General features: G+C 38.4%; 117 protein-coding genes, 3 pseudogenes and 2 riboswitches (1 of these 122 running past the window's edge). Of the genes and pseudogenes, 93 read left to right on the top strand and 27 right to left on the bottom strand.

The features are described 5' to 3' along the window. A protein-coding gene (locus tag AB7942_RS17505) for a CBS domain-containing protein (protein WP_369447862.1) crosses the window boundary here: on the top strand, window positions 1-85 show its end. Its footprint begins 392 nt before the window's first position; 85 of the gene's 477 nt are visible here — the last part of the coding sequence; its start codon lies off the left edge, out of view; its stop codon occupies window positions 83-85. 101 nt (window positions 86-186) lie between these two features. On the opposite strand, the gene AB7942_RS17500 is transcribed toward AB7942_RS17505, so the two are convergent. Continuing rightward, window positions 187-348: a hypothetical protein gene (locus tag AB7942_RS17500; RefSeq protein WP_168243275.1), complete on the bottom strand. Its 162-nt coding sequence runs from the start codon at window positions 346-348 to the stop codon at window positions 187-189. A gap of 170 nt (window positions 349-518) precedes the next feature. Further along, window positions 519-1,637, bottom strand: a complete 1,119-nt coding sequence (locus tag AB7942_RS17495; protein WP_369447861.1) for a metallophosphoesterase — start codon at window positions 1,635-1,637, stop codon at window positions 519-521. Window positions 1,638-1,833: 196 nt separating this feature from the next. Here AB7942_RS17495 and AB7942_RS17490 point away from each other — a divergent pair, with 196 nt between their 5' ends. From AB7942_RS17490 to AB7942_RS17475, 4 genes are all read left to right on the top strand, one after another. Then, on the top strand, window positions 1,834-2,181 hold the full coding sequence (locus AB7942_RS17490; RefSeq protein ID WP_215012547.1) for a metal-sensitive transcriptional regulator: 348 nt from the start codon (window positions 1,834-1,836) through the stop codon (window positions 2,179-2,181). A 70-nt stretch (window positions 2,182-2,251) separates the two neighbouring features. Beyond that, window positions 2,252-2,611: a hypothetical protein gene (locus AB7942_RS17485; RefSeq protein WP_369447860.1), complete on the top strand. Its 360-nt coding sequence runs from the start codon at window positions 2,252-2,254 to the stop codon at window positions 2,609-2,611. Between the two features lie 200 nt (window positions 2,612-2,811). Continuing rightward, the gene (locus AB7942_RS17480; protein WP_369447859.1) at window positions 2,812-3,069 is read left to right on the top strand and encodes a hypothetical protein; all 258 of its coding nucleotides are present in this window, start codon (window positions 2,812-2,814) and stop codon (window positions 3,067-3,069) included. A gap of 322 nt (window positions 3,070-3,391) precedes the next feature. Next, window positions 3,392-3,922, top strand: coding sequence for a hypothetical protein (locus AB7942_RS17475; RefSeq protein ID WP_088086977.1), 531 nt, complete (start codon window positions 3,392-3,394; stop codon window positions 3,920-3,922). Window positions 3,923-3,991: 69 nt separating this feature from the next. Here AB7942_RS17475 and AB7942_RS17470 read toward each other — a convergent pair whose 3' ends face one another. The 4 genes from AB7942_RS17470 to AB7942_RS17455 all read right to left on the bottom strand — a co-directional run bounded on the left by AB7942_RS17470 (window position 3,992) and on the right by AB7942_RS17455 (window position 8,072). Then, a complete protein-coding gene (locus AB7942_RS17470; protein WP_369447858.1) occupies window positions 3,992-4,591 on the bottom strand; it encodes an anti-sigma factor in 600 nt (199 codons plus the stop codon). Window positions 4,592-4,748: 157 nt separating this feature from the next. Next, window positions 4,749-5,315, bottom strand: a complete 567-nt coding sequence (locus AB7942_RS17465) for an RNA polymerase sigma factor (protein WP_369447857.1) — start codon at window positions 5,313-5,315, stop codon at window positions 4,749-4,751. A gap of 160 nt (window positions 5,316-5,475) precedes the next feature. Then, window positions 5,476-6,750: an MFS transporter gene (locus AB7942_RS17460; protein ID WP_369447856.1), complete on the bottom strand. Its 1,275-nt coding sequence runs from the start codon at window positions 6,748-6,750 to the stop codon at window positions 5,476-5,478. Then, on the bottom strand, window positions 6,747-8,072 hold the full coding sequence (locus tag AB7942_RS17455) for an alkaline phosphatase family protein (protein ID WP_369447855.1): 1,326 nt from the start codon (window positions 8,070-8,072) through the stop codon (window positions 6,747-6,749). Before AB7942_RS17455 ends, AB7942_RS17460 begins: the two co-directional genes overlap by 4 nt. A 171-nt stretch (window positions 8,073-8,243) precedes the next feature. On the opposite strand from AB7942_RS17455, the gene AB7942_RS17450 reads away from it, so the two are divergent. The 8 genes from AB7942_RS17450 to AB7942_RS17415 all read left to right on the top strand — a co-directional run bounded on the left by AB7942_RS17450 (window position 8,244) and on the right by AB7942_RS17415 (window position 16,386). Beyond that, window positions 8,244-9,158, top strand: a complete 915-nt coding sequence (locus AB7942_RS17450) for an alpha/beta hydrolase (protein ID WP_369447854.1) — start codon at window positions 8,244-8,246, stop codon at window positions 9,156-9,158. A gap of 230 nt (window positions 9,159-9,388) precedes the next feature. Beyond that, complete coding sequence (locus tag AB7942_RS17445; protein ID WP_369447853.1) at window positions 9,389-10,417, top strand: Bug family tripartite tricarboxylate transporter substrate binding protein; 1,029 nt, start codon at window positions 9,389-9,391, stop codon at window positions 10,415-10,417. An 81-nt stretch (window positions 10,418-10,498) separates the two neighbouring features. Continuing rightward, complete coding sequence (locus AB7942_RS17440) at window positions 10,499-10,951, top strand: tripartite tricarboxylate transporter TctB family protein (RefSeq protein ID WP_369447852.1); 453 nt, start codon at window positions 10,499-10,501, stop codon at window positions 10,949-10,951. Between the two features lie 56 nt (window positions 10,952-11,007). Then, window positions 11,008-12,534 carry a tripartite tricarboxylate transporter permease gene (locus AB7942_RS17435; protein ID WP_335712913.1) on the top strand — a complete coding sequence of 509 codons (1,527 nt, stop codon included), beginning with the start codon at window positions 11,008-11,010 and terminating at the stop codon, window positions 12,532-12,534. An 81-nt stretch (window positions 12,535-12,615) separates the two neighbouring features. Next, window positions 12,616-14,241, top strand: coding sequence for an ATP-binding protein (locus AB7942_RS17430; protein ID WP_369447851.1), 1,626 nt, complete (start codon window positions 12,616-12,618; stop codon window positions 14,239-14,241). After that, a complete protein-coding gene (locus AB7942_RS17425) occupies window positions 14,204-14,932 on the top strand; it encodes a response regulator (RefSeq protein ID WP_369447850.1) in 729 nt (242 codons plus the stop codon). The genes AB7942_RS17430 and AB7942_RS17425 overlap by 38 nt, the downstream gene beginning before the upstream one ends. Before the next feature lie 17 nt (window positions 14,933-14,949). Further along, window positions 14,950-15,156 (top strand): hypothetical protein, encoded by a 207-nt coding sequence (locus tag AB7942_RS17420; protein WP_369447849.1) that lies wholly within the window; start codon window positions 14,950-14,952, stop codon window positions 15,154-15,156. Between the two features lie 198 nt (window positions 15,157-15,354). Beyond that, window positions 15,355-16,386 carry an ATP-grasp domain-containing protein gene (locus AB7942_RS17415; protein WP_369447848.1) on the top strand — a complete coding sequence of 344 codons (1,032 nt, stop codon included), beginning with the start codon at window positions 15,355-15,357 and terminating at the stop codon, window positions 16,384-16,386. A 68-nt stretch (window positions 16,387-16,454) separates the two neighbouring features. Here AB7942_RS17415 and AB7942_RS17410 read toward each other — a convergent pair whose 3' ends face one another. Then, window positions 16,455-16,829 (bottom strand): nucleotide excision repair endonuclease, encoded by a 375-nt coding sequence (locus AB7942_RS17410; RefSeq protein ID WP_088086990.1) that lies wholly within the window; start codon window positions 16,827-16,829, stop codon window positions 16,455-16,457. Between the two features lie 333 nt (window positions 16,830-17,162). Between AB7942_RS17410 and AB7942_RS17405 the strand changes: the two genes are divergently transcribed. From AB7942_RS17405 to AB7942_RS17370, 8 genes are all read left to right on the top strand, one after another. Beyond that, complete coding sequence (locus tag AB7942_RS17405) at window positions 17,163-17,744, top strand: TerD family protein (protein ID WP_088086991.1); 582 nt, start codon at window positions 17,163-17,165, stop codon at window positions 17,742-17,744. 143 nt (window positions 17,745-17,887) lie between these two features. Then, window positions 17,888-18,283 carry a hypothetical protein gene (locus AB7942_RS17400; protein ID WP_369447847.1) on the top strand — a complete coding sequence of 132 codons (396 nt, stop codon included), beginning with the start codon at window positions 17,888-17,890 and terminating at the stop codon, window positions 18,281-18,283. Window positions 18,284-18,364: 81 nt separating this feature from the next. Continuing rightward, window positions 18,365-19,873 (top strand): helix-turn-helix domain-containing protein, encoded by a 1,509-nt coding sequence (locus AB7942_RS17395; protein WP_369447846.1) that lies wholly within the window; start codon window positions 18,365-18,367, stop codon window positions 19,871-19,873. A gap of 35 nt (window positions 19,874-19,908) precedes the next feature. Next, window positions 19,909-20,187 carry a hypothetical protein gene (locus AB7942_RS17390; protein WP_142292150.1) on the top strand — a complete coding sequence of 93 codons (279 nt, stop codon included), beginning with the start codon at window positions 19,909-19,911 and terminating at the stop codon, window positions 20,185-20,187. A 253-nt stretch (window positions 20,188-20,440) separates the two neighbouring features. Next, window positions 20,441-22,114, top strand: coding sequence for a urocanate hydratase (gene hutU / locus AB7942_RS17385; protein ID WP_369447845.1), 1,674 nt, complete (start codon window positions 20,441-20,443; stop codon window positions 22,112-22,114). 21 nt (window positions 22,115-22,135) lie between these two features. After that, on the top strand, window positions 22,136-23,428 hold the full coding sequence (gene hutI / locus AB7942_RS17380) for an imidazolonepropionase (protein ID WP_369447844.1): 1,293 nt from the start codon (window positions 22,136-22,138) through the stop codon (window positions 23,426-23,428). Further along, entirely contained in the window at window positions 23,406-24,401 is a 996-nt protein-coding gene (locus tag AB7942_RS17375; protein WP_369447843.1) for an agmatinase family protein, read from the top strand. Before hutI ends, AB7942_RS17375 begins: the two co-directional genes overlap by 23 nt. A 515-nt stretch (window positions 24,402-24,916) precedes the next feature. Then, the gene (locus tag AB7942_RS17370; protein ID WP_088086999.1) at window positions 24,917-25,156 is read left to right on the top strand and encodes a glutaredoxin family protein; all 240 of its coding nucleotides are present in this window, start codon (window positions 24,917-24,919) and stop codon (window positions 25,154-25,156) included. 69 nt (window positions 25,157-25,225) lie between these two features. Here AB7942_RS17370 and AB7942_RS17365 read toward each other — a convergent pair whose 3' ends face one another. Further along, a complete protein-coding gene (locus AB7942_RS17365; RefSeq protein WP_369447842.1) occupies window positions 25,226-26,491 on the bottom strand; it encodes a dicarboxylate/amino acid:cation symporter in 1,266 nt (421 codons plus the stop codon). A 261-nt stretch (window positions 26,492-26,752) separates the two neighbouring features. Between AB7942_RS17365 and AB7942_RS17360 the strand changes: the two genes are divergently transcribed. The 13 genes and pseudogenes from AB7942_RS17360 (at window position 26,753) to AB7942_RS17300 (ending at window position 42,179) form a co-directional block, all read left to right on the top strand. Beyond that, window positions 26,753-27,430: a response regulator gene (locus AB7942_RS17360; RefSeq protein WP_369447841.1), complete on the top strand. Its 678-nt coding sequence runs from the start codon at window positions 26,753-26,755 to the stop codon at window positions 27,428-27,430. Between the two features lie 63 nt (window positions 27,431-27,493). Further along, the gene (gene dcuS, locus AB7942_RS17355; protein WP_369447840.1) at window positions 27,494-29,086 is read left to right on the top strand and encodes a DcuS/MalK family sensor histidine kinase; all 1,593 of its coding nucleotides are present in this window, start codon (window positions 27,494-27,496) and stop codon (window positions 29,084-29,086) included. A 78-nt stretch (window positions 29,087-29,164) separates the two neighbouring features. Continuing rightward, a riboswitch (TPP riboswitch) is annotated at window positions 29,165-29,274 on the top strand. Window positions 29,275-29,355: 81 nt separating this feature from the next. Continuing rightward, the gene (gene thiM / locus AB7942_RS17350; RefSeq protein ID WP_369447839.1) at window positions 29,356-30,168 is read left to right on the top strand and encodes a hydroxyethylthiazole kinase; all 813 of its coding nucleotides are present in this window, start codon (window positions 29,356-29,358) and stop codon (window positions 30,166-30,168) included. 15 nt (window positions 30,169-30,183) lie between these two features. Then, window positions 30,184-31,002 (top strand): bifunctional hydroxymethylpyrimidine kinase/phosphomethylpyrimidine kinase, encoded by an 819-nt coding sequence (gene thiD, locus AB7942_RS17345; RefSeq protein ID WP_369447838.1) that lies wholly within the window; start codon window positions 30,184-30,186, stop codon window positions 31,000-31,002. Beyond that, on the top strand, window positions 30,999-31,670 hold the full coding sequence (gene thiE / locus AB7942_RS17340; protein WP_369447837.1) for a thiamine phosphate synthase: 672 nt from the start codon (window positions 30,999-31,001) through the stop codon (window positions 31,668-31,670). Before thiD ends, thiE begins: the two co-directional genes overlap by 4 nt. After that, complete coding sequence (gene thiW / locus AB7942_RS17335) at window positions 31,654-32,166, top strand: energy coupling factor transporter S component ThiW (RefSeq protein ID WP_335440312.1); 513 nt, start codon at window positions 31,654-31,656, stop codon at window positions 32,164-32,166. Before thiE ends, thiW begins: the two co-directional genes overlap by 17 nt. Window positions 32,167-32,182: 16 nt before the next feature. Continuing rightward, on the top strand, window positions 32,183-33,508 hold the full coding sequence (locus AB7942_RS17330; protein ID WP_369447836.1) for an acetylornithine deacetylase: 1,326 nt from the start codon (window positions 32,183-32,185) through the stop codon (window positions 33,506-33,508). Beyond that, a complete protein-coding gene (gene tenA, locus AB7942_RS17325; RefSeq protein WP_335440327.1) occupies window positions 33,471-34,142 on the top strand; it encodes a thiaminase II in 672 nt (223 codons plus the stop codon). The genes AB7942_RS17330 and tenA overlap by 38 nt, the downstream gene beginning before the upstream one ends. A 7-nt stretch (window positions 34,143-34,149) precedes the next feature. After that, window positions 34,150-34,893, top strand: a complete 744-nt coding sequence (locus AB7942_RS17320) for an ABC transporter ATP-binding protein (protein ID WP_168243319.1) — start codon at window positions 34,150-34,152, stop codon at window positions 34,891-34,893. Next, window positions 34,883-35,653 carry an ABC transporter permease gene (locus AB7942_RS17315; protein ID WP_088087007.1) on the top strand — a complete coding sequence of 257 codons (771 nt, stop codon included), beginning with the start codon at window positions 34,883-34,885 and terminating at the stop codon, window positions 35,651-35,653. The genes AB7942_RS17320 and AB7942_RS17315 overlap by 11 nt, the downstream gene beginning before the upstream one ends. Window positions 35,654-35,669: 16 nt before the next feature. After that, entirely contained in the window at window positions 35,670-36,674 is a 1,005-nt protein-coding gene (locus AB7942_RS17310) for an ABC transporter substrate-binding protein (protein ID WP_369447835.1), read from the top strand. Window positions 36,675-36,847: 173 nt separating this feature from the next. After that, window positions 36,848-37,270, top strand: a complete 423-nt coding sequence (locus AB7942_RS17305) for a hypothetical protein (protein ID WP_369447834.1) — start codon at window positions 36,848-36,850, stop codon at window positions 37,268-37,270. Next, a pseudogene (locus tag AB7942_RS17300) lies at window positions 37,270-42,179 on the top strand (DUF5724 domain-containing protein). Before AB7942_RS17305 ends, AB7942_RS17300 begins: the two are co-directional and overlap by 1 nt. A 56-nt stretch (window positions 42,180-42,235) precedes the next feature. On the opposite strand, the gene AB7942_RS17295 reads toward AB7942_RS17300, so the two are convergent. Continuing rightward, the gene (locus AB7942_RS17295) at window positions 42,236-42,964 is read right to left on the bottom strand and encodes a protein-glutamine gamma-glutamyltransferase (RefSeq protein ID WP_369447832.1); all 729 of its coding nucleotides are present in this window, start codon (window positions 42,962-42,964) and stop codon (window positions 42,236-42,238) included. A 54-nt stretch (window positions 42,965-43,018) separates the two neighbouring features. Continuing rightward, a complete protein-coding gene (locus AB7942_RS17290; protein WP_369447831.1) occupies window positions 43,019-44,248 on the bottom strand; it encodes an MFS transporter in 1,230 nt (409 codons plus the stop codon). Window positions 44,249-44,632: 384 nt separating this feature from the next. On the opposite strand from AB7942_RS17290, the gene AB7942_RS17285 reads away from it, so the two are divergent. Together AB7942_RS17285 and AB7942_RS17280 are read left to right on the top strand one after the other, a co-directional pair. After that, on the top strand, window positions 44,633-44,833 hold the full coding sequence (locus AB7942_RS17285; protein ID WP_066253749.1) for a cold-shock protein: 201 nt from the start codon (window positions 44,633-44,635) through the stop codon (window positions 44,831-44,833). 179 nt (window positions 44,834-45,012) lie between these two features. Beyond that, window positions 45,013-45,843, top strand: a complete 831-nt coding sequence (locus tag AB7942_RS17280; RefSeq protein WP_369447830.1) for a hypothetical protein — start codon at window positions 45,013-45,015, stop codon at window positions 45,841-45,843. Window positions 45,844-45,889: 46 nt separating this feature from the next. Here AB7942_RS17280 and AB7942_RS17275 read toward each other — a convergent pair whose 3' ends face one another. Beyond that, window positions 45,890-46,168, bottom strand: coding sequence for a hypothetical protein (locus AB7942_RS17275; RefSeq protein ID WP_369447829.1), 279 nt, complete (start codon window positions 46,166-46,168; stop codon window positions 45,890-45,892). A 309-nt stretch (window positions 46,169-46,477) separates the two neighbouring features. On the opposite strand from AB7942_RS17275, the gene AB7942_RS17270 reads away from it, so the two are divergent. The 3 genes from AB7942_RS17270 (at window position 46,478) to AB7942_RS17260 (ending at window position 49,737) form a co-directional block, all read left to right on the top strand. Then, complete coding sequence (locus tag AB7942_RS17270) at window positions 46,478-47,407, top strand: MBL fold metallo-hydrolase (RefSeq protein WP_369447936.1); 930 nt, start codon at window positions 46,478-46,480, stop codon at window positions 47,405-47,407. Window positions 47,408-47,688: 281 nt separating this feature from the next. After that, window positions 47,689-49,047 (top strand): MATE family efflux transporter, encoded by a 1,359-nt coding sequence (locus AB7942_RS17265; protein ID WP_369447828.1) that lies wholly within the window; start codon window positions 47,689-47,691, stop codon window positions 49,045-49,047. 321 nt (window positions 49,048-49,368) lie between these two features. Further along, the gene (locus AB7942_RS17260) at window positions 49,369-49,737 is read left to right on the top strand and encodes a hypothetical protein (RefSeq protein WP_369447827.1); all 369 of its coding nucleotides are present in this window, start codon (window positions 49,369-49,371) and stop codon (window positions 49,735-49,737) included. A gap of 61 nt (window positions 49,738-49,798) precedes the next feature. Here AB7942_RS17260 and AB7942_RS17255 read toward each other — a convergent pair whose 3' ends face one another. After that, entirely contained in the window at window positions 49,799-49,969 is a 171-nt protein-coding gene (locus AB7942_RS17255; RefSeq protein WP_369447826.1) for a hypothetical protein, read from the bottom strand. A 134-nt stretch (window positions 49,970-50,103) separates the two neighbouring features. Continuing rightward, entirely contained in the window at window positions 50,104-50,301 is a 198-nt protein-coding gene (locus AB7942_RS17250; protein ID WP_066253763.1) for a hypothetical protein, read from the bottom strand. 196 nt (window positions 50,302-50,497) lie between these two features. Here AB7942_RS17250 and AB7942_RS17245 point away from each other — a divergent pair, with 196 nt between their 5' ends. From AB7942_RS17245 to AB7942_RS17205, 9 genes are all read left to right on the top strand, one after another. After that, window positions 50,498-51,484 carry a LacI family DNA-binding transcriptional regulator gene (locus tag AB7942_RS17245; RefSeq protein WP_369447825.1) on the top strand — a complete coding sequence of 329 codons (987 nt, stop codon included), beginning with the start codon at window positions 50,498-50,500 and terminating at the stop codon, window positions 51,482-51,484. A gap of 156 nt (window positions 51,485-51,640) precedes the next feature. After that, complete coding sequence (locus tag AB7942_RS17240) at window positions 51,641-53,074, top strand: sucrose-specific PTS transporter subunit IIBC (protein WP_369447824.1); 1,434 nt, start codon at window positions 51,641-51,643, stop codon at window positions 53,072-53,074. 67 nt (window positions 53,075-53,141) lie between these two features. Further along, window positions 53,142-54,623 (top strand): glycoside hydrolase family 32 protein, encoded by a 1,482-nt coding sequence (locus AB7942_RS17235; protein ID WP_369447823.1) that lies wholly within the window; start codon window positions 53,142-53,144, stop codon window positions 54,621-54,623. Between the two features lie 317 nt (window positions 54,624-54,940). Next, window positions 54,941-55,663 (top strand): sigma-70 family RNA polymerase sigma factor, encoded by a 723-nt coding sequence (locus AB7942_RS17230; protein ID WP_369447822.1) that lies wholly within the window; start codon window positions 54,941-54,943, stop codon window positions 55,661-55,663. Window positions 55,664-55,690: 27 nt separating this feature from the next. Further along, complete coding sequence (gene clpP, locus AB7942_RS17225; RefSeq protein WP_088087025.1) at window positions 55,691-56,272, top strand: ATP-dependent Clp endopeptidase proteolytic subunit ClpP; 582 nt, start codon at window positions 55,691-55,693, stop codon at window positions 56,270-56,272. Window positions 56,273-56,551: 279 nt separating this feature from the next. Next, window positions 56,552-57,007: a GNAT family N-acetyltransferase gene (locus AB7942_RS17220; protein ID WP_088087026.1), complete on the top strand. Its 456-nt coding sequence runs from the start codon at window positions 56,552-56,554 to the stop codon at window positions 57,005-57,007. A 22-nt stretch (window positions 57,008-57,029) separates the two neighbouring features. Beyond that, window positions 57,030-57,419 carry a YybH family protein gene (locus AB7942_RS17215; protein WP_369447935.1) on the top strand — a complete coding sequence of 130 codons (390 nt, stop codon included), beginning with the start codon at window positions 57,030-57,032 and terminating at the stop codon, window positions 57,417-57,419. A gap of 118 nt (window positions 57,420-57,537) precedes the next feature. Next, window positions 57,538-57,864, top strand: coding sequence for an antibiotic biosynthesis monooxygenase family protein (locus tag AB7942_RS17210; RefSeq protein ID WP_369447821.1), 327 nt, complete (start codon window positions 57,538-57,540; stop codon window positions 57,862-57,864). A gap of 106 nt (window positions 57,865-57,970) precedes the next feature. Further along, window positions 57,971-58,186: a hypothetical protein gene (locus tag AB7942_RS17205; RefSeq protein ID WP_098933928.1), complete on the top strand. Its 216-nt coding sequence runs from the start codon at window positions 57,971-57,973 to the stop codon at window positions 58,184-58,186. A 253-nt stretch (window positions 58,187-58,439) separates the two neighbouring features. On the opposite strand, the gene AB7942_RS17200 is transcribed toward AB7942_RS17205, so the two are convergent. From AB7942_RS17200 to AB7942_RS17190, 3 genes are all read right to left on the bottom strand, one after another. Continuing rightward, window positions 58,440-58,658 (bottom strand): hypothetical protein, encoded by a 219-nt coding sequence (locus tag AB7942_RS17200; protein ID WP_369447820.1) that lies wholly within the window; start codon window positions 58,656-58,658, stop codon window positions 58,440-58,442. A gap of 575 nt (window positions 58,659-59,233) precedes the next feature. After that, window positions 59,234-59,455 carry a hypothetical protein gene (locus tag AB7942_RS17195; protein ID WP_088087032.1) on the bottom strand — a complete coding sequence of 74 codons (222 nt, stop codon included), beginning with the start codon at window positions 59,453-59,455 and terminating at the stop codon, window positions 59,234-59,236. Window positions 59,456-59,592: 137 nt separating this feature from the next. Further along, on the bottom strand, window positions 59,593-59,910 hold the full coding sequence (locus AB7942_RS17190) for a hypothetical protein (RefSeq protein ID WP_088087033.1): 318 nt from the start codon (window positions 59,908-59,910) through the stop codon (window positions 59,593-59,595). Window positions 59,911-60,145: 235 nt separating this feature from the next. Between AB7942_RS17190 and AB7942_RS17185 the strand changes: the two genes are divergently transcribed. Both AB7942_RS17185 and AB7942_RS17180 read left to right on the top strand, forming a co-directional pair. Next, window positions 60,146-60,727: a DeoR family transcriptional regulator gene (locus tag AB7942_RS17185; RefSeq protein WP_369447819.1), complete on the top strand. Its 582-nt coding sequence runs from the start codon at window positions 60,146-60,148 to the stop codon at window positions 60,725-60,727. Between the two features lie 74 nt (window positions 60,728-60,801). Next, a complete protein-coding gene (locus tag AB7942_RS17180; RefSeq protein ID WP_369447818.1) occupies window positions 60,802-61,449 on the top strand; it encodes a YcnI family copper-binding membrane protein in 648 nt (215 codons plus the stop codon). A 135-nt stretch (window positions 61,450-61,584) separates the two neighbouring features. Here AB7942_RS17180 and AB7942_RS17175 read toward each other — a convergent pair whose 3' ends face one another. After that, window positions 61,585-62,322 (bottom strand): metallophosphoesterase family protein, encoded by a 738-nt coding sequence (locus AB7942_RS17175; RefSeq protein ID WP_369447817.1) that lies wholly within the window; start codon window positions 62,320-62,322, stop codon window positions 61,585-61,587. Between the two features lie 72 nt (window positions 62,323-62,394). Then, window positions 62,395-63,492, bottom strand: coding sequence for an AbrB family transcriptional regulator (locus AB7942_RS17170; protein WP_369447816.1), 1,098 nt, complete (start codon window positions 63,490-63,492; stop codon window positions 62,395-62,397). A 213-nt stretch (window positions 63,493-63,705) separates the two neighbouring features. On the opposite strand from AB7942_RS17170, the gene AB7942_RS17165 reads away from it, so the two are divergent. Continuing rightward, window positions 63,706-64,218: a hypothetical protein gene (locus tag AB7942_RS17165; RefSeq protein WP_369447815.1), complete on the top strand. Its 513-nt coding sequence runs from the start codon at window positions 63,706-63,708 to the stop codon at window positions 64,216-64,218. A gap of 61 nt (window positions 64,219-64,279) precedes the next feature. Here AB7942_RS17165 and AB7942_RS17160 read toward each other — a convergent pair whose 3' ends face one another. Then, window positions 64,280-65,542, bottom strand: coding sequence for an MFS transporter (locus AB7942_RS17160; RefSeq protein WP_369447814.1), 1,263 nt, complete (start codon window positions 65,540-65,542; stop codon window positions 64,280-64,282). 236 nt (window positions 65,543-65,778) lie between these two features. Between AB7942_RS17160 and AB7942_RS17155 the strand changes: the two genes are divergently transcribed. The 4 genes from AB7942_RS17155 to AB7942_RS17140 all read left to right on the top strand — a co-directional run bounded on the left by AB7942_RS17155 (window position 65,779) and on the right by AB7942_RS17140 (window position 68,482). Further along, window positions 65,779-66,585, top strand: coding sequence for an HAD family hydrolase (locus AB7942_RS17155; RefSeq protein ID WP_335712448.1), 807 nt, complete (start codon window positions 65,779-65,781; stop codon window positions 66,583-66,585). Between the two features lie 143 nt (window positions 66,586-66,728). Further along, complete coding sequence (locus AB7942_RS17150) at window positions 66,729-67,292, top strand: DUF2062 domain-containing protein (RefSeq protein ID WP_369447813.1); 564 nt, start codon at window positions 66,729-66,731, stop codon at window positions 67,290-67,292. Between the two features lie 126 nt (window positions 67,293-67,418). After that, the gene (locus AB7942_RS17145) at window positions 67,419-68,237 is read left to right on the top strand and encodes a histidinol-phosphatase (RefSeq protein WP_369447934.1); all 819 of its coding nucleotides are present in this window, start codon (window positions 67,419-67,421) and stop codon (window positions 68,235-68,237) included. 65 nt (window positions 68,238-68,302) lie between these two features. Then, the gene (locus tag AB7942_RS17140) at window positions 68,303-68,482 is read left to right on the top strand and encodes a hypothetical protein (RefSeq protein ID WP_369447812.1); all 180 of its coding nucleotides are present in this window, start codon (window positions 68,303-68,305) and stop codon (window positions 68,480-68,482) included. Window positions 68,483-68,616: 134 nt separating this feature from the next. On the opposite strand, the gene AB7942_RS17135 is transcribed toward AB7942_RS17140, so the two are convergent. The 3 genes from AB7942_RS17135 to AB7942_RS17125 form a co-directional block, all read right to left on the bottom strand. Further along, complete coding sequence (locus AB7942_RS17135) at window positions 68,617-69,438, bottom strand: SGNH/GDSL hydrolase family protein (RefSeq protein ID WP_369447811.1); 822 nt, start codon at window positions 69,436-69,438, stop codon at window positions 68,617-68,619. A 292-nt stretch (window positions 69,439-69,730) separates the two neighbouring features. Beyond that, a complete protein-coding gene (locus AB7942_RS17130; RefSeq protein ID WP_369447810.1) occupies window positions 69,731-70,417 on the bottom strand; it encodes a YhcN/YlaJ family sporulation lipoprotein in 687 nt (228 codons plus the stop codon). 103 nt (window positions 70,418-70,520) lie between these two features. Next, window positions 70,521-71,429, bottom strand: coding sequence for an MBL fold metallo-hydrolase (locus AB7942_RS17125; protein WP_369447809.1), 909 nt, complete (start codon window positions 71,427-71,429; stop codon window positions 70,521-70,523). 249 nt (window positions 71,430-71,678) lie between these two features. On the opposite strand from AB7942_RS17125, the gene AB7942_RS17120 reads away from it, so the two are divergent. After that, window positions 71,679-73,229 carry an amino acid permease gene (locus AB7942_RS17120; protein WP_369447808.1) on the top strand — a complete coding sequence of 517 codons (1,551 nt, stop codon included), beginning with the start codon at window positions 71,679-71,681 and terminating at the stop codon, window positions 73,227-73,229. Window positions 73,230-73,329: 100 nt separating this feature from the next. Here AB7942_RS17120 and AB7942_RS17115 read toward each other — a convergent pair whose 3' ends face one another. Continuing rightward, on the bottom strand, window positions 73,330-73,755 hold the full coding sequence (locus AB7942_RS17115; RefSeq protein ID WP_369447807.1) for an EamA family transporter: 426 nt from the start codon (window positions 73,753-73,755) through the stop codon (window positions 73,330-73,332). Window positions 73,756-74,195: 440 nt separating this feature from the next. On the opposite strand from AB7942_RS17115, the gene AB7942_RS17110 reads away from it, so the two are divergent. The 4 genes from AB7942_RS17110 to AB7942_RS17095 are packed head-to-tail and all read left to right on the top strand — an operon-like array spanning window position 74,196 to window position 78,556. Then, entirely contained in the window at window positions 74,196-75,359 is a 1,164-nt protein-coding gene (locus tag AB7942_RS17110) for an MGDG synthase family glycosyltransferase (RefSeq protein ID WP_369447806.1), read from the top strand. Between the two features lie 51 nt (window positions 75,360-75,410). Beyond that, window positions 75,411-77,099, top strand: coding sequence for a DUF6044 family protein (locus AB7942_RS17105; protein ID WP_369447805.1), 1,689 nt, complete (start codon window positions 75,411-75,413; stop codon window positions 77,097-77,099). A 23-nt stretch (window positions 77,100-77,122) separates the two neighbouring features. After that, window positions 77,123-78,115 (top strand): glycosyltransferase family 2 protein, encoded by a 993-nt coding sequence (locus tag AB7942_RS17100; RefSeq protein ID WP_369447804.1) that lies wholly within the window; start codon window positions 77,123-77,125, stop codon window positions 78,113-78,115. 9 nt (window positions 78,116-78,124) lie between these two features. Further along, the gene (locus AB7942_RS17095) at window positions 78,125-78,556 is read left to right on the top strand and encodes a GtrA family protein (RefSeq protein WP_369447803.1); all 432 of its coding nucleotides are present in this window, start codon (window positions 78,125-78,127) and stop codon (window positions 78,554-78,556) included. 220 nt (window positions 78,557-78,776) lie between these two features. Here AB7942_RS17095 and AB7942_RS17090 read toward each other — a convergent pair whose 3' ends face one another. Further along, window positions 78,777-78,962: a hypothetical protein gene (locus AB7942_RS17090; protein ID WP_369447802.1), complete on the bottom strand. Its 186-nt coding sequence runs from the start codon at window positions 78,960-78,962 to the stop codon at window positions 78,777-78,779. Between the two features lie 394 nt (window positions 78,963-79,356). Here AB7942_RS17090 and AB7942_RS17085 point away from each other — a divergent pair, with 394 nt between their 5' ends. The 3 genes from AB7942_RS17085 (at window position 79,357) to AB7942_RS17075 (ending at window position 82,885) form a co-directional block, all read left to right on the top strand. After that, the gene (locus AB7942_RS17085; protein WP_369447801.1) at window positions 79,357-79,605 is read left to right on the top strand and encodes a hypothetical protein; all 249 of its coding nucleotides are present in this window, start codon (window positions 79,357-79,359) and stop codon (window positions 79,603-79,605) included. A gap of 230 nt (window positions 79,606-79,835) precedes the next feature. Next, window positions 79,836-81,716: a molecular chaperone HtpG gene (htpG, locus tag AB7942_RS17080; RefSeq protein WP_369447800.1), complete on the top strand. Its 1,881-nt coding sequence runs from the start codon at window positions 79,836-79,838 to the stop codon at window positions 81,714-81,716. A 161-nt stretch (window positions 81,717-81,877) separates the two neighbouring features. After that, window positions 81,878-82,885 carry a DUF3231 family protein gene (locus tag AB7942_RS17075; RefSeq protein WP_369447799.1) on the top strand — a complete coding sequence of 336 codons (1,008 nt, stop codon included), beginning with the start codon at window positions 81,878-81,880 and terminating at the stop codon, window positions 82,883-82,885. 287 nt (window positions 82,886-83,172) lie between these two features. Here AB7942_RS17075 and AB7942_RS17070 read toward each other — a convergent pair whose 3' ends face one another. Continuing rightward, complete coding sequence (locus tag AB7942_RS17070) at window positions 83,173-83,550, bottom strand: VOC family protein (RefSeq protein WP_369447798.1); 378 nt, start codon at window positions 83,548-83,550, stop codon at window positions 83,173-83,175. Window positions 83,551-83,927: 377 nt separating this feature from the next. Here AB7942_RS17070 and AB7942_RS17065 point away from each other — a divergent pair, with 377 nt between their 5' ends. Next, window positions 83,928-84,911 carry an aldo/keto reductase gene (locus AB7942_RS17065; protein ID WP_369447933.1) on the top strand — a complete coding sequence of 328 codons (984 nt, stop codon included), beginning with the start codon at window positions 83,928-83,930 and terminating at the stop codon, window positions 84,909-84,911. A gap of 110 nt (window positions 84,912-85,021) precedes the next feature. Here the strand turns inward: AB7942_RS17065 and AB7942_RS17060 are convergent, their stop codons facing one another. Continuing rightward, window positions 85,022-85,567 (bottom strand): TetR/AcrR family transcriptional regulator, encoded by a 546-nt coding sequence (locus AB7942_RS17060; RefSeq protein WP_088087056.1) that lies wholly within the window; start codon window positions 85,565-85,567, stop codon window positions 85,022-85,024. 427 nt (window positions 85,568-85,994) lie between these two features. Here AB7942_RS17060 and AB7942_RS17055 point away from each other — a divergent pair, with 427 nt between their 5' ends. Continuing rightward, window positions 85,995-86,351, top strand: coding sequence for a cupin domain-containing protein (locus tag AB7942_RS17055; protein ID WP_369447797.1), 357 nt, complete (start codon window positions 85,995-85,997; stop codon window positions 86,349-86,351). Window positions 86,352-86,499: 148 nt separating this feature from the next. Here AB7942_RS17055 and AB7942_RS17050 read toward each other — a convergent pair whose 3' ends face one another. Next, window positions 86,500-87,888, bottom strand: a complete 1,389-nt coding sequence (locus tag AB7942_RS17050; protein ID WP_369447796.1) for an aminotransferase-like domain-containing protein — start codon at window positions 87,886-87,888, stop codon at window positions 86,500-86,502. 244 nt (window positions 87,889-88,132) lie between these two features. On the opposite strand from AB7942_RS17050, the gene azlC reads away from it, so the two are divergent. The 28 genes and pseudogenes from azlC to AB7942_RS16910 all read left to right on the top strand — a co-directional run bounded on the left by azlC (window position 88,133) and on the right by AB7942_RS16910 (window position 115,238). Beyond that, complete coding sequence (azlC, locus tag AB7942_RS17045) at window positions 88,133-88,855, top strand: azaleucine resistance protein AzlC (RefSeq protein WP_369447795.1); 723 nt, start codon at window positions 88,133-88,135, stop codon at window positions 88,853-88,855. Continuing rightward, window positions 88,852-89,184, top strand: a complete 333-nt coding sequence (locus AB7942_RS17040; RefSeq protein ID WP_168243360.1) for a branched-chain amino acid transporter permease — start codon at window positions 88,852-88,854, stop codon at window positions 89,182-89,184. Before azlC ends, AB7942_RS17040 begins: the two co-directional genes overlap by 4 nt. A 70-nt stretch (window positions 89,185-89,254) precedes the next feature. Next, complete coding sequence (locus AB7942_RS17035) at window positions 89,255-89,710, top strand: PaaI family thioesterase (protein WP_369447794.1); 456 nt, start codon at window positions 89,255-89,257, stop codon at window positions 89,708-89,710. A gap of 107 nt (window positions 89,711-89,817) precedes the next feature. Further along, a pseudogene (locus tag AB7942_RS17030) lies at window positions 89,818-90,075 on the top strand (helix-turn-helix domain-containing protein); the annotation flags it as partial. Between the two features lie 395 nt (window positions 90,076-90,470). Next, window positions 90,471-90,842: an iron chaperone gene (locus AB7942_RS17025; RefSeq protein ID WP_369447793.1), complete on the top strand. Its 372-nt coding sequence runs from the start codon at window positions 90,471-90,473 to the stop codon at window positions 90,840-90,842. A 36-nt stretch (window positions 90,843-90,878) separates the two neighbouring features. Further along, window positions 90,879-91,274: an aldo/keto reductase gene (locus AB7942_RS17020; protein ID WP_369447932.1), complete on the top strand. Its 396-nt coding sequence runs from the start codon at window positions 90,879-90,881 to the stop codon at window positions 91,272-91,274. A 56-nt stretch (window positions 91,275-91,330) separates the two neighbouring features. Continuing rightward, window positions 91,331-91,630, top strand: a pseudogene (locus AB7942_RS17015) (class I SAM-dependent methyltransferase); the annotation flags it as partial. Between the two features lie 181 nt (window positions 91,631-91,811). After that, a complete protein-coding gene (locus AB7942_RS17010) occupies window positions 91,812-92,261 on the top strand; it encodes a CBO0543 family protein (protein WP_369447792.1) in 450 nt (149 codons plus the stop codon). A 98-nt stretch (window positions 92,262-92,359) separates the two neighbouring features. Beyond that, window positions 92,360-93,385: a threonine aldolase family protein gene (locus AB7942_RS17005; RefSeq protein WP_369447791.1), complete on the top strand. Its 1,026-nt coding sequence runs from the start codon at window positions 92,360-92,362 to the stop codon at window positions 93,383-93,385. Window positions 93,386-93,480: 95 nt separating this feature from the next. Further along, a riboswitch (ZMP/ZTP riboswitch) is annotated at window positions 93,481-93,561 on the top strand. Window positions 93,562-93,744: 183 nt separating this feature from the next. Next, window positions 93,745-94,944, top strand: coding sequence for a phosphoglycerate dehydrogenase (locus AB7942_RS17000; RefSeq protein WP_369447790.1), 1,200 nt, complete (start codon window positions 93,745-93,747; stop codon window positions 94,942-94,944). Window positions 94,945-95,168: 224 nt separating this feature from the next. Further along, on the top strand, window positions 95,169-96,296 hold the full coding sequence (locus tag AB7942_RS16995; RefSeq protein ID WP_369447789.1) for a GerAB/ArcD/ProY family transporter: 1,128 nt from the start codon (window positions 95,169-95,171) through the stop codon (window positions 96,294-96,296). After that, window positions 96,262-97,722: a spore germination protein gene (locus AB7942_RS16990; protein ID WP_369447788.1), complete on the top strand. Its 1,461-nt coding sequence runs from the start codon at window positions 96,262-96,264 to the stop codon at window positions 97,720-97,722. The genes AB7942_RS16995 and AB7942_RS16990 overlap by 35 nt, the downstream gene beginning before the upstream one ends. Next, window positions 97,719-98,870, top strand: coding sequence for a Ger(x)C family spore germination protein (locus AB7942_RS16985; protein ID WP_369447787.1), 1,152 nt, complete (start codon window positions 97,719-97,721; stop codon window positions 98,868-98,870). The genes AB7942_RS16990 and AB7942_RS16985 overlap by 4 nt, the downstream gene beginning before the upstream one ends. 447 nt (window positions 98,871-99,317) lie before the next feature. After that, window positions 99,318-100,376, top strand: a complete 1,059-nt coding sequence (locus AB7942_RS16980; protein WP_369447786.1) for an LLM class flavin-dependent oxidoreductase — start codon at window positions 99,318-99,320, stop codon at window positions 100,374-100,376. 214 nt (window positions 100,377-100,590) lie between these two features. Then, window positions 100,591-101,148 (top strand): NADPH-dependent FMN reductase, encoded by a 558-nt coding sequence (ssuE, locus tag AB7942_RS16975; RefSeq protein WP_369447785.1) that lies wholly within the window; start codon window positions 100,591-100,593, stop codon window positions 101,146-101,148. A gap of 54 nt (window positions 101,149-101,202) precedes the next feature. Next, window positions 101,203-102,225, top strand: a complete 1,023-nt coding sequence (locus tag AB7942_RS16970) for an LLM class flavin-dependent oxidoreductase (protein ID WP_369447784.1) — start codon at window positions 101,203-101,205, stop codon at window positions 102,223-102,225. Window positions 102,226-102,247: 22 nt separating this feature from the next. After that, window positions 102,248-102,517: a glutaredoxin family protein gene (locus AB7942_RS16965; protein ID WP_369447783.1), complete on the top strand. Its 270-nt coding sequence runs from the start codon at window positions 102,248-102,250 to the stop codon at window positions 102,515-102,517. 83 nt (window positions 102,518-102,600) lie between these two features. Continuing rightward, window positions 102,601-103,935, top strand: a complete 1,335-nt coding sequence (locus AB7942_RS16960) for an LLM class flavin-dependent oxidoreductase (RefSeq protein ID WP_369447782.1) — start codon at window positions 102,601-102,603, stop codon at window positions 103,933-103,935. 16 nt (window positions 103,936-103,951) lie between these two features. Beyond that, window positions 103,952-105,601 (top strand): ABC transporter substrate-binding protein, encoded by a 1,650-nt coding sequence (locus AB7942_RS16955; protein WP_369447781.1) that lies wholly within the window; start codon window positions 103,952-103,954, stop codon window positions 105,599-105,601. Between the two features lie 39 nt (window positions 105,602-105,640). After that, window positions 105,641-106,555: an ABC transporter permease gene (locus AB7942_RS16950; RefSeq protein ID WP_335402111.1), complete on the top strand. Its 915-nt coding sequence runs from the start codon at window positions 105,641-105,643 to the stop codon at window positions 106,553-106,555. A 32-nt stretch (window positions 106,556-106,587) separates the two neighbouring features. Next, a complete protein-coding gene (locus tag AB7942_RS16945) occupies window positions 106,588-107,478 on the top strand; it encodes an ABC transporter permease (protein ID WP_369447780.1) in 891 nt (296 codons plus the stop codon). Between the two features lie 13 nt (window positions 107,479-107,491). After that, the gene (locus AB7942_RS16940; protein ID WP_369447779.1) at window positions 107,492-109,519 is read left to right on the top strand and encodes an ABC transporter ATP-binding protein; all 2,028 of its coding nucleotides are present in this window, start codon (window positions 107,492-107,494) and stop codon (window positions 109,517-109,519) included. Window positions 109,520-109,603: 84 nt separating this feature from the next. Further along, a complete protein-coding gene (locus tag AB7942_RS16935) occupies window positions 109,604-109,945 on the top strand; it encodes a hypothetical protein (RefSeq protein WP_369447778.1) in 342 nt (113 codons plus the stop codon). A 129-nt stretch (window positions 109,946-110,074) separates the two neighbouring features. Then, window positions 110,075-110,221 carry a hypothetical protein gene (locus AB7942_RS16930; RefSeq protein ID WP_369447777.1) on the top strand — a complete coding sequence of 49 codons (147 nt, stop codon included), beginning with the start codon at window positions 110,075-110,077 and terminating at the stop codon, window positions 110,219-110,221. Between the two features lie 115 nt (window positions 110,222-110,336). Further along, a complete protein-coding gene (gene allC / locus AB7942_RS16925) occupies window positions 110,337-111,584 on the top strand; it encodes an allantoate deiminase (protein WP_369447776.1) in 1,248 nt (415 codons plus the stop codon). A 122-nt stretch (window positions 111,585-111,706) separates the two neighbouring features. After that, window positions 111,707-113,287, top strand: coding sequence for a phytoene desaturase family protein (locus tag AB7942_RS16920; RefSeq protein WP_369447775.1), 1,581 nt, complete (start codon window positions 111,707-111,709; stop codon window positions 113,285-113,287). Between the two features lie 306 nt (window positions 113,288-113,593). After that, window positions 113,594-114,061 (top strand): SRPBCC family protein, encoded by a 468-nt coding sequence (locus AB7942_RS16915; RefSeq protein ID WP_369447774.1) that lies wholly within the window; start codon window positions 113,594-113,596, stop codon window positions 114,059-114,061. A 325-nt stretch (window positions 114,062-114,386) separates the two neighbouring features. Then, complete coding sequence (locus tag AB7942_RS16910) at window positions 114,387-115,238, top strand: aldo/keto reductase (RefSeq protein WP_369447773.1); 852 nt, start codon at window positions 114,387-114,389, stop codon at window positions 115,236-115,238. The last annotated feature ends 105 nt before the right edge of the window (window positions 115,239-115,343 follow it).

The following is a 115,343-nucleotide window of genomic DNA, read 5'->3' as shown; positions in this document are numbered from 1 at the left end:
TGAGTCTAATCATGTGGTTGGTGTAATCAGCAGGGGAGATGTCATTCGCAGCATTCAAGAAACGATTATTAATGATTGGCAATGATAGTCATGCCAATGAGACAGCCCTTCACATTAAAGTGTAGGGCTGTCTTTGGAAAAAATATACTCCTAATGTTCCATAATAATATACTTTATAAAACTAAACTATTGTAGTGGCTTTTCAAGCAGGAGCTCAGATGCTGGGAGGGTAATTATTTTCCCGCCAATTTGAACATGAACGGTATCGTTGAAAATGGCTTTTACAATTCCTTTTAAAGAAATGGTGGAATTAACTGAGATTTTTTTCGCTTCAGATTGATTTGCCAAATTAACCAACACCCTTCAAAATAGTTATGAAAATATTATATATGAAGAAAAGGAAATTAAGCTAGTATAAATAATCAGAAAAGTTAAAAAATATTTTGCGTTTTGTGAACGTAAAAATAATTTATCTTCTATTCTTATGTGGTATGCAAATGATTGGTGAGTATTTTCCGCTACTCACTTTTTAAAAAGGTAAGATGTATTTGTATGATTTCAGAACGACTGCCAATCCGAAGTGGAGGACCCCAAAAACCATAACCTGATGAAACAATGGAATGAAGCTGACTTTTCTGAAGATAGCCCCAATCATTTTCAAATATCCTTTTTGTAATCAGATGATTCGGTGCCATTTGGCCTCTGTGTGTATGGCCTGATAAAAGTAAGTCGACACGATTTTCTTGCGCTTGAGTTATTTCAGCTGGCTGATGATCCATCATAATAATTGGCAGGGATGGATCAATATCAGTTAGTATAGCTTCAATCGGTAGCCGATTTCGATCAGTTTTGTCTTTTCGACCTGCAAGATAAAAGCTGTCGGCTATTATGAGTACTTGATCCAATAGGATAGTTATCCCGATTCGTTCCATTTCCTGCAAAAACTTTGGAATCCCACCGCCATAATATTCATGATTTCCTAGGACTCCATAGACACCTAAGGGAGCCGATAACTCCTTCATGACATCACCCATTTTCTTTTGAGTAAATGGCACGGGATCGTCGTCAATGATATCGCCTGGCAGTAAAATGATATCCGGCTTTAGCGCGTTTACATTACGGACAAGCCGGCGAACATGTCGGATGCCTGAAAGTCTGCCAAAATGCATATCAGAGGCCATGGCAATTCGAAGCTCAGTTAGATTGCCCACCTGTTTTGGAATGACAAGTGAAAAAGTCCGAACGACAGGGCTATATGCATTAAACGTTCCGAAGATAAATAGAATAACAAAAGATATTAACACCGCTCCTCCTACCCAATTGATGACTGATGTTGTGGAAAGATTAGCAAAAATGAGAACCAAGGCAATAAGATTGGAAAGAGGCAGGAAAAGGATGGCATATTGGAATAATCCAAACCAATAAGAGCCGATCATTTTAAATAGAGGCACTTTTTTTGTGAAATGTCCGATGATGTATGAATAGGAAATGAGACTAACGACTAAACCGTATATCCATTTATCCTGCAAATCAAATACTGAATGCAGCCAAACCCAGCCGTTCCAACCGATATAAAATGTTATGGCAGAATATACAATTATGATGGTCATGAAATTTATCAAGTAGCGTGGTTTCATCGATTGCTCCTTTATTGAGGGAATATTCCTTAAAACATGAAATGTAGTTCAAGTATTGCATGGGCATGCAAGGGCTGTCAATTATTCCAACCCATGTGGTCAGTTTGCTTTTATGTCTTTCATAAATCATTTGTAGCAACCGTTCCCGTCACTTTCCTGAGGTATGATATAATATTCCCAAAAAGGAGATGGACCAATGTCTAATGAAGTAGGGAAGGTAGATGAACTTTTTGATAATACCTGCTGTTCAGATGAAGGAAGCGATCGTAAGAGTCATCATCCGGATAAAGTGAAAAATAATCTTGTCACGAGACTTAACCGAATTGAAGGGCAAATTCGAGGAATTAAGGGCTTAATTGAGAAAGATACGTATTGTGATGATGTCATTAACCAGATATCGGCCACACAATCCGCCTTAAATAGCGTAGCCAAAATCCTGCTTGAAGGTCATATGAAAAGCTGTGTTGTCGAAAGAATTCAAGAAGGTGATTTTGAAGTCTTGGATGAAGTTCTCGTTACCATCCAAAAATTAATGAAAAAATAATTTAATCTATTTGTGTTCTAAGGACAACCAAAAAATAATATTTTTCGATGGATTTACGGCTCCGAAAAAAATGGAGAACCTGACTTTTGAACTTATTGCAATTGGGGCAGAAGGTAAGAAATCAACTGATGAAGTTACAATTTCCACTCAACTCGATAAACTGACCGTCACTACTGCAGAATATAGAAAAATTGGTAAAAGATGGACTATTAATGGAACGTCAGATATATTTGGGCCAGGTGTAAAAGTTTCCATTTATATTGGTGATGCAGTCCCAGCAAACTTGATCACAAGTGTGAATGTAAATAACAGAGGGGATTTTACTTTCACTACTATTAATTCAGCCAAGTCCATAGTTCAAGGGGGAACTCTCACTCTGGTCTCTACTTCTAGTGGAAAGTTAACAAATGTGGCTGTAACAGTTAAGTAGTTTTAGGACATTGTAAAAATTTGAGAATTGTCAATGTACTAACTTTCATTAATATGAAATAGGTAAATCTAAGCAATCTTTTGCTGGAAAGGTACTAATATTATTATACTTTCCGGCTTTTTTAATTTGGGATACACCATCTTTAAAGAACGTTCCATTCCAAAGGTGAATATAATATTTACAAGGAAGGGTGGGTGCACATGTTTTTCTGTGGGTTAGTTCTTATTGGGATGGTCATTCCATTCATATTAATGAAAATAGATTCTAGATTGGTAAACTGGATCCCAGCGGTATTCTTTTTAGCAGCAGCAATCATAATGGGTGCGAAGGTGGTATTTTATCCAGGTGAAGGAATGGCTGATTTAGCTGAGAGAATCTATTTTATGATGTTTGGATCCGTTGCGATTGGTTCCATTATTGGTGGGACAATCGTTCACTTTATAAAAAGTAAAAAATAAACGCGCTCTTTCCAAAAGATTGTAGATTCTTAAATTCGCCCATAAAAACCAAAAATTCGCTCATAAAACCCTCAGATTCGCCCGTAAACCTCAAAAATTCGCCCATGAATGGGATAAGTCATTAAATAAATCATAAATGCCCAAAATCGGGGTGTAATTTTACACTAAATATCATTTTGATGATCCTCCCCTTGAGTGATAACAACATGATTTACGAAAAAAGCAGAATAAATAATAAAATTTGAATTTCCTTCAAACCGATTGGGATTTATCCTCGTTACCTTTAACGAAGAACCAATAAGAATGAAGGAGTTGCATGGAAATGAAAAAGCGTTTAAAAGTATTACTTGGGATGTCAATTATGTCGATGTTTTTGTTTGGTGCAGTTGCATTCGCAGCAACAGATTTTACACTACTGGGATTTTCTAAAGTGGTCGCAGAAAGGAAGATTGAGGCAGGGGCAGCTGCAAAACTAAGTCACAGCGGAATTAAAATTCAAATCCCCGAAGGAGCATTTACACATGACGTCACGTTTCAAGTGCTTGAAGGGGATAATAGTAAATTCCAAAAGGTGGCTCCTTCTGGAGAAACCGTGATCATGAATTTCGCGTTTAGAGTCATAGATTTAGAGACCGGTCAGATAATAGATAGATTTAATAATAAACAACTCACGTTCAGCTTTAAAGATAAGGATATTAACAAGGGAAGTATTTACTACAATTTCAAAGGTGATGGGACGATTGCAAATAACAATGCACAATCTGTGATCGATGGAAGAACGTTAACCCATCCGGTCGGAGCTGCACCTGTAGGTTGGTTTATTACATCACCAACGGAAAGTATTAATAAATAAGCAATAAGCAACTTATACTTAAATAAAAAGCCCATGATTCTCAGTCTGAGATTCATGGGCTTTCTTCATTTATGTTCCTAGAACCTTTTTGCCACGTGGTTGGGTTCCATTGGCATCTGGTTCGAGTGAAATTCCTATCGCATCAAAAGATATTTCCTTGTTCAACTGGTAGGTCAGGTAGCCATTGCCCTCTTTATCCACATGGAAGGTCCCGGCACTTTTTCTGTTTCCATCATCAATGAGCCACACCTGATAAGCCTCAGAGCCCTTGGTATTCGCCAGTCCTTGGGCCTGAAAAACAAGCTGTTTTTTATCTCCTTGCTTGTAAATTAATGCCTGCCCTTGAGCAGAATCTCCTGCAGGATTTGCTGTTTTTAACGCGTATACCTGGATAACCTCGGCTGGAGTTTGCGTTTGTTCCGTTAATTCTGTTACTTGATCTCGGAGATTTATATTGTTCCAAATGACTCCTCCAAAGCAAAAGAGGAGAGCGGCGGCAGCCAATCCATAAAGAGAGGAGCGAATTCGGACTAATTTCTTTTTTGATCCTTTTTGATTATTCCTTACAATCATAGTCTGGGAAGTGTTTTCAGGTGGGAAGATGGCGTTCATCACTTCATCCTTTAAATCAACAGGTACCTCCACTTCATCTAATTCATATGGGAGCATAGTCCACGCCTCCTGCAGATCTTGTATGTCTTTTTGACAAGACGAACAATTCAAAAGGTGCCTTTCCATCCTAATCCATTCTTCGTTAGTAGTTTCACTTATCAAGTAAGAGACTAATTCATTGGAAAATGAACAGTTGCTATTTAAACTCATATTTTCATTCCCCCATTTCCACGACTACGTGTTTCCGCAAAACCTTCAGAGTCTGATGCAGCCTGCTTTTTATTGTGCCGATTGGTTCCTTATTCATTTCTGCAATTTCACTAAGCGTGTATCCTTCCCAATATAACCACTGGATTAGTTCGATTTGATTTTTTGATAGATATTGATAGGCTTTCTGTATTTGTTCTCGGACGAGCTTGCGTGATAAAATCTCTGCAGGATTGGTGGATTGATGACCGGGAATCTGCTCCAATTGTTCTTGGTCTATTGAGACGATTGCTTGTTCCTTTTTTTCCTTGCGGTGATGATCAATCGTGATATTACGAGTGATTGTTAGAAGCCAATTGACGAAATGTCCCTTTTCCGGGTTATAACCGGTCTCCGTCGTCCATACTCGTGTAAAGACAGTTTGTACAATCACTCTAGCTTTGTCTGCATCCTTTGTTGATTTGATAACGAAGGAGTATACCAGTTTAATATAGCGGTCATATAATTCTTCTAAAGCCGGACGATGCTTAACTTTAATTAAAAGCATTAACTCGGCATCACTCAATTTTTGCATAAAAAAGGCAGTCCTCCTGTTCAATTCCTGATACCTTTACATAAATAAACGAATTTACAAGAAAATCGGTTTTAATTTTATATAGAAATTTTGAAAGATTATTGGTGTCAGGCACCATTTTAGTAAAAAAAATAGACCTCAAGATGAGGTCTTGAAATTTTTATTGAGAAATAGAATTTGATTGTGATATGGTGGTTGACTCCGGTACGCGTAGGAGGAGGATACCTCCAATGATGAAAAGAACAATTAAGCTAAACACACCGCTGTTGGTATTTCCGGTTATCTGTGCGGTGAATCCAACAAGGAATGGCCCTAAAATAGCTGCGAATTTATAAAAAATACTATAGAAGCCAAAGAACTCATTGGCGTTTTCTTTTGGAACTAGTTTCGCAAAGTAGGAGCGGCTGAGGGCCTGGATTCCACCTTGGGAGGAGGCAACGAGCATCGCCAAAATCCAAAAATCTAACGTAGTTTTTAAGAAATAAGCATACGTACAAATGATGATATAAACAAAAATTCCAACTAGCAGCATCGTTTTGCCTTTAAATTTATCGGCAAGCTTTCCAAATAAAATCGCGAATGGTGCAGCAACTACTTGTGTCGCAAACAAGATAATGAGTAGGTTAGTGGAAGTGATTCCTAGGTCTGATCCGTATGCTGTAGACATGGTAATAATCGTATTCACTCCGTCAATATAAAAGAAATAGGCAATTAAAAACAGAAATAGTGGACGGTACAATTTAATCTTCCTAAATGTTTTAACTAGCTGTTTAAAGCCATTGGAAATGGGATTTGGAACGGATTCTTTATAATAAACCTGTTTGACATTTTTTAGCATCGGAATCGTGAATAAGCCCCACCATAAGGCGGTAATCGCAAAAGCCGCTTTACTTGCAACCGTAACAGATATTGGGAGGATGTTTTGCTGCGATAATAGAATCAGAGCAATGCTGATAATAAAGGGGATTGTACTTCCGATATACCCCATTGCATAGCCTTTTGATGAAATCTGGTTCATCCTCTCCTCAGTCGTTACATCGACAAGAAAAGCATCATAGAAAATATTTGTTCCGCCAAAACCAATCACGGTAATCATGTAACAAATTAATAAAAATAGCCATTGATTACTAGGTACGACAGCAAGCAGTAAGGTAAATACAATTCCTAACGAAAAGAAAAACGTAAAAAATCGTTTCTTAAACCCTTTGAAATCCCCAATACTTCCTAAAATAGGTGCACAAATCGAAATAAGCAGTGTGGCAAACGAATTAGCATAGCCCCAATAAGCAGTGGAAGTGGAAGCTTCAAGTCCCGCCTCGGTAGCTGCCGCTTTAAAATAAAGCGGAAAGATTGCGGTTGTGATTAGGATCGAATAAGCAGAGTTTGCCCAATCATATAACGCCCAGCTCTTTTCTTGCTTTGACATCCGACTCATAGATTTTCCCCCTTTTCATTCTTCAACATTTCTTCTATCGTCCTTCCATCTGTCTGGCCTAAATTTACTCCTAGAAGCCTTGCAAATGTTGGACCTTCATCAATGAGACGGATAGAAGGCAGGGTGATTGATGTTATCCCTTTTCCAGCTGCCATAAAAATGGTTCCATAATTTTCTTTCTCAGGTGAATAGCCATGACAGGCCAAGGTGTATTTATGATCCGCGTTTACGTCCTCCTTCGTGATCGTTTTGATGAACTCCCCTTCGAAGTCTTCTAAAAAGAAATATCCTCTTTGAGCTTCAACCATAAAGGAACATGTTCCATCTGCGCCTTTTTCAGCTGCTTGTTCCCCTGTGAGGACGTTTTCAATCCCGTTTTCAGGATTCTCAAATAGGGAATCTAGCAATCGTCTTACGGTATCCTGTATGGCGAAATCTTGTTTGTCTTTAATGTAAATATATGCAGAGCCATCACAACTTTTACAATATGCCTTCCAATTAATTATTTTTCCTTTTCCATTAGTGGTTATCAGATTATGCTCATGAAAAAGAACATTTAGGTTGACGGCTTTATTTTCATCTAATGCACTATGGTCACCTAATGCAACCACAGTGGAATTCTCATAGATACCGCTTTCCTTTAAGGCCTCGATAATTCTGCCAAGTCGGCTATTGTGGCGGTCGATTGCCGCGAGTGCTTCCTCCGAAGAAAAACCATGATAATGCCGCTGGGTATCCAAATCCGTAAAGTGGACCATCAATAAATTCGGCTTCTTGGTTTTAATGGTATCGACGGTTGACTCCAAGACGAAGTCATCCAATTCCGGTTGACTAAGGCCTTTTCGGATATGCCCGTAACGTTTATTAAGATCCCACTGAAAGCGAGGACTTCCACTCATCAGTGAAACAAGAATTTGATTATGCCAAGGGCGGTTCGCAAAAATTTCGGGCATATTATAGTCAATCTTTGCTTTGGCTGTTACTGGCCATAATAGAGCAGCTGTTGTCATCTTTGCCTTTCTTACTTCGTCATACAAGGTGGTTCCTCGAATACAATCTCTGAACCAGTTCCAATCAGGAGAAACCATGCCTGGCTGCAGAAGTGTGTTATTAATTACACCGTGGCGGTTCGGATAATTACCTGTGACAATCGTTGCATGACAAGGATAAGTGACGGAAGGGTAAATGGATTCGACTTTTTCTACATAGGTCCCATTTTTTAATAGGGTTTGAAAGTGTGGTAGTTCTTTTAACTTAGGAAAATCTAAGGCTGAAAGGCAATCAAATGAAATGATAATTAAATGGTCAGTCAGTCGTTTCATAAATTGGAAAACCTCCGAAAATATCTACCAGTTACTACAATTGTACTACAGGTAGGCGGAAATGGAAGAATGGTTACAGAATATTTACAATATTGTTGAAAGCATTGATTTAATAGAAGGTTTTTCTAGTATAATGATATTAGCAAATTCTGGATTAATGGGGGTAAGAAGATGCCAAGTATCCGAAGCTATTTTTTTGAAAAAGGGATTAAACTTTCGGTAAAAAGAGCATTAAAGAAGGGGATATCATATCGAGCGATGGATGAACAGCGGCAGATGCTCGACACGGCTGCAAGAAAACTGGGAAAACTCCCAAAAAACTGCCAGGTTGAACAACTTGAAATTGAAGGCTTGTACGCTGAGTGGCTTACTTCCAAAGACATCTTAGAAGATAGGGTGATCCTTTATTTACACGGCGGTGGTTATGCATTTTGCTCAGCCAATACCCACCGCCCACTAGCGGCTAGAATTGGGAAAGCGGTGGGTGTAAAGGTGTTATTTCCGGAGTATCGTCTGGCACCGGAACATCCATTTCCAGCTGCAATCGAGGATGCTGTTACCGTGTACCGCTGGCTATTGAGACAAGGTTATGATTCCTCCAAGATTATTTTGGCAGGAGATTCTGCAGGAGGTGGCTTAAGCATTGCTGCTACTTTGGTCTTAAGGGATCAAAATGAACCGATGCCGGGGGCCATTGTTTGTCTTTCCCCTTGGGTCGATTTAACCAGCAGCGGGGAAAGTTACAGTAAAAACAAGGAGGTTGATCCCTATTTAAGTGTGCAAGGTGTAAAGGATGCAGCACTAATGTATGCGGGGAATGAGAATACCCTCAACCATCCGCTCGTATCACCTGTCTTTGCAGACTTGACCGGGCTTCCGCCACTATTCATCCAAGCAGGGAATCATGAGATCTTGCAAAGCGATGCAGAATTGCTCGCCACACAAGCACGTCATGCAGGTGTTGATGTCACTTTTAAAGTATGGGACAAGATGTGGCATGTCTGGCAAATTAGTGGTGATACTTTACCTGAAGCGAAAAAGGCTGTATGCGAAATAGGGAATTACCTAAAGAAAACCTTCCAATAATTTTTTTAAGCATACCTTGTCCAGATATTGGGTCCAAGTTATAAACGAAAATCTGTGAACTCCTGAGATCCTGAATCAGGAGTTCTTTCACGTGTTGATAACAATAATTCAACCTATGAACTTTATGAACAAAATGGTAGTTAAGTTTTTAATGCTGTTTAAATGAATAATCTATGAAAACCTCAAAATTTTTGTAAAATTAAGAAAACGTTTACAAAGGGGGAAATGAAATGTTTTCTATCAAAAGAATTTCAGCAGTAATGTGTGCAGGTGCATTGGCATTAAGTTTGGGGGCTTGCAGCAGTAAGGAAACAGCGAGTACAAGTAAAAAAGAGGAAGGAACCGGTTATCCAACAAAGTCTATTAGTGTCATTGCACCATCAGGAGCAGGTGGTGGCTGGGATTTAACAGCCCGCTCGTTTACAAAAGTGTTAAGTGAAACAAAGCTAGTTAAGCAGCCGCTAACAGTTGAGAACAAGCCTGGGGGCGGAGGGGCTGTTTTTATGGCCGAATATGCAACCCAGCAAGTGGAAAATAATGACATGCTGTTTGTCAATTCACCGCCGATTATTATCAACAATTTAAAGAAAGAAGGAAACAGTCCGTACGGTTATAAGAATACCACACCATTAGCACAACTTACGAAAGACTATGGAGCAATAGTTGTTAAAGCCGATTCCAAATTTAAAGATTTAAAATCGGTTTTGGAAGAGGTAAAGAAGGATCCTAGTAAGTTGACTTTTGCTGGTGGCTCAGCACCAGGTTCGATGGATCATTTAGTTTCCATTTTACCAGCCTATAAATATGGAGTTGACCCAACCAAAATTAAATACGTTTCCTATGATGGCGGTGGCGAAGCGATTACCGCACTACTTGGAGGAAACGCAGATGTCATTGGGACGGATGCCTCTAGTGTAAAAGAGTTTCTTAAGGCTGGCAAAGTAAGGGTGCTGGCGATTACATCCACTGAACGCTTATCAGGAGACTTTAAAGATGTTCCAACAGCGAAGGAACAAGGTGTCGATGCAGAATTTACGATTTGGCGTGGTGTATTTGGTCCAGAAAAAATGTCCGAAGAAGCAAAAGGTTATTGGGAAAAAACCATTGATAAATTAGTTCAATCATCTGAATGGAAAAAAGAAGTCGAGACACAAGGCTGGGAATTAGAGTATAAAAATGGGGCAGATTTTAAAAAGTTTTTAGAAGATCAGGAATCACAAGTACAACAATTATTAGAAGCATTAGGAATGCAGAAGTAGAAGTAGAAGTAATCCAAAAGGGAAGGAACGACTTTCTCCTTCCCTTTCATTTTAAAATCGCACGGATTGGGGGGATTGCGGATGGACATTAAATTTGATCGCATCGCTGCTATAGTGTTTCTAGCTGTAGGAGTCCTATTTATTATCGGAAGCAGAAGTATTGCAAGCTCTTCGTATGGAAGTGTAGTCGGTCCAGATATTTTTCCATTTTTTCTGGGGGTTTTGCTGACGATCTTAAGTATTCGCTTATTTTATGAAACCTTTAATGGAAAAACACAGGAAAAGAAAAAAGAAAAATTGCAGTATAAGCCTTTTTTAATCATATTGGCAGCCACATTAATCTATATTTTGACGCTGGAATCAGTTGGTTATGTGATCACAACATTTTTATTTCTTTTTGTCTGCTTTCAGACAATGGAACGGTCTAAATGGCTGACCTCACTAATAATCGCTGGATGTTTTTCGGGCCTTGTCTATTTCATATTTGTCGAAATATTAAAAGGAACTCTTCCAGGCTGGCCAATTTGGTTTTAGTCAATTAAGTAATGGTGTCAGGCACCACGTTTCTTGGAAGGAAAGGGGGATATGTAATGAATACTCTTGATTATTTGATGCACGGATTCGGTTCGGCACTTATTTGGTATAATTTACTTTTTGCATTTGTTGGAGTTTTGATTGGGACAGCCGTTGGGGTGTTACCGGGGATTGGTCCGATGAGCGGCGTTGCTCTGCTTATTCCTGTTACCGCTTCCATTACGGGAGGACTTCCTCCTGAACAAGCCGCAACTAGTGCTATCATTCTACTCGCTGGTGTCTACTACGGAGCCATGTATGGTGGATCAACCACTTCTATTCTATTAAATACTCCTGGCGAGTCATCGTCCGTAGTGACAACATTAGATGGTTATCAGATGGCAAAGAAAGGACGAGCGGGTAGTGCGTTATCGATTGCGGCAATTGGGTCGTTCGTGGCTGGAATCTTCACGTTGGTCGCACTAATTGCCTTAGCGAAACCATTGTCAAATCTAGCACTTAAATTTGGTCCTGCTGAATATTTCTCTCTGATGCTCTTAGGACTAGGCGCTGTTAGCGGATTGGCAGGAAAGTCCGTTACGAAAGCCTTAATTATGACGGTAAGTGGGCTGCTCCTTGCTACGATCGGAATTGACAATGTTTCTGGGATAGGCCGTTTTACCTTTGATATTCCTTGGTTATACCAAGGGATTGAATTCTTGACCATTGCCGTAGGTTTGTTTGCCCTTGGCGAGGTGTTTAAGACAATCTTAGAAAAAGATGAAGAAGATACACAAATGGCAAAGATTAATAATTTACTGCCTTCAAAAGAAGAGTTGAAAGAATCGGCTGGACCAATCGCCAGAGGATCCATCTTAGGTTTTTTTATCGGGATTTTACCCGGAGCAGGCGCTACTCTAGCATCCTTTTTTTCTTACATTTTAGAAAAGAAGATCTCCAAAGACCCCTCAAAATTTGGAACTGGAGCGATTGCTGGTGTGGCAGCACCAGAATCTGCGAATAATGCCGCATCAGGTGGAGCGATGATCCCATTGTTAACATTAGGAATTCCGGGCTCTGGCACAACTGCCATCCTGATGGGGGCACTGATGATGTATAACGTACAGCCAGGTCCGTTATTATTCGAAGATCATCCCCAGGTTGCGTGGGGGTTGATTGCGAGTATGTTTATTGGAAATATCATGCTGTTAATACTCAACCTCCCGCTTGTTAAGGTATTTGCAAAAATCATTCAGACACCCAAGCAATATTTGATTCCAATCATTATTGCCATCTCTATTTTCGGGGTTTATGCGGTTCAAGTTTCGATTAATGATCTGTTGCTTCTATTAGGATGCGGTTTAGTTGGCTATTTTCTTAATAAACATGATTACCCGATTGCACCATTGGTGTTAGGACTTGTACTAGGTCCAATGATTGAGAATAACCTGCGAAGAGCCTTAACGATTTCAAATGGAGATTTTGGACCCTTTTTCACACGCCCTATCTCACTAAGTTTCTTAATTTTGACCGTTCTTTGGTTGGTTATTCCGGTCATAATGAAGATGAGAGGAAAAAATGTCGTTATTAACGAAGAAGGATAATCTTTTTAAAGTTCTGATTATTAAAAAAAACCCCTTTTTTTAAGGGGTTTTTTTCTATATGATAAATGTAGAGGTGTTTGTATGCGATTACATACGAAATTAATGTTAGGTATTTTTATATTAATCCTCCTAATTGGCGGGGTTTTTGAAATAACTTTTAAAAATATTATGGAATCCAATCTTAAGCACGAAAAAGGGACGAAGGCCTTATCGGTGGCACAGTCCATCTCAAATATGCCAGATATTCAAAAAGCCTTTTCTAATTCCGATCCTGCTGCTAGTATACAACCGATCGCAGAAAAAATTAGAAAACAGGTTGGAGCGGAATTTATTGTTATCGGGAATCGAAAGGAGATTCGCTATTCACATCCAGACCCGAACCGATTGGGACAAAAAATGGTTGGCGGAGATAATGATCGAGTCTTTAAAGGAGAATCGGTTATCTCAGAATCGATTGGAACCCTTGGTCCTTCCTTGAGAGGAAAAGCACCCATATTTAGTGATGGCGAAGTTATTGGAGTGGTTTCAGTAGGATATCTTCAAACGGATATTGATAAAGAAGTTTCAAAGATTAGAAGAAAAATCTTTATGGTAACAATGATTATATTACTGGGAGGGTTACTAGCCGCATTATTAATCTCCTTAAATATTAAGCGAGCGATTTTCGGACTTGAACCAAAGGAAATAGCTTGGATGTACCAGGAGAAACATGCCATATTAGAATCCATCCATGAAGGAATTATCGCTGTCGATACGAATGGGCGAATAACTGTAGTCAATGAAACCGCACATAAATTTCTTAATGTTCCGAAAGAGGTCTTTCTCCGTGGAAAAAGGATTGAAGATGTACTTGAAAATACGCATCTATATGAAGTTGTTCGAACGGGTCTTGCGGAGTATGATCGGGAATTTGCCATTTTTGGAGAGGTTTTTTTGGTTAATCGTATTCCTATTTTAAATAAAAAGGGAGAAGTAATTGGAGCAGTTGCTAGCTTCAGAAACAAGTCAGAGCTTTCCAATCTGATTCAGGAATTGTCCCATGTAAAAGCATATGCTGAAGGACTAAGGGCACAGACACATGAATATTCCAATCGTCTTTATACACTTCTTGGCTTGATACAGCTTGGTTCTTATAAAGAAGCGATTGATTTTATTTCAAGGGAAGTGGATGTCACGCAAGGTTTCATTAGCTTCCTTATGAAGGAAATCCCTGACCCGATCATTGCCGGTTTTATTTTAGGTAAGGTCAGTTTATCGAGCGAGTTAAAAATCAATTTTACAATAGACCGAGAGAGCAGCTTTATGGATGTTCCAGCGGAAATCAGTAGGGATACGTTAGTCACAATTATAGGTAACCTGGTCAATAATGCCTTCGATGCTGTAAGAGAAAATGGTAAGGAAGAAAAAAGAGTTTCTTTGTTTTTAACTGACCTGGGAAAAGAATTGATTATTGAAATAGAAGATAACGGCAAAGGCATTGATCCGAGCTTAAGTGAACAAATTTTTCAAGCTGGATTTTCAACGAAAAACCGTCAAAGCAATGCGGGGATTGGGTTAAGTCTTGTTAAGAAAGCCATAAAGGGCTTAGGGGGATATATCACCTTTTCCTCGAATGAAGGAGCAGGGACCATTTTCACAGTAGCGATACCAAAAAGCAGGGGGTGTTTGAATGAAGCAGAACCCGGATATAGAAGTGTTAATTGTTGAGGATGACTTACGAATTGCAGAAATTCAAAAACGATTTATTGAACAGATTGCTGGTTTTCAAACGGTAGGAATTGCGGCAAGTTATCAAGAAGCAAAGACCTATATTGATCTACTACAGCCAGACCTTCTCTTGCTGGATGTATATTTTCCAGACATGAATGGAATTGATTTACTTAAAGAAACAAAGCAGCAAAATAAACAAATGGATGTAATCATGATTACCGCCACAAAAGAGATTCATAAGGTTCAAGAGGCAATTAGTATAGGTGTGTTTGATTATATCATTAAACCAGTGATTTTCGAGAGATTCAAACAATCATTGCTTAGGTATCAGGAATTTCATACCAAGCTAGTTGAATTGAGGAATGAAAATCTCCATGTCACCCAAAAACAGGTGGACAAGCTGCTGCGAAAAGAAATTGATCGATCCCTTAGCGAGAAAGCTTATTTGCCGAAGGGAATTGATCCGCTTACACTTGAAAAGGTTTTGGATGTCCTGTCGAAAGTCGACTTCGGGTTAACAGCAGAATTTGTCGCCAAAGAAATAGGCGTAAGCAGGACAACAGCAAGAAGGTATCTTGAACATCTCATGTCTGAGGAAAAAATTGCAGCAGATTTAGCTTACGGAACGGTGGGCCGTCCTGAACGTGTCTATTTGGTTAGAGGTGCATCCAAACAGCATAATCACTAAAAAGGAAGAAGGCTCTAATGGAGAGCCTTCTTCCACAAGAATTACGCAAAAATTCCACGGCAATGGGGTTATTTGGCGGAGAATTTCTCATATCTGAAATGAACTTTCTAGAAAAACAAATTGTAAAAAAAGTGAGAGGTGCAACCATTGATCAATCCAATTTAGATTATGAGGCCATCAAGGAATTTGCGTCCAAATTAAATAATATAAAAAGTCTTGTTTAGTATCAGGTTATTAACTTGAAAATGGAATGAGAGCGTTTCTGTTTTTGCAGAACGTTTTTTTTGTTTTTTAAGGGCTTATAGACAATTTATTCGATGTCCCACATTGGAATATGAATTTTTTGTCAAATTTTGCTTATAAAAACAAGAAACAATGACTATAATGAAAGAGGTCTTAATACAACAAGGAAGAGGATTTAAATGAAGATTTGGTTTAACAGATGGTTTACAACGGTTTCCCATTATATTGATATGATCCGGTTCAATGAAGATAAGCGGAATTTTATCATTTATGGGACACATCCGAACAAAGATGCCCTTTATTTACAAAATTGTGATTACGCCTTTGTCGAGCCAGATATATCTGGTGAAGAATATATTGGTTTTTGTCTTGAATTTTGTCAGAAGCATGGTATCGATATTTTTGTCCCAAGGAAAGAAAATGTCCTCATCTCAAAAAGGCTTAGTGAGTTTGAGGCTTTGGGTGTTAAGGTACTAGTTTGCCCTGAAGCAAAGTTGATGGAGACAATGGATAATAAAGCAGATACCTATCAACTTTTATCCAATGGAGCAGCAGGATTTTTGATACCGGACTATTATGTCGTCAATAATGTTGAAGATTTTAAGAGGGCGTATGAAAAACTAAAGGAAAAAGGCCATACGGTTTGTTTTAAACCAGTGATTGGTGAAGGTGCCAACGGATTTCGGGTCATAATAGACCAAATTGTGTCCATTGACCAGTTTTTCAATCATGGAATTGGTTTCCGTATTCCCTATGCCCATGCCTGCGAAATTTTGAGCCAGCAAGATACATTCCCTGACTTAATGGTGTTGGAATTCCTAGAAGGCAGAGAATATAGTATTGATTGTTTATCGTCCCATGAAAAGTTGTATGCTGCTATTCCTCGAATGAAGGGGGATGGACGAGTCAGGGAGCTTGTGGAACAGGCGGAACTCATTAAATTAGCACATGATTTTCATCACGAGTTCAGATTGCCTTATGTATTCAATATTCAGGTAAAATACAACAACAATGGTGTGCCGAAACTGTTGGAGATTAATCCGCGAATGAGCGGGGGAATGCACATTAGTTGCTTGTCAGGGATTAACTTGCCTTATCAAGCCATCAAGATTTTACTTGGTGAAGATGTGGAAGTAGTCAAACCAAGGTTTGGAATTCGAGCAAGTCATATTGAGAAGGAAATGATTCTGAAATATGGCGATATTAGTTAAATAAATAAGCAAAAAAAGAAAAGAGCAGGTTTTTTGTATCTACCCGCTCTTTTCTCTATTAGGAAAGTTTATTTATAAAAAACTTTATCGATATTGTATTTTGCATGTAAGGTATTAATGATAAAGGTTTCATAGATTTCTCTCTCCATCGGATCTTCCACAACACATACTGCAATTCTATAAACTTCATCTCGATGTAATTTGATCGGCGAAACAGTATCTTCAAAATGTCTTTTTACGCGAGGGCGTAACTTCCTTGCTTTTCCAACAAATAGTAATTCGTCATTTGCGTTTGAAAATAGAATAATCCCGCCTTTGTCTCTAGGGATTTTATTGTAATCAGTAAATCCATAAACGCTACTTAGTGGCGCCTCAATTTTTTCTCCAACTTGGTTCTTTTTCGTAATCACTATATCAGGATTAGGTATTTCAATTTTTATCATTAAGAAAATCGCTCCTTGCTTAAAATAAACGGTGTCCCCGTTTTGCTAACAGTTTATTATAGCACAAACTTTGTTAATTAGATTTGACTTTCTTATTTTAACCATTTTTCACTCCTCAAAACCAATTGAACAGAAACTATTTGATTATATTGGAGTGAGTAAATAAGGGTAGAAAAATATTCCTTATTTTTGTAAACTTAAGGAAAGTGTTGTAATTTTGCTGATTTAATTATGTTCGTAAGGTAAATAATTCTTGGTAGGATTCGATTGTTATGAACTTTCTATTTATAATAGAAGGTGATATAAAATATTAAGATGAGAAAGGGTGTTTTTATGGCTATTTCATTGTCTAAAGGTCAAAAGGTTGATTTAACAAAAACAAATCCGGGTTTAACGAAAGTAGTTGTCGGTCTTGGCTGGGATACAAATCGTTATGACGGCGGAAAAGATTTTGATTTAGATGCAAGTATATTCCTATTAGGAGCAAATGGAAAAGTGACTTCTGAAAAGGATTTTGTGTTTTACAATCAGCTAGAGGGCGGAAATGGTTCCGTGGTACATACAGGTGATAACCGCACAGGTGAAGGTGACGGGGATGATGAGCAAGTAAAAGTTAACCTTAGCACTGTTCCTTCTCAAGTGGAGAAAATCTCGTTTGTTATTACTATTCATGATGCAGAAGCGCGCGGTCAAAATTTTGGACAGGTTTCTAATGCATTCTGCCGAATCGTAAACGAAGATTCAAACCAAGAAATCATTCGCTATGATTTAGGGGAGGATTTCTCCGTTGAAACCGCCATCATTGTAGGTGAATTATACCGACACAATGGTGAGTGGAAATTCTCTGCCGTAGGTTCTGGCTACCAAGGTGGACTAGCACGCATCGCAACAGACTTCGGCTTAAATGTAGGTTAAGATGTTGAAAGAAAAAAGGACAAAAAGGTCGATTGACCATTTTGTCCTTTTTTCTTTGTTAAGACTATCTAAATGGACAGGGTTTTTGGTTTGGGGTATTGTGGAGTTAACTATTTTATTTTGATTTGAGGATGGATTTTTTTATGAAATTTTTGTTTAAAACACAGGTTCTTTCAATTATTTTTGCAATCATTTGGGTTGTATGCCTCAATATATTAGCTTTTTTGGACCAGCCAGAACGTGCTCTCCAATACATCAATTGGTTTGTTTACGGATTTGCTGTTTTGTTTGCAATCATTTCTTTTCTATTGACCAAATTTGTAATAGGTCACAATTGGCTGGCAGTTCCTTTAGTGCTCATCCCTTATCTCATCATTTACACACCATTTTTTAAGGGAATTATGTTAAGTCTAGTTAGTAAAAGCTACGGAATGATCATCAATTTTCTGTCGATATCAACAGGAACTATTTATTTAATGGCTATTTTAATCAGCCTGGTTTTCGGTATTATTTTCTCCAATCGGCGAAATAAGGCGTAGTTATTTGCTTCGAAGAAATTAAGTATTATGAGTACAGCCTATTGTTTTAAAAATTAATACGAAAGAAAGAGGGACATCACGATGGAAGGAAAGTGGTTGATTGCCGATCGCGATTTGAATGAACGTGAGGGATTGAAATGGCTGTTGAAAACGTCATCCATCCCTGTCACAAACATATTATTGGCTTCTAATTACCAGGAATTTGTCGTTAGGTTTGAACAAGAAAGGCCAGACGTTGTCTTAATCGAAATTGATATGATCTCCAAGGAGGATTGGACAACCTTCCGTGACCTGATGCAGATCTATGATCCGGTCTTACTGTTAACTTCCGCAGAAGGAACCTTTGAAAAAGCTCGGCTTGCCATTGACATGCAAGCGTTAGATTTAATGATTAAACCTTTGTCGGCAACCAAGGTTACATCTTCTTTCCATAAATCCTCACGAAAACTTGGAACCAAAAATCAGGTAGACGGAATTCTTAGTCCCAAAACATATATGGACATATCATATGAAGCTTTATTTATTTCTCAACCATCTTTATCAGAAAATTTTCATCTAGCGGCTTTTCAAACAGAAGGTATCAGTAAGATAAGTTCATTGCATTCTTTCTTAAGAGAATTTCCTTTCAAGGGTGTCCAAGGTATATTCGCAATGGACGATATGGTTGTGATTTTGTTTAGGGAAACGGGACATCAGTTAACAGAGCAGTGTCAAAAAGCAATGCGAAAATGGGAGGAGGAATTTTCTGACCCTCTTGCCATCGTTGTCCATAAAGGAAATACTTCGGCAATGAGCTTGAATCAACAATATTTCCAAACCCGAAAAATGCTGGAGTTCACCTATTATAAAGGCTATCGCCAAGTAGCTGAATTTGAAAGCTCACCAGAATGGGTACATATTGACCCTTTTTTAGCCCCTCCTGAACAGAGAGCATGGGTCGACATGCTGACAAACACCGATTTAGAAAAAATAAAGAAGTGGCTGTACGAGGAATTTTTACAATTACAAGAACCATTTCCTGATCCAGGATTGGTTAGAATCCAGCTTACGAGTATCCTCGCCCAGGTTAGAAGATTTATGAAGACTAATAGCTTAGACGAGAACCAAAGCTATGAACTGGAGTACCGCTATATTTTCAATTCAATTTTGTACGATAAGGTCCTTTACCGTACTGTTCAAAATCTCATCTTATTTATTCAAAAATTGTTTATAGGTGCAGAGAATAGCACCAGAAATAATCAAGATCCGATTGAACGTGGCATATCCTTTATGGAGACTCATTTTTCCAATAGTTCGCTCAGGCTCGAAGATGTGGCGCTGTATGTTGACCGTAATCCTTCCTATTTCAGCCATATGATGAACACTAAAACCGGTTCAAGCTTTACAGATGTATTGACGGCAATAAGAATGAAGGAAGCAAAACGCTTACTGATTGAAACGAACAAATCAATTAAAGAAATTTCAAACCTTGCAGGCTATCAAAATTCTAATTATTTTAGCCGGATGTTTAAGGAATTAGTAGGTACTTCACCCAGAGAATTTCGTATGAATAAAGTGAATATGTTTAAAAGCGAGAGGGAAACAGACTGATTTTTGTTAATTTATGTGGGGAGATGGGGGAAAAAATGAAGACAGTAATCATTATCTTGGTTTTATTTTTCCTGTTCATTTCATTACTTCAACTTTTTATTAATAGAAAATGGCAGCTGGTTTACACGGCGTTTGGGCATGATCAATATTTTATGATTATTGCTAAGTTAAATGCTGCAGGAGTTAAATATAAAATCAAAACTCCTGTGAATTTTCACAATGACGCTGGGTTTAAGGATCAAACACAATATGATATTTTTGTAAAAAAAGATGAAGAACACAGGGCACATACCGCCCTCCAAAATAAAAATTAATACTTTGTTTGTGTTCCTTAAAATAAAGCCAGAATTGGACCCATTAGGAAAGTGATTGGGTTATTTTTTATGTAATAAAACCTAAAGATAATATCTAATTTCTAAAGATATTATGGTTATAAGGACGAACTATCTAAAAAAAATCTGGTTCAAACGATAAATATTAGCTATTATCTAATGTTCCATTCGTATTTTTCAGAAGATTTTATTTTTATAATAAAAATAGACCTAAAACAAAAAGGGAGTGGAAGCAATGGAAACAAACACTGCGAAATCAAGAATCATTAAAAATTATAAAGGTACCGAATTACATGCAAAGGGCTGGATCCAGGAGGCGGCACTGCGCATGCTGATGAACAATCTCGATCAAGAGGTTGCCGAAAGACCGGAGGATTTAGTCGTTTATGGCGGAATTGGTAAGGCCGCTCGGAACTGGGAGTCTTATGATGCCATCGTGAAAACGCTCCTAGAATTGGAGAATGACGAAACGTTAATGATTCAATCTGGTAAGCCAGTGGCTGTTTGGAAATCGCATAAGGATGCACCGCGCGTGTTACTCGCCAACTCCAATCTGGTTCCAGCTTGGGCGAATTGGGAGCATTTCCACGAGTTAGATAAAAAGGGCTTGATGATGTATGGGCAAATGACAGCTGGCAGCTGGATTTATATCGGCAGCCAAGGAATTGTGCAGGGAACGTATGAAACATTTGCCGAGCTTGCCCGTCAGGAATTCGGAGGAACATTGAAACACACCATCACTCTAACAGCAGGTCTAGGCGGCATGGGTGGAGCACAGCCTTTATCCGTAACAATGAACGATGGGGTATGTATCGCAATCGATGTGGACGAGACAAGAATCGACCGCCGCATTGAAACCGCTTACCTTGATATTAAAACAAATGACCTTGAGGAAGCATTAAAAATGGCTCAAGAAGCAAAGGTTGCAGGTAAAGCATTATCGATTGGTTTATTAGGTAATGCAGCTGAAATTTTACCAATCATGATTGAAAAAGGCTTTAATCCAGATGTATTAACGGATCAAACATCTGCACACGACCCGCTCAATGGATATGTTCCAGTTGGTTTTACATTAGAAGAAGCGGCAACATTACGAAAAGAAAATCCAACTAAGTATGTAGAACTTTCAAAACAAAGCATGGCTCTACATGTGAAGTCAATGCTTACTATGCAACAAAAAGGTGCGGTAACGTTTGACTACGGTAACAACATTCGTCAAGTAGCGAAGGATGAAGGTGTGGAAAATGCATTTGATTTCCCTGGTTTCGTTCCCGCCTATATCCGTCCATTATTCTGCGAAGGAAAAGGTCCATTCCGCTGGGCAGCACTCTCGGGTGATCCAGAAGATATTCGCAAAATTGATGAAGCCTTGCTACGTGAGTTTAAAGATGACGAACATCTTTGTAAATGGGTGAAGATGGCCCAAGAAAAAATCAGCTTCCAAGGTCTTCCAGCTCGGATTTGCTGGCTTGGATACGGTGACCGTGCTCGTTTTGGAAAGATTATCAATGATATGGTTGCTTCTGGAGAAGTTTCAGCACCAATCGTTATTGGTCGTGATCATCTAGATGCAGGCTCTGTTGCTTCACCAAACCGTGAAACTGAAGCCATGAGAGACGGAAGTGATGCCGTTTCTGACTGGCCAATTTTAAATGCGATGATTAATGCTGTTGGCGGCGCGAGCTGGGTTTCCTTACACCATGGCGGCGGGGTTGGCATGGGTTACTCTCAACATTCCGGTATGGTAATTGTTGCAGATGGTACAAAGGATGCGGAAATTCGCTTAGAACGTGTATTAACGACTGACCCTGGAATGGGCGTTGTGCGTCATGCCGATGCAGGGTATGAGATTGCTATTAAAACAGCAAAAGAGAAGGGCATCAAAATGCCGATGCTTAAACAAGATTAAGACTGAGAGGATGGTAGATTAATGAGTACACCAATTTTTATTAGAAATGCCTCTCAACTTGTGACTTTACAAGGGAGTTCCGATGCTCCTCTTGTAAAGGGCGCGATGTCTGAGCTTGGCATTATTGAGAATGGCAGTGTTTGGTTGGAAGAGGGAGTGATCAAAGCTGTCGGAACAGACGAAGAGCTGGTAGAAAAATACGCGGAGCGATTGGGTGAAGCGGAGATAGTGGATGCAACTGGAAAGCTGGTAACTCCAGGGCTAGTTGACCCGCACACACATCTTGTGTTTGCTGGCAGCAGAGAAAATGAGTTCAATATGCGCTTACAAGGTGCTACTTATATGGAAATCATGAACAGCGGCGGTGGAATCTATGCGACGACTAGACGGACGCAGTCTGCAACACATGAAGAGCTATTTCAAGAAAGCTATGAGCGCTTGAATCAATTCCTGCGCCACGGTGTCACAACGGTTGAAGCGAAAAGTGGCTACGGGATGGAATGGGAAACGGAACTAAAGCAGCTGGAAGTGGCCCAACAGCTTAATGACAAGCATGTGATTGATGTTGTATCAACATTCATGGGAGCCCACGCTGTACCGAAAGAGTACAAACAAAATCCTGATAAGTTTGTAAGCTTGCTGATTGACGAAATGATTCCAAAGGTGGCAGAGCTCGGACTGGCAGAATTTAATGATGTTTTTTGTGAACATGGTGTTTTTACTCCAGAGCAATCGAAGCAAATTCTTGAAGCAGGCCTGCGATATGGCTTGATTCCGAAGATCCATGCGGATGAAATTGAGCCTTATGAAGGGGCAGAATTAGCGGCAGAGGTTGGGGCAATTTCGGCGGATCACTTATTAAAGGCTTCGGAAAAAGGTATGAAAGCAATGGCTGAAAAAGGTGTAGTTGGCGTGTTGCTTCCAGGAACAGCTTACTTTTTAATGGCAGAGTCTGCAAATGGCCGTAAAATGGTAGATTTGGGTGTACCGGTGGCACTGTCGACAGATTGTAATCCCGGCTCATCACCAACTGTTTCACTGCCATTCATTATGAATCTAGGCTGTTTAAAAATGGGGATGACACCTGCAGAAGTAATTACTGCCACGACAATTAATGCTGCACATGCCATAAATCGAGGCAAAGAAATTGGCAGTTTAGAGGTCGACAAAAAAGCAGATGTCACGATTTTTAACGTCGGGAATTATATGAAACTGCAATACTCTTATGGAGTGAATCATACGGATACCGTTGTGAAAAATGGTCAGGTGGTTGTCAGGGGAGGTCAGTTAGTTGAAGCGCTTTCTCTATCCTAAACTGAATCCACCGAGTTTCACATGGGTGAGACCTGATGAAGGGGCTGAGGTTGCGAAGGTTCACGAGTGGATCCAACCTCTGACAGCTGCCTCGGATCCTGAAAAAAGCAAGGACGCCGACTTTGTTATCGTCGGTGTTCCGCTGTCTCGCTCATCAATTAGTGCTTCAGGTGCCTCGGAATTTCCTGAGGCATTCCGGCGCTCGTGGCGGAGTTTTACTACTTATAACCTTGATGAGGATATTGATTTGTCGGAAATGACAGCTGTGGATGTTGGTGATGTGCCGATGCATGTCACGAATATCCAGCGGTGTCATGACAATATCATCGAAGCATCTGCTGCCCTTCATAAACATTTTGATGCCTCAAAGGTGTGTGCCATTGGCGGTGACCATTCGATAACAGCGATGATGGTCAAAGGTCTGCATCAAGTGAGGCCTGATGAAAAAATTGGCATCCTGCAGTTTGATACCCATTTTGATTTAAGGGATATGACCGATAATGGCCCGTCCAATGGGACTCCAATGCGGAACTTAATTGAGAGCGGAGTAGTTGAGGGTAGTAATATGTACAATATCGGCCTGCATGGATTTTTTAATACAAAAGATTTGAAGAACTATGCTGATGAAAAAGGCGTCAACTATTTCACGCTTCGTGAATCTCGAAAAAAGGGGATTGAAGAAACGGTTGTTGCTTGTTTAGAAGCGCTCGCTGCGAAGGTGGATACTATTTATTTAACAGTCGATATGGATGTTCTTGATATTGCCTATGCTCCAGGGGTACCGGCCTCAACGCCTGGGGGCATGACAACAGCAGAACTGCTGGAAGGGGTACTAGCGGCAGCCAAGCATCCCAAAGTAAAAGCCATGGACATCGTCTGCCTTGACCCACAAAAAGATACTTCCGCTCAACCCACCGTCAAACTTGGAACACACGTATTTCTAACCTTCCTCACTGGGGTAATGCTGAGATAGTGGTCAAAAGTAATGTGGTGTCACTTTGTGGTGTCAGGTACCAAGAAAAGACACTATTAGTGTTTTGTCCGTCTCAGATGGACAGTGTGGTGACATACCGTAATTGTTTGCTCATAAAATGAAAACATCAACCTTGTAGACTGTGTCTTAAGACCTGTCTGCAAGGTTTGTTTATTCTAGGAAAAATGATGTAGTCTGGGCAATAATTTTGGGGAAATAAATCTTAATTATTCCTCGGGAAAGCGCACGATTAGACAATTATCGATACTTTTTTCATTGGATATACCCCGTCTATTTCCCAACAGAATGGAATTAATTTATTTAAATGGAAACGAGTCATATGAAAAATTTATCCTTTTGGGATATACTTAACTTTATAAGTAGAAGTTTGGAGTCGCCCAATGAAATTATCTGTATTTCAGTTAACCAAATACCAGTAAGGGTTACATTGGAGTCTAAGCATATCTTTTTCACTAAACTTAATTCTGAAAATATGTAAAAGGGGAAAATAAACAATGAATAAACAAGTAATCGTTTATACAACAAAAGACTGTATTGAATGTACGATGGTCAAAAAAGTTCTTAATGAGGAAGGAATTGCTTTTGAATCCAGGGACGTGTTGGCAAACCCTGAATATCAGGAGGAAGTGGAGAAATACGGCTTTCTAGGGGTTCCTGTTACTGTGGTTGATAATCGAGCAGTGAAAGGATTTACAAATGAATTAAAGGAACTTATAGAAATAGCAAAAAGTTAAGGTGCAGCTGTCAATGCAGTACAAAAATGGCTTGGAGTAAAATCCCCCAAGCCATTTTTCTGTAATTTTTTATGCACTAATTGATTTATCTGTTTTGGTACTTTGAATTTCAGCGGTAGGGTGGAATTCGTTTTCCATCTTGGAAACAACCACAGTTGCTACACCATTTCCGATTAAGTTCGTAATTGCACGTGCTTCAGACATAAAACGATCGACACCTAGTAACAAGGCAATCCCTTCAACTGGTATTACCGGGAAAGCAGATAGAGTAGCAGCTAGTGTAATAAAACCAGAACCCGTTACACCGGCAGCACCTTTAGATGTCAACATAAGAATACCTAATAAAGTGATTTGATGCCAAATCGTAATATCGACATTGTAAGCCTGAGCAATAAAGAGCGCGGCCATTGAAAGATAAATAGCAGTACCATCTAAGTTAAAGGAATACCCGGTTGGAACGACAAGACCAACTACTGATTTGGAACAGCCGTATTTTTCAAGTCTTTCCATCATTCTTGGTAAAGCGGATTCAGAGGATGAAGTACCTAGCACCAAGAGAATTTCTTCTTTAATATAAGCGATAAATTTAAAAATATTAAATCCATAAAGTTTCGCGATCGAACCTAGGACAAAGACGATGAAAAGAAACATCGTTGCATAAACGCTTCCCATCAATTTCCCAAGCGATACTAAAGAACCTAGACCAAAATTACCAATCGTATAGGCCATTGCACCAGATGCTGCAATTGGTGAAAATTTCATTACGATATTAACAATCTTAAAGAATATCTCCGTAAATTGCTCAAACAAGGCAACAACTGGTTTTCCTTTTTGCCCCAAGGAAGCAAGTGCAATTCCAAACAGGACAGCAAAGAATAAAATTGGAAGCAGCTCGCCCTTCGCCATTGCCCCGACAAAATTATCAGGAATAATTCCTAAAATAAATTCGATAAATCCATGGCTTGTTTCTTTAGCCTGCGTGGTAAATTGTGAAATATCACCGCCTTTTACGGAATCTGTATTAAACCCAGATCCTGGCTTAATGATATTAACTAGGAGTAAACCAATCGCTAAAGCAAACGTCGTTACAATTTCAAAATACAGGAGCGCTTTCCCGCCGATACGCCCAACCTTCTTCAAATCCCCCATGTTACCGATACCAATGACTATTGTAAAAAATACAATTGGAGCAATGACCATTTTAATTAACTTGATAAAGATATCCGCCAAAACCTTTAATTCTGTACCGAATTTCGGAAAAAGAAATCCGATGACAATCCCAAGTACGATCCCCAATAATACTTGGACGGTCAAATTTTTGAAATTAATTTTCATTTTCTCATACACCCCTTTGTTTTATAAAACTGTTACCGCTTTCAAACCCACCCAAGCACATAATAAATGAAAATTCAGATAATAGTAAGGTTTTGGTCATATTGGTCTTATTGTTCCTTTTGTTATAGAAAATACCTTAAATAACTCTCATATTAATCGAACAAAAAATGCTATCTATGAATTTACTATTTTAATAAAATAGGCCATGATAATAATATAAAGGGAAATATAGTTTCATTTAATGTAAGGGGGAGCAGGGGGATGTTTCCGTTAAAAGTACTATTGATTGAAGATGATCCGATGGTTCGAGAGGTACACCGCCAATTCATTGATAGGATTGAAGGGTTTTCGATTATCGGAATCGCCTCCAATGGGATGGAAGGGTTAAGATTAATGAAAGAACTCTGTCCGGATCTGGCGATTATCGATATTTATATGCCTTATATGGGTGGATTGGAAATGCTCAGCGAACTTCGTTCAGAGGCCTATTCAGTGGATGTGATAGCGATTACAGCTGCGAGCGATATCGAAACCATCCACCGTGTAAGACAACAAGGGGCTGTTGATTACATCATAAAACCGTTTACCTTTGATCGAATTAAAAAGTCACTTGATAATTATAAAAACTATCGAGTGAAATTAGGAGAAAAGAAAGCTCTTTTACAGGAGGAGCTCGATCAAATTTTATTTATTGATAGCAAAGAAGAAAGCGAAAGAGAGAGTTTACCCAAGGGATTAAATATGAATACGTTAATAAAAATTACCCATTTTATTTCGCAGGAAAAAGAACCTGTTTCTGCGGAAGAAGTGGCGGAAAGCATAGGAATGGCTCGGGTAACGGCTCGAAGATACCTTGATTACTTAGAAAAAGAAGGAAAAGTCAAGATTCATATCCATTACGGGGGCGTCGGTAGACCTATCAACCGTTACGGTGTTTAACGCAAATACCTTGAAAAGATTGCCTGTAAGAAAGGGGGAATCATGTTGGGGTGGAAAATAGGGTTGTCCAAACCAAAACTTCGTTTACAATCGACGATAACCCTGCTGGTTTGTATCGTGGTCGTGATGGCATTGTTAGTAACCGAGATTTTAATCACCAACAGAATTTCACAGGAAACAGAGAAAAACCAAGCCGAGAAAGCAACAGATATTGCGAGGATTGTTGCAAGCTCTCCGATTGTCATGAATGGGCTTAAAAATAAAACAGCAGAGAAGGATATCCAAACATTTGCGAATGATATTAAACAATCAACGCATGTTGAATTTATCGTCGTAATGGACATGTATGGAACAAGAAAATCACATCCTAACCGCAACCTATTAGGTCTGCATTTTGTCGGTGGAGATGAAGGACCTGTTTTAAAAGGGAAAGAGCATATTTCCATTGCCAAAGGGACATTGGGATTGTCTTTACGCTCGTTTGTTCCAGTGTATGATCAAGAAAATAAACAAATAGGAGCAGTAGCGGTTGGGATTTCTTTAGAAAAAGTTAATCAGGCGATCGAACAAAGTAGGAAAATTATTTTGATCGGTGTAGGAGTCGGAATTCTAGTTGGGATTCTAGGAGCCCTTTTTCTAGCAAGAAAAATCAAAGCGATTCTTTTTGGACTTGAGCCGAGTGAGATGGCAAAATTGCTTGAGGAACGTAGTGCGATGCTTCAATCCACCAAGGAAGGAATTTTGGCAGTTGACCAGGATGCGTTTACCACTCTCGTAAATAATGAGGGGATCCGACTTCTTCAAAAGGCTGGCATTCATGGGTCCTTTTTAGGAAGAAAAGTGGATGACTACATGCCAAATTCAATGCTATCTTCCGTTCTAGAAACAGGGGAATCTCAATTAGACCAAGAACAAGAAATCAATCATATTACCATTTTAACCAATCGGGTTCCGGTTGTTGTCAAAGGAAAGATTGTCGGTGCGATTGCTACCTTCCGAGAAAAAACCGAAATCAAGCAATTAGCTGAACAATTAACTGGTGTAAAGCTATACGCGGAAGCACTGAGAACCCAATCACATGAATTCATGAATAAACTGCATGTAATATCAGGTTTAATTCATATAAAAGACTATCAAATGGTCTCGTCATACATTACCAAAATTGTCGATCACCAACAAACTGAGGTAGAATTTGTTATTAGTCGTTTTAAAGATCCTGTTTTAGCAGGTTTTATTGTAGGAAAACTTAGCTTTGCTAGGGAAAATGGCTGTGAATTAATCATTGATGGGGAAGGAAGTCTACCTGAACCACAACAGCAGGAAATAACGCATGAAGTGGTTACGATCCTAGGGAATTTAATCGATAATGCACTAGATGCTGTTGCGGACCGTCCAAATAAAAAAGTTACCTTAAGGTTTGACTATTACGATGATGTCCTTGCCTTAGAGGTTCATGATACAGGTAAAGGAATCGATGAGGATGTAAGAAATCGATTATTTATCAAAGGATATTCTACCAAGGGTGAAAACCGCGGAATCGGTTTATCATTAGTGCAGCGAAGCTTGGAAAAATTAAATGGACAGATAGAAATTCTTTCCCAAAAAGATAAAGGGACAACATTTATTGTTACTTTCCCTTATAAAAGCAAACAATAATAATGTTATGTTAACTGATATTTTTTCCTTTACATTCTAGTGCCATAGGAATATTATGTAGTTAGTTAAATAAAGTATTAGATCTACTAGGGGTGCCCTGTAAACAGGCTGAGAGAAAATGGAGAAATTTTCAACCCTTCGGACCTGATCTGGGTAATACCAGCGTAGGAAAGTAGCCAAGTGAATGTTAATTATTTCTTTGACTAACTAACCAGGTCCATTATTGGATCTGGTTTTTTTATTTTAAAAAAAGAAACGGGGAAATTGAGATGGAAAAAAATAGTTTGTATGAAACGTTGGAAGAAGTTAGAAAGGTTAACCCACTGGTACATAATATTACCAATGTGGTCGTTACGAATTTTACGGCAAATGGGCTTCTTGCCCTTGGTGCCTCACCGGTCATGGCATATGCAGCCGAGGAAGTAGCAGATATGGCCAAGATTGCAAGTTCATTAGTATTGAACATTGGAACATTAAACCCACAGACAGTAGATTCGATGATTATTGCCGGAAAAGCGGCCAATGAATCCGGTGTTCCCGTCATATTTGACCCGGTTGGTGCAGGGGCTACCCGCTATCGAACCGAAACCGCGCAAAGAATTATGAACGAGGTAAATGTCTCTGTGATTAGAGGAAACGCAGCCGAAATTGCCAATGTGGTTGGTGAAAAGTGGGAAATTAAGGGCGTCGATGCTGGGGATGCAAAAGGAAATATCATTGAACTAGCTATTACTTCAGCACAAAAATTGAATGGTCTTGTCGTCATCACTGGAAAAGAGGATGTCGTTTCGGATGGGAAAACAACCTATGTCGTGTCAAATGGACATCCAATTTTAACGAAGGTGACAGGCACTGGCTGTTTATTAACCTCTGTGATTGGAGCGTTTGCAGGAGTGGAGAAGGACCTGCTTCAAGCTTCAGTGGCTGCTTTAACGTATTATGGAATCGCAGCAGAGAAGGCAGCGGCAAAAACAGTTGAAATGGGACCTGGAAGTTTCCAAATCGAATTTTTAAACCAATTAGCTTTAGTTGCTACCGATGATATCATTTCACATGCTTCTTTTAAAAAGTTTAATCGATAACTGGAGGTAATTTGAATGAAAAAAGCATTAACAATCGCTGGTTCTGATAGCGGCGGTGGAGCAGGAATTCAAGCGGATTTAAAGACATTTCAGGAATTAGATGTTTTCGGGATGTCGGCATTAACTGCAGTAACGGCACAAAATACTTTAGGAGTCCATGCTGTCTATCCAATGACAGCTGAGGCAGTCGTAAAACAGATCGAAGCGATCGGCGAGGATATCGGTGCGGATGCGGTGAAAACAGGAATGCTTTTTAATGCTGAAATCATCGAGGCCGTCGCTGCACAGCTCAGGAATTATCAATGGCAAAATATTGTTGTCGATCCAGTCATGATTGCTAAAGGTGGCGCTTCCTTGTTGCAAATGGAAGCCATTTCTGCCATGAAAAAATACTTATTGCCGATAGCAACGGTAATCACCCCGAATATTCCAGAAGCGGAAGTACTAACGGGCATGTCGATTATGACGGTGGAAGATAAACTGGAGTCTGCTAAAAGACTACATGCGTTAGGCGTAAAAAATGTCGTGATTAAGGGTGGCCATGATGAAAATGAGTCTGAATCCACTGATTTATTATTTGATGGAAAGGAATATTACTACTTTACCAGCAAGAGAATTCAGACAAAGAACACACATGGAACAGGTTGTACTTTTTCAGCAGTAATTACTGCTGAACTTGCAAAAGGGGAAACTCTTTATGAAGCAGTATGTATAGCAAAGGATTTTATTCAGGCGGCAATTGAGAACCATTTGGAGATCGGGCAAGGACATGGTCCAACTAACCATTGGGCATATCGAAAAAGGAAAAGCGCTAAGGAGCTGGCTGAATTATGAAAAACCTACAAGCGGCTTTAAGTGTTTATTTTATCATGGGCAGTACCAACTGTTTAAAGGATCCAGCCGAAGTATTAAAAGAGGCAATTGCCGGTGGGATTACACTTTTTCAATATCGAGAAAAGGGTGACGGCGCATTAACTGGAGCTGACAAATATGCACTCGCGAAAGAACTTCAAGCCATTTGCAGAGCACATCATATCCCTTTCATTGTTAATGACGATATCGAGTTGGCTGTGGCAATTGATGCGGACGGTGTACATATCGGACAAGAGGATGAAACGGTATACACAGTTCGAGAGAAGATTGGTGATAGGAGAATCCTTGGGGTTTCCGTCCATTCAACGGAAGAAGCAATGATTGCAATAAGCGGTGGTGCTGACTATTTTGGCATTGGCCCTGTTTTTCCGACAAAAACAAAGGCGGATGCCAAGCCATCACGGGGAACAATACTGATCGAAAAATTACGAAAAGATGGCATTGATATTCCGATTGTTGGGATTGGCGGGATCACGGTAGAAAACGCTCAATCGGTAGTGGAGGCTGGGGCAAATGGGGTTTCCGTTATTACGGCAATAAGCCATGCAGAATCACCAATCGAAGCAGCCAGAGCGTTAAGAAATAGTGTCGGTATTCATGAGAGGTATTCAAATGAACAAAACACATAAACTGACGTTAACTGCGATGATGATAGCCATTGGTACCATTTCAAGCAACCTGTTCTATATACCGATTGGATTTACAAAGGTCTTCCCGGTTCAGCACTTTTTGAACGTTTTATCAGCCGTTCTTTTAGGCCCTTATTATGCTGTAGCTCAGGCCTTTTGCGTTTCCCTGCTAAGAAATCTGATGGGAACTGGTTCGATTTTTGCCTTTCCCGGTAGTATGGTTGGAGCCTTACTGGCCTCGCTATTATTTTGGAAGACTAGAAAGATCTATCTTGCTTTTATCGGTGAAGTAATTGGAACGGGTATCATTGGGGCACTGCTTTCTTACCCACTCGCAACTCTTTTTCTCGGTCAAAAGGCAACATTATTTGGGTTTATTCCATTATTTATATTTAGCTCGTTTGCTGGAGCGTTGATTGGATTTATTATTTTAACCGTATTTTTAAGAAAGAAAGTTTTGATTGTTAGTGAAAATGATACCACTATCAGAAACTAATCATGGGAGTAAACAAATGAAAGAGGATTTGCTTGAAAAAATCTCACAAGAAGTTGAAGCGAGAGAAGCGGAATTAATCGAATTGTTGACCAACCTTATCGCGTTTCCAACCGTTAGTCCTCCTGCACGGAATACAAATGATGTCCAGGGATTTATAAAAGGGTATTTAGAAAACATGGGATTTTCCACAGATAAGTGGGATGTCTATCCCGGAGATCCGAATGTGGTTGGCCATTTACCTGGAGAATCTTCTGATCAATATAATAGTTTGATTGTAAATGGTCATGTGGATGTCGCGGAAGTTGGGGATAATACAGATTGGGATTATTCTCCGTTTTCTGCCTATCGGAAAGATTCCTACATATATGGACGTGGTGTGGCCGATATGAAAGGTGGAATTGCAGCATCACTAATCGCAATTAAACTTTTAAAAGATCTGGGTATCCCGCTCAAAGGTGATCTCCAATTTCAATCTGTTATCGGTGAAGAAGTTGGAGAGGCTGGGACGCTGGCATGCACTGAGAGGGGTTATACAGCTGACTATGCAGTAGTGGTTGATACAAGTGATTTACATATTCAAGGACAAGGCGGCGTCATAACTGGATGGATTACCATTCAAAGCAAAGAAACATATCATGATGGAATCCGGAGGAAGATGATTCATGCAGGTGGCGGTGTTAAAGGGGCCAGTGCGATCGAGAAAATGATGAAGATTATTTCGGGACTACAAGACTTAGAACGCCACTGGGCCGTTACGAAAAGTTATCAGGGCTTTCCTCCCGGCACAAATACGATTAATCCTGCCGTTATTGAAGGTGGCAGGCATGCGGCATTTGTGGCTGATCGCTGTGCTTTATGGGTTACGGTTCATTTTTACCCGAATGAAGACTATGAAGAGGTAATTAAAGAAATAGAACAACATATTGGTGCAGTTGCAGCGGCAGATCCCTGGCTTCGCGAGAATCCGCCACAGTTTGTTTGGGGCGGAAAATCAATGATTGTTGACCGTGGCGAAATTTTTCCTTCTTTGGAGATTGAATCGGATCATCCTGGTACGAAGGTCTTAGCTGACGCCTATGAAAAATTGTTAACGGAAAAGCCAACCATGGGTATGTCAACCACCGTTACAGATGCAGGCTGGCTGGGGCGAGCTGGTATTCCAACGGCCATCTTTGGTCCTGGTAAATTGGAAGATGCCCATGCTGTAAATGAAAAGGTAGAAGTTCGGCAATTATTAGATTTTACAAAAGTATTAGCAGTATTTATTGCGGAATGGTGTAACACGAGGAAGGAAGAGTATGGAAATGAAACTCACCGAAAGACTTTATCAATCAGTAAATGATGTATGGCAGAAAACCCATCATCATCCATTTGTAGTCGGTATAGGTACAGGGGATCTGCCTGTTGAATCCTTTATCCGCTACATGAAACAGGATTATGTGTTTTTAATTGACTATTCTAAACTGTTTGCGTTAGGGACCGTTAAGGCAAGAGACATTGAAACCATGGCCGCCTTTGCGAAGCTTTTGCATGAGACATTGCACGGGGAAATGGATCTGCACCGACAGTATGCTGAGAGGTTTGGAATTACCCATCAACAGCTGGAGGAAACAAAACCAACCCCGGTTAACTTAGCTTATACTCGGTATATGCTAAATGTCGCTCAAACAGGTTCGCTCGAGGAATTAATTGCTGCTCTCTTGCCTTGTATGTGGAGCTACTGGGAGATTAGCAAGATGCTAGCAGATACTTATCCAAATGCTAGTGACCATCATCTTTATGGAGAATGGGTGAAAATGTACTCTTCTGATGAATTTGGTTCATTAGCAACTTGGTTGATCGATTTGTTAGATAGATTGACAGAGGGTAAACCGGAGCGGGAATTAGCCAACTTAGAAGAACACTTTCTGACTACATCAAAATTTGAATATATGTTCTGGGATATGGTCTATCAGGGAGGCGAGTGGCCTGTCTAACTCAACCATGTTATCTATAAAAAACCTATCCTACTCTTTTCAAAGTGAAGGAAACTCCAATCCTATTTTCAATCAAATTTCACTAGACGTTAAGCCTGGAGAGTTTGTCTCAGTGATAGGCGCAAGTGGATCTGGAAAGAGCACTCTTTTTAAATTGATTTCTGGTTTACTTGAACCTGATCAAGGAGATATTATGGTCAATGGTCAAAAGACTGGAAAGAGATTAGGGAGTATCGGTTACATGCCGCAAAAGGATCTGCTTTTACCATGGAGAACCGTTTTAGAAAACGTGTTACTACCTTTAGAAGTGACAAAGGAACCAAAGCAAGCGAGAATTCCTGAAATAAGAGAGTGGTTATCGCGGTTTGGTTTGGCAGAATATGAAAAAGCTTATCCGAATGAACTTTCGGGAGGAATGAAGCAGCGCGTAGCCTTTTTAAGAACCCTTATGACAGGGAAGGATCTTTTATTATTGGATGAGCCCTTTGGCGCACTCGATTCCCTGACAAAACGGAACATGCATAGCTGGTTATTAGGACTGTGGGGGGAATTACAAAAGACGGTATTGTTTATTACCCATGATCTTGAAGAAGCAGTTTTGTTGAGCGATAGAATCTATTTGCTCCAAGACACCGGAATCAAAGAAATGAAGGTCAACCTGGCGAGACCAAGAAGTTCACAGCTAATCTATCAATCAGAGTTTATTACGATGAGAAAAGAACTGGAGTGGCTGATTCACAATGAAAGCTAGTTTGAAAAAATGGACGGAACAGTACGGTTTGTTTTTGATCGTGGTGATCCTCCTTCTCAGCATATGGGAATGGGTCGTCAGGCAAGGCATGATTCCTTCCTTTATTTTGCCAGCTCCTTCGGCTATTTGGGGGTCATTACAAGAAAACCGACAGCTTTTATTTGAAGTTCATTTGCCGGCTACTGTAAAGGAAGTTCTGATCGGTTTTGTGCTCTCCGTAATCGGTGGATTATCGCTGGGAGTTGCTATGCACTTTTCTCGTTCCATTGAAAAGGTACTATATCCATTTCTTGTTATATCACAAACGGTGCCGCTAATTGCAATTTCACCGATTTTTATTATGTGGTTTGGCTATTCGATTTGGAGCAAAATTGCCGTGACCATTTTAACCGCCTTCTTTCCCATCGTCGTAAGTACCTATGATGGGTTGAAATCTGGTGGAAGTGAATACCGTGAATTACTGTTAACGATGGGCGCCAATCGCTGGACAATTTTTAAAAAAATCCAGGTTCCAATGGCGTTGCCAGCCATTTTTTCAGGATTGAAGTTGTCAGTTGTTTATTGTGTTGTCGGAGCGACGGTTGGTGAATGGCTGGGGGCAAGTGAAGGTTTAGGGTACTTCAGTCGACGAATGTCTGGTAACTTACAGGCAGACTCCGTGTTTGCGGCAATATTTTTATTATCGCTTTTAGGGATTGTCTTGTTTTTATTGATTGGATTATTGGAAAAACAGCTATTGAAAAATAAGATTCGCAACTAGAGAGGAAGAAATCTAAATGAAGAAAAGTTTTTTGATCATGGTAAGTTTATTACTACTACTTTTAAGTGCTTGTGGTAAAAGCAATGAAAAGGAATCAGATAAAACCACGGGGGCTACCGATAAACTACAAAAAGTTAGCTTAATGCTAGATTGGTATCCAAATGCGGTGCACTCATTTCTTTTCGTCGCTGAAGAAAAGGGCTATTTTAAAGAACAAGGCTTAGATGTTGATATCCAAATGCCAGCAGATACCAATGATCCGCTTAAACTAGTTGCGGCCAACCAAATTGACATGGCACTTAGCTATCAACCACAGGTACTTGTGGCACGCAGTGAAGATATCCCTGTTCAATCCATTGGAGCAATTGTCCGTCATCCATTAAATCAATTAATGGTGCCTGCAGCTGGTTCTATAAAATCACCCAAAGATCTAGCTGGGAAAACGATTGGTTATCCATCGATACCATTAGATGAAGCGATCGTTCAATCGATGGTGAAAGCTGACGGAGGAGACGCCGGAAAGATCAAAATGGTCGATGTGGGCTGGGATCTCATTCCTGCGATGGCAACGAAAAAAACTGATGCTTTAATCGGCGGCTATATTAACCATGAGAAGTTATTGTTGGAAAAAGAAGGTCACCCGATGAGAGCATTAAATCCTGCGGACTATGGGGTTCCAGATTATTATGAATTAGTTATGGTCGCTAGCGAAAAGGGATTAAAAGAAAAACCAGAAGTGTATAAAAAGTTTATGGCTGCGATTACGGAAGGCCAAAAATACGTTCAGGAACATCCAGAAGATGGTCTTTCGATTGTAATGAACCATGAAGATAAAACATCACCACTTGAGAAGGATGTCGAAACAAAAAGCCTAGAAATCCTTCTCCCGCTAATGGACGCAAAAGAAAAACCATTCGGCTACCAAGACCCAGAAACATGGAAAACCACAGCCCAATGGCTAAAAGACAAAAAAGTCATAAAAGACAACGTAAAAGCCGAGGATGCATTTATTAACTTTTAAAGTAAATTGGTGTCAGTGCAAGTAATTTGGTGTCAGGCACCACGAAAAGACAAAACGAGCAAAATGTCCGCCCTGCGTGGACATTTTTTTGTTGTTCTTTTTATTGGGATGTTGCTGTATACCTCATTGAAGTTTGCTAATATATAGGTAAAATCTATTATTGAGGTAGCTGCATGAAAATCTATGTGACAATGAAAAGTCTGGCTATGAGGAAGGATTATCTTACGAAAAAGGAGATTCATTTAGAGGGTTTTCCGACGACACTTAGAGTGCTGTTGACAGAATTAGTGTCAATCCAAGTCCAGGAGTTCAATGCAACAACCCAAACAGAAACCAACATGGTAAGTTTCCTAACAAACGAGGAAATCGAACAGCAAGTCTATGCCGGTAAAGTTGGGTTTGGGACTAAATATAGTGACCAAAAAGCCGATCTGCAAACGGCAGTCAGGGTGGCTATCCAAGCCTTTGAAGATGGTTTATACCGAGTAGTCATTAATGAAAAAGAGTCGCTCGATTTAGATGAGCGATTGGGTTTACAAGAGGATGATCAACTTACTTTTATAAAGCTGACGATGTTAGCAGGACGTATGTGGTAATGGGGAACGGTTTGAGAGCAAAAAATAAGGATCTATATTATGAGAGTTTAGAAGCGAAGGCAAACAAAGAATTTACTGGTGCAGAGCAGAATTTGGCGCTGCTTCTCATAAAATTAATGGACGCGACCTACATCGTACGGGACACAAATCTTCAAGAAATTAGAAACATCCTATTCACACAAAAAAGTCCCCGTGACCCCCTCATTTTCCAACCGTTAGTGGAAATTGTGCACACCTTAATCGGAGCAGAATACGGGGCTCTTTTTCAATATATCATCGACCATAAGTGTGAATATCCATACAGTGAAGGACATTCGCGACGACCGTTTCGGACGAGAAACCTCGAGTATCACTACCACGGAATGATCGAGAGCTTCCTTTATTTGTTTGACTTGGATTTTGAAGAGTTTTCGATTATTGATTATCTATCCAGAAGTGAGGGTTCGCCGATATACAATCCACTGATTAGTGATGTGATTGCCTATGAAATCGACAAAAAAAATGAGCGGGTAATCCAAGCCTTATCTGAAGTTATTTTCGGAGAAAATAACATAGCACTGCTTACATATGAAATGATCAAGGGAATTTTTAAAAGCCATAGCCAGAAAGGATATACAATGCTCGGTGATTTGTTACTTGCCGCCAGACTGCAAGAGGGCCTGCGCCAAAGCATTGTCGAAAATATCGATGAAGGTACTTTAGAAGCTACTATTTACATGCTTAAAGTCATCCTCAACCACGAACTTATTCGTTACAGTTCCGTCGTGAGGGCACTTGATGTTTGGACAGGTTTGGATCTGCAAGCCTCAGACAATAGTGTGACTAAACGATCGATTCAATACGCGGCAGATTCTCTATCCAATCGAGAGCTGCGTAAAGAGGGAGTTAGAAGCGAGAATCTGAATACGCTTTACATCAGTCTTTGGGCCACTGCTGTGAATGAAGAAGACGATATAAAAGAACCGATCCAATTCCTGATGGAAAACGGCGAAACCTATCAAAAGGTGATGGCCCAATTCTTTTTAACACAAAGCCAAAATACGGGTATGAGATTTGAGTTAGCGCACCCGTTTTTATTTGAAAAGAATGGAGAGCTGCAATATTATCTTCTCAAAAACTATGTGTATGACTACGATATCCATTGGTCATACGAATCTGATAAAAGTGAAAGCACGCTGACCGTCAACCAGGTTCCTTTGTTAGAAAACAAGAAGGAACGATCTCGACAGTTTGAGTTGTTTAAAAACATGTTCTTACAAATGCCCAAAAGAGAACTCGAAATCGAATCAGAAACGAATCAAGGACTAACGCTAATTTTCTCAAGAGACGAAATTGCGAGAAAAATGATGTTCTTAACTGCCTACGACTTGGATAAGGATTGGCTAAGACAATTAATTGAATCGAAGGACAAGCTAAGTGCTGAATTAAGAGAAGATCTGCTTTCATTTTTTATCAAGGATAATTCGGATAAAACACAACGCGATTTCCTTTTTGCAAGTCTTGCTGATAAAAGTGTGAACAATCGAGAAATCGCCCTTGCGCATATTAAATCAATGGAGTTGATGCCTGCAGAAATTGAAAAGATTGAAGCGATATTAAAATTAAAAACTGGTGGCCTCCGACAAGGAGCCATTCAGATTTTATTAGGACTCCCGAAGGATCTCCTAGAACCCGCGCTTGACCGTTTATTATCAAGTAAAGCAGAGTTGCAACGATTGGGTGCGCTTGAAATCTTATTAGAAATCAACGACCAAGCTGAACGTGAAAGACTAGTTAAAGCATTTAAAAATACAATCCTTCAAATGAAAGCTGGCTCAAAAGAACAAATATTACTTGATAAATTGTTTCAAACCGAGGAATACAACCTGGATAATGGGTTTGGATTATATGACCCGAATCATCGGGTAAACCTTGAACTTGAGCACCCTAAACAAGAGTTAAAAAACCTTTTGCAGCCATCAACTGATTCTAGCAAGCAATTTCTTCAAGGTTTAGCCGAATTGGTTCATGAACATCGTCAGGTGGAATATGAGGTCGAGTGGTACGATGGCTCAAAGGATACACTCCATATTGGCGAGGAATTAAGGTGCTCTTACTCTTATCAAGAGGATGAAAAACAGCAAATCGACCAACTTCCATTAGCTGAAGTTTGGAAGGAGTATTTTAATACCCATATGCTAACAGCACCAGAGCTCATTCAGACTGCCTTCTATCTTCACGCGGACAGGATCTTAAGCTATTACAGTAATAGGCTGGATGTTTGGGAGGTTATGGATTATCCAAAGGTAGAGGGCTGGAGGAAAACATTTTTAGAAGAAATTTATCCAATCGAAAACATCGAAGAAGTGAATCGCTTTCTTGATGATTTGAAATATCGTTCCCAAGTAGAAACGCTTTTCGATGCTTATTTTACAAGTCAAGATTCAAAAGAGCTTTTCGACAACATCAGTGCTGTTTTAAATTTTCTGGTACATTCGATCCCAGAAGATAAACTCAAAACCGAATATAAGCTGCTTGATTTTCTTATCGATCCATGGCTGGAATGGGCTGAACACTTTGCCGATATTACTAGTGAATCCTTTGATGTGTATTTCAAGCTTCATTTTCAGTTATATACGATGGCCAATTTTGAAAGTTTCCTCCCGTCGATGGAAGATTTAGCAAAAGCTTATGCACGTAAAATGATCGATGAACAGGTCATTTTTCAAGAACTTTTGGTTCGAGATGAAACAAGTAGAGATTATGTATCAGAATTAACTAATCCCAAAGATCATTTTTTAGAAAATTATCCTGATATGATTCCTATTAAAGATCGGGTGGTTCAAAGAATATTAGAAATTGAACTAAAAAGAGGGGATCTCCCTACAGAAGTAACTACCGTGGCTATGGGAATTGAACGCCATGAAGGCATTGGTTCCTTTGTTCAAATCCTATTAGGCCATGATAAAGAATCGTTCGTACGCGGCTATATTTATGGTTATGGCAGCGATCTCACTAAAAAAGAAGTGTTCTCCCACTTATTAAAAACAAGTTATCCAAAAGATGGAGACAGCGACGCACAACTAAAGCATCTTTTAAAGGGAAAGGCATTAGCGGATAAAAGATTATTAGAGGCAGCGATGTATGCCCCGCAATGGCTAGGCATTGTTTCAAAGCACTTAAATTGGAATGGTTTGAGGAGTGCCGCCTGGTATTTCCATGCCCATATCAATGAGACATTTTCCGAGGAAAAAGAAACCATTGTCGCGCATTATTCGCCCATCTCACCACAGGAATTTCAAGATGGTGCTTTTGACATCAGGTGGTTTAAAGAGTCTTACGAACAGTTGGGTGAGGAACGGTTTCAAATTCTCTATCAATGTGCCAAATACATTTCGGCAGGTGCGAATCATCGCAGATCACAGCTGTTTGCGGATGCGGTCTTGGGGAAATTAGCGCTTGAAAATACTAAAAACCTAGTTCAGGAAAAAAGAACAAAGGATCAAGTATTATGTTACAGTTTGATTCCAGTGAAAAATGAACAAGATGTTCTCGAACGGTATGTATTCTTACAAAGATTTTTACAGGAAAGTAAGAAGTTTGGGGCCCAGCGCCGGGCCAGTGAATCAAAAACAGTCACGATTGCCCTTGATAACCTCGCCAGAAATGCAGGTTATAAGGATGTAACTAGGTTAAAGTGGGCAATGGAAGCGAAAAAAATGGAAGAGATTGCACCATTTCTTGAGCCAAAAGTGATGGATGATCTGACTGTACAGCTCGTGATTGATGCCAATGGGCGAGGAGATATCAAAGCAGTAAAAGGGGATAAAGCACTAAAAACTCTCCCAGCCAAGTACAATAAACATGATTATATTGTTGTCTTAAAAGGGATCAAATCAGATTTAAGGGAGCAATACAAACGAGCAATGGAAGAGTTGGAACGTTCGATGGAGCTTGGAAATAGTTTTCTTTTAAGTGAAGTTTATACTATGATGAAAAATCCGGTGTTGACGCCACTGATGACATCATTGGTATTAAAAGTAGGGAACTATTTAGGCTTTTTTGAAGACGGTTCTCTATATGGTGTTGGGGCGGTTGACAAGTATTCCATTCAGGCCACTGATGAAATTTTCATCGCTCACCCGGTCCATCTCTTTGAGAGTGGGCAATGGAGTGAATTCCAACGGGATTTATTCGCTCGGAAGGTGAAACAGCCTTTCAAGCAAGTGTTTCGAGAACTATATTTACCAAATCAGGATGAACTTGCAGCGGGAACAGGGACACGAAGATACGCGGGTCACCAAATCCAGCCGCAAAAAACAGTTGCCATATTAAAAAGTCGCTTGTGGACGACGAGCTATGAAACGGGACTTCAAAAAGTCTACTACAAGGAAAATATTATCGTGCAACTAAATGCTTTAGCCGATTGGTTCTCGCCATCGGATGTTGAGTGTCCAACCTTGGAAACAATCGAATTTTTCGACCGTCTTACCTATCAACCTCTAGAAATTAAAAGTATTCCGAAGGTGATCTTCTCGGAAACGATGCGAGACATTGATTTGGTTGTCAGTATCGCCCATGTCGGCGGGGTGGACCCAGAGGCGAGCCTAACAACGATTGAAATGAGAAAAGTAATAGTAGCGGAATCGGTTCGATTAATGAGATTGGAAAATGTAAGGATCGAGGGCAATTTTGCGCAGATTAACGGAAGTCTAGGGGATTATAGTGTTCACCTGGGAAGTGCCAATGTGTATAAACAGGCTACAGGTGCCATTTATATCGTTCCGTCCATTCACAGCAGCGTGGTCGAATCTTCCTGCCATTCATGGACGAGGACCCAAAAACAGCAGAAATTGTTTCAAAAGTCCTTTTGCTCGCGGAAGATAAGAAAATCAAAGATCCATTTATTTTAGCACAGATAAGAAACTAGTAACTTATGATCAAATGCAAAAGACCGCGGCTTCAATGGCAGCGGTCTTAGCCTATTTATAAAAAAGATCGATACACGGGTCTTGTGATAAGGTTCATGAGGTATGCTGAGATCCGCGGATTGGGCTTTCTTTTTTTATTTAAGAAAGTAATGATTGTGTCTGCCTTCTTGATGCCTACTCCATGACCGTAGTATTGGTCATCCGCCATAAAAATCACATTCTCAGCACGCCAATGCGACTCGTTCGGGTTAAAATCAGGATTGTTGAAATGCAAGATGTCACCAGGTATGAAATCATCCCCATATTTTTGCCAAATCTTCAGGTCGTTATCAAATTGCCAATCCATTAATAAAAGCCGGTTAAAAAGTAGATCAAACCTTGTGCTTCCAATCGAATATAGGGTAGCAAGATATAAGACAATCGCGATTCCTGTTGAACAATCAAAGGCATAAAGGGCTCCATTTTTTATAACATCAAGAATGGCGACGCTGGGCCTTACATTTGGTTTCAAGAGAAAGCCGCCATTACTTAGACGATCCCAATACCTTTTATTGCAAAAGGCATAAGTAAAGGTTGTAAACTGTACCTTACTTTTATTAAGCTCTCGGGCAGCTTGCAGCGTCTTGGTTCGAAACAGCAGCTCAAATTTGAATTGACTTAAAGTTTGATATTGATAAATTTCCGTATATTTCTCCATTTTAGTAACGATGTCTTTCTGTTCTTTCGTTGTAAGGGTATGACTAAGATCATCCACGTGAATCGTTTGCTGATTTATTTTAATCATTTTCCCACCTGCTTCCCTAATCCACTCCTTCTAAAAAAATATGAAACTTTTAAACTAATAGTTCCAATTATCTGCTAGTTTTTTATTTTTCATAAATCTAACGTACATTAAGAAGAAGACGATTGCGCTGATGAATCTTAGGATGGATATGATGTTCATTGATTTTTGTATGCCGGTTACTTCGAGAAGCCAAATGCCGATTTGCGGCGCGATGAAGGCAACAAAGGATAATAGGACATTATAGGTTGTGATGCAATACGTTCTTTTTTCCTTTGGAGATTGCTCCAACAACAGGTTGAACAATAACAGCATGGTACCTGAAAGAAAGAACCCAGAAGTCATCGAGACAAAGGTTAAATAGATTAGATTAGTGGACAAAACGGTCAAAAACGGTGCAATTGCCATTCCAGCAGCAACCCAAACGAGCACTAAGGTATTGGATTTTTTTTCAGCCCATCTTTTCCATAATGGGAAGGTAAATATCTGCACTAATTGATTCGCTACTGAAAATATACTAATCCAAAGAATCGTTGCATGAGCATATTTCACATTATAAATATTGAATAATCCCCATGCCATTTGCCATGAGAAATTAAAACATAAGGCAGTGATCAGAAACCATCTGTATCCGTTATCCTTAAAAATTGACCAATCCATAGACGAATTCTTTTGCTCCTGCTTCTTGTTCGTCTTCGGTTGTACCGTTTCCTTGTGCCTCATTAAGAAAAATACTTCTAGTAATCCAAATAGAAAGGCCATGAGAAATAAAAGCTGGTAGGCGACCGCATGGTTGGTTTGGTTTTTCATAACGATCCCAATGATCAAAGTTGTGATCATGCCTACAATGGTTAACAGTCGATTTCTATCACTGAAAAACGCTCCTCTTCGGTCTTCGGTTATCATTCCACTAATAAGCGTTTGCCAGCCGATATTTGATATCGTTCCGGGTACATTCATTAAAGCCACTATGATCAAAAACGCCCATGCTTGATAATCCGAACGAAAAAAAAGGACTCCAGCTAAAAAAACAAATAAGATTCTTGCCCATAAAACAGACATGGCAACGGTCTTCTTTTGCTGCTCTAAACGATTCAACATGATAGCAGCTGGAATTGTCATAATCAGTGCAACTAATGGCGGAAGCGAGCTGATCAAACCGACTTGATAGTTGTTTGCGCCGAGAATGGAAATAGCGAAAATAGGAAAAAAATTACTGGCAAGGTTCACAGCTATGGTAGACACCATCCCATGATAGATACTTACTTTTTCGTTGTATGTGCGCATGTTCATCCACCATCTTCATAAAAATTCTATAGCTATTATACAACAAGAATACTTGATTTTTTCAAAATTATTTTAAAATAACTAAGCGATGGATCATTTATGAAAGTGTTTTGTGATAGTCTTAGAAATATTCCGTCTGGATTGTAGTATTTCTGCCTATTCATGATAAAAAGACAATAGTATTTCTACAATATTTTTACAAAAGAAATAATAAATTCCTCAGATATATTTGCATTATTCGGGACCATCTGTTATAGTTAAGAAGAATTATTTTTGTTAGTCGGTAAGGATGAAAAAAGGGAATACTGCTTTTTGTCTAAAAGATCGAACTGAGCAAGGATAGTAATTTTATGTGTGCAAAGCACACAGCAGGAGGAAACACAAATGGAACAAGGTAAAGTAAAATGGTTTAATGCAGAAAAAGGTTTTGGATTCATCGAGCGCGAAGCTGGAGACGACGTATTCGTACACTTCTCTGCTATCCAAGGCGAAGGTTTCAAATCTTTAGACGAAGGTCAAGCAGTGACTTTTGAAGTTGAACAAGGTCAACGTGGACCACAAGCAACTAACGTTCGTAAAGCATAATCTAAACCACATAAATGTGAATGAAAAGGCTCTCTTGTAGAGCCTTTTTTTAATTTCAAACAATTTATACACAAATACATAAAAATACCGCGGGGAGAAGAGGAAAAGCTCTTTCCCTTTTTTATTGGCAGAAGTTGAAATATAATGAAATCACATACATAGTGGAAGGAAGTGTTAGGATGATCATCCAGCGTCCTCAATTAGAGCAGTCCGAATTGACGAAGTATATTCCGCCCAAAGGTGAATATGAAACATTCCGTGATATGGACCATTACAAAGAGAAACTCAAGGAATGGGGTTTATCCTCAGCGAGAGAAGCGAAAAAAGAATTCTGGTACAAGGATCGAAACTATCAGCGCCAAGTAACTATTAAAGGGTATGAAACTTACGGGAGCGCATTGGATATTAATACGCTTGTGATTGAATTCCAAGACGGAAATCTCACCTGTATCCATCCAGCCTATTTAAAAGAAATGCAGCAATCGAGCTTTGGAAAAGAAAGCTTGTTAACATTTGATGAAAAAGAAACGGTTGCACCCGATCTTGTGACTGTGGACGAAAGTGAACCAATAATTGCAAAGGCAATCACAGAACCAGCCGAAAAACCTGCAAAAAAAGAAGCAACTAAGCCACCAAAAGCAAAGGAACCGAAACCTAAAAAGGAGAAGGCTCCAAAACTCGAACTTCCAGTTGACAAGGTCCATTTTACTGCCAATGTAAAACAGTTCGCGCTCGTTTACAATCCGTTTAATGAGGAAAATGATGAAGTTGTTGTCTTAGAAAATGTTCAGATTGTCAACGAGGAAAATCCACTAGAAATCGGTCTAGCTTGGTGCAGCCATAGCAAGACACTCAAAAAGTTTGAATTGGCAATAGGGGATGCACTTGAATTCGATGGTAAAGTTGCTGCTAAGAAACTTGGAAAAGGAAAAGATGTAGACGAAGAATTCTTAGTAGATGTCCCAGTCTTGTATAAAATCAATAACCCATCAAAAATCGTTAAAAAATAGGACGCTCTTATAGAGGTCCTATTTTTGTAATATCCGCCGTGTTGATTTAAGGAAAATAAATCTCCAATCGATCCTCGCCCTTATTTAATATATAGTAATTTTGAAAATCAATGTTTTTCGCACAGGTGTCATATTTTTTCAATAATATGGTTATGTAATTCCCATCCCTCTTCATAAATATCAGCTGTTCATTTAATAACTGGATAGAATCAAATTGGAATCCGTCCCTCTTCCATAAAAAATCCTCATCATTATAGTAGTTAAGAATTACTTGACGATTGTGATAGCATTCAAAATCAGCTACATCCTTCATTTGTATTTCCATATCAAATATCACCGATCCCTTTGCATATATTTTAGAAAAATATAAGGTTCGAGGTGGTGATTGGAATCACATCCTGATAGAAAAATGAAACCATAGATGATACGATGGAGGAATGACAAACATGTAAAAGGAAGAGGCACCTGTATGATCGCACTGATTATTGTTTTAGGATTAATTGGAATCACCTATTTTTTCCTAAGGTATTATCCCCCGTTTGGCAAAAAGGCTTCGAAGGAGAGGCTTAGGAAATATGAGCAATCCGAAAACTTCTCTCATCAAAGGAAATTCGTCAACCGAGTTCCAACAATAATGGAAAATGGCTTTAAAGAAACGGTTTCGATATTAATTGATTTCATCAAAGGTCATCCCAATGGAAGACCTAAAAATGCCATCCGAATGGAAAAATTAAAACTTTCGGATCGACAGGATGATACACAACCAAAAATCACCTGGTTTGGGCACTCAGCTCTACTTTTAGAATTGGATGAAAAAAGAATACTATTAGATCCGATGTTTGGCGGAGCACCTACACCATTTCCAATCTTCGGCATAAAGCGCTATAGCAAAAGACTCCCATTTATCATTGAAGATCTTCCAACGATTGATATAGTCATCATCAGTCACGACCATTATGATCATTTGGATTATGGATCGATTAGAAAAATAAAGGAAAAGGTCAAACAATTTATTGTCCCGTTAGGTGTGGGGAGCCACTTAGAGAAATGGGGAGTGAGTCCAGAAATCATAATAGAGCTAGATTGGTGGGATGAGCTTCATCATGAAGGACTTAAGATTTCTTCCACACCAGCAAGGCATTTTTCAGGCAGAAGCCTAACAGACCGCGATGCGACCCTTTGGTGTTCATGGGTAATAAAGGGGAAGGATACTAATATCTTTTTTAGTGGGGACAGCGGGTATGGGCCACATTTTAAAGAGATTGGTGCTAAATACGGTCCCTTTGATCTGACACTAATGGAATGCGGTCAATACGACAGGCGTTGGGCGGCAATTCATATGACGCCAGAAGAAACCGTCCAAGCACATCTCGATGTGAAGGGGATAATAATGATACCAATTCATTGGGGAGCCTTTACACTAGCCTTACATGACTGGACGGATCCAATCGATAGAGTAACGAACGCGGCCAAAACACAAAATCTTGCTATTTCCACGCCGAAAATCGGTGAAACGGTTTATATTGGTTCGGAAGATTACCCAAATAAAGTTTGGTGGAAATAGAGTGACAAAAGCAATGAACGCTGGATAAGGAATATGTTTACGATGATTATAATAGGTAAAATACAAACCCAGATATAGTCGACATGGCAAATACAGATAAGACAAAGGTAAAAACCAGCTGTTTTTTAAAGATTGATTTTAATCGGATCACTTCTTGCAAGCTAGCACCTGCCGAACTCTAAGGCAAACATTTCTAAGGTTCTTAAATTAATGGAGGAATAATAATCCAATATAGAGTATAATGAAGTTTCGGATTTTTATTTCTCAAGGAGAACCTGTATATGAATCAAACCTATACGTTAAAGGAAAAGACAAAGCAAATTTTTATTTTGTTGATTCCTATCTTAATTACACAGCTTGGCATGTTTTCAATGGTGTTTTTTAATACGATTATGTCAGGTAAGTACCATTCCACCGCTCTAGCCGGAGTAGCGATAGGTTCATCGATTTGGAGTCCAATTTTTACGGGGATCAGCGGAATTCTTCTTGCGGTTTCACCAATTGCCGCTCAACGCTTTGGTGAAAAGAAGAGCAACGAAGTGGCATCTGTGGTGAAACATGGAATATATCTTTCCATTTTAATTGCACTCGTTGTCATTATCCTGGGATTCTTTTTGTTAGACCCGATCCTAGATTTAATGAAACTTGATTCCGGTGTGCATAACACGGCCTTTCATTATCTAGTCGGACTCAGCTATGGAATTCTTCCGCTATTTATTTTTAATGTACTTCGATCATTTATTTATGCACTTGGTAAAACTAGGGTTATTATGGTGATCATGCTTTTGTCGTTACCGTTCAATTTCTTTTTGAACTATGTGCTCATTTTTGGAAACTTGGGTTTCCCAGAGCTTGGTGGTGCAGGGGCAGGCTATGCAACATCGATTACGTATTGGGGGATTATGGGGATGACGGTGTTTATCGTTAAAACCCAAGAACCTTTCTCTACGTACTCCGTTTTCGCTGATTTAAAAGAATTTTCTTGGGATAAATGTAAAGAGATATTAAAGATTGGTGTGCCGATGGGACTCTCTACATTCTTTGAAACCAGTATGTTTGCGGTGGTTACCATCTTACTAAGTAAATTTAATGTCACCACTATTGCTGCCTATCAATCTGCTTTAAATATCGTCTCTTTTCTATACATGATTCCGATTAGTATTTCGACGGCACAGACGGTCCTTGTCGGCTATGAAGTAGGGGCCAGGCGCTATAAAGATGCGAAACAGTATAGCTGGTTAGGAGTTTATATTTCCATCTTGATTGCCATTGTGACTGGAGTATTAGTAGTGATTTTTCGTTATCAAGTTGCCGGTTTTTACTCGAATGAAACAGCAGTCATTAATTTAACCGCCAATTTCTTAATCTTTGCGCTGTTTTTCCAAATTTGTGATGCGATTCAGGCCACTGCGCAAGCAGCCTTAAGAGGATATAAAGACGTCAACCTTGCCTTTATCATGACACTCATAGCCTATTGGCTCATCTGTCTTCCATCAGGATATCTACTCGCACATTATACGAGTTTAGGAGCAAGAGGCTACTGGATCGGACTAACCATCGGCCTGCTCGCAGCCGGAATAGCCCTATCCATCAGACTCATATACATCCAAAAGCGGAAATTCGACAGTAGAGCGGTTTAAAGGACTCATTTATTGGTGTCATTATTGGTGTCTTTTTTTGGTGTCAGGCACCACGGAAAGACAGTATTTGGATTTTGTCCGTATGGAGTGGACACTTTGATATTGTTGGAAACAAAAAGGGTTAAGTAGATTAGCTACGTGCCCTTTTTTGTTCATTTTCACATTTTAGGGTCAAGTAGAGCACGTCTACGTGCCCGTAATTGTATAACTCCACCGATTAGAGTCACGTAGAAAATTTAATAAATAATTGGCTTACTAAATCTTCCAATGGTAAAATATAGATGATGGTATGTTTCAAATCTGCAGGTGAGGTGACCCTTTATGGGAAGGGAAGTACACTTTAAAGAGGAAGAATTCGTACTGAAGTTAACTGGGCTTTTAAGCATTTTTGCATTAAAGTGGCAGTTGAAAATTCCTTACAAAGCGATAAAAAGTGTTTATATTGATGACTTTGATCCTCCAATGTGGATGCTCCGCATGCCTGGAACCGCCATTGCACCACTCAACATTTACGAAGGCAGCTTTAAGTTTGGTAATGAATGGTACTTCCTTTCATGTGAACATAAAGTACCACTTGTACATTTTGAATTAGAAGATTTCGGAAAATATAAATATGTCATTTTTGAAATTGAAAACCCAAGATCTGTGTTGATTGAATTAAGAATGAAATTAAGAGAGTTGGAAGAGTGAATAATGCACATAAAAAAGAAAAAAATGTAATGATGATTGCCTCATTACATTTTTTTTATTTTTACTTACGTTTTTTAACTAATCTACTAACAATATAAATACCGCCAATTATAGCAAATAAATTTAATGGATCCCCAAGGTTAATATTCAAAGTAAAATTATTAGTTACCCTGACATCATTTTTATTGTTATTCGAACCTAGTTGATTATTAATTTCCTTCAATTCCTTCAAAAAAAATCACCCCACTAATAAATATAGTATAATTATATTCACAAAAAATTCCAACTTTAAAAGGCTAGGTGTGAATACACTAGTAATCTACAAAAATAATGACGCCATTCTATTAAGAATGGCGCCTGAAAATATTAATATAATTTTTTTAAGTTAAATAGTTTAGAGAATAAAGTTTGATTTTTATCAGTTACCTTTAATTCTTCCATGATTAATTTTTCTTGATTGGTTGTAATCCAATTCTGTAATTCTTGTTTATCTTTACAAAGCGTATAATATGTTTCCCCACCTTTACCAAGTGCGTTGACAACATATCTACAAGTGTTCGCCATAATGTCCACCTTTAAAAATAAATTATTGTTTTCTATATGGATTATATCAGGCTTATAAAAATAGTCCATCATTATTTTTCAGCAAAAACAGGCAAATAAGGCCGTTTACATCGAATGTAATATCTAATTTCGATTAATGAGTGGATATTGTGTATAATACATTCATAATAGTGATTGGTTAAATGGAGTTGAAGATATGATTACAATAGCGGATATAGCAAAACTGTCGGGTGTTGCAAAGAGTACGGTTTCTCGTTACTTAAACGGGGGATCTGTGGGTGAAAAAACCAGTAAAAAAATTGAAAGTATCATTAAAGAAACGGGATATACACCTAATAAATTTGCCCAAAGCCTAAAAGCCAAGAAGACAAATATTATTGGCACGATTGTACCAAGGTTAGATTCATTCGCCACATCTCAAACACTGATTGGGATGGATGACCAGCTAAGGGAACAAGGATATCAATTAGTTATATCCAACTCTAGTCAGGATCTCAATCGAGAAATTGAAAACATATATAGTTTGGCCAAACAAAAGGTAGCAGGAATAATTCTTCTTGCAACCGAAATCACCGAAAGGCATATTGAAGCCTTTGATAATATTCAGGTACCCATCATATTAGTGGGGCAGGAGCATACTGATTTTCACAGCGTGATCCACGATGATTATCAAGCTGCATACGAGTTAGGTCAATATATTCTGGAAAAAGGACATAGAAGAATTGCCTACTTGGGTGTTACAGAGAGGGATATAGCTGTAGGTGTCAAACGAAAAGCCGGGTTCATGAAGGCAGTTTTAGAACAACCTGGGTGTGAAGTTCAGTATTTTGAAACAATCTTTAAAATTGAAGATGCAATAAAAAATGTCCCCAATATTATTAAAGGCTTCCATCCTACAATTATTGCATGTGCAACCGATAATATCGCTTTAGGTGCTTTAAAAGCAGCAAATATGGAGGGGCTAACGGTGCCTGACCAGCTTTCCATTACTGGATTTGGCGGCTATGATATCACGAAAATCACATTTCCGGGCATCACAACAGCTAAGTTTTTCTATAAAGAGGCAGGACATGTAGCCGCAATGAATATCGTTAAATTGGTTAATGAGGAACAAATAGAAAAAACAACACTTTCAAAATTTAAAATAATGGAGCAAGAAAGCGTTGACAAGGTAATCTATTAGTCTTATAATCTAGTTGAAACCGGTTCCAATATAATATATTAATTTTTGGAACCGGTTCCGTCAAAAGCATCTTGGAACTCGTTCCTTTAAATGATTTTTTTTGAATAATTTCGGAACCGGTTCCACAATTTAACTGATAGGATAGGGTGATTGTTGATGAATTACAAAAAGATTGCTGAAGAGATACTTATTGCAATTGGTGGTAAGGAAAATGTATCGGCAGCAGCACACTGTGCAACAAGATTAAGAATGGTTTTAAACGAAGATGAAGACATTGATAAAGCTAAATTAGAAGAAATGGATGTTGTTAAAGGAACTTTTTCTACTGGTGGTCAATTCCAAATTATCTTGGGGTCAGGAACAGTAAATGAAGTATACAAGGAACTCGCTAAACTAACAGGATTATCTGAAATGTCTACTAAGGAAGTTTCCAAAGCAGGATCAAAGAAGTTAAATCCAATCCAACAATTTGTCAAAATGCTATCGGATATCTTTGTTCCAATTATTCCAGCCATCGTTGCCGGCGGTTTATTAATGGGGATCAATAATCTCTTAACTGCTAAGGATTTCTTTATTGCAGGAAAGTCATTAATCGAAGCTTATCCAAATATCGCCGATTTGGCAGGACTTATTAACACGTTTGCTAATGCAGCCTTTGTATTTCTGCCTATATTAATTGGCTTCTCCGCAACACAGCGGTTTGGTGGTAACCCATATCTTGGAGCCGCACTTGGAATGCTCATGGTCCATCCCGATTTATTAAATGGTTACGGGTATGCAGATGCGGTGGCTAAAGGGGAAGTTCCAATTTGGAAGATTTTAAACTTTGAGATCGAAAAAGTGGGTTATCAGGGTTCTGTTCTTCCTGTCCTAGTTTCATCTTTTGTTTTAGCAAAAATTGAAACATTTTTACGAAGAAGAGTCCCTTCTTTCCTTGATAACTTAGTTACACCATTATTATCTATTTTTATCACAGGAATTCTTACGTTTACATTAATCGGACCGATCACACGTGGAGCGGGTAACTTGTTAACAGACGGTTTAGTTTGGTTATATGACACAACTGGTTTTATTGGCGGAATTTTATTTGGACTTGTTTATGCTCCAATCGTCATCACTGGTATGCATCACAGCTTTATCGCCATTGAAACGCAGCTTTTGGCTGATATTGCAAAAACTGGCGGTTCATTCATTTTTCCAATCGCTGCCATGTCTAACGTGGGTCAAGGTGCGGCAACGCTGGCAGTCCTTGCACTGACTAAGGATGCGAAAGTAAAAGGAGTAGCTTCTGCTGCAGGTATTTCAGCACTTCTTGGTATTACCGAACCAGCCATGTTCGGGGTTAACCTTAAGTTAAAATATCCGTTTATTGGTGCAATCGTAGGTTCTGCCGTAGGTTCCGGCTTTGTTACCTTGTTTAAAGTGCAAGCTATTGCCATGGGGGCTGCTGGTTTACCAGGAATCATTTCTATAAAACCAGGAACAATTACTTTCTATATTATTGGCATGGCGATTTCTTTTGCTACGGCTTTCCTAGTTACTATTATTCTCGGGAAACGCGATGCGAAAAAGCAAGTATCAGCCAAATAGATATCTATAAAATCGGAAAGGGAATCATTAATGATTCTCTTCCATTTATTTAAGGAGTAGAAACATTATGGAGTGGACTAAGGAGAAAAGATACCGCCGAATTGAAGATGAAAGCCCTGAAGCAATGCAGGAATTAATGAAAAAGGTAAATGCTTGCCCTTGGAGGCAATCGTTTCATATACAGCCTAATACAGGTTTACTAAATGATCCAAATGGCTTTGCTTTTTATAATGGTTACTATCATTTATTTTATCAATGGTTTCCATTAGGACCTGTCCATGGGTTGAAATATTGGTACCATGTGAAATCAAAGGATCTAGTGCATTGGGAAGACGAAGGAATAGGCATTGCACCGGGGGATTTTTTAGATAGCCATGGAGCATATTCAGGCAGTGCAATTGAACAGGATGGAAATTTATTTTTGATGTATACAGGGAATACACGCGATGAAAATTGGCAGAGGCATCCATATCAATGTTTGGCTGTTATGAATGAACAAGGAGATATTGAAAAAGAGAACTTGCCAGTAATTTCAACTGTACCAAGTGGTTATACTGAACATTTTCGTGATCCAAAGGTGTGGAAGTCTGAGGATGGCCAATATTATACAGTTATTGGTGCACAACGTGATAATTTAACCGGTACTGCTGTCCTTTATCGTTCGTCCAATTTAAAACAATGGAACTTTGAAGGAGAATTAGAAACGGAGCTAAAGAATTTTGGTTATATGTGGGAATGCCCGGATTATTTTGAACTCGCCCATCAAGGCATTTTTGTATTTTCTCCTCAAGGGCTCGAACCCCATGGTGATGATTTCCACAACATTTATCAATCAGGGTATATTCTGGGAAAGAAGCTAGACCTGCCGAATAGAAATTTCGGCCACGGTGATTTTCGTGAGCTTGACCGCGGCTTTGATTTTTATGCCCCGCAAACGACACTTGGACCGGATGGGAGAAGAATTCTCATTGGCTGGATGGGATTACCGGAAATAGAATATCCAACGGATCCTAACGGCTGGGCTCATTGTTTAACAATTCCTCGCGAACTAAAGGTGAAAAATGATAAATTAATCCAACAGCCAATAGAAGAAATGAAACTGCTTCGAAAAGTTGAACAAAAAATTACGGACTTTATTGAGAATGATGTGAAAAGCTTCCCAGGTATGAATGGTACAACCTTTGAATTGTATTGTGAAATGTCTGATATTTTTGCAGAAGAATGTGGAATCGAGTTTCGGGCGAATGATACGAAAAAAACCGTAATTAAATATCATCTTGCCGAACAAAAGGTGATTTTGGATCGCAGTTATTCTGGTGAGGAAGTTGGGATTTCTTACGGGACAAAAAGAGCATGTCACCTTAATAGCACTAAGATTTCGATTCATATGTTCGTAGATACCTCTTCTGTTGAGATATTTATTAATGATGGGGAAGAAGTCTTTACAGCACGGATTTTCCCAGAGTCAGATTGTGACCAAATTAGGTTCTTTGCTTCAAAAGGCAGTGTTATGTTCAATATAAAGAAATGGGATTTAAAGAAGAAGTAGGTGTGAATTATTTCTTACATTGTTTATAGAAATAAACTAAAGCTGTTGAGTTAATCGACAGCTTTTTGTTAACTATTTAATTACATTATAATCATGTATAGAACCTCCAATTATATTTGAAAACTTCGAACTATCAATCAGGCCTAATTATAAAAGGAGCGTTTTCTAAAGTTTTTCTTTTGATTTCTAAAATGGTCAAGTTTATATTAAATAGCAACAACATAAAGTAACTCTAACAAAAGAAAATTTATTTCCCCCGTATCTTTTCAACCCTCTCGAAACGTTTAGAGTGTAGAGAGTGCAAAAGGAGTGAAAACATGTCACACAAACTTAGAGAAGCTAACTTAGCAAGGTCACAGAACGAAGATAGGTTCGAAAATGACTTTTGGATCGAAAATTATCCAAAACTTCTGCGATATTGTCACTTTATTGCCCACAATCGATGGGATGGAGACGAAATCGCACAGGAAACCTTTATTAAGGCCTTAAAATATGGCAATCACTCGCAAAAGCTTACCACTGCATTGCTAAATAAGATTGCCTATAATCATTGGATTGATATGCTTCGAAAAAGAAAAAATGAAACGGTTGAGGCAGATTCCGATTTTTCCACTCATTCTTTAACATATCAACTTGATAACACAAGGGAATCGGTTGATATACTCCTGAAGAATTTCACCCCAAACCAAGCTATTATCTTTTTGTTAAAAGAGGGGTTTCAATATCAGCTGAAGGAAATCGCCTCGATGTTAGATTCTACAGAAATGTCTGTGAAGTCCAATCTTCATCGTGCGAAAAAGCGACTCGAAAAAGCAAACGAAGAGAAGCAAGTTCAATCAGTTGACTTGTTTTGGGAGGAGGAAGAACGGGAGCAGCTATCGGACCTATTTTATGAAGCATTAAAAAATCAAGATCCAACCATCCTTATTCAAGCACTTCCATTACGAACAAGTATTAATAAAGTTCCTAAGATGATGACAGGAAAATTACGTTTCAAACCAAATTACACTCCTTCAAGCACTCTCTGGATGGCTGCATAGCCAAATTGCTTTCAAGGAGGGATTGGGATGAGTACCATTCCATATGTAATTGAACAATCTAATCGTGGAGAACGTTCTTATGATATCTATTCACGACTGTTAAAGGATCGAATTATTATCATTGGTGATGAAATAAATGAACACACGGCCAATAGTGTTGTTGCCCAATTATTATTTTTAGCAGCAGACGCACCAGATAAAGAAATTTCGCTCTATATCAACAGCCCAGGAGGTTTGACGACAGCTGGTTTTGCCATTTTTGACACGATGCAATACATTAAGCCAGATGTTAGGACGATATGCACAGGGATGGCTGCATCATTTGGGGCGATGTTACTGCTTGCTGGGAAAAAGGGAAAACGGTACGCACTGCCAAATAGTGAAATTATGATTCATCAGCCGTTAGGTGGAGCAAAAGGGCAGGCAACGGAAATCGAGATTTCTGCACGAAGAATCTTAAAGCTAAGAGAGCATATCAATAAAATTATTTCAGAACGGACCGGCCAACCGCTTGAAAAGGTAGCTAAGGATACGGACCGAGATTACTTCATGAGTGCCGAGGAAGCAAAAGAGTATGGGATTATCGACGAGATTCTCTACCCAAAATGAGTTTTTATGGAAGAGATATAATGTATTAAAAAATGCGACCGATAGAAGCTGTACTAGTCTACACTTATTCTAGGGGTGCGCATTTGACATTTTAGAGAATCAAATTAGCAGGTTACCTGTGTCAGGTCAAATTCAAAATCAAGTTGGGTACAATCGTTGAAGAAAGCTGCCATTGGCAGCTTTTTTATGATTGGATATGGAAATATTAAAAAATATACTAGAACTATTCCTGCTAATAGTTTAATATATTTTCCAATATAGAAACTAGGGGGATTTTTTATGGATATAAAAATAGATAATTTAACGGGAGCAGAAGTGGCTGAATTGGTGGGGGAGCATCTTCATGGTATGAGACTGAATTCCCCGCCAGAAAGTATCCATGCATTAAATCTTGATCAATTACGAAAACCAGAGATTACTTTCTGGAGTGCATGGGAAGGAAGTGAACTACTTGGATGCGGGGCTTTGAAAGAACTTGATGATCAACATGGAGAGATCAAATCCATGCGAACATCTTCCTCACATTTAAGAAAAGGTGTTGCCAAGCAACTTCTTAACCACATAATCGGAGAAGCCAAACAGCGTGGCTATCACAGGCTGAGCTTGGAAACAGGATCAATGGATGCTTTTGAACCAGCAAGAAGACTATATGCAAGTTTCGGGTTCCAGTTTTGTATGCCTTTTGCGGATTACATGGACGACCCAAATAGTGTATTTATGACAATGGATTTATAATTAAGTTTGGGAGGGATAGATGATGGAACACGAATTAAAAGAGGTCATCAAAAAGTGTGATATGGCAATTAAACAGGAAGATTTTGATACGCTGATGAATTACTATACCGATGATGCCATTCTTGTTGTAAAACCTGGAATGATTGCACGCGGAAAAGAGGAAATCAAAAAAGCATTTTTTGCGATTGCAAATTATTTCAATAATAGTGTTGTACCAACACAGGGTGAAATGATTATACTAGAAGCTGGAGACACGGCATTAGTCATTTCACAGACACTACTCGCTGCTGATAAAAAGGATTCGGAATATTCTATGGATAGAAAAGCGACCTATGTATTTAAGAAAAATTCACAAGGGGATTGGCTTTGTGCCATCGATAACTCTTATGGGACCGAATTAATCAATAATTAACTAGACGAAGGAATAAAAGGAGTTGGTTACCTACCATATGTAGATAATCAGCTCCTTTTTTCATAAGTGAAAATGTATTAAAATTATTATAGGATTAAACTTTTTGGGGGAATGAAATATGAGTGGAATTGCACAAACGCCTGAACCACCCTACTACGCAGTGATTTTTGCTTCACAGAGAACTAAAGGTGACAGTGGTTATGGAAAAATGGCAGATAAAATGGTAGAGTTAGCTTCTCAGCAAAAAGGATTCTTAGGTGTGGAAAGTGCAAGGGATGAAAAGTTAGGAATTACAGTTTCATATTGGGATTCATTAGAATCTATAAAAAACTGGAAGGAAAATTCTGCTCATAGAATAGCACAGGATAAAGGGAAAAAAGAATGGTACAAGAATTTTTCTCTCAGAGTATGCCGTGTAGAGAGACATAACTTTTTTGAAATGTGAGAATCCAAATTTTGAAGGTGGATTTGCAATAAATAAACTTTCTATTAAAAAAAGAGGTGAATAATTCACCTCCATATTGATTGTTTAAAATATCAGTCCTGTCTATGTGGATACATTTGATGCCATTGCTGCCAGGTACCATGAGGATGATGGTGATGCCATTGCTGCCAAGGTACCCAAGGATGTTGTTGTTGCCACTGATGATGAGTGCCATGAGGATAGTGATGATGCCACTGCTGCCAAGGCATATAAGGGTGTTGTTGGTGCCATTGTTGCCAACTACCGTGTGGATTTTGCTGATGCCACTGTTCCCAAGGCATAAATGAGGATTGTGATTGACCATGACCATGAGTCATTAAAATTCACCTTCTTTGCAAAAAATTAATTCTTTATAGCTTATGCGTTGTATATTTTGAAGGACATATTTCCACTAAATTTAGGCTAATTTACCAATAATTTACACTGTTGGATAATAAAAAAATCAACTGTGAATAAATTTCAAGGTTGTGAAAACAAAAATAAAAAGAACGCACATATTAGAGATGAAAATCTAACATGTACGTTCTTATTCTTGTTTACCGCTTTTTCTTTTTTGAATTATCTACAACAAGTTTATTTTTATTAACGACCTCTATGGAAACCTGAACATGAATATTAAGATCATCAATATTCTTAACACTTTCAACTTTTGCCTTTCGACCTTTAATTTTTAACTCTTCACCTTCGGTTGGAACACGATTAAGCAGCTGAGTTAATAAAACGTTATTTTTTTCAATAAAATGAACAGCAAACATTTTGGTCTCACCTATTTCTTATGGTATGTGATACATAAAAAATGCTCATATAAAATATATGAGTTAAATTTAGACCAAATTACTAATACAAAAAAAAATTGAAAAATGCTGTTTACCTCAATTTTAGCTGGGGGTAATAATCGTAACTTTTCAAAAGAAAAAAACTGTGTAGAATAAATATTGAGTATGTTTGATGGAAAATGAAAGATACATAATTCGTTCGGGGGCGATTACTCAAATTAGAGGAGTGGAATCCAAACAAAGGAAACCTAAGAAATGACCAGGTTTCAATAGTAAAAGTGGGAGCTGAAGAATCATATGAATGGGCACGAACCGTTGCCCTTGGTTTTTCGAGCGACCAGAACACAACGGAGGATTCAATCGAATCCGTAAGAGGTTTTTTAAATTTATCTCATTCAGCTGCTTTTTTACGACAAAACCGAATAACACATCCGCCAGGAATATGGAAAGAAACGGTTTTAAATTAGCTTATAACAAGGTAATTATGAAGAGTTCACTATTTAAGTAATCTTGTATAGAGAGGCAAAAGATTACTTCCAAGGCTTACAGCTAGTTTATTTGACTAATATCCTTTCATTGATTATTCGTACAAAACGAACTAAATAGGAATTTATAATATAATTCCCTTGATCATTTTTCACGATAAAGTATTTGTTACGCTCCATCATTTCAACTACTTCTTGTTCAACATCTTCTTTATTAACATCTAATTCTTTTATCATTTTTTCGGTTATTATCTCATGATCAAACGTATAGCAAACTGTAAATTCCTTCAATCTAATTTTCCTTTCTGTAATTAATTGTAGTTAATGAATAGAAAATTCCTTTTTTTTTCAAAAGTACTTCTGCAAAAAAGAAATCTACCCCTCGAATGAAGTGGGCAGAAGCCACACAAGGGGGTATCTTGTAATAGCTATTTCTTCTCCACTTTGACTAAACCTTTACCTAAATTATTCTTATCAAAATAGCATATGACCACATCATGAACGCGTATCTTATCACCTGAAAGGATGTTCTTTGAAGAAAAGATGATATCTGTTCCGTCATCACTTTTTCCGTAGTATTGCTTCCCTTTGATTTTACTAATCTTGTATTCTACCGTGGTGTACTCAGAGGAACCATTGTTTTTAGTTATAGTATTGTTAACAGGAGCAGAAGTATGATCTTTTACTAATACTAATGCTATTAAAATTGATGAGAGCACCAAAAGGATGATCACTCTTTTAATCATTGTACTCTACCTCCTTCTATGTATTTTAAGAGAAATGTTAGGAATGTAAATCCTTCTATTTTCCTTAGTCTTTATACCTATTTCTTGATTCAACCAATTTTAGTTTAGTGAGAAAATGTGATTTTGTTGATAAAATTTCACAAGTTATTCACATTCATACCTTGTTAATATCTTAAAGGTATTCTAATCTTATTATATAAAAGTAATTTCTACAAATCTTGAAGGAGGTGCACAATTGTTACCTATTGAACGTCGACAGCAACTATTAACTTGGTTAAATAATGAAGGAACCCTATCGATTACAGAAATTAGCAATCGTTTACAAGTTTCTGAAATGACCGTTTATCGAGATATAAAGCCATTAATAGAGGACAAAAAGGTCATTAAAACTTCAGGTGGAATCTGCTTAACACAAGAAACTACCATTTCTTCAAGCGCATGTAAATATTGCTTGAAGGAATCAAATAATCGCCACCCAGTTCAAATTATAACCCACGAGTTAAGGGTAGAGCACCTTTGCTGTCCTCATTGTGGCTTATTACGATATAAGGACATAGAAAAAGATGTTTCTCAAATCATTTGTCGCGATTTCCTTCAGGATACGACCATTAGTGCAAAAATGGCGTATTTCTTACTTGACGCAGATTTTAATTTGAATTGCTGCCAGCCACAAGTATTAGCTTTTGATTCATTCAAACATGCCGATCAATTTCAAAAAGGCTTTGGTGGCATAGTTCTTCGATTCGAAGAAGCCATCATAGAAATACAAAAAAGAATGAATGGTCAAAGTGGATGTGGATGTAATAAAAGAGAATGATTTGTAGAATGAAAGTAAGTGGGTAGATTTTACTATTGTTTGCAGTAAAAAATAAACATAGAGGAGCAAAAAGGATGAAACGTACATTGAAAAAGATTTCTAAAGTGTTTTTACCAACAGTATTAGGTTTATTATTATTCTCAAGTGTGGCAAGTGCCCATGTGACAGTAGTACCGAAAACGTCGACAACAGGTGCATGGGAAACATATACAGTTAAAGTTCCCGTTGAAAAGGATATAGCTACGACAAAATTCACGTTAAAAGCACCAGCTGGAGTTGAAATTAAGTCTTATCAGCCAGTCCCTGGATGGAAATATTCCGATGAAAAAGATGCGAAAGGTATAGTAAAATCATTTACTTTCGAAGCAACAGGTGATGGAATTTTACCAGGTCAATTCCAGCAATTTACGTTTGTTGGAAAAAATCCTGAAACGGCAACTAAAGCAGCTTGGGATGCTTTTCAATATTATAAAGATGGCAGCATAGTAGAATGGACAGGCGACGAAGGAGCAGATAGCCCTCATTCCATTACTGACATTGTTGCAGGAGCATCAACGGATGACCACAACGACAATGCTAAAATGGAAGAAACGAAAAAAGAAGAAACAAAAACAGTTGAAGCTAAAAAAACAGACTCTGATAACTCACTTCCGACCATCTTATCGGTTGTTGCAGCCTTGTTATCATTAGTGGCTCTCGTATTTGCCATTCGTAAAAAGTAATACTTATTAAAAAAATGACGATAAGCTTGGAATGATCCAAGCTCATCGTCATTTTTTATGGAAATAATAATTGAGGGCTATTATTTTACGAATAAAAAAGTCTGCGCGGGGTTACCTTAGATGCGGTAAACAGAATTACATAAATTTCAAATGTTGATCGCCATAAAATATCTTTAAAATATAATCCGCATCAGGTACATTCAATCTGTTAAAACCGATCAGAAATTCTTTATTGTCATACGGCACTTCTCTAAAAGCAACAGAAATATCTCCATGTTCACCAATCGTCACAACAGCGTAGGTGGCCAACGGCTTATAATTACAGCCCAAAGAGCTTGGGTTGAGATAGAGTCGCTCCATGGATTTAAAGTGATGGATCACGTGATGATGGCCAAAACAAATAATATCCGCATTAGATGTCTGGTAAAAGGCGTCAAGTTTCTCCTCGGTTGGCTTTTTATCCACGGAGATAAATTTATTTAGTTCACTCAAATGGTAGTGAACAAAAAACAATCTTTTACCATTGTAAATCGATTCTAACGTGACAGGAATCTCGGTTAAAAACGGAATAAACTTATGGTCTAGATGGGCTGCAATCCATTGATGATGTACCTTTTCACTACCCCTGCTATAAGGTTCTCTACCTGCAATAATATCCAAAATAGCTTCATCGTGGTTTCCCATTACAAACGAAATATCAGCACGTGAACTTAGGAGCTCAAGAACCTCATTCGTTTCATACCCAATCCCAATCAAATCTCCCAAACAATAGATATGCTCAGTCTTTTCGTCCTTGTCAATCTCATTCAAAACTGCCCTTAATGCCGAATAATTACCATGAATATCCGTTATGATTGCTATTTTCTTCTCCATTTTCTAATCTCCGTTTTTCCCATAGTTTACACATCTGCAAGTAATAAAATACAAATATTTGGAACATGGGACCTAAGGGGTCTTTGCTGTTTTCCTCATCCCGACTTTAAAAATCCATCTTAGAAGCGGTGGAACGGCAAAGTAAATAAAAAAGAGTCGGAAAAGTTGATAGCCGGTCACCATCGATAAATCGGCATGGACCTCATGAGCGAGAATTCCCATTTGATCCATTCCTCCAGGAGCCAAAGCTAAAAAACTGGTTGAATGGTTGATAGGGTAGTAAGCAACAAGTAATAAACTTAGCCCGCTGGAGACCAAAATCATTACCATCCCACTAAGGAGTGCAAGTGTAATAATTTTTGTTTTGTGCTCCAGTTTTTCAGGCTTTAATAGCAAACCAATGTACCCGCCAATCATAAATTGAGATACATCAAGAATCGAAGCTGGTAACGCCGGACCATGCAAGCCAGATAAATGGATGACCGCTGTTCCTAAAATTGGACCTAACAAATAGGGAGTAGGAAATTTGAATTTCCGAGCTAGAAATGCACAAACCACACAAATAACAACAAACCAAATGATGGTTGGAAAAAGTGGGATAGGGGAGACTGTACCACTATTAAACAAGTCCGAAGTTGTGTTTGTCGTATTTTTAAAAAGCGGACCTAATATAAGAAAAGGAACAAAGAAAATAATCATTATTAATCTAGCTACCTGAAGAAAGGTCACCGTAGTAATGTTAATTCCTTTCAATTCTTCGGCGAAAATAATCATTTGTGATAACCCACCCGGAATACTTCCAATCAACACGGTTGGATAATCTACACCAGTTAACTTAGAAACAACAAAAGCAATTCCAGCACAAAAACAAACAAGTAATACTGTCATCAGCAACATGGAAGGCAGTTTGGTCATTATTTCCAAAAGTGCTTCTTTTGTGAACGAGAGGCCAACCGAATATCCGACAATCACTAAACCTATGTCGCGAATGGAACTAGGCCAGTAAAATTGAACTTTTCTAAACCTTGAGCCAATTAATACAGCTGCCATCGGTCCTAGCAGCCATGGAATAGGTGTATGTAGTGCAACGAACGTAATTCCTCCTATTAAAGCGATTAACAATGAGACACAAAATCGAATCCTTTTGTCGTCATTTGCAAATTTGATCAAACAGAACCCTTCTATCTCTATAAATTAGTTGAATATTAACAACCTTGAAGCAAGGAAACACGATATTTATGTAATTCCGCGCTTAAACTATTTTATCATGGTGTGGAAATTTAATCTAAACTGGTGCAATTGAGTGAAGTAATTTTGGGAAAAATTACACATAATAATCGGGAAAGTTTACTTGGAAAATATAGCTGAAAAGGAGAGTAATATATGAAAGCACCATTTATTTTAGGACTGGGTATTACCTTCTTCTTATTAGTCCCACTTGGCATGTATACAAATATCTTCCCATTCTGTGCGATTGGCTTAACTGGTGCAGGTTTATCATTCATATTAATTAGTTTAAAAGTAAAAAATGTCTGGAAGGGATTTAACAGGGTACAAGAATTACCTTATATCGGTTCATCGGTCATGTGGATTTATCGCTTCGGGATTCTGGGACTTGGAGCTCTAGCCTTGTTCAGCGCTTCTGCGTATTGGGCAGATTCACCGGCTTACATAAAAAAGAATTACACAATATTAGAAGGGATTCCTTCAAAAATTGTTTATGAGAAACCTTCCAAGGGTGAAATCCAAGGAACTATTACTGTAATTATCCATAATAAACGCTTAAATATATCTCCAAATCCAAAATATCCAATCGAAAAAAATGTGGAAGGACGCCGTTTCCAGATTAACTACCTGCCAAACACCGAGTGGGTCATGGATTACAAAATCGAATAAAAATAGAAAAAAACTAGGAAGCTCCTTATGAGTTCCCTAGTTTTTTGTTTAATTAAGTAAATTAATTTACCTGACTCTGCAAAACTTCTTGTCGCTTCTCCACGATAATCAATCCACCCACTAACCCTAGAGAGGCGAATATGACAGGAATAATAAAACCATATTGGTATCCAACACTACTTGCAGATGCGTGGAAATGGTCTAACACTTTCCCAAAAATACTTGGCAAAAGAACAGCACTTAAAAAACCGCCCATATTAGCAAAGCCAGAAACAACCCCGACTTCTTTGATATCGAAGGATTTTCTAACAATCGCAAAGGTTAATGCACTCGCTCCATTTCCGTATCCAATAAGAAAGAAAATAATCGTAAGCATTAAGACTGGCGGCTTTCCATTCATGAAAAGAAATGACGCCCAGCATAAAAACACAATGCAGTGAACAATAACATACGGACGTTTAATCGAGTCTAAGCGGCTGGAAATCCAGCTAGTTAATGGAGCACCAATAATTGCCCCGAAAAGACCTACCATAATCAGTTGACTCGCATCTGAACGAGACAATCCATATACATTCATCCCATAGGGGACAGCCCACGAACCAATAAATCCTACATACGTTCCAACAGTACCAAAGTGACAGAAGAACGTGGCCCATGCTTGGCGGGTGGTAAAAATACGACGTAACAAAATCAGCGTTTTTTCACGCGGCTTTTTCTGTTTTTTAGGTATGGTATCGTTCCATTCAAAAGTCTTTGGTTTTTTTACTAGGACATAGTAGAGAAGTACTCCACAGAGAACTACCATAATTCCCGATGTAAAAAATGGGGGGCGCCAGCCTGATCGTGTAATCCATGCAGAAAAGGGGACGGTCGCTAGTAAAAAGCCAAAACTCCCTGCCATTCCAGCTATGCCCAGTAATCCAACAAACTCCCTCACTTTAAACCATTGACTTAGGATCAACACTAAATTAACCCAAATAGCTGAATCACCGGTTCCTACCAATAATCTAGCAAAAAGAAGCACTAGTTCATTCGTGGCTAGACTATAAATTAATGTACCTATTCCAGTAAGAAGCGCCCCAATCACTAGAAAAAAGTTGGGGCCAAATCGATCAGACAAGATCCCAATAGGAATTTGCAGACCAGCATAGGCAAAAAATTGAATACTTGTCAGTAATCCAATCGTAGAGGCTGTAATGTTGAAATCCTTCATCAATTGATCGGAAATTAAACCTGGAGCTGTTCGTTGACTAACAATTATTAAATACGTTAATAAAATTGATACAAAAACGACCCATCTATACTTGCTATTTTGTTTTTCCAATGTTCTCTTCTCCTGTTTGCTATAATTTCCTTATTATACTATATAAATCTTAATTAGGGTCTATCGAGACACTGGCTTTTGTCAGTGTCACTATTATATTGAAAAGTTTATTTCCGCTTTTACATTGTCCGCTAATACTTATGCACTAACTTTTGATGGGAAAGGCTCATTTTATCATGAAAATGATTTTACCCCATATACTTAAGTTACACCACTATTTAAGGGGGGATTGGTTCATGAATCAACAAACCTTAATATTGGATTTAGATGACACCTTGATTCACTGTAATAAATACTTTGTAGAATCTAGAAACAGATTTGCAAATGTGATGAAGAAATGGTTTAAATCCGTACCAAAGCAGGAAATTCTCCAAAAACAATCTGAAATTGATATAAAATCTGTTGAAAATAATGGCTTGCATTCTTCCTTATATACGCAATCCCTAGTGACAACCTATCGGTATTTTTGCGAAAAAACGGGGAGAAAAATGAAAGCGTCTGAACTAAATCAAGTAGAAAAAATTGGTCAAAATGTTTTTCAAAGAAAGGTGAAACCTTTTCCTTATATGTATGAAATCTTGGATACCTTACAAGCAGAGCGGCATCAATTATATTTATTTACTGGAGGAGATGAAGAGAATCAAAATAGAAAAATTACCCAATTGCGCTTAACGGATTACTTTGAAGAAAGAATCTTTATCTTTGAACATAAAACTACAGAAGCATTGCAACAGGTGTTAAACAATATAAACGCAGACAAAAAGAAGACTTGGCTGATCGGAAATTCACTCAAAACAGACATCAAGCCGGCGATTGAGCTTGGTCTAAATGCCATTCATATCCCAGCGGAAATAGAATGGAGCTATAATATTGTGGATATTGAAATTGAACCAAATGGTACCTATGCCGAATTAAAATCACTTGTTCAATTGCCAGAGTATATAAGAGAACAGGCATATTCTCGTGGAAAAACAAGAAGGGATTCTGTCAAAGAAATCCTGTCTCAAGAATGGGTTCATTTAAATAATGAGGTTAAAGCCTAAGCAGTGAAATCCCATATAATGCAGAGCTGGTTCCAAGATGGAATCAGCTCTATTTTTATTCAATTAGTTGATTTCTTAGAATAGTAGTTAGGGCTCATATAGAGTATAATAAACTTATCTAATGTAGTAAGGAGATACCCATCATGAGCATAAAACCAAAAAAGTATAATTTTTTGCAGCGATTTGGACGTGCTTTTAAGTTTAATATTACTAAACTTCTACGGTCTCCTGGTGGAGCTAGAAAAGTATCCTTAGGATTTGCGCTGGGCCTTGGTTTGGAAATGTTGGTTCTTTCAACAGGTTCGCTTATTTATATATTATTTGTACCGATCGTCCGTTTAGCGAAAGGTTCATTACCTGCATCCATTATTGGTAATGTCATCGGTAAACTAACCCTTCTTCCAGTTCTTCTGTTACCTTTTGCAAAAAAAATTGGGAAATTGATTTTTCCAATGAAAGTAAATATAGGTCACAAGTCATCATTTTCTTTTCAAAAGTTAATCCATGGTGATCTTCATAGTCTAATAAGTATCCTTCATGGAGGCTTCCATACTTTAATAGGTATGACCATTTTTGGGATGATCCTAAGCTTCAGTTCTTACTTTATTGTTTATCATTTTTATGAAAAAGAAAAAACGAAAAGGCTTAAAAGAAGACGCAATAAACGAGAGACACCTCTGAATTCAATCAAGCAGAATTATGTTTAATTGTTTCGAATAAGAAAACGCCTCCACTTAACATGAACTAGTGGAAGGTGTTTTCTTTTTTTTACTTTGATTAATCTTTTCTGATATATGTACATATTAATAGGTGAGGTGATTAAAGTGGACAAGTTGAATTCAAATCCCAAATTTGATTTACATACGCATCATGATCGTTGCGGCCATGCACGTGGTAAGATTCGTGATTATATTGATGCCGCGATTGAACGAGGGCTAAGTGTAATCGGGATTGCCGATCATTCCCCTTACTTTAGTAGTGACGAAGACCAGCTCCGTCCCCATATCGCGATGGCAAAAAGTATGTTTCCCGAATACGTCAACGAAGTACTGCAGCTGAAACAAGCTTATAGCGATAAAATCGAGGTTCTTCTTGGAGTGGAATCTGATTTCTTCCCTGAGTCAGTGAAGATTTATCAATCCTGTTTTGAGCCGTACCCATTTGATTACATCATTGGTTCGGTTCACCATGTGGACGGGGTGAGTATTTTTAATAAAAAGCGCTGGAATGGGCTTACAGAACAAGAAAAAATCAGAACGAAAGAAAATTACTATTCGCTTATTGAGCAATCGGCTCGAAGTGGGATGTTTCAAATCCTCGGCCATATTGATGCCATGAAAGGATTCTATCCTGCCTTTTCATCCATCCAGACAGCTGCAGTTGAAAATACCATAAAGGTGATAGGAGAAAATGATATCGCGATTGAAATCAACACATCCGGAAAAACAAAAGACGTTGGCGGCTGGTATCCGTCTGATGATATTTTAGAGCTGGCACTTCACTATGGTGTGAAGGTAACGTTTGGATCGGATGCCCATGATCCACATCGAGTAGGGGACGAGTTTGATCAAGTTCAACAGCGCCTTAAGGAAATCGGCTTCAAAGAATGGATTTATTTTAAAAATAAAGAGAGAGTCACAGTTAGGATTTAGGAAATACATGCTTCGCATATTTATTCTTGAATTACAAACACTACAAGTAAAAAGGCGGTGTAATCATGGATAAAGAGAAAAAGAATGTACCTCAAGAGTTTCAAAATAATGTAAATGATCATAAAAATAGCAAAATAAATCTTACAGCTAACTTAGAGGATAATGATATTCAGCCAGACAGCGCTATTATCATTGGTGGCGGAGATCCCAATCTTTCACCTGATGCGGGAAGACCTCTAATATAGTGTTAAGCAATTTTATTTTTAATCAAAAAAAACACCTTCTCACATTCATTTTCCTAAAAATGAAACGAGGAAGGTGTATTTTTGAGTTTGTTTTTAAGCTGTTAAAGAGTTCTTTTACCGATCTTCCTTCGGTTCTATACAGCACTTTTTCTGAATTGGTGTTTAAATTGATAAATCATTTGCTCCGAAATGGCGGTATAACCAGCCAGATTTGGATGAACACCATCAGGGGAAAGATTTTGCAGGTGGTCCCCGTTAATGACCTTTGTTGTTTCAATGACAATCGACCCTGGGACTTTATGAGCGACCTCATATATATTAACATTCCATTTTGGCAGCATTTTATCTGCCAGAGGGTACAGTTGGTCATCTGGTGATAATGGATTATACAATTCTAAGAATACAATTGTGACCTTTGGATTTAGCTTGGTAATTCTCGATGTAATCTCAGACAAATTTTTCGAGAAGGTGGTTTGCAATTGGTCATAGCTTTGAATGACGGTACGAAAATTTTGCCCGTTTGCCATTCGAAGAATATCATTGCCGCCCACATTAATCGTGACAATGTCGGATTGCTTGATCGATTCATCAAATCGACCCTCTTGAACCAAGTCATCTAATTCACTACTGGTGATCCCATTGATCCCTTGATTTTGAAATTCAATTTGTTTTGCGGTTTGTTCTGCCAATTTGCTAGAAAATAAACTGACAAAATTTTCATTCTTTCCTGCACCGACTCCACGTATAATAGAATCACCAATCGCCAAATGGTGAATCTGAGAAGTTTTAGCATTTCGATAATAATTGAGATAAGAGACTTGGTCAGAACTCTTATTAACCGCCGCAACCGCGTGTTTTTTCATTTGGTGGATTTTGTACTGAGGATAATAAAACCACGCAGAAATACCAAGGCCAATGAGCAATACAAAAACTATTAGATATTTTACTATTTTCATACCAACCACTCCTTGAATATTCTATTATAGCAAGAATAACAAGTGAAAATAAGTAGGAGTTGATTGCCAGTTAAAGTAAGGTAAATGAGATACAACTGAAAAATTGGTTTGAACCTAGAGGGTTAATTAAAGTATTGAAATTATTTCTTTGGGTTTCAAGGAGGACACGTCTATGTACTTCCTTCTAATAGGAAGCAAACCAACTAACATAAAATTAATCGTGAGCGGTGACTGGAGTGAACAATTCTAAAGAAAAAAAGCTGCCGAAAATTATCCGGCAGCTGATTTGCTCTTATCTAAACATCCTGTTAACAGAATTCGTAAAATCGTTCCAAAGGCCATTTCTGTTTGTTCCAGTACGAATATCATTTGAATAGTTTGTCATTTGGCCGAAAGTATCGGTATCGTAAGAAATATAAACGTTGTCAATATTTCGATCCGCTGCACGGACCTGATCGATGATTTTCTGATCAAGTTTGGTGGTAGTCACACGGGTTCCAGTTATTGTAGTTCCGCGATTATTTCTTGTTCCATTGGTAACCGTGTTGTCAAGATTGCCAGTAGTAGCACTCATATTTGTAGAGCCATTGGTTCCTGTTGTGCCGGAGTTATAGCCATTCCCATAAGTAGCATTCATATTTGGCCCCGTCCCAGTTGTGCCTTTATTGGCGCGGGTGCCATTTTGAAGATTATTATTTAATCGAACGGCCACATATGCATCATTATTTCGGATGATTACATGGGCTTGGTCAACTTCTTTCAGGCTTTCTATATTACTAATGGCACGACCTGAAACACGTAAATTTTGGTTCGAAACATTCCTTACGTTAACACCATTAATGGCATTGTTTCTAACATTGTTTACTCCCATATTGCCTGCATTATTGTCATTCAATGCATTGTTATTATTATTTGCGCAACCAGTTAATCCTAATAAGGTAGTTGCTAAAACAAAAGTTACCCAACTTTTTTTCACCACAGAAGTCACTCCCTTAAAAATGGTCTTACAAATATATAATGACCAATTAAAGTCGAACTATGCGAGTCAAAGAGCAGGGAAATTTTAAATTAGAAGACCCTAACTAAAATACCGTTTCCCCAAGTAGAAGAACCGTTAACTGTTCCTTGCGCAGCTGCTGCTTTTCCCACGCACGGTTTAAACGTTCCAAGGCTTCTGGCCCCGTGTCGTCAGCTAACCGATATGTGCCATAATGCATCGGGACGAAGTTTTTTGCCTTTAATTCAATGAATGCTTTCACACTGTCTTCTGGTGATATATGGGCAGGCGCCATGAACCATTCTGGCTCAAAGGCACCAATCGGCATAAACACCGTATCAATGGTAAATCGATCGGCTATTTGTTTAAAACCACTAAAATAGCCGGTATCGCCAACAAAATAAAGCGTTTCTTCTCGGGTTTGAAAAATCCAGCCCCCCCAATGAGATGTATTCATATCTTTCAGCGACCTTCTTGTCCAATGTTGAGCAGGAACGAAATGAATAGTTACTCCCCCATGTTCGGCCCTCTCCCACCAATTCATTTCAATTACCTTCTGGTAGCCTTTTTTGTTAAAAAGGGACTTCATACCCGCTGGAACAAAGAATTGGGGATTCCCTGTTAATTTTTTTAAAGTGGGGAAGTCCAAATGATCGTAATGGCCGTGAGAAATTACAACCACATCAATCTCTGGCAGATCTGATAACGAGAGGCCCGGCTCCGTTAATCTTTTTTCTAGTCCCATCCGCTTGGCCCAAACAGGGTCAGTTAGAATATTCATCCCATTCATTTGAATCAAAAAGGTGGAATGTCCAATCCAAGTATAAGAAGTCTGGCTTCTGTTTTCATTTAATTCTCTCACTTTTTTAAAAGGACACTGTTCAATATTAACCGATAAATCCTTCACTTTCTTCCTTCGTTCACGCTGCCATTTCCGCATGTCCTTAAACGATTTGTAGCTCTTCATATTATCCAAATTAGTATATATCTTCATTAATATTCACCGATTTTCTTTTGAACTTTTTTTATATCCAAATCATTGATATTTAAGTAAAGGATATCATGTATCAAAGCGTTTTTAAAAAATTTATGATCCAATAAGAAAATTTGTCTTTCGTTTACGGCATAACTGGGAGACCATGCATGTCCGACGTTTTTCCCTGTCAGAATCTTTTTGTAAAGCTGAGTAAATAATAACCGTGAACCTCAGTTTATTAAATAAATGGTTGGGAGAAAAAGCTTAATGGAGAAAAACCGCAAAGGACTGTCCGCATGGCAGCTCACAATGATGGCCTTAGGAAGTGTAATTGGCGGGTCATTTTTTCTAGGTTCATCAGTCGCCATTCATGCAGCAGGGCCCTCAATTTTAATATCCTATATTTTAGCAGGTGGATTGGTATATTTAATTCTATACGCCTTGTCAGAGATGACTGTAGCTAATCCTACAACAGGTTCCTTTAGTAATTTTGCATCACGGGAACTTGGGGAGGGGACTGGATTCGTTGTTGGATGGCTGTATTGGACAGGAACCGTTTTATCCATGTCTAGCGAAGCGACAGCTATATCCATCCTAATTAGGAAATGGGTTCCTAATGTATCAATTGGTTTGCTAGGAAGTGCGATTATCATCGGTGTTACGCTGCTGAACCTTTTAGGGGCTGATAAGATTGGTAAGCTCGCAAGTGGTCTTTCTGGTGTAAAAATATTTGCGATTATTTTTTTCATCCTTACGGCATTAGTACTAATTTTCGGAGTACTTCCAGGGTCCCCGCCGGTTGGTGCTGGAGAGTTGAGGACAGAACCAATCATGCCAGGAGGAATAAAGGGGATTGCTGGAAGCATGCTCCTCGTGATTTTTGCCTATGCAGGTTTTGAAATCATTGGATTAGCCGCGACGGAAGCAGAGAATCCGCGAGATACGATTCCAAAAGCCATTCGTTATACGGTGTTTTCATTGGTTGGATTGTATATTCTCTATGCTGCGGTCCTACTGCCACTCATCCCAACAGCATCATTAAATGAAAGCGTGAGTCCGATGGTGGCCTCGCTTGAGAGATGGGGAATCGGTTGGGCTGGGCGGGCCATAAATATAGTGTTAATTTCGGCCATTCTTTCTGCCATGCTGTCATGCATATTTGGTCTAGGGCGAATGATCAGGTCACTAAGAGATGAAGGGCATGCGCCGAAATGGCTTCAGGATGATCAGGACGTACCTTATCGAGGGATTTTATTTTCTGGATTTGCGATGCTTGTAGGATTAGGTTTTGGGCTCTTGTTTCCGAGAGTTTACTTGGTTTTAATCACCACGGGCGGCTTCGCTTTAATATTTACCTATGTTGTCATAATGGCCAGTCATATCCGCTTTCGCAAAAGGAAAGGCTGTCCCCCAGAAGGAATTTGTCAAATGCGCGGTTATCCGTACACTTCTTGGATTGCGTTAATAAGCATGATCATTGTCCTTATGTGTATGCCGTTTATTCCAGGGCAGGGAGTTGGTTTGGTAGCAGGGATCGTAATGGTTGTCTTATATTCTTTGATTTATTATGTGATCAGATTTAGCACTAGGTCCAAAGTACAAAATACGACAAGAAAAGGAAAAACTATTATGAAAAATCAACCAAATTTTTTGACTGAATTCTCTGAGGAACTGAACGGAAATACCAATGAACAAGAAATTCTCTCGCAAAAAAACGATTCTCACAAATCACAGGATTTGCTCAAGAGCAACCCAATTAAGGATAATGACGAAATGTTTGAGGAAGAAGAGAGAGAAAGAGAACACTACGATGGATGATAGCTATCATTAGGTGCGATGCTTCTATTTAAGAAGGATTGCTTTTTCTTGTAAAGCAGTCGAGTAAAGAAAAAATAAGCATCAGTACTAAGTTGAAAAACTAATGCCATGCGGTCATGATCACGCCGAGAGCAATAAGCGCTACGCCAATTCCATTTACCAAACTGAGCTTTTCCCCGAAAAAGAAAATAGCTAACAGTGTAGCAATGACAACGCTCAATTTATCAACAGGTGCTACTTGAGACACCTTGCCCACTTTTAAGGCCATAAAATAAAACAACCAAGACGTTGCACCTGCCGCACCACTCAATACAATGAAGAGTAAAGTTCTCTTTTCCCCGATAATTACCGGAATTTTACCTAAATTCCCCTCGAAAATGACCACTCCCATTAAAAAGATTGCCATAATGATGGCCCTAATGGCCGTCGCAGTGTTAGCATCAATATTTTGTAAACCTAATTTTCCAAATACGGACACCAATGCAGCTGATATAGCTGATAGTAGAGCAAATACAAGCCAGGACATATCCAAACACATCCTTCTTTTTCTATCAATCTACTGGTTCGACTTTAGGAACCCTAATCCCTCTACTTATGGGTATTTTAATTAATTTTTAATATTGCATTAATACAATTTTTAGGTTGTTGCACTATACTTTACCTGTACTCAATATATTGAAACTGTTTTGGTAAGTGATTTTCGTTATTAGAATGATACAAAGTAAAGGAGTAATCAAAAAGAAATCAACATGTGTAAATAAATATTTCTTAAGGTAGGAATCATATGTCACATTTTGTTCAGTCCGTTTTTGATTATCGCTGTAGTTGCAACTTTCGGTTATCTATTTTTCAAGTGGAAAAATAAAAGAAATGAAGCGGTTAAAAGTAATTAAAAAAGCGTATTTACAGATTCTTTAAGGTTGGTATATTTTGAATCCTAATCACGTTTGAGGAGCTAGTATAAGTATGAATAAAAGTGCGAACGATAAAATTCTCATACTTTCAGCTAAATTTGGAGATGGACATAAACAGGTAGCAACTGCCATATATGAAGCAATCGAATTTACCCTGCCAAATGTTGAACCGATTATTTTAGACGTTATGGAGTGGCTTCATCCCTTCCTTTATCCTGTAAGTAATTACTTTTACAGGCGGATAATTAAAAAATTTCCTCAAGTATATAGCTATCTATATAAAAGTACACGTGAAAAAAATTCTTTCTCTGATAAATTAAATGCTTTATTAACAGTCGGTATGGGTTCGTTACTTGAAATAGTGGAAAAAATAAATCCTACCGTTGTTGTATGCACATACCCTTTTGCTGCTAGTATTATGTCTAAATTAAAAGAACAAGGGCTAATTGATATTCCTGTCGTTACTATTATTACAGATTATACAGACCATTCTTTCTGGATTCATCCTTTTACAGATCAATATATCGTTGGGTCCAATCAGGTACGGGATCGTTTGATTTGTCTCGGAGTAGAAAATAATAAAATTAATAATACAGGGATCCCGATTTGTCAAAAGTTTTTGAAGCAACAGTCACGAGAGGTCCTCGCATCTAAATACAGTCTCAACTCTAACCAATTTACCATTCTGGTAATGGGTGGTGGAGATGGTTTTATAGGAAAAGACTTATCAAACTTTCAAGCTTTTGAAGACCTCACTTCTCAGGTACAATTTATCATTATTTGTGGACGTAATAAGAGATTACGAAAACAAATAGAAGAGGAACTAAAGACTTCTAAGCATCATTTCCTCGTCACGGGCTTCAGCAATAGTGTAAATGAAATGATGGCGATTTCCGACCTATTAATTTCTAAACCCGGGGGCGTAACGATATCTGAGGCATTGGCTATGGAGCTTCCTTTATTAATATACAATCCCCTGCCTGGACAAGAAGAAGATAATGCCGATTATCTAGTAAATGCAGGTCTTGCAATTAAAGCTGAAAATAAAATGGAGTTAATTTCTAAAATTCATCACATGTTAGACGATTCGATCCCGTTATTATCCATCAGACAAAAAATAAGAAAGTACCAGACAAAGTCAGCTACCTTTGATGCACTTGATGTCATTGTCCGGGCAGTCGAACTTGGGAGAGAAGAACAAACAGTGGTTGTTTAAATAGATGATTAATAGCTCAGTTAACGAAGAATTTATAAATGCGGTGAAAAAATGTGTAATTTTCAAAAAAACTTAAGTCAAGAGAATAAACATTTATATCTAGCAATACTGCTCATGATTTTATATGTATCGCCGTTTTTCATTTTAGGCGAAAACGCCCATATAAGGGTTCATGATAATTTAGATTCGAACATTGCCTGGTATAAAGTGTTGAAGGATAGTGGCCAATTGTTTGGCGGGATCAATAGTACTCTCCCGCAAATCATTAATGGCCTGCCTAGAAATGCCTTTGGTACGGAATTCAGTGGGATACAATGGCTGCATAACCTGTTTCCCTCAATGCTTGCGTATTCTATAAGCCAAACAATCACAAGAGTGTTTGCCTTTTTAGGCATGTATCTTCTTCTAAAGAATCATTTTGTAAGAGAAAAAGAGGCTTACCCTATCCGTGTTTGGGTATCGGTGGCTTTTGCCCTGACCCCATTTTGGCCGTCCGGTATGCTTAGTACATTGGGAATGCCACTTGCATTATGGGCTTTTTTGAATATAAGAGAGGGTAAACATACCTGGAAAGAGTGGCTCACTCTTATATTGTTACCTTTCTATTCTAGTTTTGTGTTAGGATTTTTCTTCTTTTTATTTTTTATGGGATTACTATGGTTAAGAGATTTTCTCGTAAAACGAAAGAGCAATTGGCGCTTCTTTTCCAGTATCTTACTAATGGTCTTAATTTATTTACTGATAGAGTATCGTCTTGTTTACTCGTTAGTGTTTCCTGATGCACCAACCAGCAGAAATGAATTTGTTAGTTCCAAACTTGGCTTTTGGCACACGATCCGGTTAGTTTTTAAAAACTATTTTTTAGGCCATACACATGTATTAACACTTCACACTTTAGTAATCGTGCCGCTTTCTTTTCTAGTTCTCTGGATGATGAAAAATAAAAAGAGGGAATGGTTAGAAAAGAGATATCTTTATCTTTTCATGTTTAATATCGTTTTATCGGTTTGGTATGCCTTTTGGTTTTATAAAGGCTGGGAGCCGCTAAAGGAGCGCGTCTCACTCCTAAATACATTCAACTTTGCAAGATTTCATTTCCTAAGACCTTTAATCATTTATCTTATGTTTGCAGTTGGGTCCTATTTACTTTGGAGGTTGGGAAAGAATTGGCAGAGATTTGTTAAAATATGTCTCATTGTTCAGCTTATCGTCTTGTTTGCAGCAAATGATGAAATTGTCTACAGAGTAGCTGGAAAGCCCTCTGTAAAGCAATTCTATGCGACAAGCCAATTTCATGAAATTGAAAAATATATTGGTAAACCCCAAAGTAGTTACAGGGTAGCAAGTATAGGGCTTCACCCGGCGATTGCTCAATATAATGGTTTTTATACACTAGATACCTATAATAATTTCTATCCTCTGTCATATAAACATGAGTTTAGGAAAATTATTTCGAAAGAATTAGATAAGAGTCCTACATTGAAGGAATACTTCGATGAATGGGGCGGGAGATGTTATCTATATGTCGCCCAATTAGGGAAAAGGTATGAATATAAAAAGGATTCGAAGGTAAAGATTTACCACTTACAAATTAATACAAATGTTTTTAAAAAGATGGGCGGGCAATATATCTTCTCGGCGGTCCCTATCTTAAATGCAGCAGAAAATGGACTTGTTTTCAAAAAGGTCTTTGAGCAAAGAGATTCTGCCTGGAGAATTTACCTTTACCAAGTCAAATAATGTTGTTAATGGAGTGATTCCTAATGAATAGACCAGTGTTAACGATTGTTGTACCATGTTTTAATGAAGAAGAGGTACTATATGAAACATTTGAGCAATTATCTTCTGTTTTAGATGAGTTAATCGAGGAGTCGCTTATTTCAATTGAAAGCAAGATCTTATTTGTGGACGATGGAAGTAAGGACCAGACTTGGGAACTAATTGAGGTGGAGAGCGAAAAAAATCCTAAAATAAAAGGATTGAAGCTGGCTAGAAATGTTGGACATCAAAATGCACTCTTAGCTGGATTAGAGACCGCCTCTAAGCAATCGGATTGTGTCATTTCTATCGATGCAGATCTGCAGGACGACATATCTGCCATCCATCAATTTGTTGAAAAGTTTTGGGAAGGGTACGATATTGTCTATGGTGTAAGAGATAAACGAGAGACTGATACTTATTTTAAGCGGACAACTGCGTTAGGTTTTTATCGGCTCATGGGGAAAATAGGGATTAACCTGGTTCCAAACCATGCTGATTTTCGTCTTATGAGTAAACGTTCTTTAGACGAGCTATTTAAATTTAAAGAAACAAATTTATTTCTCCGTGGACTTGTTCCGCTTGTAGGTTATAAATCCACAAAGGTCTTCTATGACAGAAAAGAGAGGTTTGCAGGAGAGTCAAAATACCCACTAAAGAAAATGCTTGCCTTCGCATTTGATGGAATGACATCCTTTAGTGTCGCACCGATTCGATTTGTAACAATTATTGGATTTTTGGCCGTTTTAATAAGTGCTATAGCAGAGGGCTATGCGATAACCCAAGAAATATTAGGTCACACCGAATCCGGATGGACTTCTTTAATAATTTCCATTTGGTTTGTTGGAGGCTTACAATTGTTAGGTATTGGTATTATTGGAGAATATATCGGTAAAATCTATCATGAGGTTAAAAGACGGCCAAGGTATGCAGTTGAAAAAGATTTGTACACAATTATATTAGAAGTGAAACAGCAGAGTGAAGCAGTGATAAATTAGGAGTCGGTTATGAAATATTCATTCGTTCGATTTATTATGGTAGGAGTTGTTAATACTGTCGTTGGGTTATCGGTCATGTATCTTCTTTTACATGCCCTTGGACAATCCTATTGGATAGCTACTTTTTTTGGCAATTCGATAGGGGCATGTGTCAGTTTTCTTTTGAACAGAAATTTTACATTCAAAAGCAAAGATTCAGTTTCAAAGAGTGCTGTCCGCTTTATTGTTGTTATCTTGGGCTGCTATTTCATTTCTTATGAAATTGGAAGAAGTTTTGTGGAATGGATTCTAAAGAAAAATGAGTTCTTCAGTCCGATTGTTAAAACCGATATCTCAGTCCTGATAGGTACCTGTTTGTACACGCTGTTAAACTATTTTGGGCAAAAGCTGTTTGTGTTTTCAAAAAAGGAAACCGCTAAAGTGAGCGCTGATTCAAAATAAATAAGAAAAAGAGGAGAATTTTAAATGAGTTATTCAGGGGATATATAAAATCCATCGAGTATGTATCTTTTTTCATTTTAGAATCTCCTTTCAATCAGTTTTGGATTGTAAATCTCCCTTTAATATGGATTGCAAAAATTTCGAATTTATTTTAGGACCTGGTCAACATTAAATTTGAAAGAGGAAAAGCACCCTTATAGAGTGCTTTCCATAACCATATTTACTTAGTGAACAAACTTCTAACTCCTTTATAAATTAAGATGAGTGAGAAGATTAGAACAGTTAGTATACCAATGATATCAGTGATTGGGGAAACGCTTTCAAGAAATGAATCAGCTAAAGGAACTCTAATAAGTGCGAAACCAGATAAAATTGTAGCAAGTAATAAAAAAATTCGATTATCCATTTGGTTTACCCTCCTTCCGATGCGATTGATAAAATATATGTCAACATCGTTACGAATATGTCAATTATGTAAAAATCTAATAACAAAAGAAACGTGTAGAAGTGAAATGATTTTAGAAATAAGGAAGAAGAATGAATCAATACCACTCAATTTATGTCTAAATGTAAAATTGACATAATATTTTCATAAATTGCACATTTAAAAAGCCAAGTAATATGATATGTTATACAAAAATAGTTCCCAAAATGGTAGGTGTGAAATTGGCTAACTTTTATGATAAAATACCGCTCGATATACTTACACATTTTCTTTAACATATTAATAAAAAAATTGAAAATGGCATACTGTCCAAATCGTTGAACTATGAAATTGAACTCATCAATAAAATGGAACCTTGACTACATATTCATTGCCAGTTTCTGTCGTGAATGGCCGATATTTTGAAAGCGCCTCGTTAGGATACCGAGATTCTTTATGTTCATTGATTAACCATCAGGTAAAGAAGTCGAAAATTATTAGTGATCAAAATATTGTTTTAACATTCGATAATGATGATAGGTTAGAGGTTTCCTTAAAAAAGGAAGATCGTAGTGGACATGAGGCAGCAATGCTCCGGGTCAATAACGAGATTGCAGTTTGGTAAAAACGCACTTCATAAAACGGAAGAATAAGCTGCCTTTATTGGTGGCTTTTTTTCTCTTTATTAAAAGATTTGCGAGATAAAAATAGATACTTATTGACACGACAACGTGAAATATGATATTTAAATATATGGATTAGCACTCGGGTGGTGAGAGTGCTAATAGGTGCTGATTTACTTTTAGACAATCTAAATCAGTTTTTACATATTAAGAATAGAAAGGGGCTTTTTCTATGTCGAAGATACAGTTTAAAGCAGAATCTAAACGATTACTAGAGATGATGATTAACTCCATTTATACTCACAAAGAGGTATTTTTAAGAGAGTTAATTTCGAATGCCAGTGACGCCATTGATAAAATTTATTACAAAGCCTTAACTGACGATGCTTTAAGTTTTGACCAATCCAATTATTATATTAAATTGGAAGCTGACAAAGAAAACCGTACACTTAAGATTATCGATACAGGGATCGGGATGACCAAAGAAGAACTGGAAACAAATCTTGGGACGATTGCCAAAAGTGGTTCCCTAGCATTTAAAAAGGAAAACGAATTAAAAGATGGCTATGACATTATCGGTCAGTTTGGAGTAGGTTTTTATGCTGCTTTTATGGTTGCTGACGTAGTTACTGTGATTAGTAAAAATTTAGATAGCAATGAGGCTTTTAAATGGGAATCCACAGGTGCTGATGGATATACGATTGAGCAGGTAGAAAAAGATTCAGTTGGGACAGAAATTATTTTAAAGATTAAAGAAAATAGTGAAGATGAAAACTATGATGAGTATTTAGAGGAATATCGCTTAAAAGCGATTATCAAGAAATATTCAGATTTCATCCGTTATCCAATCAAAATGGATGTTACCAACAGAAGACTCAAGGAAGGCAGTGAGTCCGAATACGAGGATTATCAAGAAGAAGAAATTATCAATAGCATGGTTCCGATTTGGAAAAAAAATAAGAGCGAGCTTACCGATGCAGATTACGAGAACTTTTATAAAGAAAAACGCTACGGTTTTGACAAGCCAATTAAACATATCCATATCAGTGTTGAAGGGACCATTAGATATAATTCAATCCTATATATTCCTGAAAAAACTCCGTTCGATTTCTATTCGAAAGAATTTGAAAAGGGCTTAGAACTCTATTCCAATGGGGTTCTGATCATGGAAAAATGTGCTGACTTGCTTCCAGACCATTTTAGTTTCGTTAAAGGGATGGTCGATTCCGAAGATTTATCTCTTAACATTTCAAGAGAAATGCTGCAGCATGATCGCCAATTGAAGCTGATCGCTAAAAACATTAACAAAAACATCAAAAGCGAATTACTAAGCCTTCAAAGAAAAGAACGAGAAAAGTATGAAGAATTTTATCAATCCTTCGGTCGTCAGTTAAAGTACGGAGTTTATAATGACTTTGGTGCAAACAAAGAATTATTACAGGACCTGATCATGTTCTATTCTTCTAAAGAGAAGAAACTGGTTACGTTAGATGAATATGTATCAAGGATGCCAGAAGATCAAAAATATATTTATTACGCTTCCGGTGAATCGATTGAACGAATTGAAAAATTACCACAGGCCGAATTCGTTTCTGAACAAGGCTATGAAATTCTTTATTTCACTGAGGATATCGATGAGTTCGCAATCAAAATGTTAATGACCTACAAAGAAAAAGAATTCAAATCCATCTCAAGTGGTGACCTGGGAATCGAAGGGGAAGAAAACAAGGACGATTCCGAATCAACAGAGACGGAAAACAAAGAACTCTTTGACTATATGAAAACCATTTTAGCGGATAAAGTAAAGGATGTAAGGATTTCAAAAAGGTTAAAGTCCCACCCGGTCTGCCTGGCAACTGAAGGGGACATATCGATTGAAATGGAAAAAATTCTTGCTGCGATGCCGAATAACCAAAATATCAAAGCGGATAAGGTCTTAGAAATCAATAACAATCACGAAGTCTTCCAATCATTAAAAGAAGCATTTGAAAACGACAAATCAAAATTAGATCTATATACCAAGTTATTATACAATCAAGCACTATTGATTGAAGGATTACCAATCAGTGACCCGGTAGAATTTACGAATGACATTTGTAAAATAATGGTGTAATCTTCTAATGAACTGGCCGTTCTCGCATAAAGTGAGCGGCTTTTTTAATTTCTCGTTGGTTTATCGAAATGGTTCAACTACCGAGACAAGAATCCGAATCATTATCCATTTTATTGGGAATTCTACTGATGTGAAAACTTTTTTAATGGAGTTGAAAATTATTGGAACATCATTCCCCAAATATAACCTCGGCTGAAATTTCTATGTTATGGAGTACATACATTGGTGATACAATGGCAATTTGTATTCTAAATCATTTTTTACAAACTTGCGAAGACCAAGACATTAAACCTATTATTGAATTCGCTCTAAAATCTGCACATGACCATATCCAACAAATATCTGAATTATTTACATTAGAAGGTATTCCTCTTCCGAATGGATTTGGAAAACAAGATGTAAATTTAGAGGCAAAAAAGCTCTTTTCTGATGTAACTTATATGCGTTATCTACATCATATGGGGAGAACAGGATTGAATACATATAGCTTGGCTAAATCCATTTCAGCGAGAGAAGATGTTCGTAACTTATTTAAGTTGTTTTATGACCAAACGGAAACGCTATATGACAGAAATACAAAATTGATGCAGGAAAAAGGCGTGTTTATACGTTCTCCTTATCTTTCATATCCAGAAAAAGTGGAATATATTACGGAGAGATCATTTCTTGGAGGTCTTATAGGTCACCGTCGTCCATTGCTTGCAATGGAAGTTGCGCATTGTGGTATTAACATCGAGGTGGCAAACGTAGCTAAAACGATGCTATTAGGATTTAGTCAAGTAGCACAGTCAAAAAAAATAAGTGACTATTTTAAAGAAGGATATGATCTAGGGAAGAAAATGGTGGAAGATTTTATGATAAAATTAAAAGAGGACGATAATTCTTATCCTTCTACATGGGATTCAACTATTACCAATAGCACGGAAGCTCCATTTTCTGATAAATTGATGTTATTTCATACTAATGTTCAAAGTGCTATTGGGATTGGAGACTTCGGTCTTGCCATTGCCGCCTCACTTCGGAAAGATTTAGCCCTTACTTATGAAAAATACCTTCTAAAGGTGGGTTCATATGCGGAAGAGGGGGCAAAAATTATGATCGATCATGGATGGTTTGAAAAACCTCCTCAATCGATAGATAGAGAAGCAATTCGAAATCAAAATAGATAATGAAGTATTATCTATTTTGGGCTGCATTGGAGACACTTTTCGTTATTTACTTCTCATTCTGTGGCAAATAGTCTGGAACTACCCAACTTTTTCGAAGATTTAACTTTTAATAATATCTTCAACAACGATATCTATCAAATTAATAAAACAAAGGACTGTTTTTTTAAAAATACAGAAAAAGAAGGAATATCTTAATTTGAAGTTAAGATATTCCTTCTTATATATATGCCTTCTTTAAGTGGAGCTTATCTTAATAGATTTTTGAAAAATCAGCGTGAAATCATTACCTATTTATCTTCTCTTATTAAATAATCATTTCCATCCTGATCTTTAAATGAGAACATGTTTCCAAATGGCAGTCTTAACATTTCCTCCACTGCTACTCCGTTTTGTTTCATTTTTTCATAAGCTGCTTCAATGTCAGTGGTGCTGAAAAGAATGGAGGGATGGGCAACTTTAGAAGGTTGATGTTGTTCCATTGCTGACTTAGAATAAAGAACTAAAGTTGTAAATTCGTCTTCACTAGGTCCGACTTCGATCCAAAATGCGTCTGGTCCCATAGGTTGCTCCACTTTTAAGACAAAGCCGACTTTATTGATCCAAAAATCTTTTGCCTCTTCTTGATCTTGTACATATACAGTGATTTTTCCAATTTTATTAATCATGGTTAAGCTCCTTTTATTCATTGAGTTATAAAAACAGTTTAGCAACCGTAATAAATAAAAGCAATTATGGTTTTTTATTAGGCATTATTAGCAGGAAAAGAAAACTTTTCATAATTAATGGTAAATGAATTTTTATTCCGATTTTATCCAGCTAATTCAACCGCTTCTTTGAGGCGGTTTTCTGAAGGTCTACAATTATTGGAGCTATTGTGTTGATTTTATTTATTTTCCTTACAATTTTTAAAGATAATGAACAATTTTAATGGTTTTGTTTAGTAATACACAAATTCCGTATATTTAACAATTGAATGTGCTTTCCTTCTGGTTATAATAGGAAATAGTTAACTATGTTATTTAAGAAAGCGAGGACAAATCAATTGGATTATATGAAACTTGGAAATACTGGTTTGGATGTATCTCGGCTTTGCCTTGGCTGTATGGGTTTTGGTGTAGCAGAGAGATGGGTACATCCTTGGGTAATAGGTGAGGAACAAACTCGTCCTATTATTAAAAAAGCTCTTGAGTTAGGACTCAATTTTTTTGATACAGCGAATGTATACTCAGACGGAACAAGCGAAGAAATAGTAGGGAAAATTTTAAAGGAATATGCCAATCGAGATGAAATTGTTCTTGCAACAAAAGTATATTTCCCTATGCATGAAGGTCCAAATGGAAAAGGTCTTTCTCGAAAGCATATTATGAGTGAAATTGACAAGAGTCTAAAACGGCTAGGGACAGATTATGTGGATCTATATCAAATACACCGGTGGGATTATAATACCCCTATCGAAGAGACAATGGAAGCATTGCATGATGTTGTGAAGGCTGGTAAGGCAAGATACATTGGTGCTTCTGCCATGTTGGCATGGCAGTTCCTAAAAGCAAACCATGTCGCTGAAAAAAATGGTTGGACGCGGTTTGTATCCATGCAGAATCACTTAAACCTTTTGTATCGTGAAGAGGAACGTGAGATGCTGCCGTTATGTAAGGAAGAAAAAATCGGTGTGATTCCGTATAGCCCGCTTGCTTCAGGAAGATTGACTCGTGATTGGGCTGAAACAACGCATCGTTCCGAAACGGACCAGGTTCAGAAGTCTAAATATGATGCTACTGCTGATACGGACAGATTGATCGCGAAGCAGGTTGCTGCCATTGCCGAAAAACGCGGCGTACCTCGCGCACAAATTGCACTTGCTTGGTTGCTGCAAAAGGAACCGGTAACAGCTCCTATTATTGGGGCTACAAAAATATCGCATCTTGAAGATGCAGTACCAGCTCTTTCAATCAAGCTAACACCTGAAGAAATAGCATCACTAGAAGAACCATATGTACCGCACCCAGTAGTTGGTCCCTTAGTGTAGGTCAACACGAGCTACACATTGTGATATAACGGTGTACATGATAACAAAGACCATAACAGTAAAGAAACGGAACGCCCTTAGGAGCAGTGTGCCAACACTACTCTGTTTTTTTATAAATTCCTATCTAATAAAATCCCTACTTGTTCTGCCATCACACGAGGGGTATAAGGCATTCCATTGTTGAACCACCATTCCACTAGTCCTACGTAAGAGGTGACAATAAATTGAAGAATAACATCTTCATTTAATCCTTGATTTTTTCCTTTTGCTACATCCACTTCATCTTTAAATTCTTCGATAAGAAATTCAAGGAACTGACTACGAAATGAAGGGGCTCCTTTACTGGCTAACATCGTGGAAAAGAATAAATAATGATTTTCAAGGTATTCGAACCAAGGTAGATTTGCATCTATATAATCCAATTCAGATGCCGATTCACATATCTCCCGTAGTTTTTCAATATGTTCTGCAATGAGCTTATCCAGTAGATCATATTTATCCGTGTAATGAAGATAGATCGTTCCCCGGCTAACATTGGCCCTGTCGGAAATATCTTGTATTGTAATGTCATCAAAATTTTGTTCGGACATCAATTCAATAACTGCTTTTTTAATCGCTTCTTGGCTTTTGGCTATTCTTCTATCCACTTTAGACATTGTAAGGGTCACCAAACTTTCATAAAGATAATTAACAATGTTAATTGATTTGTTCATTACTTAACAAAACGTGTTTATTTAACCATTGTAAGTATTTTGTATCTGATTATAATTATAGACAGATGTTCATTAATTTATCAATGTTTATTATGTGAACATCTTGATGTGGGAAAATCGAATAATGTGTATTCAAAATTTTTAGTATTACCAAGTTCGTCTCTCTTCATGGCGGGGAACTGCTTGCACACCGTATCGCAATGTCACTGACAGGCAGTACAGTCATGCTGGTACTAGCGATGGATTGTCGTTATTTCAGGAGTAATACACTTGGATAGGCCTTATATTATTTGCCACATGCAAACGTCATTGGATGGAAAAATCAAAGTTAAAACAACTATAATAATCAAAAGAAAGTAGGCATGAAAATATGGAAAATGAACAATTAAGCAATAGCACCATCTTTCCATTGGGACAAAAAGTAGAATCAAATTTTATTGGTGATGCATTTTTACAAATGGTGTTTACCGATCCAACGCCACTAAATGCACCAATCGGGAATGTAACCTTTGCTCAAGGAGCTCGTAATAACTGGCATTCTCATAAAGTTGGACAAGTTTTGTTAGTTACTTGTGGTGAGGGTTGGTATCAAGAGGAAGGAAAGCCAGCTCAATTACTCAAAACGGGTGATGTGGTGAATATTCCGCCGAATATGAAACATTGGCATGGTGCAACAAAAGACAGTTGGTTTGTACACTTAGCAATTACACCAGGAGAAACGGATTGATTTGAATCTGTAGATGATGAATGGTTTAACACGTTGTAAAACTAACGCATCGAGTCAGTTGACTAGGGGGCGTTAATTAAAGAGAAACGTGCTCTCGATTGTAAAAAAAACGGATGATTTTTCTCATCCGTTTTTCATTTTGTTCGAATTAATTGAGATACTTTCTTAATATACTTAACCCAATTTTTAACTCATCTAATGAGTTTGTGGAAGCCAGTGCAATACGCAAATACTTATCAGGGGTGGTCTGCCCACTTAAAAAACGGTCAGAATGAAAAACTCTAATACCTTGTCTTTTCAAATCCAATTCTAATTGAAAGGCATCGTTAAATCCTTGAATTGGAAGCCAACGATAAAAACTAAGAGGATGTCCAACATTCTGCTTTATAGGAAAATATTCCGAATAAATATCATTAACAGTCAGTGCAAGCAGTTTCTTTTGAGAAACAATTTCATGAGCCTTCCCTGATAAGATAAGCTCTGTAATTACCTCTGCGTCTAAAGATGAGGTTTTTACATTGATGTTAAAAATAGCCCGCTGAATTTTCTCACGTAACGCATCCCCATAGACCATATAGGCAACTCTTAATCCAGAACATAAGGACTTAGAGGTGCCGCAAATATAAATGCTCTGTTCTGGGAGTGAATTGAACATTGGCTGCTGGTATTCGGAGATTATACCTGCCGTCAGAAAAGCATGAATATCATCCTCAATTAATATTAAACGATGCTTACGGATGACTTCAGCTAATTCTTGCTTTCGAAACTCTGGAATCATCACTGTGGTAGGATTACAGCAAGAGGGCATAAGGAAAATGCCGTGAATATTTATTTGACTACACTGCTTTTCAAGTTCGTCTGGTAACATCCCAAACTCGTCTCCGAGAATAGGGACTAACTGAATATGGAACATTTTTGCTAATTCGATAAAATTCGAATACGTGTATAAATCTGTGGCAATTCTATTGCCAGGCTCAAACAAAGCAGCCAAAGCAATTGCCAGTGCATTTTGGGCACCAGAAACGATTGCTATATGCTCATGGTCCGTATGAATTCCGAAAGACTCCATCCAGTTTAGAGCTGCTGTTTTTTGATGTAGAATTCCTGTCGGTTCGTTGTAATTTAGTAGCTGTTCTACATAACTTTTGTTCACAACCTTTTGAATAACCTCTGTTACGCTAGCATTGGTTTGCTCAAACGATGCCACAAATCCGAGCTCAATGAGGTTTGCTGTTTTATCAGCGGAAATGGTTATAGAACGGGCGGCATTTGGAGCTACAAATGTTCCACTTCCCGTAACGGCATAAATCAATCCCTTTACCTCACATATTTTGTAGGCACGGGTAATCGTGGTGAAGTTTAAGTCAAGAAAATCCGCTAATTCACGTTGCGGAGGTAACTTTGTCCCAGGTGCCAAAAAGCCATTAATAACATCCTGTTCAAGTAGTAACGCAAGAGATTTATAAAAAGGACGATTTAAGGCTTTCTTATCAGGTTTCCAAGACATTGGATAATTTTCAAATGAATTGATTGGCATAGATCACCTCAATTATATGTGTTCCATACAATCATATCATTTTTGTATGGAATTATTAAAATGAAATCGGATCGTTTGGAAAGGTGAATACACGAGTTTATTTTCTTAGAAAAAAATCACTTTGTACCCCCATTTTGATAAAAGGGGGTATTTTCTATGTAGGGATAATTGTAATCCATACAATTATCTTGTTTTTTGTATGGATTTTGTATGTTAAATTTAAATAAATTTAGCAATTTAGGATGTGAATCATTTGAAAAAAAGAAATCAAATATGGATTGCATTTCGTGCGGCTTTTCCATATACAGTACCCATTTTTGCTGGATTTGTATTCTTGGGAATCGCATATGGCATCTATATGAATTCATTAGGGTTTAGTGCAATTTACCCGATTCTGATGAGTCTATTCATATTTGCAGGATCAATGGAGTTTGTGGCAGCCAATTTATTGCTTGTCGCTTTTAATCCGATTAACGCTCTTTTTCTAACCTTAATGGTGAATGCACGACATTTGTTTTACGGCATATCCATGCTGGATAAGTATAAGGGAATTGGGAAAAAGAAGCTCTATATGATTTATGGGCTTTGCGATGAGTCTTTTTCTATCAATTGTACCGTTGATATTCCGAAGAATGTAGACAAGGGCTGGTTTATGTTCTTTGTGACACTACTCAATCATTCTTATTGGGTCATAGGTTCAGCAATTGGCGGTATTTTTGGATCTCTTGTCAAGTTCAACACAGAAGGGCTCGATTTTGTTATGACTGCTCTCTTTGTAGTCATTTTCATTGAACAGTGGATGAAAGAGAAAAAGCACCACAGTGCTCTCATTGGTGTTGGGCTTTCAACTGTCAGTCTCTTTATTTTTGGCGGAGACCACTTCATTATCCCTGCGATGTTTGCCATTCTTGGGTTACTGACCCTCATTAGAAAGCCAATGGAGAAAGTTGAGGTTAGCACCATATGACAATGAGTTTAACGCAACAGATTATTACGATTGCTATGGTGGTTTTGGGGACTGTGCTTACAAGGTTTCTTCCATTCATCGTTTTCCCATCGGGTAAGCCTACACCGCAGTATGTACAGTATCTCGGTAAAGTACTGCCAGCAGCAGTAATTGGGCTTTTGGTCATTTATTGTTTTAAGGACGTGAGTTTAGTTTCTGGAAGTCATGGTTTACCCGAATTTATTGGGGTAGTAGTAGTGGCGTTGCTTCACTTATGGAAGAAAAACATGCTCCTGTCTATAGCTGGTGGAACGATTGTATACATGATTTTGGTTCAATTGGTGTTTTAATCCATCACGTATTACTATTTCTTCAATCTATGTTGATGGTAGTTTCAATAAATCAAAGGGGTAGGTATTTGTGAAAAAGAAAATTGACGAGTATCAAATTTATGAAAAACACTACGAAGAAATTTACAAGCAAGTAAAAAACGATCCATATGCTCAATCGTTAGGTATTCAGTTAACAAAATTTGAGGCTGGTTTTGCAGAAGCAATTCTAGAAGTGCAGGACCATATGGTAAATGCGTATGGAACTGTTCATGGAGCAGTTATATACGCTTTAGCAGACCACGCATTTTCGGTAGCCTGTAATGCATATGGAAAAACTTCAGTAGGACTCTCGACAACTATCCAGTTTATCGAAGCTGCTAAACCAGGAGATAGAATAGTTGCCCGTTCGACAGAAATAAGACGAAACTTTCGTACAGGATTTTATCGAATTGACATTTTTCATGAGCAAAATCTAATTGCAACCATGGAGGCAGTTTCATATCGTAAAGACCATTATTTTATTGAACTGGATGAACAAGTTTGAGTATAGGAGTATGATATTGTTCCAATAGGAAACATCTTGTTTGGAGTAATAAAGGTTAAAAGAGATGGAAAAACCAGAGTTTAAGATTTGCTAATATGAGGAGTTTTATGGAAGAAATTTATAAAGAGCTTCAGAGGTTAGGTTTTTCGCAAAATGAAATCCAAGTATATACAGAAGTTTTAAAAAAATTTCCTATAACTGGATATGAGATTAGTAAAAGGTCAGGTGTACCTAGGGCTATGATATTTGAAGTAGTGGCAAAATTATTGAAAAAAAGAGCCGTTTATACTGCCACTCTTGTACCTTTGACTTATGTACCTTTGCCAGCAAAAGAATTAATCAATCGACTACGAAAAAACTTCGATTAATTTTTTTATAGGCTATTGTCATGACTGCCATAAGCAATTTCTGATGAAAGTGATGAATTTGATATTGATTTTTCAGAAGTAGTGATTTCTAGAAACTGATATTGATTTAAGGATCTTAAACGAAGACTAATATAGAAGCCTTCTCTATCAAAACTAGAGAAGGCTATTCTTTTAAACCTATCGTTTAAATTTATATTTTTCTATTAGTTGCAGGGTTAAGCTTCTTCATTTTTTTTGAACTGGTGAATGATCCTTTGTATCTTCAAATAAGTCAAATTCAAATGTGGGGTAGAAGGAGTTTGTGTGATATATGTAGAAGTTTAAAAAGTTACAAAAGAATGTTTTTGAGGAATTTCTCAGAACGACATAATTTTTATTTTAGGAGGGACAACATGGAAGTTTTTGCTGAATATTTAGCGCTTATTGATAACCCGCAACATCGGGCCCGAACGGAAGAAGTTTTGGCTTGGGTAACTAAGAAATTTCCAAAATTAGTGCCAAAAGTTGCGTGGAATCAGCCTATGTTTACCGATCACGGCACATTTATAATTGGCTTTAGCGTAGCCAAACATCATTTGGCTGTTGCCCCTGAAAGGGCAGGGATTATTCATTTTTCTGATGAAATTGTTCAGGCTGGCTATGACCACACCAAGCAGTTGGTACGTATCCAGTGGGATAGTCCGGTTGATTTCTCATTACTTGAGAAAATGATCGAGTTTAATATTTTGGATAAGGTAGACTGTTCAACTTTTTGGCGGAAATAATTCTGAGCGTATAAGCAACCACTTTGGGAATTAGGTATTTCGCTTTCGGCTTATGGCGTTCTCTCAAGAGGTTTATTGAGCGGCACATGGTCAAAAAATCGGGTTCTAGGTTTGGATGATAAACGCAGTAATGGTCCGCGGTTTGCCAAAGAAAATATTGAAAAGAATTTATCCCTTGTAGAGGCATTGCGTGAAATTGCCGAAGAAAAGCAAGCAACCATTGCGCAGATTGCCCTCGCATGGGTTTTATCCAAGGGTGAGGATGTTATACCATTGATTGGTGCAAGAACGCAGTCACAACTTTATGTTTCAATAGGCGCTGTTGACCTGAATTTAAGTTCAAACGATCTTTTACGAATTGAAGAAGTCGTACCTTCAGAACTTGTCGCCGGAGAATACTACCCGGTACCACGGAAAAAATGGTTCTTTTAACAAATTTTTAATGAAGCAAAGGTTGTTAAAATGAAGAATGACTAATTTTTCAGGAAATGGCAATTCGCTTTCCAGTGGGCGAGTTGTACTTTGATGCAGAATCAAAATTTATGTTAAAGACTTCAAATCGAACAGTGGAAAAAACGGGGAACAAAGGTGCAAAAATGTATTTCTACGTTAACAATCCGAAAGTACTTGAAGACTGGTCGTCTAAAATTAAGGTATTATCTTGCGAATCGTACTTTAAAGGTATAGGCGCAAGTAAGAATTGGGAAAGTGGAACTCGCCTCATGATGAGGGTTGTTGATTTATTTAAGATGTTGAAGTTTGTTCATTTGCGTTTTGAGAGTAAGTAAAATGATTGAATTTTGCCATATCCCAATCCATTAAACAAGTTATTTAAAAAGCAATATAGAATGTTAAAAGAGACCCTCAGAGGTCTCTTTTGTTTTGAATTTCTTTCATGGAATAGACGAAACCAAATTTTGGAATACTATGGGTAGTAAGTAAAGCCTGGTATTAGGAAGGAAATTTAAAATGTGGATCCTAATTTTTATCATATTTATTATCTTTAATATAATTTCCTTTTTTGTTCCAAAAAGGATAGGCAGAATTGAGATTTATGCCACTTGTTTTTTTGCTTATGCATATGGATTGACGACTGACATGGTACTCGATTTGCATTTTCATCTTTATGGTTATTTTCAAAAGGGTTTTCAATGGAAATCTTTACTTGGGATCCTTCTCTACTTTCCTTCCATTAGCTTTTTATTTCTTAATTATTATCCTACAAAAAGAAAGATAGCAGATAAAGCACTTTATATTATCCTTTGGTCCATATTCTCAGTGATTTTTGAATGGTTCACCGTGCAAACTGAATTTTTTTATTATAGTGGATGGAAGCTTTGGTATTCTGCGGCAGTATATCCGCTCATCTTTTTAATTCTTGTAATTAACATGAAATTTGTTCAAAGACTAACTAGATAATTACTGTTTTTTATCCTCTTATTACCCATCTTTCTTTAAAAAATATGTTAGGATGGACATGAAGTTACACTTATAAATAATTAGATGGGGGCAATCTGATGTATAGCTTTAAGAATGATTACAGCGAAGGTGCACATCCTAGAATATTAAATGCTTTAATAGAATCCAATCTTGTCCAAGAGGATGGCTATGGGGAGGATCAATTTTCCCAAAAAGCGGTTGAACTGTTAAAGGAGAGAATGGGACGGACAGACGTTGATATTCACCTCTTATCAGGCGGGACACAAACAAATCTAATTGCGATTTCTACTTTCTTAAGACCGCATGAAGCAGCAATGGCAGCGAGTACTGGCCATATTTTGGGGCATGAAACAGGAGCCATTGAAGCGACAGGACATAAAGTACTATCAATTGAAACAGTGAACGGGAAACTTACCCCATCTGATGTGCAAGCGGTACTTGACGGTCATCCAGATGAGCATATGGTCAAGCCTAAGCTGGTATACATATCAAACTCCACCGAAATTGGCTCAATTTATAACCGGAGTGAACTCGTGCAGTTAAGTGATTTTTGTAAAAAGAACCATCTCATATTGTATATGGATGGTGCAAGGTTAGGCTCAGCGCTTTGTTCAACAGAAAATGATCTTCAGTTAAATGATCTGCCAACACTTGTGGATGCCTTCTATATCGGGGGAACAAAGAACGGGGCACTTATTGGTGAGGCTTTGGTGATTTGCAAGGATTCTCTTAAGGAGGATTTCCGATACCATATGAAGCAAAAGGGCGCACTGCTCGCGAAAGGGAGACTTTTGGGCACCCAGTTTCTTGAACTGTTCAGGGACAATTTGTTCTTTGATTTGGCCGCGCATGCTAATAAGATGGCTACCATACTTAGAGATGAAATCAGCAAAGCAAATATTTCGTTTCTAACCCATTCTCCATCGAATCAAATCTTTCCGATTTTACCAAATGCGCTGATTACGGAATTAGAGAAACATTATGCCTTTCATTTTTGGGAAAAGGTCGATACAGATCACTCGGCGATTCGACTCGTAACATCCTGGGCAACAAAAGAGGAAGAGGTAACAGCTTTTCTTGAGAATTTGAAAAAATTAATGTAGGAAGCAGAAAATTTTCTGAACACAAACTACAAAAAAATAATGCCTTTTCTAGCTTGATTGTTGTAAGAAAATTTGATATAGTAAGAGAAATCAAAAAGACGATGTGTAACTGGCGAAACACGGATTACCGTGAGGGAGCACATAATGTCTCGTAGCCGTTCGCCTGGGCAGAGGTAGGGAATTATTCCTTACCTCTTTCTGTTTATAGGAGGGGATATTTCAACCGGCTAGGAGCCAAGATTACTTTAATATTTTAAAAATCAAGTAGATACAGATTTTAATAAAATTTGACCTTTTCAGCTTGCTTAATGAATTTACGAAATTTCAAACTATCATATAAGAATAGAGGAGATTACAAGATGAGCACAACAACATTAGACAAAATGAAAACAATCAAAACCTTAAACAATATTGCAGAGAGCGGGCTAAATGTATTCAATAAGGATAATTTTACGATTGACAATGACAATGAAAATCCAGATGCGATTGTTGTACGCAGTTTTAATATGCATACAATTGAACTTGGTAAGAATTTAAAGGCCATTGCACGTGCCGGAGCGGGTGTTAATAACATTCCGGTTGAAAAATGTACAGAACAGGGAATTGTGGTTTTTAATACCCCTGGTGCGAATGCGAATGCTGTAAAAGAAATGGTTCTTACTACATTGATGGCTTCATCCCGAAACCTTTTTGACGGGGTCGCTTGGACAAAGACGTTGGATGGTGAAGGCGAACAAGTTCCAAAGCTTGTTGAAGCAGGAAAAAAACAATTTGTCGGGAAAGAAATTAAGGGGAAAACGCTGGGAGTAATTGGTTTAGGCGCCATCGGAGCACTTGTAGCGAATGATGCCCTAGATTTAGACATGGACGTGATTGGTTTTGACCCGTTCATTTCTGTTGATACAGCTTGGAATTTGTCTAGAAATGTACAGCGCGCGATGACGATTGAACAGTTGTTTGCTAATTCTGATTATATTACGGTTCACGTTCCATTAACCGATGACACAAGAGGAATGTTTAACCAAGCAACCTTTAGCATTATGAAGCCTGGAGTTCACATTTTGAATTTCTCACGAGGAGAGCTTGTGAATGAAACAGATATGGCAGCAGTGCTTGAAGACGGCAAGGTTGGTAAGTATATTACAGACTTCCCAAATGAAAATGTATTGAAAATGAAAAATGCAATTCCAATCCCTCATCTAGGTGCATCTACGCAAGAATCAGAGGAAAACTGTGCAATTATGGCTGCTCGCCAGGTGAAGAATTTTCTGGAAACCGGAAATATCAAAAACTCAGTGAATTTTCCGAACGCATCCATACCTTATACAGGAAAAAAACGTGTGGCAGTATTCCATAAAAACGTTCCAAACATGGTTGGACAGCTTACACTAGCTATTTCAAGCTATAATTTAAACATCGCAGACATGATTAATAGAAGCCGTGGGGAATATGCTTATACGATGATTGACATTGACAATAAAGTAAATGGCGATATCATTCCTGGATTGCAAGAAAAAATCGATCAAATCGGTGGAATCGTAACCGCACGTATTATATAAACAATAAAGTTCAAGGTCCCATTAATAAAATTAATGGGGCCTTGAACTTTTTTTATTTCTGATATTTTTCTTTTGAGCTGACCGTTGCAGTTGTAATCTTGGAAAGGATCAAAAATCAAATCGTTCAATGATTCCGTATATCGTGAGCCGATTAACCTTGAAAACATATATTTTTCTTTATTGGTGATAATAATACCTAAAATAAGAAAAATTCGGTGATCTTAATGCAAAACTTAATTAAAATCCTCCTTCCAAGACAATTATTATTGTTGCTTATCCTTTCGACAGGTTTACTAAATCATGTCCTTCTTATCCCAAATTTGCTTACGGCAGCTGGAAGAGACAGTTGGCTAAGTGTCATTGTGGCATATCCGATTGCTCTTTTCTTTCTATGGCTGGTGTATTTTATTGTAAAAAACAGTCCAAATGAAGGTTTCTTTTCTATGATTCGACAGCGTCTTGGAAGGACTTTTTCAACCATATTTTCGATTCCAGTCATTCTGTTTTTATTCACAAGCTCCTATGTAACTTTTAGGGACTTAATGATCTGGTTAAAGGCCTATTTTCTCGCGGATGCATCTGTTTTTATGATTAATTGTATTTTGATTTTTGTCTGTTTTTTAATCACACTTGCTGGGGTCAAAAGCATGGCTATATCTAGCGGTTTTTTACTACCGTTTGTGGTGTTATTTGGCATATTTATTGCAATTACAAACACGAGCTTAAAGGACCCGAGTTTATTATTTCCTTTGTTTGCAGAAGGCTATTCTCCTCTTGTTAAAGGGGCAATCTATGTTCTATCAGGGCTTCTTGAGATTTACATGGTTATCTTGTTGCAGCCATTTTCACAGGAGCAGATTAAATTTAAACAGTTGTTTATTTTATTGACTTTCTTAACAGGCCTAATCTTAGGGCCTCTTTCTGCATCAATTATGGAATTTGGACCTACTGAAGCAATTTACTTTCGGTATCCAGCTTATGAACAGTGGCGTGTATTAAGCATTGGGGAATATATATCACATCTAGATTTTTTTGCTTTATATCAATGGCTTAGCGGTGCGTTGATTCGAATTGGTTTATTCATGTATCTTTTAGGTACATTTTTTACTAATAAGAAGAAACATTATAGACTGAACCCTAAGCTTGCTGGAGTCATGTATCTCATTTTGTTCGGTCTGATGACAATAAAAGTAGAGACATATTATTTCTATAAGGCAATATATGAATACTTTCTTCCGGCTAGTATGGCATTTTTCCTTTTTCAAATCCTGCTATCAGCCATCATTATAAAAGTATTAAAGAAGAGGGATAAACAACATGGTAAGAAAAATACACTTGAATCCACTTCGTAATGGAAGTCTAAAGGAAAAAGCAGAAAACCTAAAAATACAATTTAAGAAAAGTCAAGACCTACGATTTTTAGAGCACAATACAGAAATGGAAACATTTGAAATTATCTATTTTGAAAGCTTAGTTGATATACATTATTTAGATCAGTATATTTTACCTAAACTCAGCGGTAATAAAGAAGATTCTATCAAGAAAAAGCTGAAAACCTTATTTCAAGCAGATGATGTAAGTTCGAAATCCTTAGAGGATTTATCAAATTTACTTTTTGATGGAAATGTCTTATTTTTATTCGGTGATTCGTTTTTAAGTATTCAGGCAGGATCCTTTCCTATGCGGCAACCTGAAGAATCAGCGATTGAGAGCTCAATAAGGGGTCCTAAGGATGGTTTTGTGGAGGATATTAAGACAAATATCTCCTTAATAAGGCGAAGACTTAACACCTCGTCTTTATGTTTAGAGAAATATACGATTGGTAAAAGAAGTAGAACAAAAGTAGTACTCATGTATATAGATGATTTAATTGATCAGCGAGTTTTGGATGAAATCCATAAAAGGTTAGAAAAAGTAGAACTGGATATCTTGACGAGTATTCATGAACTTGAATCATATGTTCGTGATAGACCGTATTCCATCTTCCCGAGTACGGACTATACGGGTAGACCTGACTTTATTGTTCAAGCGCTGAATCAAGGCCGGTTTGCTCTCATAGTTGATGGAAATCCTACAGTCTCTTTTGCACCGGTCAATATATTATTGCAGATTAAATCACCTGAGGACAATTACATAAGTTATGCTTATGTATCAATAGAAAGAATTATCAGGATGATAGGTTTGATCATATCTGCTTTTTTACCTGGTGCATGGATAGCATTTTCTGCCTATAATATTGAACAGGTTCCCTATTTACTGGTTGCGACTATTACAATCTCGCGTTTTGGGCTGCCCATATCTTCACCACTTGAAATGTTTATTGTTCTATTTTTGTTTGAGCTATTTAATGAAGCTGGGGTACGCTTGCCAAGAGCAATTGGGCAAACCGTCGCTGTTTTAGGTGGCTTAATCGTAGGGGATGCTGCGATTCGGGCTGGGTTAACATCACCAACGATGCTGGTAGTAGCGGCCATTACCTACATTTCATCTTTTACGTTGGTGAATCAAACTTTAAGTACGGCTTGTACCATCTTAAGATTCACGATTATCTTAATGAGTACCTTATTTGGATTATTCGGAGTCATTATTGGCTTTATTCTAACGGTTTTTTACTTTTCTAACCTTTCTTCCTTTGGGTCTCCATACCTAGGCTCTCTTTCGCCAATCAATCTAAAAGAAATGATTAAGGCATTCCTTAGGGCTCCAAGCCAATTTTATAAGTCGAGAACAACCTTAACCAGTCCAGATGATCCAACAAGGGGCGGAAATCAATCATGAAAAGGAAATGGCTTATTTCTTGTTTAGCGGGTTGTCTGGTACTTTCCGGTTGTTCAGGTTTAAAAAATATTCAAGATACAACCTATGTTGTGGCAATTGGTATGGATTATGATGAAGAAAAGGAGGAGTATATCGCGTATCTTCAAGCCTTAAATTTCGCTAATGTAGCAAAGGTAGAAGGAGGTAAACCTACTGAACCCATCCCGATTTTTATTGCATCAGCAACTGGAGAAACACTAAATTTAGCTGTTGGTAACCTTTATAAAAAGTCGGAGCCTCCTTTATTTTTTGGCCACGTAGAAACATTTGTTTTAAGTCAAAGAATAGTCAGGAATCATTTTAAGGAAGTAATGGTAGAAATAGGAAGAAATCGTTCGCTCCGGCATACTTTACGAGTCATGACAACGGATGAAAATATTAATGAAATATTTAATATAAAGGCATTATTTAATTATCCAGCAGTGTACACGGTTCTTTTTAGAAAGGAAAAGAACGAAGTGTATCAAGATGAGATCAAGCCTGTGGCATTAATGGATTTTTTAAGAGCCTATTATGAGCCTATGGGGGTGGCTAAACTACCTAATGTAAAAATTGACTCTCAAACCTGGAAGGCTGATGGAAAGTATCCCATTGTATTTTTCGATGGATATGCCATTTTTCAACAGCAAAAATTTATTAAAGTCCTTCCATTCAAGGACGCTGTTTATACTAATTGGTTATTAGAAAAAAAGGTTTCTTTAGATCAAAGAGTAGATGAAGAGGGAAAGCTTGTAGCAGCAGTGAAGCTAGCCACTCCAAAAATGAAGGTAAAATACAAGAAGGGAACGACTACCCCAAAGTTTGCTATAGAATTATTTGTACCAGCAGATTTGATCGAAAAAATTAAAGATATTCCCGAACAGAAATTAACGAAATTAGTTGAAGAAGATATAAAAAGAAAACTTACTTCCATTTATAAAAATGGAGTGAAAAATAAAACAGATATACTAAATGTTGGTGAAAAGTGGTATAGAAAACACCCGAAGCAATATAGGGAATTAAAAAAATCTAACGGCTTTTATTTAGATAAAGACTCCTTAACGAATCTAAAGGTTAAGGTGCAAATATTTCATTTTAATAGCTATAAGTATGAACAGAGAGTCGATTAAGTCTTCTTACCCCACTCTTAATAACAAACAGCAATTGAAAGCTCGCCAACTGGCGAGTTTTTTATTCTAGTGACTAATAAAGATGCAGATTTATTAAATAATAAGTCAAGTGGGAATTAATAAAAAAATTTATCTAAAAATTCAAAGTAATGGATTGACAACAACACTAATTAAGATTTATAGTGTATTCAACAGTTATCAATACCAAGTAAACAAGTAGGTGAAATGAGATTTAGCCAACGAGGCCTCTCCTCAGCAAAAAGTATTCTTATGAAAATATGTGAGCTCCGCACTTGTTGGAGCTACACCTATTATTGTAAAAGCCGATTGGACTACCAAAGGCTCCTGTGATTAACAGGAGTCTTTTTTATTGGTTTTGGTGATGAAAGTACTATAAAGGGCAGATAAACCCAGAAAAAACAAGAGTGCATTGGAGGTCTTAATATAGTGAAATTCGCATTGTTTACCCTTATGATGAATGAACCCAATGCGCTAACTGGGGTATCACTAACCGCTCAGCAGAAATTTCAAAATGTAGTGAATCAGGCAATTTTAGCAGAGAAACTAGGCATTGATGCCTATGGTGTTGGGGAGCGTCATGGAACACCATTCCTTTCCTCATCACCAGCTGTAGTATTGACGGCTATTGCTGGAAAAACCTCACGCATTCGGTTATTGACGACAGTATTAGTTCTAAGTATTCTGGATCCCATTCGTGTGGCAGAGGACTTTGCGACACTAGATCACCTTTCAGGAGGGAGGTTGGAGTTGATTATCGGGAAAGGCAATGATCCTCGTCATTATCCGCTTTTTGGAATAACCGAGGAGGAGCAATGGGATTCGCTTGCTGAGCGATACGAATTACTAAAGCGCTTATGGAATGAGGAGAACGTAAGCTGGGAGGGGCGCTACCGAACATCATTAACCAATGTCACGACACAACCGAGGCCTTTTCAAAAGGGCATTCCAATATGGCATGGGAGCGCATCAAGTACGCGTTCTACTGAATTGGCTGCAAAATATGGGGATCCTATTTTCTCATCCAATACTTTTCATCCCCAAGCCAAGTATAAAGCGTTAATTGATCATTATCGTGAGCGGTTGGCTTATTATGGTCACGATCCTAAGAAAGCAATCGTTGGATCGGGTGCTAGCAGTCTATATATTGCCAATACTGCTGAGGAGGCAATTAACCGTTTCCGGCCTTACTACAATGCTTTTCATGATACAGAAGCAGCGAAGCATAATAACTCGCCATTTAAAGATCTTGAAGACAATATAGCTAATGGGCCAGTCTTGGTTGGTAGTGCAGAGCAAGTAATCGAGAAAATCTTAAACTACTATAAGGCATATGGAAATCAGGTACTAAGTATCAGTGTTGATGGCTTAACGGAATCGGAGCAACAGGAACAATTGCATAGGTTTGCAACTAATGTGGCACCGGTGTTGCGGAATGAGATCCCCAGCACCGTTTGGGAACAAATCAGTAAAGTGGCTGCTACCTGAAGTGAACCAAAATTACTTATTAGAATACAAGTATTCTTATAGATTCACCTCACCATACAGTGATTAAGAATCAATAAATTTGAATAGGAATGCGCCGATTGGTCTACCAAAGGCTCCTGTTATAAAAACAGGAGCTTTTACTTTTTTTAAATGATTAGGTTGTCTTAGTTATATAGAAAAGTAATCAATACACAAAAGAAAGGGAGTAACAACGATGAGTAAAGTAACGATTATTTCGGGAAGTCCTTCTGAACATACGAGATTAAATGGGGCATTGGATTATGTTGTAGAGTTTTTCGAGGGAGTGAATCATTCTCCTGAAATCATCCATATCCGCAATCTTCCAGCAGAGGATTTAATACAAGCGAGATTTGACAGCGCAGAAATAATTAAGGCAAATAAAAACGTCGAAGATTCATCTATTATTGTGATTTTAACGCCGGTTTATAAAGCATCATTTACCGGAGTCTTAAAAACTTATTTGGATCTTCTGCCACAAAATAGTTTGGTGAATAAAACGATTTTACCCATTGCCATTGGAGGATCGATTGGACATCTACTTATGATTGATTACGCACTAAAACCAGTGCTGGCAGCACTCGGAGCTACCCACATCTTAAAAGGGACTTATATCGTAGATAGCCAAGTAAAAAAACTAGTGAATAATCGTTATGAACTTGATGGAGAAGTTAAAAAACGATTAGATACTGAATTGAATACGTTAAAGCCTTCCTTGTTATCTGATAAAGGAGTGATCAGCTCGATCATTTAACCAATTAAGCAACTTGGATTTAATAGCTATTTATTTTACTAGGAGGGGATCCTTTTGGGATTGAAACTTAGCATTTTGGATCAAAGCGTCATTGCTGAAAATGAAACTGCCTTTGACGCCTTTAACCATACAATTGAATTAGCACAACGGGCAGAGGAGTTGGGGTATCATCGCTTTTGGGTATCTGAGCATCATAATGCTGAGAAATTAGCAGGATCAGTTCCAGAAGTATTAATATCCCATCTTCTCGCAAAAACGAAACAAATTCGAATTGGCTCAGGAGGTGTGATGCTCCAGCATTACAGTCCATATAAAGTGGCCGAAACCTTTAATGTATTAGCTTCATTATCACCTGGGAGAGTGGATTTAGGGTTGGGGAAAGCACCCGGAGGGCTTCCGTTATCAACAAAAGCCCTTCAGCAGGATTTTGCTGGAAATCCAAAAGAATTATGGGAAAAGCTGGTCGACCTTAAAAAGTTTATCTCTGACACGCTTGAACCATATGATCCGTTTTATGGACTTAAAGCTGAGCCGGTTCCACCAACGCCACCCGAACTATTCTTATTGGGAGCAAGTGCTTCAAGTGCGAAACTTGCTGGTGAATTAGGATACTCTTTTGTATTTGCTCAGTTCATTAATAGTGAGGAAAGGATACTTAATGAAGCTTTTGACGAGTTCAGCCATCTGCAGAAACGGAAAAAGTTACAGCCCCTTTCTTTTATTCTGGCACTCTCTGTTATAGTGGCTGATACAGAGGAGGAAGCAAAGGAACTGGTGGGTAATACTAAAATCGTCAAAGTGCATCTTAAGAGTGGCAAGACCGTTACTGTAGGGAGCGTGGAGCAAGCAGAACTGTTTGCGCAGCAGGCGAATGAAAGCTATCAACTAGAAATACAAGAAGCAAACATCCTATATGGTTCAAAGGAATCAGTGAGAGAAAAACTTCTTCACCTCCAAAATATATACGATTTGGAAGAAGTTATTATCGTGACACCTGTTCAAAATTTTGAGAAGAGACTTAAATCTTACGTACTCTTAAGCGAAGCATTTTCGGAAATATCTGTTCCAGTGAAATAATAAATTTTAGGAGGAAGTTGTCATGTCAAATCCATTATCAGTTGTTGTGTGGTCAAAACAAGGTTGTCACTATTGCTCAGAGGTTAAACAATTTTTAGAAGAAAAACAAGTGAATTATCAGACGGTTGATGTGACTAATCACGATGAATACCGCGATATATTAGAGGTTAAATATGGGATTCGTCATGTACCAGTGGTAGAAATTGGTCAAGACGGCATTTATCAAGGAGTAACCGAGGTGGGGATCAACCATCTTGAAAAGGCATTAGCTCCATTTTTACAGCACCGTTGAATTTTTTTTGAATAAAACCAACTAAATATATAGGATTAATTGGATTGATTTCTAAGAATAAGAGATTGAGAGGGGAAATGGTTATGTCAGAACAAAGAAAATTAAGATTTGGAACGATTATTCATGGAGTAGGCGGCAATATTTCAGGCTGGAGACATCCGGAAGTTCCATCAGATGCGAGTGTAAACTTAGAATATTATAAAGCTCAAGCACAAAAATCGGAAGAAGGTAAATTTGATTTTGTTTTCATTGCAGATGGTTTGCATATTAACAAGAACTCTATTCCTCACTTCTTAAACCGTTTTGAGCCTATTACCATCCTATCGGCTCTGGCCTCTGTCACCTCACGAATTGGTCTTGCGGGAACTCTGTCTACTTCGTACAGTGAACCGTTCAATGTTGCAAGGCAGTTTTCGTCATTAGACCACATCAGTGGAGGACGTGCAGGTTGGAATGTGGTGACTTCACCACTAGAAAAAACGGCATTAAACTTCAGTAAAACGATTGAAGAGCATCCTGACCATCCAAAACGATATAAAATTGCCGCTGAATATATTGATGTTGCGAAAGGCTTGTGGGATTCGTGGGAAGATGACGCATTTGTCCGGGACAAAGAAACGGGTGTGTTTTTTGATCCTGAAAAATTGCATGAATTGAATCACAAAGGTGAATTTTTCTCTGTATCAGGTCCGCTGAATATTGCTCGTTCCAAGCAAGGGCGTCCTATAATATTTCAAGCAGGATCGTCAGAGGATGGCAAAAATCTTGCGGCAAAAGAAGCGGATGCAGTGTTCACTGGGCATCCATCATTAGAGGAGGCACAGAAATTTTATCAAGATGTGAAGGGCAGGGCAGCATCTTTTGGTAGAAATCCAGACGAAATTCTCATTCTGCCTGGTATTGGGCCCATCATCGGTCATACAGAGGAAGAAGCAGAGCAAAAGTATCAAGAAATTGCTAACCTAGTGACAATCGAAAAGGCACTTGCCTATTTGGGGAGATTCTTTGAGCACCACGATTTCTCTCAATATGAATTAGATGAACCCTTTCCTGAATTAGGAGATTTAGGAAGTAATAGTTTTAAGAGTGGCACAGATCGGATTAAACAAGAAGCAAAAGAGAAGAACCTGACACTCAGACAAGTGGCACTCAGTTCAGCGACACCTAGAACTCCATTTATAGGCACCCCAGAACAGGTAGCGGATCGTATTCAAGAGTGGTTTGAAGGACACGCTGCGGATGGATTTATTATCGGTACAAATATCCCGAGCGATTTAACAAATTTTATCGATTATGTCGTCCCAATTCTTCAAAACCGGGGCCTTTTCAGAACAGAATATGAAGCAGAAACTTTACGAGGAAATCTTGGTCTGCCTTATCCAATCAATCGATATGCAAAAGAAACAATTAAAAAATAATTGAGGTGAATCTGAAATGAAGTTATTTGCAAATTGGACGAAATTATTCACGATTACATCGGTTCTTGTAATCCTATTAGCGGGTTGCTCCAGTGGTGCAAGTACGAGCAGCAGCAATGAAACCAACGGCAAGAATGAGGGGAAGGCGCCTATAGGTGGAGAGCTTACATATGCATTGGCTACTTCACCAGATACGCTGGATCCTCATCGCAGCGGTTTAGCGGTAGCGGTTCGTGCATTTAGAACTATTTTTGATAGTTTAGTTGTGCTAGCACCGGACAATACGATTCAACCATGGCTCGCAACAGAATGGACTGTAGCGGATGATGGAAAAAGCTATACCTTTAAGCTGCGCAAGGATGTGAAGTTTCACGATGGGACACCCTTTAATGCCGAAGCTGTGAAATACAATTATGACCGGATCATTGATCCCAAAACAAAAGCGGCCAATTCGTTAGCGTTAATCCAACCATATGAATCATCAGAAGTCATTGATGAGTATACGATCAAAATTAACCTTTCCACCCCTTCTACATCGTTTTTAAGTAATCTCAGTCAAGGTTTACTAGGGATTGTATCGCCAACAGCGGCAGAGAAATATGGAGATCAATTTGGTAAAAATCCAGTAGGAACGGGACCGTATAAATTTGTCAGTTGGACAGAAAATGCAGACATTCAAGTGGAGAAAAATAATGAATACAAATGGGCTCCATCCATCGTAGAAAACAAAGGTGCTCCTAAGATAGATAAAATTACTTTTAAAATTATCCCAGAGGAAGCAACCCGAATTGGCAGTGTACAAAGTGAGCAAGTTCTCGCAGCCGAAACAGTACCGCCACAAAATATCCTTTCGTTAAAAAATGATCCAAAAACTCAATTGCTACAAGTAAATACACTCGGGCTTCCGTATACGCTCTTCTTCAACCAAAGAAAAGAACCATGGAATGATGTCAAAGTACGAAAAGCGGTGCAGCTAGCGGTTGACGTGGATGCGATTGTTAAAACGCTCTATCTAAACACGTACGCAAGAGCTTGGTCACCACTTTCACCAGGAATTTTAGGATATGATCAATCGCTAGAAGGCAGTGTGAAGCCGGATATTAAAAAGGCAAATCAACTCCTTGATGAACTTGGCTATGAAAAAGGAGCAGATGGGATTCGTGTAAAAGACGGCAAGAGATTGGCATTGAATTATGTTGATGGGTCTCCTAACCGGGAGAAACGAAATGATATCGCTATTATCATTCAACAACAATTGAAAGAGATTGGAATTGCAGTGGAAATTAATATTACCAAAGATGTTGCCTCCGTCGTCTATCAAAACGCGGACTATGATTTGTATGGAAATAGCCAAGTAAATTCCGATCCAAATGCGCTGCGTGCCATCTATCATACAAAAACTCCAGAACAGGAGGCGGCATTTAAAGGGCTAGGTGGAGGATCAAACCCAGAATTGGATCAATTATTGGAACAAGGAACAATAGAATCGGACCCAGCAAAACGGGAAGAAATCTATAAAAAAGTGCAGCAAAAAATTATTGAAGAGGCATGGATTTTACCTATTTATGTATTCCCCTACACTGTTGCTGCATCAAAGAAGGTAAATGGAATTGGATTTGATGCATTAGGTTATCCATTGTTTAACGATGTAACGATTGGAAAATAAAGAGTAGAGGAGCTGATACATGTGGCATTAGTCCATAAGATGATATTAAAAATCTCGACTGCATTTGTATCGATTATAGGCTCCTTAATCCTTGTCTTTTGCATCAACTATTTGCTTCCGGGGGATCCAGTACTCTCTATGATTGATCCCTCTGTTGCAACACCCGAAATGGTTGAAAATTTGCGCAAGGAATTGGGGCTCGATCAACCGTTTTACATGCAATTTATCCACTATTTTACCAATATTCTTCAAGGAGACTTCGGACAATCGTTAATGAATAGCGAACCAGTCCTTCCTAAGATTTTAGAACATTTTCCTGCAACACTCGCATTAACCTTTGCTAGCGCGGTTATTTCTGTTGTGATTGGGGTTGCGTTCGGCGTGTTGTCAGCGATTTATCAGAATAAGTGGATGGATCTCATCGCTCGTTTAATTGGATTATTTGGCATTTCCATGCCAACATTTTGGTCAGGAATCTTACTCATACTTATATTTTCAGTCTCATTGAACTGGTTTCCTGCTATGGGGTCAGAGGGGTGGAAAACGATCGTGCTGCCATCACTTTCACTTGGTTTTGTCGGGGCAGGATTAATTATTCGAATGGTTCGAAATAGTATGCTGGAAGTGATTAATGAGCAATTTATTGTCACGCTGCGTGCGAAAGGTCTATCAGAACGGGTTGTCATGTATCGTCATGCCCTTCGTAACGCACTTATTCCAGCTATTACGATTATTGGTCTGAATATCGGAGAACTGATGGCTGGTACAGTGGTGATTGAAACCGTATTTTCAAGACAAGGAATTGGGAGAATTGTGGCCGATGCGATCATGGCGAAAGATCTGCCTGTGATTCAAGGTGTTGTCTTCTTTAGCGCCATAGTCTATGTGATTGTCAATCTATTAGTGGATCTTTCGTATTCGATTATTGACCCACGAGTACGCCGGTCTCAGTAAAAGGCAGACCATTAAAAAAAGGGGTGATGACGATGAGAGAAGTGACGAATACCAAAGCAGTACTGAAGATACCAAAATGGAATTTTGCCAAATATAAAACAAACCTTTCCGTATCGAACCTATTTATCTATGTTTCTGGTTTTATTGTGTTCTTCATTATTGCTTGTGCGCTATTTCCTAAATGGATCGCACCTTATTCACCAACATTTATGAACACTGAACTTATATTAAGTGCCCCAAGTGCAGCCCACTGGTTTGGGACAGATTATTTTGGGAGAGATGTGTTTAGCCTTGTTGTTTATGGGAGCAGGGATTCACTCATTATTGGTGCTGCTTCAGTAGTTATTGGCGGATTAATAGGTGGGGCGATAGGTGCTCTTGCGGGATATATTGGTGGTTTAATTGATGTCATTTTTATGAGGTTTATCGAAATCTTGATGACGATTCCTGGTATTCTTCTGGCATTAGCCATTGCTGCTGTCCTCGGACCTAGCTTGTTTAATATTGTCTTAGCTGTTGCGGCTGCGTCTATCCCGGGGTATGCCCGTGTGATGAGAGGACAAATGATGAGTATTAAAAAACGTCAATATGTGGATGCCTCTCGATCGATTGGTACGCCTAAATGGCGGATTTTTCTTTGGCATATATTGCCGAATTCTTGGTCACCACTGTTAGTCATGGGGACAATTGGTCTGGGAACATCCATTTTAGTGGGTTCAGGATTAAGCTTTCTTGGACTTGGCGTGATCAAAGAAATCCCTGATTGGGGGGCACTTCTTTCCCAGGGAAGAGGTTACTTAACAGTGGGTTGGTGGATCTCCACATTTCCTGGGCTAGCGATTACTCTTTTTGTCCTTTCGGTAAATATTATTGGAGATAAACTTCGGGATATTTTTGATCCGAAAACAAGCAGAATGAGATGAAGGAGAGCAAAAGATGGAGAAGCTGCTAGATATTCAGAATTTGAAAGTGGATTTCACGAATAATCATGTAGACCTTACAGCCATTAAAGATGTGTTTTTGCATATTCACCAGGGTGAAACTGTCTGTATAGTAGGTGAATCGGGAAGTGGCAAAACGGTTACATCCAAAACGATCATGAGACTGATTGATTATGAAAATGGAAAGATAGCAGATGGAAGTATCGTACTAGATGGTATTGATCTGACACATCTACCTCAAAAAAAACTTCGTTCCATTCGCGGGAAAAAAGTGGCGATGATTTTTCAAGAACCAATGGCCGCTTTCGATCCTGTTTTTACAATAGGAAGTCAGATTATTGAAACGATCCTTGAAAATAAGCAATCTAGTAAATCAGAAGCGAAAGCGCGTGCGCTCTATTTACTGAAGCAGGTGGGTATATCGGATGCGGAAATGCGGATGAAACAATACCCCAATGAGTTGTCTGGAGGTATGTTGCAGCGGGCAATGATTGCCATGGCATTGGCCTGTGGTCCCGACTTACTGATTGCAGATGAGCCAACGACAGCACTCGATGTCACCATACAAGCACAAATCCTTAGGCTTCTTCAAGAGTTAAAAGAAGAGTTTGGAATGTCGATTCTCTTAATTACCCATGATATGGGCGTTGCTGCAGAAATGGCCGACCGGATTATTGTGATGTATGCGGGAAGAATTGTTGAGCATGCGGACGTCAAACAATTGTTCGAGTTGCCACACCATCCATATACCTTTGGGTTGTTGCAATCGATTACGACAATGGATAGTGATCGAAGTAAAAAACTTTATTCCATTAAAGGGTCTATTCCAGGGTTATCCCAATTACCTTCTGGATGTCAGTTTCATCCACGCTGTCCGTTTGCAACTGCACGCTGTTCTGTCGAATCACCTCCATTGTTAGAAGTGAATGGCCGCCAAACCGCATGCTGGCACGCAGAAGATTTAGTCATGACAGATAATTGGAAACAGCCTAGAGTAGAAATTAACACAGAGGTATGGTCTGAAAAAGAAGTAGTTCAAACCGGATCAGAACAAACCCGTCAACCGTTGTTTACTATTGAAGAATTGAGTAAATTTTATCCGATTGGCAAGCGTGTATTTTCGCGAAATCCTTCCCAAGTAAGAGCAGTCGATAAGGTTTCCTTTACGATCGAAAAAGGGGAGACTTTTGGACTTGTGGGGGAATCTGGAAGCGGAAAGTCCACCTTAGGGCGAGTTCTTTTACAGTTAGAGAAAGCAACTAGTGGAAAGGTATTTTTTCAAGAACAGGATTTGTCAGCGCTTGGTGCGAAAGAATTACGTGAAATGCGGAAGGATATGCAGGTGATTTATCAAGATCCGTACGGCTCAGTCAACCCCCGTTGGAAAGTAGGAGACATTATCGGAGAACCCCTTCGAGTCCATGAATCACTTAGTGAGAAAGAAAAGGAGGCGAGAGTCCGAGAGTTATTAGATGTAGTTGGATTAACTAAAAATGGCTACGATCAGTATCCACATGAATTTTCAGGAGGACAGCGGCAACGGATTGCGATAGCAAGAGCCATCGCACTTAATCCTCAGTTTATTCTAGCAGATGAAGCGGTTTCGGCGTTAGATGTGTCTGTACAGGCTCAAATTGTAAATTTATTACAAGATTTACAGCGTAAGCGGGATTTAACCTATCTATTTATTGCTCACGGTTTAAATATCGTTCGTCATATATCTGATCGCATTGGTGTGATGTATTTGGGTCAATTGGTTGAGATTGCAACGAGTGAAGAAATGTTCTTGCATCCTGCCCACCATTATACAAAAGGGTTAATTGACTCGATACCCTATGCCGACCCAACCCGTCCTAGAGAAAGAATTTCCATTCAGGGGGAAATCCCATCTCCTGCTAATCCTCCAACAGGATGCCGTTTTCATACTCGTTGCCCAGCAGCGACTGCCCGTTGTCGGGAAGAACAGCCCCTATTTAGGGAAATTGCTACAGGGCATTGGGTTGCTTGTCATGATCCAGTCTAGTTTTACTAGACTAACAAGTGTATTTTTTCGCAAGAAAAAAATTATTTGGATAGGACCGCATCAATACTTAAAAGGAGGATATTCATGATGCATACCTCAAATTCTCGTCCTGTAGGGATTCACTTAAAAACAACAAAACAGAATTCCTTAGAAAAAAGTGAATATCTAAATCTGCCGGACTTACAGTTTTTTCAATGGTGTCATTCACAATATGGGTTAAATAAGGGAGTTTATAATACGATTGACCAGTGGTTTTACGGAATTGGAATTGAACGCGTTCAATATCGCCGTATCTTCATATTGAAATTTTTAGATTTTAGTAAAGATTATGGAATTGTGAAGGACCAACAGAAATTTATCCGATTTGGAAATGGAGGTCTCATTCGAAGGCTGCAAGGATTTATGCGGGATATTAATCAGGGATAAAGATGAGAATTGTATACTCGAGTCTATTTTCTACAAGCAAATATTACGTAAGATAAGGTAACAAAAATGGAGACTCACAAAGATAATTGTATTAAATTATCTATATATAAATATTAGGGAGGGCTTCATATGGGCACGAATGACAAAGTTCTTTTCGCTGGAGATGTATATACGATCATATACGATTATAAAAATGGTCTGTACGAAATTAAAAAAGAAGATGAACGCGGGAAAGTGGTATTGGTTTCTGAAAATGACATAAATAAGTTGTTTTAATTTTTATAAGAGGTGAATCGATTCTAGAGTCTATTTTCTTTAAGGAAATAGGCTTTTTTTTTAGTAAAGGAATCATAACATAACATTACATAACTATTTTTGAGGAGTGAAATGGATGGCCATTCAAGGAGACAAACAATTTTTGAAAAAAGGTCATGTGGGAGAAATGATTGAATGGCTTGCTTTGTTTGGAAAAACGGAGAATGGGGGTGTGACAAGACTTTTGTATTCTCCATCCTGGCTCGATGCGCAGCTGGCGTTAAAAAGTAAAATGGACCAATCGAAACTAGATACGTATTTTGACAGTGTTGGAAATTTATTTGGAAGATTACCAGGTACAGAATCAAATGGGAAAACCATCTTGACCGGCTCTCACATCGATACGGTAGTAGATGGTGGAAAATACGATGGTGCCTATGGAATCATTGCCAGTTTCATCGCTGTATTAAGGCTATTTCAAACCTATGGTTACCCAAAGAAAACGATAGAAGTCGTCTCTTTATGCGAAGAAGAAGGAAGTCGTTTTCCGCTTGCCTTTTGGGGGTCGAGAAATATCAGTGGTGATTACACACTTGACCGCGTGAAAGAGGTCAAGGACCTAGAGGGAATTCCATTTTTAGAAGCGATGAAACAAGCGGGGGTTGATCCGGAAAAGTATACTCCTCCTGTTCGGGATGATGTGGAACGGTTTGTGGAGATTCATATTGAACAAGGAATGATTCTCGAGAAAAATCAGAATCAAATCGGGATTGTGACCCATATTGTCGGACAACGCCGTTATTCGGTTCAAATCAAGGGAGAAAGTAACCACGCGGGGACGACTCCAATGCAATATCGGAAGGATGCAGTTAGCACAGCGGCCCATTTTATTTCTTTTTTAACAGAAAAAGCGCAAGATGTTGACCCTCAATTAGTCGCAACGGTTGGAAGGTTAAACGTCAAACCGAATGTACCGAATGTAGTTGCAGGTGAGGTTGAGTTCAGCCTGGATATTCGACATCATCAGGACGCTGTGGTGGACCATTATTGTGACGTGATTTTCGCGGAGTTTAAACGATTCGCCGAAAACTTAAATATGGAAGTGACCATCTCCCAGTGGATGGATGTAAAGCCGGTTAAGATGGATGGGGAGATGTGTACGTGGGCTCGAGAATTAGCAGAGGCGAAAAACTACCGTTATCAAGGAATAATCTCGGGTGCTGGACATGATGCCCAAGTATTTGGTCCCGTCTGCGCCACTTCTTTACTATTTGTACCGAGTAAAAATGGAATCAGCCATTCTCCAAAAGAATTTACGAGTTTGGAAGAGTTAGAAACAGGGATTGTACTATTAACTGAACTTTTATATAAACTGGCCTATTAAAGGGAACTAAAGGTAGAGACCGCCTAAAAAATTTTAAAAAATGTACTAGATTTAGTACTTAGTATCCATCCTCCAGAATATCTTTTTACGTAGATATGGCTTGATCCTATTAAAGGAGCGATATGATGGAAAACTTTGATGTCATTATGATTGGCAGCGGCCATAATGCTTTAATTACGGCTGCCTATTTAACGCGCGCGGGTCGCAGCGTCCTAGTTTTAGAAAAAAATGATCGCCCGGGAGGATTTCTGCGCACCGAAGAGCTGACGCTGCCAGGTTTTAAACATGATGTGTTTGCTGCTGCACATCCTCTCTTTACAACCGGACCAGCCTACGCTGAACTAAGAGGGGATCTAGAAGCACGCGGGCTCCGATACATAAATACGGACCTGCCGACCGGTGTTTCGATGGAAGACGGACGAACGGCTGTCCTGCCGAGTTCATTTGAAGAGCTCATCGCTGAGGCGCAACGGCTGGCTCCCGGAGACGGTGCAGCACTGGCTGGCATGTTTGAACAGTTAAATCCATATGTTAACGATGTATTTGGATTATTCAATATGGATCTCTCCAGTCCTGAAGCTGCCCCGATTCTGAAGCGCTTGCTTCACGAAGGGGGCGGGGCGGGCTATTCGCCTTTCGCTGCCTCGCTAGTTTCAACCGCCCGTAATACCGTCAGTTCTTTAAAGTCACCAGTGACACGGGCAATGCTGGCCTCCTGGGTTACACACCTTGGCCGCACGCCGGATGAAGTCGGAAGCGGGATTTGGGTACCTCTGACGGTGATGGCACTGATGGGCGGAGGGATGCCGATACCTGAAGGCGGCAGTGAGAAACTGGTTCAAACATTATCTGAACTGATAAAGGATCAAGGCGGCAAAATTCTTACGCATACTCATGTTGAGCGGATCTTAGTGGAGAACGGTCGAGCGATTGGCGTCCGAACTTCAAAGGGGAAAAAATATCGTGCCAAGCAAGCAGTCGTGGCCTCAACCACACCTGATCAGCTCTATCTCTCGCTCTTGGCCGATACGGAGATTTCACCACCACTTCGAGCACAAGCGAAACAGTACCGATATGGCCGTGGCTGCGTCCAAATTCATCTAGCACTAAGTGAGCCGCCAAACTGGCCAGATAAACGGTTTAACCGTGTCGGGCAGCCGCATCTAACGGATGGACTGGACGGATTTACTCTAGCGATTGCCCAAGGGGCGGCCAATCTGCTTCCGTCCAACCCTACCTTTACGGTCGATTGTTCTACCAACCTCGATCCAACGAGAGCACCAGAAGGAAAAGCAATCATGCGCATTCAAGTGCTGGAAGTGCCCATCCGTCCACGTAGGGATGCGGCTAACCTTATCGATGTCGGAGATGGTACATGGACGCATGATTTAACCGAGCGGTTCACAGAACGCGTGCTAAATGTGGTGAGCAAGCATATACCAAACATCCCAAGTGCGGTGATCGGAAAATACGTCGTCACACCGGATACGATTGCCAGGTTTAACCCGAACTCAGGACCCGGGGATCCCTACGGCGGGGCGCACGATTTGGCGCAAAGCTATCTTTTTAGACCATTACCAGGGCAGCCGGGTCATCAGACAGCTATTCCAAATGTCTATATGCTCGGTGCCGCAACCTGGCCTGGGCATGGTGTGAATGGCGGATCAGGTTATATTGTTGCGCAGCAGCTACTCTCACAATAAAATATCATTTACTCATTTGAAAAGAGTAAGACCCTATTTCCCGGTGGAAGTAGGTTTTTTTTACAAACAAATAGGAGAATCAGAGATGAATTCCTCATCGTGATAGTTGTGAAAGACAAATTTATTGGTTTTGCGGCGAGATTAGTCCTTCTTACCGCTTAGACGGCCAAGCATAAAAAAAGGAATGATAATAAAGAGCAGCTATCTGTTCCTTAAACAGCGTATTCAGTTCCTTTTAACCATTCACAATCCAATTGAATACATATAATAGATTGTAATTTTTGTGGTCAATTGGAGGGGGAAACAGTGAAATTCGAGTACGAATACACATTCGGGCTGCCAAGGAACATTGTTTGGAAATATATCAAGGATGAAAAGGTGCTCCGGAACTCACTCCCTGGTTGTAAGTCTTTTTCAGAAGTGGCCAGAGGTGTATACCAAGCTGAAGTGGAGATAAAAATGGGCCCCATTCAAGATCACTTTGTCCTTGAGATTCGACTCCATGAGAAGAAGCCATCCTCCATCATTCAATTACAAGTAATTGGAAGTGGTAATATCGGAGAAATTTCCGGCAAAGCTGAACTTTATTTTAATGATCAACAAAGGATGACCCAACTAAACTGTAAAGCTGAAGCACAGGTAACAGGTGCCCTCGCTTTGGCAGGTCAGCGAGTATTAGAGGGTGGGGCTAATAAGGGTTTGGAGACGTTTTTTCAAAAAGTAGAAAAGGAAATAAAAAGGAGTCTTTATTATTTGAAAAAAAAGAGCAGGTGAAAAGGGTTCCTTTAGTCGAATCGATCTCTATTCCTGTATCATCATGGTGGGAAATGTAAATGGGCAATAAATAGAACAAGGAGCAGCGGTCTAAGGCCGCTGCTCCTTGTTCTATTTATAGGATTCCTTCAGGCGTTTTATATACTCTTTAGGTGGGCGAAAGTGGTGGCGAGAGGATTAGGCAAAGATTTGATAGGAATTGGATATCAGTTGCCTTATCATTTGTTGCATAATAATAAAGTACAATTCCTAGCGGAGTAATTACATTCTTTTAATAAAAATGAATGTCTTAACGAACATTATTATAAAACAGGAGGATTTTTAGATGCAAAAAGTAATCTTAAACAATGGCGTAGAGATGCCTATCCTTGGCTTTGGTGTGTTTCAAATGAATGATCCAAAAGAATGTGAACAAGCCGTTTACGATGCTCTTATGGCAGGCTATCGTCTGATTGATACAGCTGCCTCTTATTTAAATGAAGAAGCAGTGGGTAGAGCAATTAAGCGGAGTGAAGTACCAAGAGAGGAATTGTTCATTACCACAAAACTATGGGTTCAGGATGCTGGTTATGAGAGCACAAAGAATGCATTCGCAAAATCACTAGAAAGACTGCAGTTGGATTATTTAGACTTGTATTTAATACATCAGCCATTTGGTGATGTACACGGTTCTTGGCGTGCGATGGAGGAATTGTATCGGGAAGGTAAAATCAAGTCTATCGGAGTGAGTAACTTCCATCCAGACCGCTTGATCGATTTAATCATTCATAATGAAGTGATTCCTGCTGTTAACCAGGTGGAAACACATCCTTTCAACCAGCAAATAGAAAGTGCTCAATTCATGAAAGAGAATGATGTGCAAATACAGTCTTGGGGACCTTTTGCTGAAGGTAAAAATGATATCTTCCAGAATGAAGTGTTAGTTTCAATTGCGGAAAAGCATAATCAATCTGTTGCCCAGGTGATTTTACGTTGGCTGACACAAAGAGGAGTCGTTGTCATTCCAAAGTCTGTTCGCAAGGAAAGAATCATCGAAAACTTCAATATCTTTGACTTCGAGTTAAGCCATGAAGATATGGAGAAGATCTCTACGTTAGACACGAAACAGAGCTTGTTCTTTTCACATAGAGATCCTGAAATGGTGAAATGGATTGGTACAAGGAAACTCGAAATTTAATTTTACAAAACATCGCTGTCCCACTTTTATTGAACTATAACCCGAATAATGGACACTTTATAAAAAGTCCCTTATTCGGGTTTTTCTGTGTCCATTTCACAAAAA

This window comes from Neobacillus sp. BF23-41, from assembly GCF_041106275.1.
The sequence above is the reverse complement of the archived record's forward strand: the minus strand, read 5'-3'. Positions and strand labels throughout refer to the sequence as shown.

Coding starts and splice junctions, on each gene's coding strand:
- AB7942_RS17495 (WP_369447861.1), bottom strand. CDS start 1,637: ATGAAACCACGCTACTTGATAAATTTCATGACCATCATAATTGTATAT.
- AB7942_RS17490 (WP_215012547.1), top strand. CDS start 1,834: ATGTCTAATGAAGTAGGGAAGGTAGATGAACTTTTTGATAATACCTGC.
- AB7942_RS17485 (WP_369447860.1), top strand. CDS start 2,252: ATGGAGAACCTGACTTTTGAACTTATTGCAATTGGGGCAGAAGGTAAG.
- AB7942_RS17480 (WP_369447859.1), top strand. CDS start 2,812: ATGTTTTTCTGTGGGTTAGTTCTTATTGGGATGGTCATTCCATTCATA.
- AB7942_RS17475 (WP_088086977.1), top strand. CDS start 3,392: ATGAAAAAGCGTTTAAAAGTATTACTTGGGATGTCAATTATGTCGATG.
- AB7942_RS17470 (WP_369447858.1), bottom strand. CDS start 4,591: ATGCTCCCATATGAATTAGATGAAGTGGAGGTACCTGTTGATTTAAAG.
- AB7942_RS17465 (WP_369447857.1), bottom strand. CDS start 5,315: ATGCAAAAATTGAGTGATGCCGAGTTAATGCTTTTAATTAAAGTTAAG.
- AB7942_RS17460 (WP_369447856.1), bottom strand. CDS start 6,750: ATGAGTCGGATGTCAAAGCAAGAAAAGAGCTGGGCGTTATATGATTGG.
- AB7942_RS17455 (WP_369447855.1), bottom strand. CDS start 8,072: ATGAAACGACTGACTGACCATTTAATTATCATTTCATTTGATTGCCTT.
- AB7942_RS17450 (WP_369447854.1), top strand. CDS start 8,244: ATGCCAAGTATCCGAAGCTATTTTTTTGAAAAAGGGATTAAACTTTCG.
- AB7942_RS17445 (WP_369447853.1), top strand. CDS start 9,389: ATGTTTTCTATCAAAAGAATTTCAGCAGTAATGTGTGCAGGTGCATTG.
- AB7942_RS17440 (WP_369447852.1), top strand. CDS start 10,499: ATGGACATTAAATTTGATCGCATCGCTGCTATAGTGTTTCTAGCTGTA.
- AB7942_RS17435 (WP_335712913.1), top strand. CDS start 11,008: ATGAATACTCTTGATTATTTGATGCACGGATTCGGTTCGGCACTTATT.
- AB7942_RS17430 (WP_369447851.1), top strand. CDS start 12,616: ATGCGATTACATACGAAATTAATGTTAGGTATTTTTATATTAATCCTC.
- AB7942_RS17425 (WP_369447850.1), top strand. CDS start 14,204: ATGAAGCAGAACCCGGATATAGAAGTGTTAATTGTTGAGGATGACTTA.
- AB7942_RS17420 (WP_369447849.1), top strand. CDS start 14,950: ATGGAGAGCCTTCTTCCACAAGAATTACGCAAAAATTCCACGGCAATG.
- AB7942_RS17415 (WP_369447848.1), top strand. CDS start 15,355: ATGAAGATTTGGTTTAACAGATGGTTTACAACGGTTTCCCATTATATT.
- AB7942_RS17410 (WP_088086990.1), bottom strand. CDS start 16,829: ATGATAAAAATTGAAATACCTAATCCTGATATAGTGATTACGAAAAAG.
- AB7942_RS17405 (WP_088086991.1), top strand. CDS start 17,163: ATGGCTATTTCATTGTCTAAAGGTCAAAAGGTTGATTTAACAAAAACA.
- AB7942_RS17400 (WP_369447847.1), top strand. CDS start 17,888: ATGAAATTTTTGTTTAAAACACAGGTTCTTTCAATTATTTTTGCAATC.
- AB7942_RS17395 (WP_369447846.1), top strand. CDS start 18,365: ATGGAAGGAAAGTGGTTGATTGCCGATCGCGATTTGAATGAACGTGAG.
- AB7942_RS17390 (WP_142292150.1), top strand. CDS start 19,909: ATGAAGACAGTAATCATTATCTTGGTTTTATTTTTCCTGTTCATTTCA.
- hutU (WP_369447845.1), top strand. CDS start 20,441: ATGGAAACAAACACTGCGAAATCAAGAATCATTAAAAATTATAAAGGT.
- hutI (WP_369447844.1), top strand. CDS start 22,136: ATGAGTACACCAATTTTTATTAGAAATGCCTCTCAACTTGTGACTTTA.
- AB7942_RS17370 (WP_088086999.1), top strand. CDS start 24,917: ATGAATAAACAAGTAATCGTTTATACAACAAAAGACTGTATTGAATGT.
- AB7942_RS17365 (WP_369447842.1), bottom strand. CDS start 26,491: ATGAAAATTAATTTCAAAAATTTGACCGTCCAAGTATTATTGGGGATC.
- AB7942_RS17360 (WP_369447841.1), top strand. CDS start 26,753: ATGTTTCCGTTAAAAGTACTATTGATTGAAGATGATCCGATGGTTCGA.
- thiM (WP_369447839.1), top strand. CDS start 29,356: ATGGAAAAAAATAGTTTGTATGAAACGTTGGAAGAAGTTAGAAAGGTT.
- thiD (WP_369447838.1), top strand. CDS start 30,184: ATGAAAAAAGCATTAACAATCGCTGGTTCTGATAGCGGCGGTGGAGCA.
- thiE (WP_369447837.1), top strand. CDS start 30,999: ATGAAAAACCTACAAGCGGCTTTAAGTGTTTATTTTATCATGGGCAGT.
- thiW (WP_335440312.1), top strand. CDS start 31,654: ATGAACAAAACACATAAACTGACGTTAACTGCGATGATGATAGCCATT.
- AB7942_RS17330 (WP_369447836.1), top strand. CDS start 32,183: ATGAAAGAGGATTTGCTTGAAAAAATCTCACAAGAAGTTGAAGCGAGA.
- tenA (WP_335440327.1), top strand. CDS start 33,471: ATGAAACTCACCGAAAGACTTTATCAATCAGTAAATGATGTATGGCAG.
- AB7942_RS17320 (WP_168243319.1), top strand. CDS start 34,150: ATGTTATCTATAAAAAACCTATCCTACTCTTTTCAAAGTGAAGGAAAC.
- AB7942_RS17315 (WP_088087007.1), top strand. CDS start 34,883: ATGAAAGCTAGTTTGAAAAAATGGACGGAACAGTACGGTTTGTTTTTG.
- AB7942_RS17310 (WP_369447835.1), top strand. CDS start 35,670: ATGAAGAAAAGTTTTTTGATCATGGTAAGTTTATTACTACTACTTTTA.
- AB7942_RS17305 (WP_369447834.1), top strand. CDS start 36,848: ATGAAAATCTATGTGACAATGAAAAGTCTGGCTATGAGGAAGGATTAT.
- AB7942_RS17295 (WP_369447832.1), bottom strand. CDS start 42,964: ATGATTAAAATAAATCAGCAAACGATTCACGTGGATGATCTTAGTCAT.
- AB7942_RS17290 (WP_369447831.1), bottom strand. CDS start 44,248: ATGCGCACATACAACGAAAAAGTAAGTATCTATCATGGGATGGTGTCT.
- AB7942_RS17285 (WP_066253749.1), top strand. CDS start 44,633: ATGGAACAAGGTAAAGTAAAATGGTTTAATGCAGAAAAAGGTTTTGGA.
- AB7942_RS17280 (WP_369447830.1), top strand. CDS start 45,013: ATGATCATCCAGCGTCCTCAATTAGAGCAGTCCGAATTGACGAAGTAT.
- AB7942_RS17275 (WP_369447829.1), bottom strand. CDS start 46,168: ATGGAAATACAAATGAAGGATGTAGCTGATTTTGAATGCTATCACAAT.
- AB7942_RS17270 (WP_369447936.1), top strand. CDS start 46,478: ATGGAAAATGGCTTTAAAGAAACGGTTTCGATATTAATTGATTTCATC.
- AB7942_RS17265 (WP_369447828.1), top strand. CDS start 47,689: ATGAATCAAACCTATACGTTAAAGGAAAAGACAAAGCAAATTTTTATT.
- AB7942_RS17260 (WP_369447827.1), top strand. CDS start 49,369: ATGGGAAGGGAAGTACACTTTAAAGAGGAAGAATTCGTACTGAAGTTA.
- AB7942_RS17250 (WP_066253763.1), bottom strand. CDS start 50,301: ATGGCGAACACTTGTAGATATGTTGTCAACGCACTTGGTAAAGGTGGG.
- AB7942_RS17245 (WP_369447825.1), top strand. CDS start 50,498: ATGATTACAATAGCGGATATAGCAAAACTGTCGGGTGTTGCAAAGAGT.
- AB7942_RS17240 (WP_369447824.1), top strand. CDS start 51,641: ATGAATTACAAAAAGATTGCTGAAGAGATACTTATTGCAATTGGTGGT.
- AB7942_RS17235 (WP_369447823.1), top strand. CDS start 53,142: ATGGAGTGGACTAAGGAGAAAAGATACCGCCGAATTGAAGATGAAAGC.
- AB7942_RS17230 (WP_369447822.1), top strand. CDS start 54,941: ATGTCACACAAACTTAGAGAAGCTAACTTAGCAAGGTCACAGAACGAA.
- clpP (WP_088087025.1), top strand. CDS start 55,691: ATGAGTACCATTCCATATGTAATTGAACAATCTAATCGTGGAGAACGT.
- AB7942_RS17220 (WP_088087026.1), top strand. CDS start 56,552: ATGGATATAAAAATAGATAATTTAACGGGAGCAGAAGTGGCTGAATTG.
- AB7942_RS17215 (WP_369447935.1), top strand. CDS start 57,030: ATGGAACACGAATTAAAAGAGGTCATCAAAAAGTGTGATATGGCAATT.
- AB7942_RS17210 (WP_369447821.1), top strand. CDS start 57,538: ATGAGTGGAATTGCACAAACGCCTGAACCACCCTACTACGCAGTGATT.
- AB7942_RS17200 (WP_369447820.1), bottom strand. CDS start 58,658: ATGTTTGCTGTTCATTTTATTGAAAAAAATAACGTTTTATTAACTCAG.
- AB7942_RS17190 (WP_088087033.1), bottom strand. CDS start 59,910: ATGATTAAAAGAGTGATCATCCTTTTGGTGCTCTCATCAATTTTAATA.
- AB7942_RS17180 (WP_369447818.1), top strand. CDS start 60,802: ATGAAACGTACATTGAAAAAGATTTCTAAAGTGTTTTTACCAACAGTA.
- AB7942_RS17175 (WP_369447817.1), bottom strand. CDS start 62,322: ATGGAGAAGAAAATAGCAATCATAACGGATATTCATGGTAATTATTCG.
- AB7942_RS17165 (WP_369447815.1), top strand. CDS start 63,706: ATGAAAGCACCATTTATTTTAGGACTGGGTATTACCTTCTTCTTATTA.
- AB7942_RS17155 (WP_335712448.1), top strand. CDS start 65,779: ATGAATCAACAAACCTTAATATTGGATTTAGATGACACCTTGATTCAC.
- AB7942_RS17150 (WP_369447813.1), top strand. CDS start 66,729: ATGAGCATAAAACCAAAAAAGTATAATTTTTTGCAGCGATTTGGACGT.
- AB7942_RS17140 (WP_369447812.1), top strand. CDS start 68,303: ATGGATAAAGAGAAAAAGAATGTACCTCAAGAGTTTCAAAATAATGTA.
- AB7942_RS17135 (WP_369447811.1), bottom strand. CDS start 69,438: ATGAAAATAGTAAAATATCTAATAGTTTTTGTATTGCTCATTGGCCTT.
- AB7942_RS17125 (WP_369447809.1), bottom strand. CDS start 71,429: ATGAAGATATATACTAATTTGGATAATATGAAGAGCTACAAATCGTTT.
- AB7942_RS17120 (WP_369447808.1), top strand. CDS start 71,679: ATGGAGAAAAACCGCAAAGGACTGTCCGCATGGCAGCTCACAATGATG.
- AB7942_RS17115 (WP_369447807.1), bottom strand. CDS start 73,755: ATGTCCTGGCTTGTATTTGCTCTACTATCAGCTATATCAGCTGCATTG.
- AB7942_RS17110 (WP_369447806.1), top strand. CDS start 74,196: ATGAATAAAAGTGCGAACGATAAAATTCTCATACTTTCAGCTAAATTT.
- AB7942_RS17105 (WP_369447805.1), top strand. CDS start 75,411: ATGTGTAATTTTCAAAAAAACTTAAGTCAAGAGAATAAACATTTATAT.
- AB7942_RS17100 (WP_369447804.1), top strand. CDS start 77,123: ATGAATAGACCAGTGTTAACGATTGTTGTACCATGTTTTAATGAAGAA.
- AB7942_RS17095 (WP_369447803.1), top strand. CDS start 78,125: ATGAAATATTCATTCGTTCGATTTATTATGGTAGGAGTTGTTAATACT.
- AB7942_RS17090 (WP_369447802.1), bottom strand. CDS start 78,962: ATGGATAATCGAATTTTTTTATTACTTGCTACAATTTTATCTGGTTTC.
- htpG (WP_369447800.1), top strand. CDS start 79,836: ATGTCGAAGATACAGTTTAAAGCAGAATCTAAACGATTACTAGAGATG.
- AB7942_RS17070 (WP_369447798.1), bottom strand. CDS start 83,550: ATGATTAATAAAATTGGAAAAATCACTGTATATGTACAAGATCAAGAA.
- AB7942_RS17060 (WP_088087056.1), bottom strand. CDS start 85,567: ATGTCTAAAGTGGATAGAAGAATAGCCAAAAGCCAAGAAGCGATTAAA.
- AB7942_RS17055 (WP_369447797.1), top strand. CDS start 85,995: ATGGAAAATGAACAATTAAGCAATAGCACCATCTTTCCATTGGGACAA.
- AB7942_RS17050 (WP_369447796.1), bottom strand. CDS start 87,888: ATGCCAATCAATTCATTTGAAAATTATCCAATGTCTTGGAAACCTGAT.
- AB7942_RS17040 (WP_168243360.1), top strand. CDS start 88,852: ATGACAATGAGTTTAACGCAACAGATTATTACGATTGCTATGGTGGTT.
- AB7942_RS17025 (WP_369447793.1), top strand. CDS start 90,471: ATGGAAGTTTTTGCTGAATATTTAGCGCTTATTGATAACCCGCAACAT.
- AB7942_RS17010 (WP_369447792.1), top strand. CDS start 91,812: ATGTGGATCCTAATTTTTATCATATTTATTATCTTTAATATAATTTCC.
- AB7942_RS17005 (WP_369447791.1), top strand. CDS start 92,360: ATGTATAGCTTTAAGAATGATTACAGCGAAGGTGCACATCCTAGAATA.
- AB7942_RS17000 (WP_369447790.1), top strand. CDS start 93,745: ATGAGCACAACAACATTAGACAAAATGAAAACAATCAAAACCTTAAAC.
- AB7942_RS16995 (WP_369447789.1), top strand. CDS start 95,169: ATGCAAAACTTAATTAAAATCCTCCTTCCAAGACAATTATTATTGTTG.
- AB7942_RS16990 (WP_369447788.1), top strand. CDS start 96,262: ATGGTAAGAAAAATACACTTGAATCCACTTCGTAATGGAAGTCTAAAG.
- AB7942_RS16985 (WP_369447787.1), top strand. CDS start 97,719: ATGAAAAGGAAATGGCTTATTTCTTGTTTAGCGGGTTGTCTGGTACTT.
- ssuE (WP_369447785.1), top strand. CDS start 100,591: ATGAGTAAAGTAACGATTATTTCGGGAAGTCCTTCTGAACATACGAGA.
- AB7942_RS16965 (WP_369447783.1), top strand. CDS start 102,248: ATGTCAAATCCATTATCAGTTGTTGTGTGGTCAAAACAAGGTTGTCAC.
- AB7942_RS16960 (WP_369447782.1), top strand. CDS start 102,601: ATGTCAGAACAAAGAAAATTAAGATTTGGAACGATTATTCATGGAGTA.
- AB7942_RS16955 (WP_369447781.1), top strand. CDS start 103,952: ATGAAGTTATTTGCAAATTGGACGAAATTATTCACGATTACATCGGTT.
- AB7942_RS16950 (WP_335402111.1), top strand. CDS start 105,641: ATGATATTAAAAATCTCGACTGCATTTGTATCGATTATAGGCTCCTTA.
- AB7942_RS16945 (WP_369447780.1), top strand. CDS start 106,588: ATGAGAGAAGTGACGAATACCAAAGCAGTACTGAAGATACCAAAATGG.
- AB7942_RS16940 (WP_369447779.1), top strand. CDS start 107,492: ATGGAGAAGCTGCTAGATATTCAGAATTTGAAAGTGGATTTCACGAAT.
- AB7942_RS16935 (WP_369447778.1), top strand. CDS start 109,604: ATGATGCATACCTCAAATTCTCGTCCTGTAGGGATTCACTTAAAAACA.
- AB7942_RS16930 (WP_369447777.1), top strand. CDS start 110,075: ATGGGCACGAATGACAAAGTTCTTTTCGCTGGAGATGTATATACGATC.
- allC (WP_369447776.1), top strand. CDS start 110,337: ATGGCCATTCAAGGAGACAAACAATTTTTGAAAAAAGGTCATGTGGGA.
- AB7942_RS16920 (WP_369447775.1), top strand. CDS start 111,707: ATGATGGAAAACTTTGATGTCATTATGATTGGCAGCGGCCATAATGCT.
- AB7942_RS16910 (WP_369447773.1), top strand. CDS start 114,387: ATGCAAAAAGTAATCTTAAACAATGGCGTAGAGATGCCTATCCTTGGC.